Annotated in this window: 84 protein-coding genes and 1 tRNA gene; 51 read left to right on the forward strand and 34 right to left on the reverse strand. The window is 68.4% G+C overall.

Annotation, left to right across the window (positions count from 1 at the left end):
- Positions 1–309 (reverse strand): cation:dicarboxylate symporter family transporter (locus tag AC1DTW_RS21580; protein WP_477983444.1); only part of this gene is annotated, 309 nt, incomplete at its 3' end.
- Between the two features lie 163 nt (positions 310–472).
- Here AC1DTW_RS21580 and AC1DTW_RS21585 point away from each other — a divergent pair.
- The 9 genes from AC1DTW_RS21585 to AC1DTW_RS21625 all read left to right on the forward strand — a co-directional run bounded on the left by AC1DTW_RS21585 (position 473) and on the right by AC1DTW_RS21625 (position 8886).
- The gene (locus tag AC1DTW_RS21585) at positions 473–2740 is read left to right on the forward strand and encodes a heavy metal translocating P-type ATPase (RefSeq protein ID WP_477983445.1); all 2268 of its coding nucleotides are present in this window, start codon (positions 473–475) and stop codon (positions 2738–2740) included.
- 695 nt (positions 2741–3435) lie between these two features.
- A complete protein-coding gene (gene ccoS, locus AC1DTW_RS21590) occupies positions 3436–3618 on the forward strand; it encodes a cbb3-type cytochrome oxidase assembly protein CcoS (protein WP_477983446.1) in 183 nt (60 codons plus the stop codon).
- Between the two features lie 64 nt (positions 3619–3682).
- A complete protein-coding gene (ccoN, locus tag AC1DTW_RS21595; protein WP_477983447.1) occupies positions 3683–5152 on the forward strand; it encodes a cytochrome-c oxidase, cbb3-type subunit I in 1470 nt (489 codons plus the stop codon).
- Between the two features lie 16 nt (positions 5153–5168).
- Positions 5169–5798 (forward strand): cytochrome-c oxidase, cbb3-type subunit II, encoded by a 630-nt coding sequence (ccoO, locus tag AC1DTW_RS21600; protein WP_477983448.1) that lies wholly within the window; start codon positions 5169–5171, stop codon positions 5796–5798.
- Between the two features lie 10 nt (positions 5799–5808).
- Positions 5809–5958, forward strand: coding sequence for a cbb3-type cytochrome oxidase subunit 3 (locus AC1DTW_RS21605; protein WP_477983449.1), 150 nt, complete (start codon positions 5809–5811; stop codon positions 5956–5958).
- Positions 5955–6869: a cytochrome-c oxidase, cbb3-type subunit III gene (gene ccoP, locus AC1DTW_RS21610; protein WP_477983450.1), complete on the forward strand. Its 915-nt coding sequence runs from the start codon at positions 5955–5957 to the stop codon at positions 6867–6869. Before AC1DTW_RS21605 ends, ccoP begins: the two co-directional genes overlap by 4 nt.
- Before the next feature lie 125 nt (positions 6870–6994).
- Positions 6995–8347, forward strand: coding sequence for a cytochrome c oxidase accessory protein CcoG (gene ccoG, locus AC1DTW_RS21615; protein ID WP_477983451.1), 1353 nt, complete (start codon positions 6995–6997; stop codon positions 8345–8347).
- A 40-nt stretch (positions 8348–8387) separates the two neighbouring features.
- Complete coding sequence (locus AC1DTW_RS21620) at positions 8388–8627, forward strand: nitrogen fixation protein FixH (protein ID WP_477983452.1); 240 nt, start codon at positions 8388–8390, stop codon at positions 8625–8627.
- A 16-nt stretch (positions 8628–8643) separates the two neighbouring features.
- The gene (locus AC1DTW_RS21625) at positions 8644–8886 is read left to right on the forward strand and encodes a hypothetical protein (RefSeq protein ID WP_477983453.1); all 243 of its coding nucleotides are present in this window, start codon (positions 8644–8646) and stop codon (positions 8884–8886) included.
- Here AC1DTW_RS21625 and AC1DTW_RS21630 read toward each other — a convergent pair whose 3' ends face one another.
- The 3 genes from AC1DTW_RS21630 to AC1DTW_RS21640 all read right to left on the reverse strand — a co-directional run bounded on the left by AC1DTW_RS21630 (position 8887) and on the right by AC1DTW_RS21640 (position 10589).
- On the reverse strand, positions 8887–9465 hold the full coding sequence (locus AC1DTW_RS21630) for a hemerythrin domain-containing protein (RefSeq protein ID WP_477983454.1): 579 nt from the start codon (positions 9463–9465) through the stop codon (positions 8887–8889).
- Between the two features lie 14 nt (positions 9466–9479).
- Positions 9480–9668 (reverse strand): YgaP family membrane protein, encoded by a 189-nt coding sequence (locus AC1DTW_RS21635; RefSeq protein ID WP_477983455.1) that lies wholly within the window; start codon positions 9666–9668, stop codon positions 9480–9482.
- Between the two features lie 78 nt (positions 9669–9746).
- Positions 9747–10589: a universal stress protein gene (locus AC1DTW_RS21640; RefSeq protein WP_477983456.1), complete on the reverse strand. Its 843-nt coding sequence runs from the start codon at positions 10587–10589 to the stop codon at positions 9747–9749.
- A gap of 178 nt (positions 10590–10767) precedes the next feature.
- Here AC1DTW_RS21640 and AC1DTW_RS21645 point away from each other — a divergent pair, with 178 nt between their 5' ends.
- Complete coding sequence (locus AC1DTW_RS21645) at positions 10768–11190, forward strand: universal stress protein (RefSeq protein ID WP_477983457.1); 423 nt, start codon at positions 10768–10770, stop codon at positions 11188–11190.
- Between the two features lie 18 nt (positions 11191–11208).
- On the opposite strand, the gene fnr is transcribed toward AC1DTW_RS21645, so the two are convergent.
- Positions 11209–12003 (reverse strand): fumarate/nitrate reduction transcriptional regulator Fnr, encoded by a 795-nt coding sequence (fnr, locus tag AC1DTW_RS21650; protein WP_477983458.1) that lies wholly within the window; start codon positions 12001–12003, stop codon positions 11209–11211.
- A gap of 85 nt (positions 12004–12088) precedes the next feature.
- On the opposite strand from fnr, the gene hemN reads away from it, so the two are divergent.
- Both hemN and AC1DTW_RS21660 read left to right on the forward strand, forming a co-directional pair.
- A complete protein-coding gene (gene hemN / locus AC1DTW_RS21655) occupies positions 12089–13501 on the forward strand; it encodes an oxygen-independent coproporphyrinogen III oxidase (RefSeq protein WP_477983459.1) in 1413 nt (470 codons plus the stop codon).
- Between the two features lie 20 nt (positions 13502–13521).
- Positions 13522–14235: a sulfite exporter TauE/SafE family protein gene (locus AC1DTW_RS21660; protein ID WP_477983460.1), complete on the forward strand. Its 714-nt coding sequence runs from the start codon at positions 13522–13524 to the stop codon at positions 14233–14235.
- 16 nt (positions 14236–14251) lie between these two features.
- Here the strand turns inward: AC1DTW_RS21660 and AC1DTW_RS21665 are convergent, their stop codons facing one another.
- Together AC1DTW_RS21665 and AC1DTW_RS21670 are read right to left on the reverse strand one after the other, a co-directional pair.
- Positions 14252–14719, reverse strand: coding sequence for a hypothetical protein (locus tag AC1DTW_RS21665; protein ID WP_477983461.1), 468 nt, complete (start codon positions 14717–14719; stop codon positions 14252–14254).
- Between the two features lie 130 nt (positions 14720–14849).
- The gene (locus AC1DTW_RS21670) at positions 14850–15695 is read right to left on the reverse strand and encodes a DNA-binding transcriptional response regulator (protein WP_477983462.1); all 846 of its coding nucleotides are present in this window, start codon (positions 15693–15695) and stop codon (positions 14850–14852) included.
- A gap of 236 nt (positions 15696–15931) precedes the next feature.
- On the opposite strand from AC1DTW_RS21670, the gene AC1DTW_RS21675 reads away from it, so the two are divergent.
- The 4 genes from AC1DTW_RS21675 (at position 15932) to AC1DTW_RS21690 (ending at position 18629) form a co-directional block, all read left to right on the forward strand.
- A complete protein-coding gene (locus tag AC1DTW_RS21675) occupies positions 15932–16426 on the forward strand; it encodes a hypothetical protein (protein ID WP_477983463.1) in 495 nt (164 codons plus the stop codon).
- A 91-nt stretch (positions 16427–16517) separates the two neighbouring features.
- Complete coding sequence (locus AC1DTW_RS21680) at positions 16518–16925, forward strand: 5-carboxymethyl-2-hydroxymuconate isomerase (RefSeq protein ID WP_477983464.1); 408 nt, start codon at positions 16518–16520, stop codon at positions 16923–16925.
- A 28-nt stretch (positions 16926–16953) separates the two neighbouring features.
- Positions 16954–18105 (forward strand): iron-containing alcohol dehydrogenase, encoded by a 1152-nt coding sequence (locus tag AC1DTW_RS21685; protein ID WP_477983465.1) that lies wholly within the window; start codon positions 16954–16956, stop codon positions 18103–18105.
- Positions 18102–18629, forward strand: coding sequence for a CcdC protein domain-containing protein (locus AC1DTW_RS21690; RefSeq protein ID WP_477983466.1), 528 nt, complete (start codon positions 18102–18104; stop codon positions 18627–18629). The genes AC1DTW_RS21685 and AC1DTW_RS21690 overlap by 4 nt, the downstream gene beginning before the upstream one ends.
- On the opposite strand, the gene AC1DTW_RS21695 is transcribed toward AC1DTW_RS21690, so the two are convergent.
- The 8 genes from AC1DTW_RS21695 to AC1DTW_RS21730 form a co-directional block, all read right to left on the reverse strand.
- Complete coding sequence (locus AC1DTW_RS21695) at positions 18569–21268, reverse strand: fused MFS/spermidine synthase (RefSeq protein WP_477983467.1); 2700 nt, start codon at positions 21266–21268, stop codon at positions 18569–18571. The genes AC1DTW_RS21690 and AC1DTW_RS21695 overlap by 61 nt on opposite strands.
- The gene (locus AC1DTW_RS21700; RefSeq protein ID WP_477983468.1) at positions 21268–21891 is read right to left on the reverse strand and encodes a putative 2OG-Fe(II) oxygenase; all 624 of its coding nucleotides are present in this window, start codon (positions 21889–21891) and stop codon (positions 21268–21270) included. The genes AC1DTW_RS21695 and AC1DTW_RS21700 overlap by 1 nt, the downstream gene beginning before the upstream one ends.
- Positions 21892–21926: 35 nt before the next feature.
- Positions 21927–22886, reverse strand: coding sequence for a HupE/UreJ family protein (locus AC1DTW_RS21705; protein ID WP_477983469.1), 960 nt, complete (start codon positions 22884–22886; stop codon positions 21927–21929).
- On the reverse strand, positions 22883–23746 hold the full coding sequence (locus AC1DTW_RS21710; RefSeq protein WP_477983470.1) for a peptidyl-prolyl cis-trans isomerase: 864 nt from the start codon (positions 23744–23746) through the stop codon (positions 22883–22885). Before AC1DTW_RS21710 ends, AC1DTW_RS21705 begins: the two co-directional genes overlap by 4 nt.
- 107 nt (positions 23747–23853) lie before the next feature.
- Complete coding sequence (locus tag AC1DTW_RS21715) at positions 23854–26103, reverse strand: hypothetical protein (RefSeq protein ID WP_477983471.1); 2250 nt, start codon at positions 26101–26103, stop codon at positions 23854–23856.
- Positions 26104–26210: 107 nt separating this feature from the next.
- Entirely contained in the window at positions 26211–26657 is a 447-nt protein-coding gene (locus AC1DTW_RS21720) for a copper chaperone PCu(A)C (protein WP_477983472.1), read from the reverse strand.
- A gap of 129 nt (positions 26658–26786) precedes the next feature.
- Positions 26787–27923: a sensor histidine kinase gene (locus AC1DTW_RS21725; protein ID WP_477983473.1), complete on the reverse strand. Its 1137-nt coding sequence runs from the start codon at positions 27921–27923 to the stop codon at positions 26787–26789.
- Complete coding sequence (locus AC1DTW_RS21730; protein WP_477983474.1) at positions 27920–31768, reverse strand: PAS domain S-box protein; 3849 nt, start codon at positions 31766–31768, stop codon at positions 27920–27922. The genes AC1DTW_RS21725 and AC1DTW_RS21730 overlap by 4 nt, the downstream gene beginning before the upstream one ends.
- 277 nt (positions 31769–32045) lie before the next feature.
- Between AC1DTW_RS21730 and AC1DTW_RS21735 the strand changes: the two genes are divergently transcribed.
- Entirely contained in the window at positions 32046–34403 is a 2358-nt protein-coding gene (locus AC1DTW_RS21735; RefSeq protein ID WP_477983475.1) for a DUF6351 family protein, read from the forward strand.
- Between the two features lie 105 nt (positions 34404–34508).
- Positions 34509–35000 carry a VOC family protein gene (locus AC1DTW_RS21740; RefSeq protein WP_477983476.1) on the forward strand — a complete coding sequence of 164 codons (492 nt, stop codon included), beginning with the start codon at positions 34509–34511 and terminating at the stop codon, positions 34998–35000.
- Positions 35001–35040: 40 nt separating this feature from the next.
- Here AC1DTW_RS21740 and AC1DTW_RS21745 read toward each other — a convergent pair whose 3' ends face one another.
- Positions 35041–35643: a BPSL1445 family SYLF domain-containing lipoprotein gene (locus AC1DTW_RS21745; protein ID WP_477983477.1), complete on the reverse strand. Its 603-nt coding sequence runs from the start codon at positions 35641–35643 to the stop codon at positions 35041–35043.
- Between the two features lie 178 nt (positions 35644–35821).
- Between AC1DTW_RS21745 and AC1DTW_RS21750 the strand changes: the two genes are divergently transcribed.
- The 3 genes from AC1DTW_RS21750 (at position 35822) to AC1DTW_RS21760 (ending at position 37077) form a co-directional block, all read left to right on the forward strand.
- Positions 35822–36724 (forward strand): aspartyl/asparaginyl beta-hydroxylase domain-containing protein, encoded by a 903-nt coding sequence (locus AC1DTW_RS21750; protein WP_477983478.1) that lies wholly within the window; start codon positions 35822–35824, stop codon positions 36722–36724.
- 73 nt (positions 36725–36797) lie between these two features.
- Positions 36798–36873 (forward strand) — tRNA-Ala (locus AC1DTW_RS21755).
- Positions 36874–36921: 48 nt separating this feature from the next.
- Positions 36922–37077 carry a hypothetical protein gene (locus AC1DTW_RS21760; protein WP_477983479.1) on the forward strand — a complete coding sequence of 52 codons (156 nt, stop codon included), beginning with the start codon at positions 36922–36924 and terminating at the stop codon, positions 37075–37077.
- Between the two features lie 101 nt (positions 37078–37178).
- Here AC1DTW_RS21760 and AC1DTW_RS21765 read toward each other — a convergent pair whose 3' ends face one another.
- Positions 37179–38354, reverse strand: coding sequence for a lysozyme inhibitor LprI family protein (locus AC1DTW_RS21765; protein WP_477983480.1), 1176 nt, complete (start codon positions 38352–38354; stop codon positions 37179–37181).
- A 337-nt stretch (positions 38355–38691) separates the two neighbouring features.
- On the opposite strand from AC1DTW_RS21765, the gene AC1DTW_RS21770 reads away from it, so the two are divergent.
- The 3 genes from AC1DTW_RS21770 (at position 38692) to AC1DTW_RS21780 (ending at position 39778) form a co-directional block, all read left to right on the forward strand.
- Complete coding sequence (locus tag AC1DTW_RS21770) at positions 38692–39021, forward strand: hypothetical protein (protein WP_477983481.1); 330 nt, start codon at positions 38692–38694, stop codon at positions 39019–39021.
- A gap of 257 nt (positions 39022–39278) precedes the next feature.
- Entirely contained in the window at positions 39279–39587 is a 309-nt protein-coding gene (locus AC1DTW_RS21775; protein ID WP_477983482.1) for a hypothetical protein, read from the forward strand.
- A complete protein-coding gene (locus tag AC1DTW_RS21780) occupies positions 39584–39778 on the forward strand; it encodes a hypothetical protein (RefSeq protein WP_477983483.1) in 195 nt (64 codons plus the stop codon). The genes AC1DTW_RS21775 and AC1DTW_RS21780 overlap by 4 nt, the downstream gene beginning before the upstream one ends.
- 9 nt (positions 39779–39787) lie before the next feature.
- Here AC1DTW_RS21780 and AC1DTW_RS21785 read toward each other — a convergent pair whose 3' ends face one another.
- From AC1DTW_RS21785 to AC1DTW_RS21800, 4 genes are all read right to left on the reverse strand, one after another.
- Positions 39788–40009: a hypothetical protein gene (locus tag AC1DTW_RS21785; protein WP_477983484.1), complete on the reverse strand. Its 222-nt coding sequence runs from the start codon at positions 40007–40009 to the stop codon at positions 39788–39790.
- Positions 40010–40116: 107 nt separating this feature from the next.
- Entirely contained in the window at positions 40117–40293 is a 177-nt protein-coding gene (locus tag AC1DTW_RS21790) for a hypothetical protein (protein ID WP_477983485.1), read from the reverse strand.
- Between the two features lie 383 nt (positions 40294–40676).
- Positions 40677–41279: a DUF3667 domain-containing protein gene (locus AC1DTW_RS21795; protein ID WP_477983486.1), complete on the reverse strand. Its 603-nt coding sequence runs from the start codon at positions 41277–41279 to the stop codon at positions 40677–40679.
- Between the two features lie 251 nt (positions 41280–41530).
- Positions 41531–42775: an MFS transporter gene (locus AC1DTW_RS21800; RefSeq protein WP_477983487.1), complete on the reverse strand. Its 1245-nt coding sequence runs from the start codon at positions 42773–42775 to the stop codon at positions 41531–41533.
- A 66-nt stretch (positions 42776–42841) separates the two neighbouring features.
- Here AC1DTW_RS21800 and AC1DTW_RS21805 point away from each other — a divergent pair, with 66 nt between their 5' ends.
- From AC1DTW_RS21805 to AC1DTW_RS21830, 6 genes are read left to right on the forward strand one after another with little or no spacing between them, the layout of a single operon-like run.
- On the forward strand, positions 42842–43828 hold the full coding sequence (locus AC1DTW_RS21805) for a chromate resistance protein ChrB domain-containing protein (protein ID WP_477983488.1): 987 nt from the start codon (positions 42842–42844) through the stop codon (positions 43826–43828).
- The gene (locus AC1DTW_RS21810; RefSeq protein WP_477983489.1) at positions 43825–45012 is read left to right on the forward strand and encodes a chromate transporter; all 1188 of its coding nucleotides are present in this window, start codon (positions 43825–43827) and stop codon (positions 45010–45012) included. Before AC1DTW_RS21805 ends, AC1DTW_RS21810 begins: the two co-directional genes overlap by 4 nt.
- Before the next feature lie 21 nt (positions 45013–45033).
- Positions 45034–45954 carry a Fe-Mn family superoxide dismutase gene (locus AC1DTW_RS21815; RefSeq protein WP_477983490.1) on the forward strand — a complete coding sequence of 307 codons (921 nt, stop codon included), beginning with the start codon at positions 45034–45036 and terminating at the stop codon, positions 45952–45954.
- Positions 45951–46397: a chromate resistance protein ChrB domain-containing protein gene (locus AC1DTW_RS21820; RefSeq protein ID WP_477983491.1), complete on the forward strand. Its 447-nt coding sequence runs from the start codon at positions 45951–45953 to the stop codon at positions 46395–46397. Before AC1DTW_RS21815 ends, AC1DTW_RS21820 begins: the two co-directional genes overlap by 4 nt.
- Before the next feature lie 22 nt (positions 46398–46419).
- Positions 46420–46557: a Fe-Mn family superoxide dismutase gene (locus tag AC1DTW_RS21825; RefSeq protein WP_477983492.1), complete on the forward strand. Its 138-nt coding sequence runs from the start codon at positions 46420–46422 to the stop codon at positions 46555–46557.
- A gap of 36 nt (positions 46558–46593) precedes the next feature.
- A complete protein-coding gene (locus AC1DTW_RS21830; protein WP_477983493.1) occupies positions 46594–47220 on the forward strand; it encodes a LamG domain-containing protein in 627 nt (208 codons plus the stop codon).
- 40 nt (positions 47221–47260) lie between these two features.
- Here the strand turns inward: AC1DTW_RS21830 and AC1DTW_RS21835 are convergent, their stop codons facing one another.
- The 11 genes from AC1DTW_RS21835 to AC1DTW_RS21885 form a co-directional block, all read right to left on the reverse strand.
- On the reverse strand, positions 47261–48466 hold the full coding sequence (locus AC1DTW_RS21835) for an acetyltransferase domain-containing protein (protein ID WP_477983494.1): 1206 nt from the start codon (positions 48464–48466) through the stop codon (positions 47261–47263).
- 58 nt (positions 48467–48524) lie between these two features.
- Positions 48525–50708 (reverse strand): TonB-dependent siderophore receptor, encoded by a 2184-nt coding sequence (locus AC1DTW_RS21840; RefSeq protein ID WP_477983495.1) that lies wholly within the window; start codon positions 50706–50708, stop codon positions 48525–48527.
- A gap of 237 nt (positions 50709–50945) precedes the next feature.
- On the reverse strand, positions 50946–51392 hold the full coding sequence (locus AC1DTW_RS21845; protein ID WP_477983496.1) for a hypothetical protein: 447 nt from the start codon (positions 51390–51392) through the stop codon (positions 50946–50948).
- Between the two features lie 276 nt (positions 51393–51668).
- On the reverse strand, positions 51669–52268 hold the full coding sequence (locus AC1DTW_RS21850) for a hypothetical protein (protein ID WP_477983497.1): 600 nt from the start codon (positions 52266–52268) through the stop codon (positions 51669–51671).
- Entirely contained in the window at positions 52265–53014 is a 750-nt protein-coding gene (locus AC1DTW_RS21855; RefSeq protein ID WP_477983498.1) for a HupE/UreJ family protein, read from the reverse strand. The genes AC1DTW_RS21850 and AC1DTW_RS21855 overlap by 4 nt, the downstream gene beginning before the upstream one ends.
- Before the next feature lie 6 nt (positions 53015–53020).
- A complete protein-coding gene (locus tag AC1DTW_RS21860; protein ID WP_477983499.1) occupies positions 53021–53416 on the reverse strand; it encodes a hypothetical protein in 396 nt (131 codons plus the stop codon).
- 77 nt (positions 53417–53493) lie between these two features.
- Positions 53494–54351 (reverse strand): DUF4198 domain-containing protein, encoded by an 858-nt coding sequence (locus AC1DTW_RS21865; RefSeq protein WP_477983500.1) that lies wholly within the window; start codon positions 54349–54351, stop codon positions 53494–53496.
- A 71-nt stretch (positions 54352–54422) separates the two neighbouring features.
- A complete protein-coding gene (locus tag AC1DTW_RS21870) occupies positions 54423–55448 on the reverse strand; it encodes a DMT family transporter (protein WP_477983501.1) in 1026 nt (341 codons plus the stop codon).
- A gap of 23 nt (positions 55449–55471) precedes the next feature.
- Complete coding sequence (locus AC1DTW_RS21875) at positions 55472–55609, reverse strand: hypothetical protein (protein WP_477983502.1); 138 nt, start codon at positions 55607–55609, stop codon at positions 55472–55474.
- A 52-nt stretch (positions 55610–55661) separates the two neighbouring features.
- Positions 55662–56081, reverse strand: coding sequence for a VOC family protein (locus AC1DTW_RS21880; RefSeq protein WP_477983503.1), 420 nt, complete (start codon positions 56079–56081; stop codon positions 55662–55664).
- A gap of 5 nt (positions 56082–56086) precedes the next feature.
- Positions 56087–56752, reverse strand: coding sequence for a GMC oxidoreductase (locus AC1DTW_RS21885; RefSeq protein ID WP_477983504.1), 666 nt, complete (start codon positions 56750–56752; stop codon positions 56087–56089).
- Between AC1DTW_RS21885 and AC1DTW_RS21890 the strand changes: the two genes are divergently transcribed.
- Positions 56682–57527 carry an amino acid ABC transporter substrate-binding protein gene (locus AC1DTW_RS21890; protein ID WP_477983526.1) on the forward strand — a complete coding sequence of 282 codons (846 nt, stop codon included), beginning with the start codon at positions 56682–56684 and terminating at the stop codon, positions 57525–57527. The two genes, AC1DTW_RS21885 and AC1DTW_RS21890, sit on opposite strands and share 71 nt — an antisense overlap.
- A gap of 12 nt (positions 57528–57539) precedes the next feature.
- On the opposite strand, the gene AC1DTW_RS21895 is transcribed toward AC1DTW_RS21890, so the two are convergent.
- Positions 57540–58931: an aminotransferase-like domain-containing protein gene (locus tag AC1DTW_RS21895; RefSeq protein WP_477983505.1), complete on the reverse strand. Its 1392-nt coding sequence runs from the start codon at positions 58929–58931 to the stop codon at positions 57540–57542.
- 345 nt (positions 58932–59276) lie between these two features.
- Here AC1DTW_RS21895 and AC1DTW_RS21900 point away from each other — a divergent pair, with 345 nt between their 5' ends.
- The 8 genes from AC1DTW_RS21900 (at position 59277) to AC1DTW_RS21935 (ending at position 66223) form a co-directional block, all read left to right on the forward strand.
- Positions 59277–59759, forward strand: coding sequence for an MSMEG_0572/Sll0783 family nitrogen starvation response protein (locus AC1DTW_RS21900; protein ID WP_477983506.1), 483 nt, complete (start codon positions 59277–59279; stop codon positions 59757–59759).
- An 80-nt stretch (positions 59760–59839) separates the two neighbouring features.
- A complete protein-coding gene (locus AC1DTW_RS21905) occupies positions 59840–60817 on the forward strand; it encodes a Nit6803 family nitrilase (protein WP_477983507.1) in 978 nt (325 codons plus the stop codon).
- Positions 60818–60849: 32 nt separating this feature from the next.
- Complete coding sequence (locus tag AC1DTW_RS21910; RefSeq protein ID WP_477983527.1) at positions 60850–61920, forward strand: MSMEG_0568 family radical SAM protein; 1071 nt, start codon at positions 60850–60852, stop codon at positions 61918–61920.
- Between the two features lie 2 nt (positions 61921–61922).
- Positions 61923–62507, forward strand: a complete 585-nt coding sequence (locus AC1DTW_RS21915; protein ID WP_477983508.1) for an MSMEG_0567/Sll0786 family nitrogen starvation N-acetyltransferase — start codon at positions 61923–61925, stop codon at positions 62505–62507.
- Positions 62504–63490 carry a sll0787 family AIR synthase-like protein gene (locus AC1DTW_RS21920; RefSeq protein WP_477983509.1) on the forward strand — a complete coding sequence of 329 codons (987 nt, stop codon included), beginning with the start codon at positions 62504–62506 and terminating at the stop codon, positions 63488–63490. Before AC1DTW_RS21915 ends, AC1DTW_RS21920 begins: the two co-directional genes overlap by 4 nt.
- Positions 63487–64635, forward strand: coding sequence for an MSMEG_0565 family glycosyltransferase (locus AC1DTW_RS21925; RefSeq protein WP_477983510.1), 1149 nt, complete (start codon positions 63487–63489; stop codon positions 64633–64635). Before AC1DTW_RS21920 ends, AC1DTW_RS21925 begins: the two co-directional genes overlap by 4 nt.
- Positions 64635–64922, forward strand: coding sequence for an MSMEG_0570 family nitrogen starvation response protein (locus AC1DTW_RS21930; protein ID WP_477983511.1), 288 nt, complete (start codon positions 64635–64637; stop codon positions 64920–64922). The genes AC1DTW_RS21925 and AC1DTW_RS21930 overlap by 1 nt, the downstream gene beginning before the upstream one ends.
- 8 nt (positions 64923–64930) lie before the next feature.
- Positions 64931–66223 (forward strand): MSMEG_0569 family flavin-dependent oxidoreductase, encoded by a 1293-nt coding sequence (locus AC1DTW_RS21935; RefSeq protein ID WP_477983512.1) that lies wholly within the window; start codon positions 64931–64933, stop codon positions 66221–66223.
- A gap of 30 nt (positions 66224–66253) precedes the next feature.
- On the opposite strand, the gene AC1DTW_RS21940 is transcribed toward AC1DTW_RS21935, so the two are convergent.
- Positions 66254–67000, reverse strand: a complete 747-nt coding sequence (locus AC1DTW_RS21940; RefSeq protein WP_477983513.1) for a helix-turn-helix transcriptional regulator — start codon at positions 66998–67000, stop codon at positions 66254–66256.
- Between the two features lie 191 nt (positions 67001–67191).
- Between AC1DTW_RS21940 and iaaH the strand changes: the two genes are divergently transcribed.
- The 12 genes from iaaH to AC1DTW_RS22000 form a co-directional block, all read left to right on the forward strand.
- The gene (gene iaaH, locus AC1DTW_RS21945) at positions 67192–68598 is read left to right on the forward strand and encodes an indoleacetamide hydrolase (protein WP_477983514.1); all 1407 of its coding nucleotides are present in this window, start codon (positions 67192–67194) and stop codon (positions 68596–68598) included.
- A gap of 42 nt (positions 68599–68640) precedes the next feature.
- Positions 68641–69792, forward strand: a complete 1152-nt coding sequence (locus tag AC1DTW_RS21950) for a substrate-binding domain-containing protein (protein ID WP_477983515.1) — start codon at positions 68641–68643, stop codon at positions 69790–69792.
- A gap of 7 nt (positions 69793–69799) precedes the next feature.
- Positions 69800–70654, forward strand: coding sequence for a branched-chain amino acid ABC transporter permease (locus AC1DTW_RS21955; protein WP_477983516.1), 855 nt, complete (start codon positions 69800–69802; stop codon positions 70652–70654).
- The gene (locus AC1DTW_RS21960) at positions 70632–72431 is read left to right on the forward strand and encodes a branched-chain amino acid ABC transporter ATP-binding protein/permease (RefSeq protein WP_477983517.1); all 1800 of its coding nucleotides are present in this window, start codon (positions 70632–70634) and stop codon (positions 72429–72431) included. The genes AC1DTW_RS21955 and AC1DTW_RS21960 overlap by 23 nt, the downstream gene beginning before the upstream one ends.
- Positions 72428–73120, forward strand: a complete 693-nt coding sequence (locus AC1DTW_RS21965; protein WP_477983518.1) for an ABC transporter ATP-binding protein — start codon at positions 72428–72430, stop codon at positions 73118–73120. Before AC1DTW_RS21960 ends, AC1DTW_RS21965 begins: the two co-directional genes overlap by 4 nt.
- A 330-nt stretch (positions 73121–73450) precedes the next feature.
- Positions 73451–76132, forward strand: a complete 2682-nt coding sequence (aceE, locus tag AC1DTW_RS21970) for a pyruvate dehydrogenase (acetyl-transferring), homodimeric type (RefSeq protein WP_477983519.1) — start codon at positions 73451–73453, stop codon at positions 76130–76132.
- A gap of 14 nt (positions 76133–76146) precedes the next feature.
- Positions 76147–77745, forward strand: a complete 1599-nt coding sequence (gene aceF / locus AC1DTW_RS21975) for a dihydrolipoyllysine-residue acetyltransferase (RefSeq protein ID WP_477983520.1) — start codon at positions 76147–76149, stop codon at positions 77743–77745.
- A gap of 11 nt (positions 77746–77756) precedes the next feature.
- Complete coding sequence (gene lpdA, locus AC1DTW_RS21980; protein ID WP_477983521.1) at positions 77757–79523, forward strand: dihydrolipoyl dehydrogenase; 1767 nt, start codon at positions 77757–77759, stop codon at positions 79521–79523.
- A gap of 58 nt (positions 79524–79581) precedes the next feature.
- Positions 79582–80343 carry an alpha/beta fold hydrolase gene (locus tag AC1DTW_RS21985; RefSeq protein WP_477983522.1) on the forward strand — a complete coding sequence of 254 codons (762 nt, stop codon included), beginning with the start codon at positions 79582–79584 and terminating at the stop codon, positions 80341–80343.
- Between the two features lie 33 nt (positions 80344–80376).
- Positions 80377–82674, forward strand: coding sequence for an NADP-dependent malic enzyme (locus AC1DTW_RS21990; RefSeq protein WP_477983523.1), 2298 nt, complete (start codon positions 80377–80379; stop codon positions 82672–82674).
- Entirely contained in the window at positions 82661–83635 is a 975-nt protein-coding gene (lipA, locus tag AC1DTW_RS21995) for a lipoyl synthase (RefSeq protein WP_477983524.1), read from the forward strand. Before AC1DTW_RS21990 ends, lipA begins: the two co-directional genes overlap by 14 nt.
- Positions 83636–83665: 30 nt before the next feature.
- On the forward strand, positions 83666–83974 hold a 309-nt coding region (locus AC1DTW_RS22000), incomplete at its 3' end, for a cation:dicarboxylate symporter family transporter (RefSeq protein ID WP_477983525.1).

The raw sequence follows: 83974 nt of genomic DNA on the forward strand, positions 1-83974 counted from the left end.
CAGGTTGATGATCAGCAGCCCGACGACCAGCGCGACGCTGCTGACGATCTCGAAGTACAGCAGCGCCAGGCCGCCGGTCTTGCCGACCTTCTTCATGTCTTCCATGCCGGCGATGCCGACGACGACCGTGCAGAAGATGATCGGCGCGATGATCATCTTGATCAGCTTGATGAAGCCGTCGCCGAGCGGCTTCATCGCCTCGCCCGTCTGCGGATAGAAGTGGCCCAGCAGCACGCCGATGACGATCGCGGTGATGACCTGGAAGTACAGCGACTTGTACAGCGGCTTGCGGATCGGGCGGTGGTCCATGCGGGGTCTCGTTCTCGCGGGCTGCACGTCGGTGCGTCGAGTGTTACCGCGCCACGCGGCCCCGCGCAAGAGGGATTCCACAGGCGCGTGTTGAAACGGCTTGTGCGTCGCGCGCCTTGACGCTCATCAAGCCCCGGATGCGTGCACCGCCGTAGATTGCGGCGTGGCTTCCCTGATCGCATCCGCCCCTGCCGCCTCGGCGACGCTCGACGACCCGCTCGGGCAGACCGGCTTCACCGCGTGGACGACCGGGCCCGACGGTGCGGCCGTCGCCTGCTCGCAGCTGCGCCTCGCGGGCCTGTACTGCGCCGCGTGTGCCGGGCTGATCGAGGCGGCGCTGTGCCGTGAGCCGGGTGTCATCGACGCCACGGTCAGCTATGCGGCGCGGCGTGCCAGTGTGCGCTGGCAGCCGGCGGCAACGCAGCCGTCGCGCCTGATCGCGGCGATCGAGCGAGCGGGCTACGGCGCCGCGCCCGACCTGGCCGAACCCGCTCGCGCGCTGCGCCGGCGCGAGGAGCGCGCCGCACTGTGGCGGCTCTTCGTCGCGGCCTTCTGCATGATGCAGGTGATGATGTATGCAGCACCGGCCTACATCGCCGCGCCGGACGCGATCACGCCCGACATGCTGCGGCTGCTGCAGTGGGCGGGGTGGCTGCTGAGCATCCCGGTCCTGCTGTTCTCGGCCGCGCCGATGTTTCGCGATGCCTGGGGCGGCGTGCGCCGGGGCCAGATGCGCATGGACCTGCCGGTCGCGATCGGCCTGGCCGTCACCTTCGTCGTCAGCAGCGGCGCGACCTTCGCGCCCGGCGGCGTGTTCGGCCGCGAGGTCTACTTCGATTCGCTGACGATGTTCGTCGCGTTCCTGCTGGCCGGGCGCTGGCTCGGCCTGCGCGCGCAGCACCGGGTCGCCGCGTCGCTCGAAGACGCCTGCGCGCGGCTGCCGTGCGACGTGCGGCGCGTCGACCCTGACGGCAGCTTCACCGCGGTGCCGTTGAACGCGCTGCGCGTCGGCGACCTCGTGCGCACCTTCGCGGGCGAGGCCTTCGCGGCCGACGGGCCGCTCGTCGACGGGCGCACCCAGGTCGACGAATCCCTGCTCACCGGCGAGTCGCGCCCGGTCGAGCGGCGCCTCGGCGATGGGGTCGTCGCCGGCAGCCTGAACCTCGGCGCGCCGGTGACGATGCGCGTCGAGCGACTCGGTGCCGACACGCGCTTCGAGGGCGTGGTCGCGCTGATGCGCGGCGCGCTGGCGCAGCGGCCTGCGCTGCTGCGCGCGGCCGACCGCCTCGCGGTGCCGTTCCTGTCGGGCGTGCTGCTGCTCGCGGCGCTCGCCGGCGCGGCCTGGTCGGTGATCGATCCGGCGCGCGCTGTCTGGGTCGCGGTCTCGGTGCTGATCGTGACCTGCCCGTGTGCGCTCTCGCTGGCCGCGCCGTCGACGCTGCTGGCCGCGGCCGGCGCGCTGGCGCGCCGCGGTGTGCTGGTGCGGCGGCTCGATGCGCTCGAGGCGCTGGCCGGTGTCGACACGCTGTTCTTCGACAAGACCGGCACGCTGACCCGCGAGCAGATGCAGTTGCGGCGCGTGCACGTGCTGCCGGCGGCGCAGCGCACCGGCCTCGACGCCGCCGCGTTGCTGCGCCTGGCCGGCGCGCTCGCGAGCCACTCGGCGCACCCGTTGTCGAAGGCGCTCGCGCGCGAGGTCGTCGTGCCCGAGGCCGTCTGGCGCGAGATCGAGGAGTTCCCCGGCCAGGGCGTCGAGGGCGCGGCGTGGGACGGCACACACGCACGCCTCGGCACGCGCCGCTGGGTCGACCCGAACACCGAGGACAAGGCGCAGGCCGGGGCAAACGGCGCGCGCGTGTGGTTCGGCGACGCGCGCGGTGCGCTGGCCTGCTTCGAGTTCGACGAGTCGCTGCGACCCGATGCGCGCGCGACGCTCGACGGCCTGCGCGATGACGGCGTGCAGGTCGCGCTGTTGTCCGGCGATGCACAGGCGCGCGTCGACGCGATCGCCGATCAGCTGCGGCTTTCCGATGCGCAGGGCGGTGCGACCCCCGAGCTGAAGCTCGCGCGCGTCGCCGCGGCGCAGCGCGAGGGCCGCCGTGTCGGCATGGTCGGCGACGGGCTGAACGATGCGCCGGTGATCGCGCGCGCCGACGTGTCGTTCGCGTTCGCGCACGGCGCGGCGATCACGCAGTCGAGCGCCGACTTCATCCTGCTGTCCGACCGCGTCGGCGACGTGCGCCTGGCGCGCAGCGTCGCACGCCGCGCGATGCGCGTGCTGCACCAGAACCTGGCGTGGGCGCTGGCCTACAACATCGTCTGCGTGCCGCTCGCGCTCGTCGGCTGGTTCCCGCCCTGGGCCGCGGGCCTCGGCATGGCGACGAGCTCCTTGTTCGTCGTGCTCAATGCGCTGCGCGTTTCAAGGGTCTGATGAAGTGAAGCTCACCGTATTGAACTGTGAGGGTGTGGCTGCTGTCGGCCCGTCCCGGTCGGTCGTTGGAGCGGCAAAGCCGAGAGCGGCCGGGCCGACGAGGGCTGAAGCCGCGCCCCTCGCTGCGCGAGGGGTGCCCTGCGCTGCTCGCTACGCGGGGCAAGTCGACAAACTCGGCCCTGGGTACAGGACCTCAAACATGTCGACTTGGGCCGCAAGCGGCCCGACCCCGCTGCGCTGCGCTGCTCGGCGCTGGCTTCTTGATGCCCTCGCCGGCCCGGCCGCTCTCGCCTTTGCAGGCACGGTGGTGGCGTCAGACCGAAACGCCGCTGAGGGTGGGCTTCGCGGCAGGCGGTGCCCGGTGCGGGCGATTTCTGTGGCGACGAGCAGCGCAGGGCCGGGGTCGGCACGCGCGCAGCGCGTGCTTCGTGGTCTGACTCGCCGCGGCTGTCTGAACGCAGCGAACGAAGTGAGCGCAGTGAGTTCGGCGGCGCGACCCCGGACCGAGCAGCGCAGTGCAGTCGGTGCGCAGCACCGACCGCCACAGCATGAGCCCGCACCGGGTACCGCCTGCCGCGACGCACCGAGCGTCGCAAGCTGTGGGCGAACAGCCGCAATGGGCCGCAAGCGGACATCAAGAACCATATCGATGCTTCATGCGTCGCGGGTGGCGCACAGCGCAATGAGCCACTGAGATGGACATCCTCTTCCTGCTCGTGCCGATCTCGGTGCTGCTGGTGTTCGCGCTGCTGGCCGTGTTCCGCTGGGCGCTCGGCGCCGGGCAGTTCGACGACCTCGAGCGCGAGGGCGAGCGCGTCCTGGAAGGCGACGCGCCGATCGGATCGCCGTCGCTTGACGCCGATCAAGCCCGACGCTGATCTGCGCCGCGACACTTCCTCGAGCCGCGATCGCGGCGTTCGATTCGATGCGAGGAGAAGCGAGATGGCGAGTTCGGTTCCAGCCCCGGCGGGCAGCGCCGGTCATCCGGTCTACGACGACGGCGCGGTGCGCCTGTTCACGCTCGCGGCGGTGCTGTGGGGCGTGGTCGGCATGGCGGTGGGCGTGCTGATCGCGGCGCAGCTGACCTGGCCCGAGCTGAACTTCGGCATCCCGTGGCTGAGCTACGGGCGGCTGCGCCCGCTGCACACGAACGCGGTGATCTTCGCGTTCGGCGGCTGCGCGCTGATGGCGAGCAGCTTGTACGTCGTGCAGCGCACCTCGCAGGTCTCGATCTTCATGCCGAAACTCGCGGCCTTCGTGTTCTGGGGCTGGCAGCTGGTGATCGTCGCCGCGGCGATCTCGCTGCCGCTGGGCTACACGCAGGGCAAGGAATACGCCGAGCTCGAGTGGCCGATCGACATCCTGATCGCCATCGTCTGGGTCGCCTACGCGGTCGTCTTCTTCGGCACGATCGGAACGCGCAAGGTGCGCCACATCTACGTCGCGAACTGGTTCTTCGGCGCCTTCATCATCGCGGTCGCGCTGCTGCACATCGTCAACAGCGCGGCGATCCCGGTGAGCCTGACGAAGAGCTACTCGGCCTACGCCGGCGTGCAGGACGCGATGGTGCAATGGTGGTACGGCCACAACGCGGTCGGCTTCTTCCTGACCGCGGGCTTCCTCGGGATGATGTATTACTTCATCCCGAAGCAGGCCGAGCGCCCCGTGTACTCGTACCGGCTGTCGATCGTGCACTTCTGGGCGCTGATCTTCACGTACATGTGGGCCGGCCCGCACCACCTGCACTACACCGCGCTGCCCGACTGGGCACAGGGCATCGGCATGATCTTCTCGCTGGTGCTGCTCGCGCCGAGCTGGGGCGGCATGATCAACGGCGTGATGACGCTGTCGGGCGCCTGGCACAAGCTGCGCGACGACCCGATCCTGAAGTTCCTGATCGTGGCGCTGTCGTTCTACGGCATGGCCACGTTCGAGGGGCCGATGATGTCGATCAAGACCGTCAACGCGCTGAGCCACTACACCGACTGGACCATCGGCCACGTGCACGCCGGCGCGCTCGGCTGGGTCGGGCTGATCTCGATCGGCACGCTGTACTACCTGGTGCCGCGCATGTTCGGCCAGACGCGCATGTACAGCATCAAGGCGATCGAGCTGCACTTCTGGGTCAGCACGCTGGGCATCGTGCTCTACATCGCCGCGATGTGGATGGCCGGCGTGATGCAGGGCCTGATGTGGCGCGCGGTGAACGCCGACGGCACGCTGGTCTACAGCTTCGTCGAAAGCGTGAAGGCCACCTACCCGTTCTACCTGTGCCGCCTCGTCGGCGGGCTGCTGTACCTCGGCGGCATGGGCGTGATGGTCTGGAACGTGGTCAAGACGGCGCAGGCCGGCCGCTACCTGCCGCTGCGCATCCCGATGGGCCCGGCCGCTGCCGTGCCGGTCGCCGCCTGAACCCCGGAGCAACATGATGGCCACCCCAGAGAGCAAGACCGCCGGCTTCACGCACGAGAAGATCGAGACCAGCAACTTCCTGATGATCGTGCTGATCCTGCTGGTCGTCGCGGTCGGCGGCATCGTCGAGATCGTGCCGCTGTTCTTCCAGCGTTCGACGACCGAGGCGGTGCCGGGGCTGAAGCCCTACACCGCGCTGCAGCTCGCCGGGCGCGATGTCTACACCCGCGAGGGTTGCTACAACTGCCACTCGCAGATGATCCGCCCGCTGCAGGCCGAGGTGCTGCGTTACGGCCACTACTCGACGGCCGGCGAGTTCGTCTACGACCACCCGTTCCAGTGGGGCAGCAAGCGCACCGGCCCCGACCTGCACCGCGTCGGCGGCAAGTACAGCGACGAGTGGCACCGCATCCACCTCGAGAACCCGCGCGACCTGGTGCCCGAGTCGAACATGCCGGCCTATCCGTGGCTGCTGAATGCGAAGCTCGATCCGGCCGACGCCGCGCCGCGCATGAAGGCCTTGCGCCATGTCGGCGTGCCGTACAGCGATGCCGAGATCGCGCAGGGCGGCGCCGAGCTCGCCGGCAAGACCGAGCTCGACGCGCTGGTCGCCTACCTCCAGGTGCTCGGCACCGCGGTGAAATGAGGAGCCTGCGATGGACGTGAACGCAATTCGGGTGATCGTGACGGTGCTGTCGTTCGGCGCCTTTATCGGCATCTTCGGCTGGGCCTGGTCGCGCCGCAACGCCGCGCGCTTCTCCGAGGCTGCGCAACTGCCGTTCAATGACGAGGAGCCGCGGCAATGAGTGACTTTTTCAGCAGTGGCTGGTCGATCTTCATCGGCGCTGCCACCGTGATCGGCCTGCTCGGCTGCCTGTGGCTGCTGTTCGTGGCCTCGAATCGCACGCCGATGGCGGGCGACAACACCACGGGCCACGTCTACGACGAGGACCTGGTCGAGATGAACAACCCGCTGCCGCGCTGGTGGATGTGGCTGTTCATCCTGACGGTCGTGTTCGCGTTCGGCTATGTCGTCGTGTACCCCGGCCTGGGCAGCCTGCCGGGCCAGTTCGGCTGGACCAGCAAGAACCAGTTCGAGGACGAACAGAAGGCGGCGGGCGCGACGATCGCGAAGGTCTATGCCGGCTTCAGCGGGCTGACCCCCGCGCAGCTGAGCCACGACCCGAAGGCGATGGCGATCGGCGAGCGCCTGTTCATCAACAACTGCGCCGCCTGCCACGGCTCGGACGCACGCGGCAGCAAGGGTTTCCCGAACCTGACCGACACCGACTGGCTGCACGGCGGCACGCCCGAGAAGATCGAGGAGACGATCACGAAGGGCCGCGTCGGCGCGATGCCGCCGATGGCGGCCGCGGTCGGCACGCCGCAGGACGTGCGCAACGTCGCGAACTATGTGCTGAGCCTGTCCGGCAGCCCGCACAACCCGATCGCCGCGGCGGCCGGTCAGCCGAAGTTCGCGGTCTGCGCGGCCTGTCACGGCGCCGACGGCAAGGGCAACCAGGCCATCGGCGCGCCGAACCTGACCGACAAGATCTGGCTGCACGGCTGGGGCGAGGACGCGATCGTCGCGATGGTCACGAACGGCAAGACCAACACGATGCCGGCACAGGCCGGGCGCCTGACGCCGGAGCAGATTCACGTGCTCGGAACCTATGTATGGAGCCTGTCGCAGAGCACCTTGCCCGGGGTCCAGTGAGCCCGCCGAGCCCGATCGCGCCGGTGCCCGCTCGGCCTGTCGGCGAGGCGGTCCCGCGGCCGCGGCGGATCATTCCGATCGCGGCCGAGCCCGTCTCGCTCTATCAGAGCGAGGCGAAGATCCAGATGCGTTCGGTCACCGGCTGGTTCGCCGGCTGGCGCTGGGCGCTGGTGTGGGCGACGCAGCTGCTGTTCTACGGCCTGCCGTGGCTCGAATGGGGCGGCCGCCAGGCGGTGCTGTTCGATCTGGGCGCACGGCGCTTCTACATCCTCGGGCTGGTGCTGTATCCGCAGGACTTCGTCTACCTCGCCGGCCTCCTGATCCTGTCGGCGTTCTCGCTGTTCCTGTTCACCGCGGTGGCGGGCCGGCTGTGGTGCGGCTTCGCGTGCCCGCAGACGGTCTACACCGAGATCTTCATGTGGGTCGAACGCCGCTTCGAGGGCGATCGCCAGGCCCGCATCAGGCTCGACGGCGCGCCGTGGCGCGCGGACAAGCTGTGGCGCCGCGGCGGCAAGCAGGCGGTGTGGCTCGCGATCGGGCTGTGGACCGGCTTCACCTTCGTCGCCTATTTCACGCCGGCGCGCACGCTCGTCGCCGAGGCGATGACGCTGACGCTCGGGCCCTGGGAATGGTTCTGGAGCCTGTTCTACGGCTTCGCGACCTACGGCAACGCCGGCTACATGCGCGAGCAGGTCTGCAAGTACATGTGCCCGTACGCGCGCTTTCAGAGCGCGATGTTCGACCGCGACACGCTGGTCATCAGCTACGACACGGCGTGCGGCGAGCCGCGCGGGTCGCGCGCGCGCGGCGTCGCGCCGGCGTCGGTCGGCAAGGGCGACTGCATCAACTGCACGCTGTGCGTGCAGGTCTGCCCGACCGGCATCGACATCCGCGACGGTCTGCAGTACGAGTGCATCGGCTGCACCGCGTGCATCGACGTCTGCAACGGCGTGATGGACAAGATGGGCTACCCGCGCGGCCTGATCCGCTATGCGACGCAGAACGGCATGCAGGGCGGCTGGAGCGCCGCGCGCATGTGGCGGCGCGTGTTTCGGCCGCGCGTGCTCGTCTACACCGGCGCGCTGCTGCTGATCGCGGCCGGCTTCGCGACCAGCCTGGCACTGCGCGCGCCGTTCCGCGCCGACGTGGTGCGCGACCGGGGCACGCTCGCGCGCCTCGTCGAGGACGGTCGGATCGAGAATGTCTACCGCATCCAGCTGATGAACGCGACCGAGGCGACGCAGCATTTCCGCATCGAGGTCGACGGCCTGCCCGACGCGTCGATCGCGGCACGCACCGAGATCGAGGTCGGCCCGACGCAGGCGCGCTGGGTGCCGGTCGCGGTGCAGATCCCGCCGCAGGCGGCGCGCGCTCTGGGCGGCGGCGCGCACCCGATGCGCTTTCGCATCGCGCTGGTCGAGGCCGGTCGCGTGGGCGCCGAGCTGAGCGAGCGATCCACCTTCGTGGTGCCGCGTTGAGCATGCGACGCCGAATCGACCCTTTCGCAGGAGCGAACCGATGACCACCCTCCGTGTTTCGAATGTCCCGCTCGTGCCGCTGCCCTGGTGGCGCGTCGGTGCGATGTGGCTCGTGGTCGGCGGCCTCGGCGTCGTCGTCGCGGGCAGTTTCGCGCTGCTGTACACCGCGGTGCAACACGCCGACACGGTGTTGCCGCAGGCGGTCGCGCGCGCTGCGCCGAACACGCCGGGCGCGCCCGCGCTGCAGGCGCGCAACCACGCGGCCACGCCGGCGCCGTAGCGCGACGAGAACCGTGATGAAGCAACGCGTGATGCAGATCCTGTGGCCGGCCTTCCTGACCGCGGGCGTGCTCGAGATGCTGGTGTTCGCGGTGATCGATCCCGCCGACCTGCGCTGGTTCGGCGGCGCCGCGATCGGCTGGTCGGCGCCGGCGATCTACACGGTCACCTTCCTGATGTTCTGGACCGCGATCGCGACCGCCGGCGCGCTGACCGCGCTGCTCGAGGCCGAGTCGGACGACCTGAACGAGCGCCGTTGATCAGGCCCCCAGCCCGATCGGCGCCGGCACGGCATTCACGATGCGGGTGAACAGCGCCCGGTAGTCGGCCGTCGGGGCGTGACCGGTCAACGGGTCGCGGTTGTCGGCGAAGGCTTCGTCGAGGTCGAGCCAGTCCTGTTCCGTCAGCGTGCGTTCGGCCAGCGGCAGGATCTCCTGCTCCTCGAGCGCCATGTGGGCGAGGTAGAAGGCGACGTAGCGCTCGGCGTCGTGCTCGAACGCGCCGCGTCGCGCCTCGCCCATCATCTCGAACGCGACGAGCGAGTGCTCGAGATCGCGGATGCGATGGGCGCCGTGAGCGTGGTCCTCGTCGAGCTTGTCGAGCAGCGCGCGCGACAACGGCGTGCGTGCGCGCAGTTTCGGAAACAACAGTTCGGACTCGAGCCGATGGTGCCGTTGCTCGGGAAACTCGTCGACGTAGAAGAGCATCGCGCGCAGCGCCGCGAAGTCGGGCATTGAAGCGTGGCGACGGTGCTGCGCGAGCAGCAACAGGATCGAGCGGAGCATCGCCGACAGTGCGGCATGCTCCTCGCGGATGATGCGCAGCGTCGAGTGGGTCATGGTGGCCTCGCCGATCAGCGCGCGGTCGTGCGAATGCCGAGCAGGCGATACAGCGGGCACCACGCGAGCGCGCCGGTCGTCAGCGCTGCGAAGCCGAGGTAGGCCCAGGCGCCGAGCCGGCCAGAGGCCGCGAGCGCGATGAGCGTGATCCCGGCCACGATGCGCAGCGCGCGATCGAGGTTGCCGATATTCAGGGCGATCATCTGAGTGTCTCCATGGTGTCTGGATTCACGATAGGCGAGGGCGGGCGATGCTGCCTTGACCCAGCGCAAGAACGGTGTTCAGTGCGACATCAACACCGGCACCGTCATCGACCGCAGCAGCCCGCGCGTGGCGCCGCCGAGCATGCGTTCGGTCCAGCGCGCATGGCCGTAGGCGCCCATCACGATCAGATCGGAACCCCAGTCGGCGGCACGCGCGAGCAGGGCCTCGGCGATCGTGGCGGTCTCGCCTTCGAGCTGCACGCGCGCGTCGATGCGGTGGCGCGCGAGCCAGCGCTGCACTCGGTCGAGCTGCGCCTGCAGCGCATACGGATCGCTGCCGTCCGCTTCGCCCCAGCTCGCGAGCCGGACTTCCTCGGCGCCGCGCAACAGCGGCAGTGCGTCGGACACGGCGCGCGCGGCTTCGCGGCTGTCGTCCCAGGCCACCAGCACGCGTGTGCCGATCGGCTCGACGTGCCGGGCATGCGGCAGGATCAGCGTCGGACGTGCGCTGTGCAGCACGACGGCTTCGACCCGCTCGCGCGCCGCGCGGTGGCCGGGCGCGATCGGATCGGCCTGCGTCAGCAGGGTCAGATCGCTGCAGTGCGCGTGGCGCACCATCGAGCGTGTCGTGTCGGCCGCGTCGACGACGGCGTCGAACGCGCTCAGCCCCGCGTCGCGGCAATCGCGCCGGAAGCGCTCGGCGACGCGCTCGGCTCGGTCGCGCAGCAGCTCCAGCGCGGTGGCGGCGAAATCGGCCAGCGCCGCGGCCGAGCCCGATACCGCGGGCAGCTCGAGCAGGCCGGTCGGCGCGAGCCCGAGCAGGTGGCAATCGAGCCGGCGCGCGAGTGCCAGCGCGGTCCGCGTGCGCACGGCGCAATCGGGCAGGTCGTCGAGAAACACGAGAAGGCTCTCGCAGGGCATGGCGTTCTCCGGGGGCACCGAGCCGAGTTTCTCGCCGTGCGCCGGCCGCGAATTGACGACGCGCAAGAAAGTCTCGCGGCCGCTGCGCGAGGATGTGCGCATCGGATGCGGTGCGCGCCGACTTTCGAACACGCGAACGTTGGTGCATCATCACATCACAGGCAAGCGGAGACGATCGATGAAGATTCTTTTGCCAGTCGACGGCAGCGAACACACGAAGCGCACGCTGAGCTACATCGCCACGCACGACGAACTCCTGGGCCCGAGCCACGAGTACGTCGCGTTCACGGCGCTCGCGCCGGTCCCGACGCATGCTTCGCGCTTCTTCGACACGGTGGCGTTGAACGACTGGTACGCCGAACAGGCCGAGCAGGTGCTCAAGCCGATCCGTGCGTTCGCCGAACAGCAGCACTGGCGCTTTCGCGCGCTCTACCGCTGCGGTCATGCGGCGCAGGCGATTGCCGATTTCGCCGAGTCGGAAAAGCCCGACCTGATCGTGATGGGAACGCACGGCCACTCGGCCCTCGGCAGCATGGTGCTCGGCTCGGTCGCGACCGGCGTGCTCGCGCGCTGCAAGTTCCCGGTGCTGCTGATCCGGTAGCGGGGCGCCCGGCGGCGATCAGCAGGGCGAGCCGTTGACGAGCTGCCGCAGCGCGGCCTCGTCGAGCACGCGCAGCTGGCGCTGCCGGACCTCGAGCACACCGTCGTCCTGGAACTTCGAGAACGCGCGGCTCACGGTCTCGAGCTTCAGGCCGAGATAGCTGCCGATCTCTTCACGCGTCATGCGCAGTACCAGCGCGGTCGGCGAGAAGCCGCGTGCCTGCAGGCGCCGGGTCAGGTTGAGCAGGAAGGTGGCGAGCCGCTCCTCGGCGCGCATGCTGCCGAGCAGCAGCATCACGCCGTGGTCGCGCACGATCTCGCGGCTCATGACCTTGTGCAGCTGGCGCTGCAGGTCGCCGAACTGGCGCGACAGCGCTTCGAGCTGCGCGAACGGGATCACGCAGACCTGCGAATCCTCGAGCGCGATCGCATCGCAGGTGTGGCGCTCGGTGCCGATGCCGTCGAAGCCGAGCAACTCGCCGGCCATCTGGAAGCCGGTGACCTGGTCTCGGCCGTCCTCGGCGGCGACGCGCGTCTTGAAGAAGCCGGTGCGCACCGCGTACAGCGTGCTGAACCCTTCGCCGGCGCTGTAGAGCGCCTCGCCGCGGCGCAGCGTTCGGCGCCGCTCGACCAGCGAATCGAGCCGCTGCATGTCGGCCGCATCGAGGCCGACCGGCAGGCAGAGCTCGCGCAGGTTGCAGCTCGAGCAGGCGACCTTCAGCGCCTGGACACGGAGCGGCACGACGTTGTGCGCCGCGGCGGTTGCGGCGGCGTCGGGTTCGGCATCGGTCTCGGCGAGGCGGGGACTTTGCATCCCGGCGAGTTTGCGCGCGGCGCAACGCAGGCCGTTTGATGCAGCGCAAGGGCGCGCGGCGGCGCTGGCTGCACAGTCGATCGCCATGAACTGCGCTTCCCTGGCCGACGGCCCCGTGATTTCGCCCGAACTGCTGCGCCGGCTCGACCAGCCGGGGCCGCGCTACACCTCGTACCCGACCGCCGACCGCTTCGTCGAGGCCTTCGGCCCGGCCGACTACGAGCGCGCGCTGCGCTCGCGCGTGCAGGGGGCGGTGCGCAATGCCGGTGTCGCTGCGCTGTCGCTGTACGTGCACATCCCGTTTTGCGAATCGGTCTGCTACTACTGCGCCTGCAACAAGATCATCACGCGCCACCACGAGCGCGCGGGGCCCTACCTGAGCGCGCTGGAGGCCGAGATCGATCTGCACGCGGTCGAGCTCGGCCTGCGCCAGCCGGTGACGCAGCTGCATCTCGGCGGCGGTTCGCCGACCTTCCTGAACGACGACGAGCTGGCGCGGCTGATGACGCGCTTGCGCAGCGCGTTCGCGATCACCGCGAGCGCCGAAATATCGATCGAGGTCGACCCGCGCACCGCCGATCCGCAGCGCCTGCGCCACCTCGCCGAACTCGGCTTCAACCGCCTGAGCTTCGGCGTGCAGGACTTCGATGCCGACGTGCAGGCCGCAGTGCACCGCGTGCAGAGCCTGGAAAGCGTGCGCGCGCTGCTCGAAGCGGCACGCGAGCTACAGTTCCGCTCGACCAACGTCGACCTGATCTACGGCCTGCCGCTGCAGACGCCCGAGTCCTTCGGGCGCACCATCGAACAGGTCTGCGAGCTGCGGCCGGACCGCATTGCGCTGTACGCGTATGCGCACCTGCCGCAGCGCTTCAAGCCGCAGCGCCGCATCGATGCGGCCCAGCTGCCGCCGGCCCCGCAGAAGATCGCGATGCTCGCGCGGGCGATCGAGGGCTTCGGCGCGGCCGGCTACCGCTACATCGGCATGGATCACTTCGCGCTGCCCGACGACCCGCTGGCCGTCGCCAAGCGCCAGGGCCGGCTGCATCGCAACTTCCAGGGCTACAGCACGCAGCCGGATTGCGACCTGATCGGCCTCGGCGTCTCGTCGATCGGCCGGATCGGCGCGACCTACAGCCAGAACGCGAAGACGCTGCCGGAATACCAGGACGCGCTCGCGCAGGGCCAGTTCCCGGTCGTGCGCGGCCTGGCGCTGACCCGCGACGACCTGCTGCGGCGCACCGTGATCATGGGGCTGATGTGCCAGGGCCGCGTCGAGTTCGAATCGATCGCGCTCGCGCACCTGGTCGACTTCCGCAAGGTCTTTGCCGCCGAGCTCGCGGCGCTGGCGCCGCTGCAGGCGCAGGGCCTGGTCGTCGTCGAACCGGACGCAATCGAGGTCACGCCGCTGGGCTGGTACTTCGTGCGCGGCATCGCGATGGTGTTCGACCGGCACCTGCAGGCCGACCGCGCGCGCAACCACTATTCCAACGTGATCTGATCGATCGGAGGCCGAGAGTCGTGGACCTGGCACTCGCCGTTTCGGCGCTGATGATGGGCCTGGCCGGCGGCCCGCACTGCGCGGCGATGTGCGGTGCGGCGTTCGGCGGCGTCGCGGGCCGGCACGGCAGCGCCGCCGCGGCGCGCACGATGTGGGCGCTGCAGCTCGGCCGGCTCGCCGGCTACGCGGCGGCCGGCGCGCTGGTCGCCGGCAGCGTCTCCGGGCTGGCCAGCCTCGGCGTCGCGGCACCGGTGCTGCGTCCTCTGTGGGCGCTGTTGCATGTCGCCGCGATCGCGCTCGGCGCCTGCCTGCTGTGGCAGGGCCGCGCGCCGGCCTGGCTCGCCGGCACGGGGCCGCGTGTCCCCAGCCCCGCGACGGCTCGGCCGCTGCGCTTCGTCGCGCGCCTGCCGGCGCCGGCCCGAACTGCGGCGATCGGCGTCTGCTGGGCAGCGCTGCCGTGCGGCCTGCTGCAGTCGGCGCTGATCGTCGCGGCGCTGGCCTCCGGCCCGCTGCAGGGTGGCGCGGTGATGGCTGCTTTCGCGCTGAGTTCTGCCCTCGGGCTGTGGCTCGCGCCGATGTTGTGGCGGCGCCTGCGCGGCGCGCGCGGGTCGGTGCGCGCGCCGGCCCTCGCGGTGCGCCTGGCCGGCGCGCTGCTGATCGCCAGCTCGGGCTTCGCGCTGGTGCACGGGCTGGGCGCGGCGATCGATCAGGCGATCTGCGCGACGCCGGCGTAGTCCGGCCCGCGCCCGCTCAGTTCAGCGGCCGGCCGCGCGCCTCGCGCGCCAGCTTGGCGCGGCAGTCGGCGCGCAGCTGCGCGTCGATCTGCGACTCGCAGCGCGCCGCCGTTTCGTCGATGCCGCCGCTGGCCGGCGCGTTGCCACGGCGCACGATGCGCGTCTCGCGCGACGTCGGCGCCGGCGCCGTCTTGCCGAACGGGATGCTGATCTGCGGCGCCACCGCGCGTTCGGGGCGCAGGTCACCCGGCGCGGCCGCACGGTTGCCGGTTTCGGCCGGCGAGCGCATGCGCGGCCCCGACGCCGCGGCGGCCGGCGGCGCGGAGGAAACCGATGCCGGCGCCCCCGGCAGGTCGGGCAACGCGATCGGCTTGCTCGCCGCTGGCTGTGCAGCGGCGCTGGCCAGTGTCAGCGCGAGCGTGGCGGCAAGGGCCGCGTGCACCGCGGCAGCCCGTGGCATCGCGATCATCGAGCGGCTGGGCATCGTGCATCCTTTGCAGCGCGGCGCGTGCCGCGCAAGCCGACATCGTGCGCGCCGGCCGCGCCGGGCGCTGTAGGACGAGTCGCTGCCGCGCTATCGGCGCAGCGGAGTCGCCCGAGGCACGCTCAGCCTCTCATTGGCGCCGCGCATCCGCCGGCAGCGCGACGCCGGCGCCTTCGAGCGCACGGGCCACGTCGCCGCGCCCGAGCGGCTTGATCAGCGGCTCCGCCAGCCCGGCGAGCACCGCGCGGACCCGGTCGGTCGGGTCGAGGTGTTCGGCGACCATCAGCACCGCTGGCCCGGCATGCGGCCACGGTGCCGGCAGTGCGCGGATGCGGTGCAGCAGCGCGACGCCGGCGCCATTCAGCGGGATGTCGAGAAAGATCGCCGCGAACGGCCGCAGCGCGAGCTGCGCCTCGGCCTGCGCGATCGACGCGACGGCGTAGGGGAGGAAGCCGAAGCGCCCGAGCAGGGTGCACAGCCAGCGGTTGGTCGGCGCATCGCCGTCGAGCACCAGTGCCTCGCGCAGCGGTTCGACGAGGCGCCGTTCGTCGCTGGCCAGGCGCGCGCGCCGCGCCTTCGCGCGCGCCGCCGCCTTCGCCGCGCCGGGGCCCGCCGACGCCGGCGGGATCACCGCAGCGGCCTCGATCGGCGCCTGTGGCAACGGGATGACGTCGTTCAGCGTCGGCAGCTCGCGCAGCGCGCCGGGCTGGGTCGGCATGCCCTGGCGCGCGGTCAACTCGTCGAGCGTGCGCAGGATGCGCGTCGGGTCGATCGGCCGGTGCAGGTGCGAGGCCGCACCGACCGGCGCCTCGGTGCCGACGAAGACCGACTGCGCAACGCGCCCCGACTGCAGCACGCCCTTGACGGCCGGCTTGGAGTCGGCGTCGACGATCGCGAAGTCGGCCTCCGACAGCGCACCGACGACGTCGTACTCCGATTCGTGAAAGCCGGTCGGATGCTGAAACGAGAAGTGCATCGCCTCGTATTCGAACTCGCTGAACCCGCAAAGAGCTATCCGGTAGCGCATATGTGGGGGGTCTCCGGGTCTCGGGCGTCAAGGCAAGGCGTGGCCGGCGCGACGCGCGCCTGCCAAAAGCGGCCGAGGATACGCAATTCGCTTGCCGAATGTCATCCCCAAGTCACAATCCCGCGCTGGCACGCGGCGTGCTCGAGGCGGCGCGGTCGCGCCGATCCGCGTCACGAGGAGAACCCATGCTCTACGGTTTGACGACACTGGGCGCGGCCCATACCGCGATCAGCCTGGTGGCGCTGGCCGCCGGGCTGATCGCGCTGATCCGCGATCGGCAGATCACGCTCGACAACGGCCTGGGCAGGTTCTATGCGGTGACGACCGCGCTGACCGCGCTGACCGCACTGACCGGCTTCGGCGTCTTCCAGCATGGCGGCTTCGGCAAGCCGCACGCGCTGGGGGTCCTGACGCTGCTGGTGCTCGCGGTGGCGTTCGCCGCGGCGCGCAGCTCGATCTTCGGGCGCGCGTCGAAGATCGTCGAGGTCGTCGGCTTTTCGGCGACCTTCCTGTTCCACTGGATTCCTGCCATCACCGAGACCTCGACCCGGCTGCCGCTGGGCGCCCCGCTGCTCGCGAACGCCGAAGCGCCCGAACTGCAGCAGGCGACCGCGGTGCTGGCCTTGCTGTTCGCGATCGGCGTGACCTTGCAGGTGCGGCGGCTGCGCAAGACCCCCTGAGCGCGGGCGGCGGACGAAACTGCGCCATCATCCCGGTTGGTGCGGTGAGCTCACGGTCGGCGTGACGGCCACCGCCCGATCGGAGCCCCGCATGCCGCATCTCGTGATCCTGTACAGCGAGAACCTCGACGCCCAGGCCAACATGAGCGCGTTGTGCCGCAACCTCGCCGACACGCTGCTGGCGCAGACCGACGAGGCCGGCGCGCCGCTGTTCCCGCCCGGCGGCACGCGCGTGCTCGCCTACCCGGCGCCGCGCTTCGCGATCGCCGACGGCCAGCACGACTGCGCGTTCGCGTACCTGAACCTGCGCATCGGTCGCGGCCGCAGCGAGGCGGCGCAGCGGCGCATCGGCGAGGCGCTCGCCGCGACCGCGCGGGCCTTCTTCGAGCCGATCCAGGGGCGGCGCCTGGTCGGCGTGACCTTGCAGATCGATGTCGGCGCCGAGGTGTTCGATGCCAAGCTCGGCAACATCCACGCGCTCTACAACAAGCCGAACTGAGCGCGACCCCAACGAGGAGACGACCCCGATGGCCTTGATCTACTACCTGACCCAGATCCAGCTCGAGTTCGGTGCGCGCTCGCTGCTCGCCGCCGAGTGCGAACGCATCGGCATGACGAAGCCGCTGATCGTCACCGACATCGGCGTGCGCGCCGCCGGCGTGTTGCAAAAGGTGCTCGACGCGCTGCCGGCTGCGCTGCAGGGGCCGCTGGGTTTCGTCGTCTATGACGGCACGCCGTCGAACCCGACCGAGGCGGCGGTGCGCGAAGCCGCGGCGATGTACCGCGAGCACGGCTGCGATGGGCTGATCGCGGTCGGCGGCGGCTCGTCGCTCGATTGCGCGAAGGGTGTCGCGATCGCGGCGACGCATCCCGGCCCGCTCGTGAACTACGCGACCATCGAAGGCGGCAGCGCCAAGATCACCGCGGCCGCGGCGCCGCTGATCGCGGTGCCGACGACCTCGGGCACCGGCAGCGAGGTCGCGCGCGGCGCGATCGTCATCACCGACGATCACCGCAAGCTCGGCTTCCACTCGTGGCACCTGCTGCCGCGCGCCGCGATCTGCGACCCCGAGCTGACGCTCGGGCTGCCGCCGGGCCTGACCGCCGCGACCGGCATGGACGCGATCGCGCACTGCATGGAAACCTTCATGTCCGCCGCATTCAACCCGCCGGCCGACGGCATCGCGCTCGACGGCCTGGAGCGCGGCTGGGCACACATCGAGCGCGCGACCTGCGACGGCCAGGATCGCGACGCGCGGCTGAACATGATGAGCGCGTCGATCCAGGGCGCGCTGGCGTTCCAGAAGGGCCTGGGCGCGGTGCATTCGCTGTCGCACAGCCTGGGGGGCGCGAACCCGCGGCTGCACCACGGCACGCTGAACGCGATGTTCCTGCCGGCGGTCGTGCGCTTCAACGCCAGCGCCGACAGCGTGATCAAGGACAAGCGCCTGGACCGGATGGCACGCGCGATGGGCCTCGCCGGCGGCGGCGATATTCCCGACGCGATCCGTGCGATGAACGCGCGGCTCGGTCTGCCGCCGGGCCTGGCGGCGATGGGCGTCGAGCGTTCGATGTTCGACCGCATCGTCAGCGGCGCGCTGGCCGATCATTGCCACAAGACGAACCCGCGCATCGCGACGGCCGACGAATACCGCGAGTTGATCGAAGCCTCGCTGTGAGCGCCGGCTTGCAGCCCCAGTCGCTCGTTGTCATCGCGCTCGTGCCGCTGATCGCGTGGCGGCTGTACCGCCGCGTTCGGCGCATGGTCGGGCGGCAGAAGTCCGTGGCCTGGCGGCACTGGACCGCGGCGATCCTGTTCCCCGCACTGCTGGCGCTGCTGGGCACCGCGGCGCTGCACCGGCCGCTGACGCTGCTGGCGCTCGGCGGCGGCGTGCTCGCGGGGGTTGCGCTGGCGCAGTACGGCCTGCGCCTGACGCGTTTCGAGCAGGTCGACGACGGCTTCTTCTACACGCCGAGCGCGCACATCGGCATCGCACTGTCGGCGCTGCTCGCGGGCCGGATCCTGTACCGGCTGTTCCAGACCTACGAAGGCGCGCTGAGCGACCCGGCGGCGGCGCAGCGCTTCGGCAGCAGCCCGTTGACCCAGCTGGTGTTCGGCATGCTCGCGGGCTACTACGCTGCCTATGCGATCGGCTTGCTGCGTTGGCGGCGCAGGGCACAGGCCGAGCGCGCATCGGCATGAGCGCGAAGGCGCCGCACGGCGCGCGCCGGCAAGCGCAGCACTGACGGATTCGGGCCCACGGGCCCCTGCGGCATCGCCGCGAGATGGTCGGCCAGCCGCGCGGCTTCTTGCCGGGCAGGTTGCGCGGCTCGGAGTTCGTTCAGCAGCGCCAGCGCGCCGTGCGGGTCGGTCGGCGCGAGGGCGGCGGCCATGCGCAGCAACGGGTCGTAGGCCGGGCGAAAGTCGGGACTGATGCGCAGCACCGCCAGCAGCGGCTGCTGAACCTGGGCCAGCATCTCGCTCGCGCTGGCCGCGGGACGGACCGCGCGGCCGGCTTCGATGAAGCGATCGCGTGCCGACCAGTAGGCGGTCAGCCGGCGCGCCGATGCCGGATCGGTCGCGTCATCGAGCACCTCGGCGGGCGTGATCGAGAGTTCGCCGAGCAGCGCGGCGAGCCGATCCCGCGGCAGCGAATCGGGGGCGTAGGTCACGCGGGGCGCGCGATACGCGACGACCGGGCGGTCGTCGGTATTCGGTGTCGCGTTGCCCGCGAAGCGCGCGAGCGCGGTCGGGCCTGCCACCAGGCTGCCGAGCAGCGCGAATTCGTCGTCGATGCCGAACGCGGTCGGGGGCGTGTGCAACGCCGTCGTTGCCAGCCGGTCGCGCACGTCCTGCACGTCGAATCGGATCGCAGCGCTGCGTCCGATCAGGCCCAGCACCGGCGTCTCGAGGCTGTTGCTCGCAAGGATGGCCGAACCCTCGGGGTACACCGCGATGAAGGACTTGACGATGCTTCGCAAGGTCGCCAGATCGAGCTGGTGCAAGGGCAGCCACTGACAGAACAGCCCGCCGGCCGCGAGCCGCGAACGCACGGCCTGGAAGTGCTCGGTCGTGTAGAGGGCGCCCGAGCCGCTGCGCGCGGGGTGGAAGTTGTCGGAGACGATCAGGTCGTAGCGCTGCGGCGTCGCCCGCACGTAGCGGCGCGCGTCGGCCGCCATCACCCGCATGCTCGGGTTCGGCGCTTCGGCCGTGAACGCGCGCGTGAAATGTCGCGACGCCTCGATGACCTCGGGCAGCAGCTCGACGGCGTCGACCTGCAGCGTGGGATCCTCGGCGGCGGAATACGCAGTCACGCCGGTGCCCAGGCCGAGGAACAGCGCATGCCGGGGCGCGGGGTGCAGCAGCGCCGGCAGCAGCGCCTGGCGCGCATCGACGAACCGTGATGAACTGCTGCCTTCCTGCTGCCGGTTGTCGATGCGCAGCCGTGCGACGCCGGCCGCGTCTTCGACGACGCTCACCGCGGCCATCACGCCCTCTCGATAGCTGACGATGTGCCCGCCCTCCGGCACGTCGACGAAGGCCAGCGGCGCGGCGCCGACCCACAGCGCCGCGGCGATCGCCGCAGGCGCCCAGGCGAGCGGCGCGATCTGCCAGCGCCGTGCGGTGAGCGCGAGGTAGCCGAGCGCGATCGTCAGCAGCGCGCCCTTGGGCGCCAGCCACGACGTCAGCAGCACGCCGAACACCCACGGTGCGAGCGCCGCGCCGAGCGTGTTGGCGCCCAGCGCCGCGCCGAAGCTCGCGCCCCGCGTGCGGGCGACCGCGCTGAGGTGGCTGAACAAGGCGCCCATCGCAATCGTCGGCAGCCCGAAGGCGGCGACCGCCAGCAGCGTCTCGGCGCCGATCGCCGCGGCCATGCTCGCGCCTGCTTGCGCGAGCAGCCAGGCCTTCAACGACTCCGCCGCCCACAGGCTGGTCGTGCCGAGCAGGCAGGCCGCGGCCAGCGCGCAGAGCAGCCGATCGCCGAGCCGCTCGGGATCGGCGCTGCGCACGCGCCAGCGTTCGTAGCCGGCGGCGCCGAGTGCGCTGCCGACCAGGTAGACCGCGAGCAGCATCGCAAAGGTGTAGACCGTGTCCTCGGCGACCTGGCTTAGCACGCGCACGACGAGCACTTCGTAGCCGATGCCGAGCAGGCCGGTGAGCGCGAGGCGCGCGAGCGCCGCGTGTCGCGACGACGAGGCCGGCAGCGCGGCGATCGGCGCTCCGACCTCGCGTGGCAGCGTCGCCATCGCGACCGCCGCACAGCCCAGGTTCAGCGCGATGCACAGGCCCGCGGTGCGGGTCAGTCCGAACTCGGGCACGAGCCAGAAGGCGGTCGCAAGCACGCCGATCACCGCGCCGAAGGTATTGCTCGCGTAGAGCGCGGCGATCGATCGCCCTTCGGCGCGCAGCTGCGCCGTCACCCGTTCCATTGCTGGCAGCGTCGCGCCCATCGCCGCGGTCGCCGGCAGCAGCAGCGCGAAGGTACCGCCGAACGCCACCGACCACTGCCACACGGCGCTCGGCTGGACGCCGATGAGCCCGAGTAGCGCGTCGCTGGCCGGTGCCATCAGCCAGATCAGCGCGAGGCCCCACAGCGCGATGACCGCCTCGCAGGCGGCATACAGGTGCAGCGGATTCGCACTGCGCTCGATCCGTGGGCCGGTGGCCCAGGCGCCGACCGACAGTCCGCCGAAGAACGCCGTCACCACCGCGAGCACGGCGGCCGACTCATGGCCCAGCCAGAGCGCGCTTTGCTGGGTCCAGACGATCTGGTAGCCGAGCCCGGCGAAGCCCGAGCAGGCCATCAGGCCCAGCGCAGCCCACCGACGCGATGCGCCCATCAGCCGCTGAACGACACGGCGTAGCCCCACGAGTCGAGCCGCGTCGGGATCGCGTTGAACGACAGCGTGATGCGCCGTTCGCCGGCGTTCGGCGGCACCGCGTGCATCAGGTAGCTGGGGAACAGCACCAGGTCGCCCGGCGCAGGGGCCGGGCTGACCCACTTGTCCGCATTGAACGGGCCGGGCGTCATCGCGGCGTGATCGTTCTTGAAGACGAAGTCGCTGCCGCCCGGCGACTTCATGAAGACCGTCTGCGAGCCGGGGTGGGTCGGCGTCAGGTACACCACGCCCGACGCGAAGCTGTTCGCGTGGTTGTGCATCGCCTGGCGGCCGCCGGTCTCCAGCACGTTGACCCACATCTCCTTGATCGACCAGGCCAGGCGCTCGCCGAACAGCAGCGTGCCGAACTCGGACAGGGTCGGCGTGATCAGCGCAGCCGCTTCGACCAGCAGCGGGCTGTCGCCGGGCCGCAGCATCTCGGTGTGCGACAGGTTGCCCGACGAGCTGTTGTCGCGCAGCGCCAGGCCGCTGAAGTGCTCGACCAGACCGTCGACCAGCGGCCGCGGCAGCGTCGCCGGCGCGCGCATGAAAGGGATCGGAAAGAGGCCGATGACTTCGTTCATGGGATCGAAGAGTTGGTGAGGGGCTCGCGCTCGCGTCAGCCGAAGATCGCGACGATGCGCAGCCAGGACCAGTACGCGGCCATCGAGCCGATGCCGTACAGAACCGGCGTGCGCGCCTGCTGCAGCCGGGGCCAGCGCGCGCACAGCCGCCACAGCAGCCACGCCGCGCCGACCGTCAGCAGCTGACCGATCTCGACGCCGACGTTGAAGGTCAGCAGCGCGATCGGCAGGTGGCTGTCGGGCAGGCCGATCTCCTTCAGCGCGCCCGCGAAGCCCAGGCCATGCACCAGCCCGAACAGGAACGCGACCAGCGCCGGCCAGCGCCGCGCGAGCGTCTCGCGCCGGTGCAGCGCCTCGCCGGCGACGAGCATGATCGACAGCGCGATCGTCGCCTCGACCGGCGGCGGCCGCAGCACCAGCCAGCCGAGCGCGCTGCTCGCGAGCGTCAGGCTGTGCGCCGCGGTGAACGCGGTGATCGTCCACAGCAGCCGGCGCCGGAAGCCGACCAGGAACAGCAGCCCGATGACGAACAGCAGGTGGTCGAAGCCGGTCAGGATGTGCTCGATGCCGAGCACCGTGTACGCCGACGCGATCTCGGCGGCACCGCGCCGGTCATCGGCCGATCCGTACAGGTGCACGGTCGGCTGGCCCGCGGTCAGCGTGTAGACGCGCGACTGGCCATCGAGCCAGAAGACCTTCACGAGTGCCGCCGAATAGCGCTTGCCGACGCCCTCGATCGACAGCACGCCCTGCAGCCCGTTCGCGCCGCAACGCAGCACGTTCGACTCGGCGCGGCAGCCCTCGGGCCAGACGGGGCTCAGGTCTTCGCTGGCCGGGCGCTTCTCGCTGGCGGTCCATTGCCACAGGAATTCGCCGTGCGAGGTCTCGCGCAGCTGCATCTCCGCCATGCTCATCTCGTGCGCGCCGGCCGCGGCGCTCAGCAACGCGAGCATGACCAGCAGCAGGGCACGCCACAGCGCGTTCGTGGCGTTCATTTCGGCGCGGCCTCGGTCTTCAGCGTGTACTTCTGCGCGAGCGCCCGCACTGCCGCGCTGCGCTGCGCCGACAGCGTCGCATCGGTCCAGTCCTGCAGCACGACGCCGCGCAGCGCTTCGAACGCGGCCGGCCGCGGCGGGGTCATCGCGTCGAGGCGGATCGCACGCCAGCCGTCGCGCGTCGGCTGGGCGCGCCATTCGCCGGCCGGCGATTCGGCCAGCGCCTTCGCGAACTCGGGGCCGTAGCTCTGCACGAGGTTCGCCTGCGGGCGGCTCTTGAAGACGCGCAGGCCCGCCTTCGCGTCGCCCGGCGTGCCGGCGTTCAAGGTGTTGACGAAGGCGCGCACGGTCGATTCCGAAGCGTCGCCGGAAAGCACCGCCTCCTGGAAGTCGAAGCGTGCGGGCTCGTCGTATTGGGCTCGGTGGCTCTCGAACCAGCCGCGCAGCAGCTTGTCGTCGAACGGCGGCAGCTTGACGTTCGCGTCGATCACGCTCAGCGCCTTGAAGATCACGCGTTCGCGGATTGCGGTGTCGCCGCGGTCGACCTGCAGCGCCAGGCCTTCGCGGTAGAGCACCTCGTTGTCGAGCCAGACGCGCCGCAACGCGCTCAGCTCGTCGGCATCGGGCTCGCGGCCGCGCGAGGCCTTGAACAGCTGCCGCGCCTCGTTGTCGACCTCGGCGCCGATCACGATCGTGCGCGGGTCGTCGCTGCGGCCGAGCACGACATGGTCGAGCGCGAACAGCACGGCGCCCAGCACGACGAAGTGCAGCAGCGGCTCGCGCAGCCACTGCGGCCAGCGTGCGCCGCGATGCGAAGGATCGGAGGAGGGGAGTGCGGAAGCCGGGAGCGTGCTGGACATGTGGATTTCAGATCATCCGAATCACCAACGAAAAATGCGCCGCGCGAGATCGCGCGGCGCCTTCGGGTGCGGTTGCCCGCGCCCGTCTTGCCTGACGTGCCTGACCTCTACTTGACGCCGGCGACGGCCGTCGAGCCCTCGACCTCGATGTAGATCGGGTTGCTGTAGAACCAGAGGTCGGCCCACGCGGCGACGTCGAACGCCGTGTACTTCACGCCATTCACGACCGGCAGGTGAGCCGGGCAGCCATCGATCGCGGCGCCGCTGTAGTTGACGCCGTTGGCCGGAACGTTGCTGCCGACCACGGTGCACGGGATCTTCAGCTTGCTCGTGTCGGAAGCGTTCGTGTACAGGTCGGCCAGCGGGTTGCCGCTGGCGTCGGTCTCGAACGGCACCGATGCCGGCAGGTTGCTGCCGCGCAGGCGGATGTACTGCGAGGCCGTGACCGCCGGGATGCGGTAGCTCATCTTCAGGAAGGCGCTGTTGTCTTCACCCGACTGCACGGTCGCCCACGGCGTCTTGCTGCTGCCGTTGAAAGTCTTGATCACCGCCGCGGTCGTGTTCCTGGCCGCGGCCGGAACCGTCGCCAGGCCGGCGGTCGTACCGTCTTCCTTCAGCCAGGCGGTGTTGCGCGGCCACTCGCCGGCGTAGTCGGCGGCGCCCGGCGTCTTGTAGCCCGAGACCATGCCGCGGATCAGGTCGACGTGGTCGAGCACCGGCATGTTCAGCGGCTGGCTCACGCCGATCTGCGCCAGCGACGGGTTCGCGAACGTGTACGGCGAGTGGTTGGCGCCGGCCGGATCGCGCAGCACGATGGCCACGACGATCTCGGCGCCCGGCTGCACGACGAGCTTCTCGCCCATCGTCGCGCAGCGCGGCGTCTCGACGTCGGTGTTCTTCGTCGCGGCGTTCACCGCGAGCGCCTCGGCCGAGGCATCCGGCCGGAAGCCGCCGCCGCCCTTGTACGAGGCGCACGCGACGAAGGCCAGGCGATCGATCAGCTGGCCGCTGGCCGCGAAGCTGTTGCCGGTGCGCAGCCCGTCGACGATGGTCTGCGGGCGCAGCTTGTCGGCGCCGTTGCGCACCATCACGTGGTCGCGCTGGTACTCGCCGGGGAAGAAGTCCTGCGTCGAGCGGCGATCGTCCGGGCCGAAGCTGCCGCGGTTGTGCCAGTCCGAGCTCGCGAAGAACCAGAAGTTGCGGCCTTCGCCGAGCAGCGCGTCCCACACGCCGCCGACCTGCGCGCCGTAGACGCCGGTGCCGCCGTAGGTCGTGCCGCCGACCGAGTCGGTCAGCACGCCGCCGATGTTGTTGCGCTTGGGCGAGTACTCGCCGCGGCTCGACGACGCACCGTGGCCCGGTTGCGTCTCGAAGCCGAACGCGACCTTCGGCGCCACATTGTTGAAGTCGCGCAGGTGCTCGACGTTGTAGCCGTTGTTGCCATCGGGATTGAACGGGCCGGCGCGCTCCAGGTGGGCCGGGACGTAGTAGCTGCCGGTCGGGTGGTACGCGGTCATCCACTTCACCGCCTCGACCGTCTTCAGGTGGCCTTTCGTGCCGTTGCCCGCACCGCTGGCGGGCAGGAGCTTCTGCGCGGTCGCGTTCCAGCTGACATCCGCCGCGCTGTTGCTGCCGGGCACGGCGCAATTCCAGTTGTTGCCGATCGCCGAGCCGGTGACGTTGCCGCGGCTCTTGTCGGTGTCGCCGCGGTCGAAGCAGTACGACCATTGCGCCAGCGCGTTCGCGTTGCCGAGCGCGGTGTAGCCGGCGCTCGTCGGCAGCGTGGCCGAATCGAGCGAGGCCGGCATCTGACCGGTGATCACCGACATCGACGTGTGCTCGTGGCCGGCGACGACCGACTCCATGCCGATGAACAGCGGCTGGCTTTTCTGCGCCGAGAGGTACTCGATCAGCGGGTACTGGAACTCCTGGATCGATTGCCAGCGCCACATGTTGCCGTTGCCGCCGACACCGCCGCCATCGCCCTTGATGTTCTCGGCGCCGATGCTGTTCGCCCAGGTGGTCGTCGGGCCCTTGCCGGTGACTACGGGATAGGCCGGCGTGCTCAGGCTCGCGTCTTCGACCAGCGTGCAGTTGCGGTTGCCGTTGCCGCCGTGCCCGGCCTGCACGAACCAGTCCAGGCCGAAGGTGCCGTCGTCCTTGCCGGTGGCCTTCTTGACCAGCTTCTGCATCGAGATCGAGCCGTCCGAGCAGGTCGTGTGGTTGTGGAAGTCGCCGGTCACGTACTGACCGGGCGTCTTGCCGGCCGCGGTCGCGATCGTCGGCGATGTGCCGAGGGCACCGATGGCAGCGATCGCCGCGAGGGCGATCTGGTTCTTGCTGAGGGCGAGCTTCATCGAAGGTTGTCCTTGGTGTTGTGGTGTCGAGGCGGTAGGCCTTGGGGGCCGGGCTCGGACGATGCTAGGCAGCGTCGATGACGGGGTCGTGACGCGAAGAAGAGGCGTCAGGCGTTGCGCTCGTAGTCGACATCGATGTCCGCCGCGACGGTGCCGCCTCTTTCGAAGACGAGCGTCAGCGGGTAGCTGCAGCCGAGCTGCAGCGGGTAGCGCAGGCCGGTGAGCCGGATGAAGCGGCCGGCTTCGCTGAGCACGGTCTCGCGCCCGGGTGGGATCGCGAGATCGATCGCGCCGCGCGCGCCCGTGCCGCCCATCTCGGCATCGCGCGCCACCGGTGTCTCGACCCCGATCAGGCGATCGGCCAGCGTCACGTCGTCGAAGGTCATGCACAGCAGCGCGACCGTGTCGCCGTCGGCCGTGGCACGGGTCCACGGTTTATAGACGCGCAGGTTCGTCGTGAAGAACTCGCAGGCGCGCGCCGCGGGGATCAAGAGCGGCAGGCTCGCGGCGAAGCCGGCGCGCAGCAGCGCGCGCCGGTGAATCGAACGGTTCATTCTCGGACCCTGAATGGCGAGACCGCAGTCCCGGGGTGCGCAGGCAGGACCGGCGCATGACCAGGCACGCTAGCGGCGCCGCATGAAAGCCCGATGACAAGGCACGGCGCGCCGCCGCGCCGCGCGCGCCTACGCCGCCGTCGACGGGGTCGGCGACGGCGGCCCGGCCGCGGCGAGGCTGAAGAAGAAGCTCGCGCCGCGGCCCGGCGCCGCCTCGGCCCAGATGCGTCCGCCGTGACGCTGCACGATGCGTTGCACGATCGACAGGCCGACGCCGCTGCCTTCGAACTCATCGGCCCGGTGAAAGCGCTGGAACGCATCGAACAGGCGCTGTGCATGGGCCATGTCGAAGCCCGGCCCGTTGTCCCGAACGAAGAAGACCTGTTCGCCGCCATCGGCCTGGCAGCCCACTTCGATCACCGCGTGTTCCGTAGCGCGCGTGAACTTGAAGGCGTTCGACAGCAGGTTGACGAACAGCTGCCGCAGCAGCGAGGCGTCGGCCGTAGTGCGGGGCAGTGCGCCCAGTTGCAGCGACGCGTGCCGCTGCGGTTGCTCCTGGCGCAGGTCGTCGGCGATGCTTTGCACCAGTGCCGCGACGTCCACGCTTTGCAGTTGCAGGACCTGCCGCCCGACCTGCGACAGCCGCATCAGCGCGTCGATGAGGTCGGACATGCGCTGCGCAGAGCGCTCGATGTGAGTCAGCCAGTCGCGCTGTTCGGCCGGAACCCGCGGGCCGAGCTCGTTCGCCAGCAGCGCCGAGAATCCGAGCACGACGTTCAGCGGTGCGCGCAGGTCGTGCGACGCCGAGCGCGTGAAGGCGTCGAGCTCGCGGTTGGTCGTCTCGAGTTCGGCCGCGTGCTCGCGCACGCGCCGTTCCAGCGCCGCGTTCTCGACCCGCAAGCGGCGCATCGTCAGGCCGCGGCTGAGCACCGGCAAGATGGCGCTGAGCTTGAACGGCTTGAGGATGTAGTCGAGCGCGCCGGACTGCATGGCCTCGACGGCGGAGCCGATCGTGCCTTCGCCGGTCATGATGATGCCGACCAGGATCGGGTCGATCGCCAGCGCCGCGCGCAGCAGATCGATCCCGTTCATCCCCGGCATCATCAGGTCGGCGAGCAGCAGGTCGTACGGCGCGCGCCGCAGCTCGAGCAAGGCGGCTTCGCCATCGGCGCAGCCGTGGACCTCGTAGCCCTGATCCTCGAGCGTGTCGCACAAGGCGCGCATCTGCGCCGCCTCGTCGTCGACGATCAGCAGCCGCGCGGTCACGCGATCTCCCGGGTCGTCGAACCGGCCTCGCCATCGCCGGCGCTGCGCAGCGTCAGCTCGGCCAGCACAGCCCGCACCTCGCGCAACTTCGGCGGCTTGCTGAGCACGCGGTCCACGTGCATCGGGGTCTCGCCGTCGGTCAGTAGCCGCTGCCCCCAGCCGGTGAGCAGGATGACCGGTGTCGCCGCCGAGCTTGTCTTCACGGCACTGGCCACCTTGCGCCCGTCGATGTGCGGCATGCCCAGGTCGGTGATGACGGCGTCGAAGGCTTCATCCGCTCGGCGCGGTGCGCGGAAGGCGTCGATGCCGGCCTGGCCGCCGTTCGCGGCGACAACGACATGGCCGTCGAGCTCGAGCGTGTCGCACAGCGACTTGAGCATCACCGGGTCGTCGTCGACGATCAGCACGCGCAGCCGGGACGTGGGTGCCTTGGGTGCCGACGCGCTCCGCTCGCTCGGCTCGGTCGCCGGAACCGGGAAGCTCAGGCGCACGGTCGTGCCGCTGCCGACGTGGCTGTCGATCTCGATCTCCGCGCCGTGCCGCTGTGCGATGCCGTAGACCATCGCCAGCCCGAGGCCGGTGCCGCGCTCGCCCTTGGTCGTGAAGAACGGCTCCAGGCAGCGGCGCCGCGTGTCCTCGTCCATGCCGACACCGGTGTCGGTCACTTCCAGGACCGCGTACCGCGCCGCCGCCGGGTCGCCCGGCTCGCCGGCGCAGTGCGTGCGCAGCCGCAGGACGCCGCCGTCGGGCATTGCGTCCACCGCGTTGAAGACCAGGTTGATCAACGCTTCGCGGACCTCGCTCTCGACGCCCAGCACGGCCGGGAGGTCCGGCGCCAGCTCGGTCTCGAGGCGGACGACGGCGCCGCGCTGCTGGGGCATGTCGCTCCAGCGCGCCTCGGTCAGATCGATCACCTGCTGCACCAGCGGGTTCAGCCGCAGCGAGATGGCCTGCAGCTGGGGCTCGCGCTGGCGGTAGAACTCGCGCATGCGGGCGACCGTCGCGGCCACGTCGTCGATGGCGCGGGCGATCGTCACCAGGTAGCCGCGTCCGCGTTCGCTCAGGCCGGGTTCGCGCTCCAGCAGGCTCTCGCTGTACAGCGCGATCGGCGAGATCGCGTTGTTGATGTCGTGCGCGATGCCGCTGGCCATCTGGCCCAGCGCGCGCAGGCGTTCCTGCTGCATCACGGTCTGCTGGCTCTGGCGCAGATCGTCGTACGCCTGGCGCAGCGCGCCGTGCAGTTCGGCCTGCTGGGCCGCCAGCGCCACGTGCGCGCTCAGCTGGCGCAGGAACTCGCAGTCGCCGCTGTCGAAGGCCTGCGGCAGGCGGCGCGCGACCACCAGGATGCCGAACACGCGGCTTTCGGATTGCAGCGGCGCGACGACCAGCGAGCGCAGCCCGCCGCGCGCGAGCCGCTGCGGAAACGGGAATGCGATCTCGCGCACGTCCGGCTCGTAGACCAGCTCGCCGCGCACGCAGTGCGAGAGCCCGTTGCGGTCGATCTCGATGCGCGAGTGCTCGTCCATCGCGAGCTCCAGCGCCAGCGTCCGGCTGTGGGCACCGACGCGAATGACCGTCAGCGAATTGGCCACCGCGTCATGCTGGAGGACGCAGCCGAAGTCCACCGGCAGCCGTTCTTCCAGGCTGCGGATCGCGACCTGGTAGATGCTTTGCAGGTCCTGCCGCTCGCCGATGGCGCGGGTGATCTGGTCCAGCAGCGTCATGCGCTCCAGCTGCGCCTGCAGGCGCGCCTGCGCGAGCTTGCGATCCGTGATGTCGCGCACGAAGGCGCTGAAGCTCGGGTTCGCGCCGTCCCCGATCGGCGTGATGGACAGATCGATCGGAAACTCCCGACCGTCGCGATGCAGCGCGGTGAGTTCGATGCGCTTGTTCAACACCGTCGCTTCGCCGGTCGCGAGGTAGCGCTCCAGGCCACGCCGATGGTCCTCGCGGTGCTGCGCCGGGATGATCGTCTGCGCCAGGAAGCGCCCGATGGCCTCTTCGCGCGTCCAGCCGAAGGTGGTCTCGGCCTGCGGGCTCCAGCCGGTGATGGCGCCTGCGCCATCCATCGTGACCACGGCGTCGAGCGCGGTGTCGACGATCAGGCGCGTGCGTTCCTCGCTAGCCCGCAGCTCCTGCTCGGACTGCTTCTGGTCGGTGACGTCCTGCAGCGTGCTGAACCATCGCATCCGGCCGTTGGCATCGACGGCACCCGGAATGGGTTCGATCACCTGGCGCACATGGATCCATTCGCCATCGACGCGCCGCAGCCGGTACTCGACGTCCTTGCGGGTGCCATCGACGCCGGCCGCGATGCTCGTGCTGCGAAACGTCGAACGGTCGTCCGGGTGCAGCAGGCTCATCCACTCGCGCGTGCTTTGCGGCATCTGCGCCGGCTCGGCCCCGACCAGCGGCGGCAAGGTGTCGGACCAGGTCTCGAACGACCCGTCGGGCCGCGTGATGACGTGCCCGAGCTTCGTCATCACATGGGCGCGGTGCAACGCGGCGTCGCGCTCGCGCAGCTCGCGGTCCATGCGCACGCGCTCGGCCATCTCGGCCCGCAGGTCTTGCGTGGTCTGCGTCAGCTCGGCGGTGCGCAGCTGCACTTGCCGATCGAGCTGGTCGCGCGACTGCCGCAGTGCCGCGTCCTGCTGCTGGATGCGCTCGGCCATGGCATTGAAGCTGGCACCGAAGCGCCCGAGTTCGTCGCCGCGCAGATTCGGCACACGGGCCGCGAGATCGCCGGCCCCGATCGAGCTGACAGCCCGGCCGAGCGCGCGCACCGGCTGAAGAATGTTGGCGGCGAATGCGAGACCGACGATGGCTGCGAGGGCGATGATGCCGACGGCCAGCCACACCCGCTCGCGCATCGCCGCGGCGATCTGGGCCACGAGCGCGGCCTCGGGAACCATGTAGAACACGGTCCACGGCACCGTCTCGAAGCGGCGCGCGACACCGTAGCTCCAGGACTGATTGACGGGCGCAAAGCCGCGGAACACGCCCAGGTCGGGCGCCGTCGCGCGGGCGCGATCGAACTGCTCGGGGAATGCCCGCACGTCTTCCAGCAATGCGCGCGTGCGCGCCCCGAACCGGCCTTCGGCGACGAGCCGGCCGAGCGTCGCCGGATCGAGCTTTCCTCCCGGGTGAAACACGATGTCGTCGCTGTAGGTGTGGGCGATGCGAATGCCTTCGCGGTCGAACAGCACGGCGAAGCTGTCGGGGCCGGCCAGCGCGTTGGAGGCCTTGACGGTGTTCCACAGCGCCGTGGCACGCACCCACAGCACGGCGACGCAGGCCACCTGGCGGTCGGGCCCGAGCATCGGCGTCATGTAGGCGATCGTCGGGACCGATCCGCTGCGCGGCGACGAGACGAAGATGTCGGACACGATCGCGCGCCCCTGCAAAGCCGCGCGCGCCACCGGGCGATCGGAAACGTCGACCCCGATCAGCGGCGCCTCCGTGGCGATGACGATGCGGCCGGTGCCGTCGAGCAGCGCCGCGCCGCGTATGCCGGCGTCGCTTGCCGGGTAGGCGGAAAGAAGGCCGAGCATCGCGGCCTGATGCGTCGCACGGCGCTCCGGCGTTTCGGCGCAGTAGGCCGCGGATTCGGGGAACCGTGCGATCCGGTCGACCGAGCGCTGGTAGCCGCGATGGAAGCCGTCGAGCTCGTGCACGATCTGGTCGCCGCGCGCTTCGAGGAGCCCCTTCACGTTGTCCAGCAGCCGGGCCTGGTCGTGGCGCAGATCGATGGTGGCCCAGATCGCGAGCGGCAGCAGCGAGGCCGCGATCAGCAGCGCTGCCATCTTGGCCCGCAGTGGCCAGTTCGCGAATCGGAACGCCGTCATCCGTGCATCCTCATCCTCCACCTGCAAGCGAAACCACGACCGGAGCCACGCGCAGGGCGCTCACAGGATAGCGGGTTACCGCGAGTCGCATGAGGTGACCGCGGGCCGGCGCGTGCCGCGGATTCGCTCGGGGCAATCCCGCTGGTGCCTGCCGCAGGGCCGGCGTAGCCTGGGTCGCGAGCCGGATGCCGCGCACGCCCCACCAGGGCGCTGCGCGCACCGGCTTCGCCGTACGGCAAACAACAAAGGGCCATCAGCGCCCGCAGGAGACAACGTGATGAAACGATGGACTTCCATGGCCGCGCTCGCGGCCGTTACGGTGCTGCTCGCCGCCTGTGGCGGCGGCGGTGGTGCGGAGCAGAGTGGCCCCACCGTGACGGCGCTGCGCGTCACCCCGGCCGACCCGGCGATGACGGTGCAGCTGCGCGTGCTGTCGAGCCCGGCGCAGTACGTGTCGGGCGGCGATGCGCGCATCGAGGTGCGCGCGGCCGAAGGGCTGCACGACAAGCTCGAGCTCTGGCTCAACGGGCAGCGTCTCGACGTGGCGCTGCAATCCAGGCCCGGCCGCCTCGAAGGCGTGGTCAGCGGGCTGGTCGTCGGCGCCAACATGCTCGAGGTACGGCACCGCAGCGGCGGCGTGCGCGACAGCATCGCGCTGACCAACCACCCCATCACCGGGCCGATGTTCAGCGGCGAGCAGCAGACGCCGTTCGTCTGCACGACGATCCAGGGCGCGGTCGGCAGGCAGCCGCTGGTCGACACGCCGACGGCGCCGGGCTACAAGGTCACGAATGCGCAAGGTGCGTTGATCGGCTACAGCCGCAACTGCTCGATCGACACCTTCGTCGGCTACCAGTACCGCAACAGCGCCGGGGCGCTGCGGCCGTTGCCCGCCGACGGCAGCCGCCCCGCGGACATGAGCACGACGACATTGGCCGACGGCCGCACGGTCGACTTCATCGTGCGCCGCGAGATCGGCTCGATCAACCGTTTCCTGTACAGCATCGCGATGCTGGCGCCGCTCGGCGAGAGCACGACGCAGCCCGACCTCAGCCTGTGGAACGGCAAGCTGCTGTACTGGTTCCAGGGCGGTGTCGCGATCGGTCACAGCCAGGGCACGGTGCACGGCGGTTCGATGAACCTCGACATCCTCGGCCAGGGCTACGCGATCGTCCATTCGAGCGGCAACAACACCGGCACGCACTACAACATGACGCTCGCCGGCGAAACCGCGATGATGACCAAGGAGCGCTTCATCGAGCGCTATGGCGTGCCGAGCTACACCGTCGGGCTCGGCGGCTCGGGCGGTGCGATCCAGCAGTACCTGATCGCGCAGAACCAGCCCGGCGTGCTCGACGCGCTGCTGCCGGTGCAGTCGTATCCCGACATGGTCACGCAGACCATCCACGTCGGCGACTGCGAGCTGCTCGAGCACTACATGGACGCGACCGACCGCACCAATGCGAAGTGGCGCGTCACGAAGAACCGCAGCTGGCTGGTCGGCATGAACGCCGAAGAGGGGCCGCTCGGCAACGTCAACGACCCGCTCGCCGCGGCCAAGACGGCGCTCGGCTACAGCACCGCGATCGGCTCGACCGAGTGCGTGAAGTCGTGGCGCGGCCTCTCGCCGCTGGCGATGAACCCGTGGTACGGCCAGGCACCGAATCAGCAGCTCTACGAACCGCAGAGCGCGATCGCGGCGATCCGCTGGACGCACTACGACGACCTGCGCAACGTCTATGGCGTCGACGCGACCGGGGCCGCGCGCCCGACCTGGGACAACGTCGGCGTGCAATACGGCCTGAAGTCGCTGCAGGCCGGCAAGATCACGCCGGCCGAGTTCGTGCACCTGAACTGGCATGTCGGCGGCTGGAAGCACCCGAGCGAGATGGTCCAGGAAGGCTTTCCGTTCCTCGGCGCGTTCAGCCCCGCGACCTTCGACCCCTGGAGCCGTCGCAACATGCGCCTGAGCCCGGCCGCCGACCAGCCGGCACCGCGCACCGCCGGCGACCCGCTGGCGATGCACGCGGCCTACACCAGCGGCCATGTGTTCGACGGCAAGCTCGATGTGCCGGCGATCGACCATCGCCAGTACCTGGAACGCGAGCTCGACATGCACAACGTGCACCAGTCGTTCGCGTCGCGCCAGCGCATCCTGAACCGCGGCGGCCACGTGGCGAACCAGGTCATCTGGTTCACCGATACAACGCCCGGCGTGCCGAAGGCGAGCCAGACGCTGCAGGCGCTGGCGGTGATGGACGAGTGGATGACCAACATCCAGGCCAACCCGGCCAGGAGCATCGCCGACAACAAGCCGGCGGCGGCGGTCGACAGCTGCTTCGACCTGCAGGGCCAGCTGATCCAGGCCGGCGCCGGCGTCTGGGACGGCATCCTCGACACCAAGCCCGCGGGCGCCTGCACCCAGGCCTTCAAGCTGTACGGCACCGCACGCACCGTCGCGGGCGCGCCGATCGAGGGCGGCATCTACAGCTGCGCACTGAAATCGCTCGACACGGCGGTCTCCGACGGCACCTATGGCGCCTGGGTGCCGAGCGCGGCCGACCTTGCCAAGCTCAAGCAGATCTTCCCGCAGGGCGTCTGCAACTACAGCCTTCCCGACCGGGCACGGAACTGATCGCAGCGCAGCCGCGTCGATCTCGACGCGGCTCGTTCGTCGTCTCGATGACGGCGCACGCGCCGCCATTTCTCTTTTCTGTCACACAGTCACAGGAGACGCGCGATGACGATGCAGAAGATCACCCCCTTTCTCTGGTATTCCCGTGAAGCGGAGGAGGCTGCGGCCTTCTACGCGGCCACGTTCCCCGACTCGCGCGTGACGCGGGTCACGTCACTGCCGACCGAGTCGCCGAGCGGCCCGGCGGGCTCGGTGAAGGTCGTCGAGTTCCTGTTGTTCGGGCAGGCCTTTGTCGCGATGAGTGCCGGCCCGCTCGATCCGTTCAACCACGCGGTGTCGTTCGTCGTGAACTGCGACGACCAGGCCGAGATCGACCGCTACTGGAACGCGCTGCTCGCGAACGGCGGCACGGCCGAGCAATGCGGCTGGCTGCGCGATCGCTACGGCCTCGCGTGGCAGATCGTGCCGAAGGTGATGGCCGAGATGATGGCCGCCCCGGATCGCGCGAAGGCCAAGCGCGCGGCCGACGCGATGATGAAGATGGTCAAGTTCGACATCGCGGCGCTCGAGGCCGCGTATTCGGGCCCCGCGAAGTAGGCCGCGCCGGGCGCGGCCCCCGCGGCCGCGAGCGAGCGACCTATTCGACGCGCGTGACCTTGGTGCCCTCGAGCGTCAGGTTCGCCATCAAGCCGGCGTTGGTCATCACGAACGCAACCGCCGGCGCGCCCGCGGCGTTGACGTCGACCGCGCCGTTCGCCCCGAGCTTGAGCATCGCGACCGAGGCGTCGACGCCGCCGGCCCAGCCCGGGCCGGTGCGGAACTTGTCGAGCGCGTCCTGCGTCATGAACAGGAAGATCAGCGCCTTCGACTGCGCGCCGATTTGCCAGCCGAACGAGGCCGTCGTCGTGCGGTAGTAGCCGTCGACCGCGCCGCCGACGCGCAGCTCGCCCTCGCCGTATTCGCCGCCGACGACGAAGCCCGCGGCGAACACGCGCGGGAAGACCAGCACGCCGCGCGCCTTCGCGACGAGCTCGCGGCTGCCGGGCGTGGTCTCGTAGAGCCGATTCAATGTCGCGCGATAGCCGTCGTCGATCTCGCGGCGCGTGTCGGCACTGAATTTCCCCGTTCCGAGCGCCGGATCGCCCGAGCGCGCCTTGCTCGTGCTGGCCGTTGACGAGCACCCGCCCACGACGAGCGACGCGGCGATTGCGGCACCGAGTACAAGATGGGTGTAGCCCATGATTTCCTCCATTGGACTTGCCAGCGGTGACCGGCAATCGGCATGCCCGGAACGGGCGGAGCCTGGGAGTGCGGCGCCGCGCCGACGCGCTGAGCCAGCCCGGGAGGCCGGCCCCTGGCGAGCGAAGCCCGTTTGTTTGTTTTACAGTGGCCGGCCCCGGCCTCGATGTGTGCCTTGAATGCTGAAATGGTCCGTGCTCGTGATGTTCGCGATGGCGATCACCTTCGTGCATCTGCGCGGTGCGGTGCGCCATGCGTGGTTCAAGCAGGTGTTCGATCACTCGGCACTGCTGGCGCCGCTCAACGTGCTGATGTACCTCTTCTCGCGCGTGCCGACCAGCCCGTACGTGCCGGTCGACAGCATCGCCGGCCTGCGCGAGCTGGAGGCGCACTGGGAAGAAATCCGTGACGAAGCGCAGGCGCTGGCCAGCCTGCGCCGCATCCGGGCGGCCGAGCGCAACGACGACGCCGGCTTCAATTCGTTCTTCAAGGAAGGCTGGAAGCGCTTCTACCTGAAGTGGTACGAAGAGCGCCCGCCCTCGGCCGAGCGCTACTGCCCGCGCACCGTCGAGCTGCTGCAGCGCGTGCCGGCGATCAAGGCCGCGCTGTTTGCCGAGCTGCCGCGTGGCTCGAAGCTGAACCGACACCGCGACCCGTACGCCGGATCGCTGCGCTACCACCTCGGCCTGGCAACGCCGAACGACGATCGCTGCTGCATCTGGGTCGACAACCAGCCCTACAGCTGGCGTGACGGCCAGGGCGTGATCTTCGACGAGACCTACATCCACTGGGTCCGCAACGACACCGACGAAGACCGGCTCATCCTGCTGTGCGACGTCGAGCGGCCGCTGCGCTTTCGGTGGATGCAATGGCTCAACCGGGGCTTCTCGCGCTACGTGATGAGCGAGGCCGCATCGGCCAACGAGCCCGGCGATCGCAGCGGCCTGATCGGCCGCCTGTTCTGGCTCTCGCACCTGGCGGGTCAGTACCGGCGGCGCTTCAAGCGCTGGAGCCCGGTGAGCTACCAGCTCGTGCGTGCGATGCTGGTCATCGGCGTGGTGGCCGGGCTGATCGCGCTCTGACCTGCGGTTGCCGAATGGATTCCGCCGCGGTCGGCCCGAGGGGCGCCAAGTTTGCTAAACTGGCGCTCGATGTGGGGGGGTAGCTCAGCTGGGAGAGCGTCGCGTTCGCAATGCGAAGGTCGGGAGTTCGATCCTCCTCCTCTCCACCACTCGTACCAAGGGCCCGCCGGTGAGCGGGCCCTTTCTTTTTGGGCCGCATGACCTTCGCACTACGGTCGCTCTATGCCCGTTGGGCCGCAAAGCCAGCCACCGGGACGATGCAGTACGTGTTCTGCAACCGCATCGGCGAACCGGTGGACACGACGAATTTCACCAAGCGGGTCTGGTACCCCTGCTGCGCCATCTCGGCCTGACCCCGCGACGTCCCTACTCGAGTTTCGACATGCATTTCAATGCTGTGGCGGGGGCTCGTGTGGTCAGTGCGTCTGAGGTTGCCTGGCACCTGGCAAGCGCTTTAGGGAAAGGTTCGCGGTAGGCAGCCGATGGCCTTGGCGGTCTCGACCTGCTGGTACGCGCCCTTCCGCACGCCATCAACGCCGAAATGCTGCACTTGTTCCTTGGCGAGGGATGCCCGCGTGATGAAATCCTCTCTCAGGTAGCCGCATCTTGGGTCCGAAGGGGCGATCGAGAAGCCTGCGCGAGCCAAGACACCGACCGGATCCGCGTACTTCGCCATCTCCACCTGATAGGCTTTCCTGCTTGCGTCCTGACCCTCGCGCAAGATCTTGTTGAGCGCTGCAACCTCCTCCTTGGTCGGCAAGACGGCCACCAGGGGTTCACAGCTGACACGCTCGTCCTGCATCCACGGCGACGGTTGGGCGGTCGCGGTGGTTACACGGCGCCCCTTCTCCAACACGAAGACGCGTGAGGTCTCGGAGTCGGGAAGCATGAACAACTCGGACAGTGGTGCGCCCTCGCGGCCAATGACAAGGTCGTAGTTGCGCGTGACGCCGGGCCTCGTGGCGCTCGCACACCGAACCTTCAGCATCGCGGCCGCCAGATCGGTCCGGTTGGACACGGTGAACAAGGGCATCGCGGGGTTGAGGGTGCCCATCTCCACCGTGATGCCGCTCGCAGTGTGTGCCGGCAGCGGGTACTCGTTTCGAGAATCCCCATAAATGGGAGGCACCGGCGTCTGCGAGGCCTGCTGCGAATCAGTTGAAGCTGGGGTGGGCGATGCTGGCGAACTCGGCGCCTTCGCGGCGGAAGGTTTGTCCGCAGCGACCGGGGGCTGACCGGCGACCAGTTTCTCCAGGTCGTGGCCGTTGGCGGCAACTTGCGGAATGTCCGCGGCATTGAATCCGCTGCGCTCCAGTGTCGTGCGCAGAGTCATGCTCTGCTGCCAGCTCGACAGCGCGATGCACTGTTCGTCCTTGCACCAGTTGCGATCCTCGCGCAGCCACTTCCGCTGCGCGCTGATCGCGGAATCCCGCTCAATGCCTGCGAACTGCAGTCGGCGCGCGTACAGCTTGGCAACTTCGTCGTCGAGCGCACTGAGCACGGGAGACTGGCAGATGGCCTTCTCGACTGGCGTCGTCGCCTTTGCACAATCGAAACTCGCCGCTTGCGCCGCCGGGACCAAGAGGATCCCTACGATTTGGCCGAGCCAAGCACTGGACCGCTGCTTCAAGTTCCTACCCTCCGAATGATGGACGCCTATACGGGCACCTCCGGTATGTTGTCGGCAGCTGACGCGACGGCTTTAGGTTGCCGTGCTCGACAGGCCGAACCAGGATATGTTCAGACGACCAACTTTTGTGGACCGCCCGGCTCGCTGATGGGCGCAGGCGATACGTCGCTTCCGGTCGCTCACACACAGAGGTGCGTTAGTGCGAATGTCCGATGGGTGACCTTGAACGCCAGCCCGAGGTTGGGGTGCCACGGACAGCTCTCGCTGCAGACTGGCTACACGTCGGCGTGCCCCGACCGTCGCCTCAGGGTCGGTATCGAGCATCGAGCAGCCGTCAGTGCGCGAGCTGTGGCTGCAAAGGAGCACTGAGCTGACCTTCGTCTTCGAATGCCTGCTGCAAGCAGCCCTTTGTGCTCTGGAGGGCTCAGGCGCCACGCTCGCGAAGCTGGCCGAGACGTTCCTCACCGCGTCGATCTATTCACGCAATGCGTCGTCGCCCATCCTCGGCCAACTCACCCGATTATTCAGAGAGCACACTCTCACCGCCGAATTCATCGACCTCCTTGGAGAATTCGCCTTCGTCCTCGACACCGTGGGCCGCAAACGGGCGCGCTGGCTTTCCACGGCCGTCGGAGTGCAAGCGGCAGCATGGACGCGGCGGGCTTAGAAGAACCAGTTGAACGCAAAGAAGCCCGCGAGCAGCAGGACGCCGAAGAAGAGGCCGGTTGCCCCATGGCGCAGTGTGGTCGCAGCCAAGCTCATGACATGAGCTGCCTCGAAAGCGGCGCAAGTCGGCAAGCGCCGCGCCTTCTCCTACAGGCACGGCGCACCTTCGCCACCGGGCAGCAGGCGCTTGGCCCACATGAGATGGCGCGCCAGGGGCGCAGTGTCGGGGCCTAGAAGCGATGACCTATCGGATCCCACATGAACAAAGCCTACTTCTCCAGTTACCGAGGTTGCGCCATCACCGCGCGATGCAGTGAAGTGCACACCTCAAGCGACCTGGCCGAGCTCGAAGCGCTTCCGTCGGTATGGGCGACGCGCTTCATGGCCAGCTTCTCGGTCAAGCCTGCCGACGCCAGTGAAGGCTGGCAGCAATTTCCGATGGATCAGTTCTGCACCCGTGATCACGCCGCGAAGAATGCGATGGCCATCGCGCGGCACGCGATCGACGACAGACTCGCCAGGCGTGAACCTCTTCGGGACAACTCGCGCCGGGGCGGTACCAGATGAGCACGCCCCTTCAGATGGGAAGTTTCTACCGCGAACGACTGACGGCTCTTGATACGGAGCGGCGCCTGCTGATCGCCTCCATCGAGGATGAGAAGCGCATGGGAAGGCCCACGGAGCGCCTCGAGGCGGAACTCGCTGGCAAGCAACGCGAGACCGACGCCTTCCGCACGTACCTTTCGGCGCTTCCATAGCCGACGCACTCAAAGCCGCGTGAACGTCACCATGTCCACATACCGCCTGCCGGTCTGACTCTCAACGTGCCGGAATCCGACCGTTAGAACTCCCTGTCGCGCCATGTGCTCGATCACGCGGACCTCCACTGCGAAGTCCTCCCATGCCTCCAGTTCGTCAGTCTTTCCGTTGAATCTGATCGTGCCCGTGTGGCCGGGTGCAGTGGCGTCGTAGGTATCCTGGGCGAGCATCGGATCTCCAAATGGCGGGCCATCGTATTCGCTAACCGGGGAACTTGGTCCAAAGCGGCGGGCGATCCGGCGTGATTGCGTCCCAACTCCAGGCGGTGACGGGCCGGTCACTCCTCCTCCGGGGGCCTCTCATCGAACTCCGCCTGTGCCATCTCGATGGGGTCGCTGTTGCTGTTGCTGGCAAATAGCTCGCGAGCAAACTGACGGAGATGCTCGGGGTCAGCCTGCGAACCCAGACGGCCCATCGTCATCACGAATGCATCAACCCATTCGGCTTCGGTCATCGTTGCCTCGCGTCTGTGGCCGGCACCTACCGCGCCACAGGGACTACTGAAGGGGCGACATATGCGCGCAGCACAAATGAACAGCCCGCCAGCGGGGTTAACCGGAGACGGGCTGCAGTCACCTTCAAGCCTTTCGAATCGCATTACCGGGTCCCCTTTGCAGAGTCCCTTTCACGCCTTCCGTTTTGCCTTCAGATGGCACGATTAGTTTATGCCTCTGCGCAGAAAGCAAGGGCCGCATTGATACGCGGTTAGGGGCTTTCACGCGATGGACCACGCGTCGCCAAGTCGAACTCCCGACCCTAAACAGGCATCGGGGTTCTGCGGGTGCGGCGAGTTGCGTGTCTTGGGATATTCCGCCCGGTACCGCGGTCGGATGCTGATCACTTCGCTGCCTGTGTCGCCACGATGAGGATGCCGATGATCAGCGCGTGCCCGATGGCGGCCACGAACATCCCCTTCAGCCACGAGCGCCAGCGCGCACCCACGTAGAACTGCGACGCGGCCCAGCCGAAGTAGACATACCAGACGCCCCAGAATCCGGCGTTCTGCCAGAACGTCGGAGCCGAGGTCGAGTTCAGCAGCGCGATCGGCACGACGATGATCAGCGCGACAGCCCGCACGCTCAGTGCGTAGGCCACCAGCACCATATGCTCCGGCAGCGTCAGGCCCGCGTCGCGGAACATCAATGCGCAGGCGCCACCCAACAGCGGCAACTGCGCCAGCAGCACCAGGTTGAAGTGCTGCTGCAGCACGGTGGCCGGGGTCGACACGTCCTGCGACAACACCTGGAAGTTCGACAACTTAAGTACCAGCGCCACGAACCCCACCAGCACGGCCAGTGTGGCGAACGGTCCGTAGTACCGGCGCCGCCGGCCCTCGACATATTCGCGCGCGATGCCGCCGGGTCGCGTCAGCAGGGCCCATGCGAACATCAGCGGCCCGCGTTCGACATTCACGAACGCCTGCATCAGGTCGCGCGTCATGTCGGCGAACGAGAGGCGGGTAGTGTCCGTGCGCTGGCTGCAGCGAGGGCAGAAGCGCGCCGTCGCGGGAATCGTGGACTCGCAGTTCAGGCAGCGACGCTCGGCCATCGCGCGACGATGCCACACAACCAGCGAACGGTCATCCGTGCGTGGATGAATGGTTCGACTCGCCGCTGGCCCCATCGCCGTACACCGAGTGCATCGGCGTGGGCATCCTCCTCAAAGCCAAAGAGCCGCGACGGACAGCACTCTCACTGCTCCTGAATCCGATTCAGCCGCATGGCGCGCCACAGTGCGAGGTCATAGGCGATCTTCAGCACCCCGCAACCGATCAACGGAAGCGAGAACCAGCCGGCTGCGAACAGCGCGCCGCTCAATGTCGGGCTCAGCGCGGCCGCGAGACTGCGCGGCACGGCCGTGAAACTGGCCGCCGCCGCGCGTTCCGCCGGCGTGACCACCGCCATCACGTAGGCCGTGCGCGTGGGCACGTCCATCTGCGACAAGGCGCTGCGCACGAACAAGAGACCGAGCACCAACGGCAGGTTGGGCGCGAGCGCGGCCAGCACCAGACAGACGTTGGCCGGGATGTGCGTGAACACCATCGTGTTCAGCAGCCCGATGCGCTGAGCGACCAGCGGCGCCGCAAGCTGGGACGCAGCGCTGAGCAGGCCGGCCCAGAAGAAGAACACACCGGCTTGCGCCAGCGAGAGCCCGAAGCGCTCGAGCAGCCACAGCGACAGCAGCGCGTTGACCACCAGCCCACCGGCAAACGCGTCGACGCTGAACAGCGCGGCCAATCGCACGACGATGCCGCGTGACGGGCCGAGCGCGGCGGTCGGCGGCGGCTCATCCGTGCCTCTCTCGCCCGCCGGCAGGCGACGGTAGAGCCAGAACACCATCAGACCGAGTGCGCCGTAGACGAGGAACATGCCGCGCAGCGCGTCGAGGCGTGCGAAGCCAGCGATTCGGGCCAGCCAGTCCGGCACCGCGGCGACGAGCGCGCCGAGCGATGCGCACAAGGCCCCGATCACGCTGTAGCGCGCAAACAGCGCGGTCCGCGCGGCGCCTTGGGCCGCCGCGGCGAGACGTGCATGCTCGAGCGGCAGGAACACGCTCACGTCACCCGAACTGGGATTGAGCGTGCCGACGAAGGCGACGATCAGCAAGGGCCAGAACGAGGCCAGGCCGGCAAATCCGACGCCCGTTGCCAGCATCAGCAGCGCGGCACCACGCAGCAGGCGGCGCCCGACGAAGCGGTGTCCCCAGGCGCCGACCGCGAGCGTGGCCAGTGCCGATCCCAGCATCGTCGCCGTGCTGACGATGCCGACCTCCAGCGTGCCCAAGCCGATCGAGAGCAGATACGCCGGCAGCAGCAATGCCATGTAGCCATCGGCGAACGCGCGCAATCCGCGCGCCACGAGCAGGGGCAGGGCGCCCGCGTCGGCGCCGTGGGGCAAGAGCAGCCGGGCGATCGCCCCGCGCGTCGACGAGTTCATCGAGTCCCCACCGGGCATGTGGTCGAGATTATATTGCTTACTCTACATCAATGTATGATTCTCTACATGGACCTTTCGACTCCCCCGTGGCTTCTGCTGATCGTCTCGCTCCCGACCGCGAGCGCGACCGGGCGCATGCGCATCTGGCGAGCACTCAAGGCCTTGGGCTGCATGGCACTGCGCGATGGCGCGTACCTGCTGCCCACGCAGGCGGACCACGAGCAGGCCCTGCAGGAACTCGCCGACGAGTGCATTCGTGAAGGAGGCAGCGCGTGGCTGATGACCGTGCAGCCCCGCTCGGCCGATGAAGCTGCCACCTACCGGCAACTGTTCGACCGCAGCGAGGACTACGCCGAACTGCGCAAGACCTGGAAAGAGGCGAACCGCGGCCTCGCGTCGTTGGCCGCGCCCGAGCTTGCCCGGCTGCAGCGAAAGCTGCAGCGCGAGTTCGACGCCGTACGGGCAATCGACTTCTTCCCCGGCGAAGCGGGCGTGGAGGCCGAGGCGGCCTGGACGGACTTCGGCAAGCGCATCGACAGCCTGTTGTCGCCGGACGAACCGCACGAGACCCGGGGCCAGATTCCGCGACTCGATGACGGGAAGTACCAGGGCCGCACCTGGGCCACACGTCGTCGCTTGTGGGTCGACCGGGTGGCCAGCGCCTGGCTCATCCGCCGCTTCATCGACCGCGACGCGCGATTCCGCTGGCTGGACAGGCCCTCGGATTGCCCGAAGAGCGCGCTCGGCTTCGACTTCGACGGCGCGACGTTCACGCACGTCGGCGATCGCGTCACGTTCGAGACGCTGATGGCCAGCTTCGGCCTGGAAGAAGACTTGGCGCTGCTGCGCCTTGCGACGATCGTGCATGCGCTGGATGTCGGCGGCGAACCCGTCCCGGAGGCCAAGGGCTTCGAGGCCGTGATGGCCGGTGCCCGCGAACGCTTGACTGATGACAACGCGCTGCTCGACGAGATGAGCACGGTTCTCGATTCGCTGTACGCACATTTTCTGCGTGAAGCCCAACGTGGCAACGACAAAGGGAACACACGATGACCGACGCGAGCTCCGCTGTGGAAGCTTCCCCGCAACCCAGCTACTCCCTTTGGCAGCTCGTGCGCTACATGCTTGCGCTGGGCACCTGGGGCTTCGGCGGTCCGGTGGCGCTGGTCGGCTACATGTACCGCGACCTGGTCGAGAAGCGGCACTGGATCTCGGAGAGCGACTACAAGGAGGGCATGGCGCTCGCGCAGCTGATGCCGGGCCCGCTGGCGGCGCAGCTCGCGATCTACCTCGGTTACGTGCACTACCGCGTGCGCGGCGCGACGCTGGTCGGCCTGGCGTTCGTGCTGCCGTCGTTCGCGATGGTCGTGGCCATCGGCGCGGTCTATAGCGCCTATGGCGGCATCGGCTGGATGCAGGCCGTGTTCTACGGCGTCGGTGCGGCGGTGATCGGCATCATCGCGATGAGCGCCTACAAGCTCACCACGAAGAACATCGGCAAGGACAAGCTCCTGTGGGCGATCTTCCTCGTCAGCGCGGCGGTGACGGTCATCACCAAGTCCGAGATTGTCTGGATCTTTTTCGGCGCCGGCGTGCTGGTCTGGCTGGTGCGCGCGCCGCCAAAGTCGTGGTTCGGCGGGACGGCGAACAGCGTCGCGGCACCGCTCGTGGCCTTCTTCGCCATCGATGCCATCGACTGGCACAAGCTCGGCCAGATCGGTGCGTACTTCGCGTATGCCGGCAGCTTCGTGTTCGGCAGCGGGCTGGCGATCGTGCCGTTTCTGTATGGCGGGGTGGTTCAGGAATACCACTGGCTCAATGACCGGCAGTTCGTGGATGCCGTGGCGGTGGCGATGATCACGCCCGGCCCGGTCGTCATCACCACCGGCTTCATCGGCTACCTGGTCGCGGGCTTCTGGGGCTCAGTGGTCGCGGCGGCCGGCACCTTCGTGCCTTGCTACCTCTTCACCATCCTGCCGGCGCCGTACTTCAAGAAGCATGGCAAGCGCCCGGGCATCGTCGCCTTCGTCGACGGAGTCACGGCCGCCGCGATCGGCGCGATCACCGGAGCGGTGATCGTCATCGGCCAGCGCTCCATCACCGACTGGGTCACCGCCGCAATCGCGCTCGTCACGGTCGGCGTGCTGTGGCGCTTCAAGAAGCTCCCCGAACCGATCGTCGTCGTCGTCGCTGCAGTGCTGGGCCTGGTGCTGCAGCCCCTGATGGCCCACACCTGAACACCCCCGAAGGAGAACACCATGGATCTGCAAATGAAGCCGCTGACACTCGACCTCGGCAAGCTCGATGGCCTGTCGCAGAAACTGATTGCGAGCCACCACGAGAACAACTACGCCGGTGCGGTGAAGCGGCTGGCCGCCATCCGCCAACAACTGCGCGAGCTCGACTGGGGCAGCGCACCCGTCTTCGTCATCAACGGCCTGAAGCGCGAAGAGCTGGTCGCCGCCAACTCCGCGTTCCTGCACGAGCTGTACTTCGATGCGCTGGGCGGTGATGGCGTGCTGCCGTCGTGCGGGCTCTCGATCGCATTGACGCGCGACTTCGGCTCGGTAGACCGTTGGCGAGCCGAGTTCACGGCGCTGGCCAAGGCGATGGGTGGCGGCTCGGGCTGGGCGATCCTCGCGTGGTCGTCGCGCGAAGGGCGGCTGATCAACCACTGGGCCGCCGATCACACGAACCTGCTGGCCGGTGCGACACCGGTGCTCGCGCTCGACATGTACGAGCACTCCTACCACATGGACTTCGGCGCCAAGGCGGCCGCCTATGTCGATGCCTTCATGAAGAACATCCGCTGGGATGCGGTGTATCGCCGCTATGGCGCGGCGGTGGCGGGGGACGCGGTGCCGCTCGGCGTCGGCATTGCTGCACTCGAGAAGGAAACGCAGCGCGTGATCGATGTCCGGCGTGCCGAAGACTTTGCGGCGGCGAGCGACATGGTAGCGGGCGCAGCGTGGTGCGACCCGGCGCAGGTCGATCAGTGGAGCGCCGAGATCGACGCCGCCAAACCGGTGTTCGTGTACTGCCTCAAGGGAATGGACATCGGCCGCTCGACGGCGCTGGCGCTGCGAGCGCGCGGTTTCGATGTGCGCTATCTCACCGGCGGCATCGAAGCGTGGAAGGCGGCCGGCAAGCCGCTGCAACCCAAAGGAGCTTCATCATGAAGTGGGTCACCCGCGAACGCCCGAAGATCGACCGCATCGCCTGCCCTTGGCTGATCGCACGCTTCATCGACAAGGAGCCGGAGTTCCTGTACGTGCCGGCGAACCAGGTGCTGAAGGTCGCGGCTGAGACAGGTGCGGTTCCTTACGACATTCCCGGCGTCGAAATGACGCACGACGGCGAACTGTGCAGCTTCGACGCTTTCATCAAGAAACACGAACTGAAGGATCCCGCGCTGGATCAACTGGCCATGATCGTGCGCGGAGCCGACACCTCGCGCCTCGACCTGACGCCGCAATCGGCCGGGCTCTACGCCATCTCGCTCGGCTTGTCACACCGATTCAAGGACGACCACGAGATGCTGAAGCACGGTCTGGTGATGTACGACGCGTTGTACGCCTGGTGCCAATCGTGCCAGGCCGAGAGTCACAGGAGATCCGCATGATCAATGAACGCTGCCGATCCTCGTGATGGACATGTACGAGCACGCCTGCCAGATGGACTACGGCGCCGCGGCGGCGAAGTACATCGATGCGTTCTTCCAGAACGTGAACTGGGAGAAGGTGAACGCGCGGCTCGGCGCCGCCGGCGCCACGAAAGCCTGACCCGCCCGCAGACACGCGAGTTCAGGGAGACACGCGATGAAGACGACGATCACGATGGCCACGACACTGCTGGCCGCCGGCGTCTCGGCGGCGCAGATGGTGAGCTTCGACAAGGACCCGACCGGTGCTCCACCGGTCGGCTGGACCTGTGGCGTGACGGGCAGAGGCAATCCGCGCTGGACGGTCGAGTCGCAGCCCGATGCGCCCAGCGCGCCCAACGTTCTGATGCAGTCAGGCGCGGGCGACTTCCCGTGGTGCGTCCGAACGGACAGCGCGATCCAGGACGGCTTTGTCGAGGTCAGGTTCAAGCCGCTGCGGGGTCGTGAAGACCAGGCCGGCGGCGTCGTCTGGCGCTGGAAGGACGGCAACAACTACTACGTGGCCCGCGCGAACGCGCTGGAGAACAACGTCTCGCTGTACTACACGGAGGGCGGCACGCGCAGAACGCTGAAGTACGTCGACGCGCCGGTGGCCACGAACACGTGGCACGTGCTGCGGGCAGAGTTCAAGGGCACGCACATCCGCGTGCTGCTGAACGGCAAGGCGGTGATCGAGCTGGCCGACGCACACATTGCCGGTGCGGGCGCCGTCGGCGTCTGGACCAAGGCCGACAGCGTCACGGCCTTCGACGACTTCGGCTTCGGCGCGAACGCCAAGCCCTGACATCAGTCCGCCCCTGGACTCCAATATTCGATTCGGCCGCTCAGAAATATTTGACCCAAGCCTGCTTGGAACCGCGCTTGTAGCGGGCGAACGCGCGGCACGGGAAAAATAGGAGCGGGACGAGCGCGAGCCAGACCACCCACACCACCCAGAACGCTTCGCGGTCGACCCCGAAGCGCGCGCCCTGATTCGGTCCGAAGATCGCCAGAAGCACCTTGTAGGAGATCATCAGCAAGTACAGGTGCACGATGTAATAGAACATCGGTGCGCCGCCGAAGGTCGAGAACACGCGGGTCAGGCCGTTTTCTGCGAACTCGAGCAGGCCCAGCATGATCAGGCCTGCGCCCAGCGTCAGCAGCAGGTAGTCGAGTGACGGCGGGTACTTCGTGAAGTTCAGCCAGGACATGACGGTCAAAACTTGGGTATCGCCGTGCACCCAGGGCAGGTTCTCGCCGTAGATGTTGAAGCCGCGCAGAGACAGCAGCAGCGCGAGACAGGAAAGGCCCACGGCGACCAGCACGCGCCGACGCATGTGTCCATCGAGTCGTGCGGAGAAGACCGGCCCGAAACAATAGCCCAACAGGATCACGCCCACCCACGGCAGCGCCGGGTACGTGAGCCTGACGCGCACGGCACCTTCGGCGACGACCCAGCCGCGGTGCAGCATCAGGGTCCACGGCAGGTACCACGCGCTCTCCGGTGGCACCACGAGGCCCGCGAACGCGTTGTGGCCGCAGACGATGATGAATCCCAACGCGGCGAGCAGCCAGCGCGGAAGGTCGGACAGCAAGGCCAGCATGACCATGCTGAAGCCGATGGCCCACATCACCTGCAGGTAGATGATGTTGAACGTGCCGCTCCAAGCGAACGTGATGACCGTGAGTTCGAACGCGATCAGCAGCAGCCCGCGCTTGAGCAGGAAGCTGCGCACCGGCCGCAACGCACCCGACGGTGGGTTGGCATAGAGCCAGGCCGACAACCCGGTCAGGAACACGAACGCGGGCGCACAGAAATGCGCCGCCAGGCGCGAGAAGAACACCTCCGGCGCGGTGCCGGGCAGCGTCATCGGATCGGTGACCTGCAGGTGCAGATAGAGCGTCTCGCGCACATGGTCGAGCAGCATGATGATCATCACCAGGCCGCGCAATGCGTCGATGGAGGTGATGCGTGACCGATGCGCGGCCGCTGCGTCCCGGACCTCACCAGGAGCGGCCCGGACTGTCGAAAACGTTGCTGTGGATGACATGCGTGGGTCCTCGAAATGGTGGGTACGGCCCGCTTGCGGACCGTACCCACACCTGGTCTCAGAACTTGTACTGAGCGGTTCCTGTGAACTTGCGCTCCGTGCCCGGATAGACCCACAACGAACTGTACGAATTGGTGTAATACACCCTGTTGAACAGGTTGTCGATGTCCAGCGACAGACGCAGGTGCTTGTTGACGGTGTACGAGGTGACGAGCTTGAACACCGTGTACGCCGGCAGCTTGAAGCCGTCGTTCAAATCGACCGAGCCCAGGCGCTCCCCGACATAATTCACGCCGCCACCGATCGTGGCGCTGCTGCTGGCAGAAAGCGGCACCTTGTACGTCGCGAACAGATTGGCCGTGTTTCTTGGAACGTTCGGAAAGCGACGACCTTCCGCGAGCCCCGTGGCGGCGACTGCAGGGATGCTTTGCAGCACATGAGAGTCGGTGTAGGCATAGGCGGCCGACAGGCGAAGGTTCGACACGATCTCGCCCGAGACATCCAGCTCGACCCCCTTGCTCCCAACTTCGCCCACCAGGATCGCTTTGGTGGTATCTCTGGGGTCGGGGGTCACCACGTTCTCCTTCCGGATCCGGTACACCGCCAAGGTGGCGGTGAGTTTGCCGTCGGCCGGATCCCACTTGGTGCCGACTTCGTACGAGCGGCTGGACTCCGGCTGAAACGAGTCCCCGTCGATGCTGATGCCGCTGTTCGGCCGGAACCCCTTGGACGCCGTGGCGTACAGCGACAGCGTCTTCGTCGGTTGGTAGACGAGGCCTACGCGCGGGCTCGTGGCGTGGGGCGATTGCTCGGTCGTCCGCGCCGGAGTCGTCAGCAAGTTGGTCACCGTCTGCTTGTACTTGTCGTAGCGCACGCCGACCAGCGCCTTCCACTGTTCCGAGAACTCCAGCTGATCCTGCGCGTACACCGCGCGCGCACGCTGCCGCTCCTGGGTGTTGGTGTTCGCCACCAGGGGGGCGGGCGCCACCGAAACGCCGTAGATGGGATCGTAGATGTCGATGGCATAGGGCACGGCGGCCGAGGGTCTGCCGCGCGTCTGGTAGCGGTCATCGTCGAAGCTGTAGGCATCGACACCGAAGAGCAGGCTGTGTTTGACCGGGCCCGTGGCGACCTTGCCCAGCACCTCGAAGCGCCCGGCGACGTCGGTGGCGCTGTAGTGGCGGAAGCGCAGCTGGCGCCACAGCGTTCGCCCGTCCGATTGCAGCGAGAAAGCTTCCGTCGAGAAACCCGTCAGCGAACTTTTTCGGTAGCTCAAGCCCGTCTGCAGCGACCAGTCGGCGTTGAAATCGTGTTGCAGAAAGACCTGGTGCCCGAGGGACTTGATGGTCGTGTCCCCGTCGCTCGGTTCGGCCAGGAAGCGCGACACCGGCACCACGCCGAGTTGGTTGTTGACCGCCACGACGCCGCGGTCGAAGGGTGCCTTTTGCTGCACCGCCTCGACTTCGTAGGACAGCGTCGTGTTGTCCGACAGCATCCACACGAACGAGGGCGAGACCAGATAGTGCCTGGCGTGCACCGTGTCGCGGAAGCTGTCACCGTCCTCAACGGCCGCATTCAGACGATAGGCGATGGTCTCGCTCATCGGCCCGGTCAGATCGACGGCGGTGCGCCAGGTGTTGAAGCTTCCGGCCGAGAGTTCGACTGTTTGTGCGGGTTGGAACAGCGGCTTCTTGGTCGTGATGTTGACCGTGCCCCCCGGCTCGCCGCGCCCATAGAGCGCGGACGATGGCCCCTTCAGCACTTCGACGGTGTTGGTGTTGGCGCCGTCGCGCAGGCCGTTGTAGCCACGGCTCGAATTGAAGCCGTTGACCATGTAGTCGGAGCCGAAGTTGGGATCGCCGGTGAAGCCGCGCATCGCATAGCTGTTCCAAAGGCCACCAAAGTTGTTCGTGCGCGAAATGCCGCTGCTGAGGTCGAGCGCGCCTGAAAGATCGGTGACGCCGGCGTCTGACAAGAGGTCTGCAGTGATCACACGCACGCTCATTGGCAGGTCCTTGATCAGCGCGTCGTTCTTCGTGGCGCCCGTGGCGGAAATGTTGCGATACGGCTGCTTGACCGCCTTGACCTCGACCGTGCTGAGCGTCGTCGTCGCAGCGCTCGCGCCGGGGCTCGAGGCCGCATCGGCAGGCAAGGGCGCGGCGTCAGCGGCCCACAGCGACGGACTGCAGGCAAGACAGGCCGCTGCCGGGACGGCGGCGCGAAGGAAATATCGGGTGGACATGGTGGTCAGGCTCCTGGGTACAAACGGCTCAAAAACTCAAATGGCGGGCATGGCGTGGCCGCTGCGGCGTGCGAATGCATGCCGCCTGCTCGATGTGACAAGACAGGCTGCGTTCTCCAGGCGCCGGGTCGCGAGCAGAGGGTTGTTCGCTCCCCGGCGGCGGAGGCTCCGCCATGGCTGAATGACCTCGCCGCAGGCGGACGCGCCATCGACGCGTCGTGCGGGAGGAAGCGCGGCTCAGGCCGCCCGAGGGGGTCTTCGCCAGCCTTCGAGGAACGGCGTCGCGGGCACCTTCTCGGCGGCGGAGCGAAGCGCGATCGGGCGTGACAGGCGCGTCGGCAGGGATCCGACCCACGACGAGATCATCGCTGCGCCGCTCACATACCCGTCCATCAGCACATGCCGGATCGATTCGGGCGACTGATCTTGATCGCAGCCGCCCGACGCGGTGTCTGCGACGGCGGACACGCGCAGGCCGCCGGTTGCCTCGATGCCCGCAGCATCCTCTTCCTGACTTGGCGGCGCCGGACGATCTTGACGATGGTGATGCCCCAAGCCCGCCCAGTGCAGCACTGCGTGCAGCGCCTCTCGACCCTTGCTTGGCCCAGCCGGCAGATTGCCGAGCGTGGTGGCCTGCATCAGCATTGACAGCAGCAGCGCAATGAAGATGAGGCGACGAGGCATGTCGGCATTATGAAAGTGGCTATATGCACACTCTGCCGTTCGCGCCAACGTCGACAGAATGTCCTGCGGATTTCATCGGCGGCACAAGCGGTCGCTGCTGAAATCCGCGTGCTGGTGCGCGTTGCTTGAGCGTGGTGCGAGCGTGTGCCCCACAACGGACAGCGTCGTGTCGCATCGGGATGTCGTGAGGCGACGTGCATGCGTCGCGGCTCGATGCGCGCAGCCCGGCGCAGCGCGGTCCGCGTGGCCGCAGCGCCTCGAGACGAAGGCGGAACGTCAGTGCGGCTGAAACAGCGACTCGTAGAAGCCCGCCGTGCGCACCTTGATCGTCACGGCCTGGTCGGTGCGATTGCGCCAGTGCCATCCGTGCCGGCCGTCGAAGGGCGCCGTGAAGGCCCCTTGCGCGCTTGTCTGTCCGGCTTCCTTCCAATAGCGCGTGAAGTCCTCGCCGGCATCGGGACGCTCGCCGTGCATGTCCATGGTCACGGGGCCGCTCGCCTCCCAGCGAAAGATCAGGTGGTCACCGGCACGCATCTGCGCCTTGATCTCCGCTCCCTCGTGCGGTTTCAGGACGATCGTCATGTCGTCGGATCGCAGGGCCGCGGCCTTCGAGATGGACTGTTTGCTTTGAGGCTCGCCTGTAGCGGCGGTGTTCGCCGCGGTCGGCGTGGTTGCCGCCGAACCGTCACCGCGCATTTGCGTCAGGCCCAGCGCCGATCCGATGCCCGTCAAGTCGATGCCGCGCTCGGCCGGCAGCACGAACAGAACCAGGATCAGCAGCGCCGCCAGCATGGCTGCGCCTACGGCGATCGCCAGCGTGCGAGGAGGGGCTTCAAAGGGCGTCGAAGCGGTCGCGTGGTCGAGGTTGGTGGTCATGCTGGGCCGAGGAAAAAGCCGGAGAGCTGATAGCCGATCAGCACGAAGCCCGCGCCCATCAATGCCGCATTGGCAACGACGACGTGGCTCGGAAAGGCGGGCCTGCGGCGCCACCAGGTCATCGCGATCAGGATCAGACTGAGCGCGATGAACTGACCGATCTCCACGCCCACGTTGAAGCTGACGAGGTTCGTCAGCAAGCCATCGCGGGAGATCGACATCTCCTGGATCTTCGTGGCGAGACCGAATCCGTGAAAGAAGCCGAAGACGAGCACCGCGCCCTTCTGGTTCGGCACAAAGCCGACGATCTTTCGCAACGCGCCCAGGTTGTCGAGGGCCTTGTAGACGACAGAGAAGCCGATCATGGCGTCGACCAGATACGCGCTCGCATGAATGTTCGCGAGCACACCCAGCAGCAAGGTCGTGCTGTGTCCCACGGCGAAGAGCGTCACATACTTCCCGACGTCCTTCAGACGATAGAGAAAGAAGATGACGCCGAAGAGAAAGAGCAGGTGGTCATAGCCCGTCACCATGTGTTTGGCGCCGAGGTAGACGTACGGGCCGATGTTGACGCCCGGACTCCCCTGGATGAACGCCCGGTCGTCCTCCGACACGCCGTGCGCGAACGCCTCGGGATCGGCCAGCATGGCGAGCACGATCAGGAAGAGGGGGAGCGGCCGCCACTTCTGGGCTACCGCCCTGGCCTTGAACCCGAGATCATTCACCATGTCGAGCGCAGCGCGCATCCGTGATCAGTCGACGCTGAAGGTCGCGCCGGCCTTCGCCTGGGTGCTCTTGTTGACGACCAGCACGCTCACCTTCGAACCGCTGACGAGCTTCAAACCCTTGGCCTCGAACTTGTTGCCGGCGGCGGCCTGCATCGGAACTTCGGTCTTCGCGCCCTTGTTGACAATCGTCAGCTTGGCGGTCATCTCGGTGCTCGTGACTTCGTCATCGTCGTCCTTGACGTACAGCGCAACGCCGTCGGGACGCACCACCAGTTCGAGCAAGGTCTCGCCCGAAATCTGGACGACACCACCGTGCTCCGGCTTCGAGCTGCCGTGGGCGTGGGCAGGCGCGTTGAACGCCAGCGCCAGGGCGCCCAGCACGAGCACGGGCGGCAACTTCTTCCATGATGAGAGACTCATCGCTCAGTTCCTTGAAGACGATTGCGCACTTTGAACGGGCGGCGCTGGTGAACCCTGCCGTTTCGCCGACCCCGCGTTCACTCCGGCGCGTGCGGCAGTACGAATGACAGGGTGGCCCGGTATTCGATCTTGTCGATCTTGGTGGGCTCGTCCGGCGGCCCGTCGAACGTGACCGCCACGACATTCAGGCCTTGATTGCGAATGTTGATCGTGACGCCGCCGTCTGTGCCGCTCTTCACCGGCTGACCATCGGGATCGTTGACGTAGTCGCTCTGCACCAGCGCGCCGCCGACCGGCTTGCCCTTGAACAGCACGCGCATCTTCAGCGGCTTGCCCATCTCTGCGGGCAGCGTCGCATCGACCGGGACGATCTGCAGCGTCTGATCGGGGAGTGCCGGAACGGCCGACTTGAGCTCACCGCGGATCACCACCGCGTACTTGATGGTCTTTTCGCTGGTGACAGCGGTTGGAACCTCGTCCTTGCCCTTCTTGTGCCACTCTCCATCAGGCGTCTTGCTCCAGATGCCGTTCTCGAGAACCGCAGCGACCACGGTGGGCTGGCCGTCGCTGTCGACGAGCAGCAAGGGGCCTGCGACGCGTAACTTCGTCGGCACTGCCTTCCACTCGGTGTCGTAGCCGGCGACGCTCTTCACGAGCGGCAGGCGCTTGACGGCATCCAGGTCATCGGCGCCCACGCCGTAAATCAGCGCGAGCTGGGTCGAGCGTTGCGCGAACCAGATGCCATGCGCCTGCACGGCCGACGTGGCCAACGCGCCTGCGACTGCGACGGCAAAGACTTTGAAGAGGTTCATCTGTGACTCCAGTGCGGTATCGGTTGAAGCTAACGGATGGCAGCAAAGGATACGGAAGACGCTCGGAGCAACGTGCCGTTTGAGTCGGTTGCACGCGCACGACGTGCCGAAAATCTCGGACAAACCGCAGCGCGTTCTCGGGCGTGCATTCGTCCAAAGTGGTGCGTTCGAGGCGGCTCCACGTGGCGAGCGCGTCAGTGTCGATGCGCGTGCTGCTCGTCCGGGACATGCGCGTGTGAATGCCGCGTGGCCTCGTGCCGGTGCAGATGGCTGTGTCGGCCCACCGGCAACGGGTCGTGCGAATGTGTGTGGTGGCCGTCGTCGTGGCCGTGGGCGTGCTCGTGCTCCGCCTCGTCGTGCTCGTGTTCGTGCGCGTGGCTCTCCGCGAGATGGAGCACGATGCCCGCGGCCATCAGCACCGCACCGGCAAGCATCCAGGCACTGCCGCTGCGGTCGCCGAGCATGAACGCGAACAGCGCGCCGACGAACGGCGCGAACGCGAACACCGAGCCGGTGCGTGCCGCGCCGAAGGCACGCTGCGCCAGCAGATAGAAGCGAAGACTCAGGCCGTAGCCGGTCGCGCCTACCGCCAGCAGCGCCAGCGCAGGCCAGAGCCCTGGCAGCGGCTCGCGGAGGGCAAGCGCCAGCAGCGTCGTGGCGATGGCGCCGAACGCGCCCTTGAACATCACGACCTGCCCGGGGTCGCGGTCGGCCACGGCGCGCGACAAGGTGTTGTCCACGCCCCAGGCCGCGGTGGCGACCATCACGGCCAGCAGCCCGAGCATCTGGCTTGCGCCACCCTCGGCACGATCCAGCACCAGTGCCATGCCACCCAGCGTCAAGAGCGCCATCGCGAGAGTGACCCGACGGTCCAGCGTCTCGTGGTACCAGAGTCGTGCGAGCCCCGCGGTAAACACGGCCTCGAGCGTGAGCATCAGCGAAGCGCTGGCGCCGCTGGTGCGCTGCAGCCCCCACGCCAATGCAACCGGGCCGATGACCGCGCCGAACAGCGCCATCAGGCCGAGGCGGGGCGCATCGCCGCGTTGAACGCGGGCCTCACGCTCGATCGGCCGGCGCAGCAGCGCGCCGATCAGCGCCGCACCGGCGTACAGCAGCGCGGCTGTCGTGAAGCTGCCGACGCCGACGCCGAAGCGCTGCACGAGCGGCGTGCTGACGCCGAACAGCAGGGCTGCGACCAGGGCAATGAGGCCGCCGCGCAAAGCGGGCCATCTGTGGGTTCGATTCAATCTTCCTCCAGCGCCCAGATGAGATGGGCGTCGACGAGCAGCCGATGGTGCCAGCGCAACGCCTCCACACGCGCCTGCTCGGCGGACGTGGAGGTGTCGAGCGCCTGGCGGCAGGCCAGCAGCAAGGTCTGCAAGTCTGCCTCACCCAAGGTGTACGCGCGCTGGGTTAGCGCTGCGGGCAGGCCCTCAGCTCTGTTGATCAGCGGGCGGAATCGCCGCCGGATCCATCCAGAGTGCCCCCCACAGGTGCTCGTCGGGGTCGGCGAGGTCGCGGGCGTACATGAAGCCCAGCTCCTGGACCGGGTTGACATCGGCTTGCCCACCGTGGGCCGCGGCGGCAACGTTCATGGCATCGACGGCATCGCGGCTGTCCAGTGCCAGCGAGAGCATCACCCCACTCGTCCCGGCCGGCGGGAGCGGCCGCTCGGTGAACGTGCGCCACTTGCCGTGCGTGAGCAGCATCGCGTGGATCGCCTCACTCCACACCATGCAGGCGGCGGTATCGTCGCTGAATTGCAGGTTTTGGTCGAATCCCAGGGCCTTGTAGAAGGCGATCGAGGCCTTGAGGTCGGTGACCGGCAGGCTGACGAAGATCATCTTTTTCATGGGGTTTACAGGTTGGTTGTCCGAGGGCCTGAAGTCTCTGTGCATGGGGAGGCTTCACCCGTACGACGACCAGCCACTGCCTGAATCGACAACCGAAGCCCGTCCTGTCGGCTGGACGCTGGCAACCTGCCGCGGATGTCATCGGAGATCTTCTCGGCGAGCATGTAGACGGTCGCGCTGATGTTGGCTGTGACCGTTCTCGGCATGATCGAAGCGTCGACGACGCGCAGAGCGGTGGCGCCGTGAACTCGCCCGGCGGCATCGACGACCGAGCCCGCGCCTGTGCCCATTCGGCAAGTTCCCGAGGGGTGGTAGCTGGTGCCGACGTTCTGGGCGACCCACGCCTGCAGTGCACCCGTCGAATTCACTGCCGCGCCTGGAGCGAGTTCCGCCCGGCACCTTCTGCCCAACGGAGCCTGCGCGACGATCTCGCGGGTCAACCGGACCCCGTCGACCAGGTCTCGAAGGTCTGCTGGATCAGCCAGGTGATTGAAGACGATGGATGGCGCGTCGTGCGGGTTCGCACTTCGAAGCTGCACGCGCCCGCGACTGGCGGGTCTCGACAGGTCGATCCAGATCGTCTGCACGTGCCTTGCGCTGATCTCCGCAAGCGCTCGAGCCCAGGAGGGCGGGACGCTGGAGAAGATCAAGGCCAAGGGCGAGATCACCATCGGCCATCGTGACGCCTCGATCCCGTTCTCGTACGTGACAGGAAGCGGCCAGCCGGTCGGCTTCGCGATCGACATCTGCATGGACATCGTCAGCGCCATCAAGACGCGGCTCCATCTGCCGTCGCTGAAGGTCAACTACCAGACCGTGACGTCGCAGAACCGCATTCCGCTCGTGCAGAACGGCAGCGTGGACCTGGAGTGCGGCTCGACGACGAACTCGATGGCACGCCAGCAGCAGGTGGCGTTCAGCCCCAACTACATCATGGTGAACGTCGGCGTCGCGGTGAAGAAGGCGTCCGGCATCCAGTCCCTCGCCGACTTGAGTGGAAAGACCATCGTCACGACGACCGGCACCACGTCGATCCCGCTGCTGCGCGCGCACAAGCGCGCGGAGAACCTGCAGGTCAACGAGATCTACGGCAAGGACCACGCGGACTCGTTCCTCAGCCTGGAGTCGGACCGGGCAGTGGCCTTCGTGATGGACGACGTCCTGCTCGCGGGTCAGATCGCCAGTTCCAAGACCCCCAACGACTACAGGATCCTGCCGGACGTGCTGCGCCAGGAGCCCTACGGGATCATGCTGCGCAAGGACGACCCGCAGTTCAAGGGCCTGGTCGATGTGACGGTGCGCGACCTGATGAAGAGCGGCAAGATCAACGCGCTGTACGCGAAGTGGTTCAACGCGCCGATTCCACCGCGCGGCATCAACCTCAACTTCCCGATGACGGAGGCGACTGCGGAGCTGTACCGCAGCCCAACCGACAAGGGCATTTGAGGAGCGCGATATTCACATCGTCGTCGCATGCGGATGCAGCGGATGCTCGATTGTCTCGGCGATGAGCTGCAGCGCGCGCTCGCAATCGTCCAGGCCAATCGGCCCGCCGAGGCACACGCGCACCGCGTCGGGCGGGTCGCCGTCGGTGCTGAAGGCCGCGCTCGCGACCACGCCGACACCCTGCAGGCGCAGGTACGACGCGAATTCGACCGGGCTCCACGCCGAGGTCAGTGGCAGCCACAGGTGAAAGCCTTCGGGCTGCGCGGCGATACCGTAGTGGCCCAGGTGCTTCTGCGCGAGTTCGTGGCGCGCGATCGACTCGTCGCGCACGGCCGCCAGCACGGCCTCGGCGGTGCCGTCCTGCACCCAGCGCGTGACCAGTGCGTTGGTCACCGGTGAGGCCATCACGGTCGTCGCGCGCAACGCGCCGGCGAGGCGCTGCGACATGCGCTCGTTCGGCGCGCAGACATATGCGCTGCGCAACCCCGCACCCAGGCACTTCGAGAAGCCGGTGATGTAGTAGGTCAGCTCGGGCGCGAAGGTCGCCACCGGCGGCAGCTTGCGGCGCGGCAGCATCGCGTACGCGTCGTCCTCGATGATCGGCACGCTGAAGCGCAGCGCGACGTCGGCCAGCGCCTCGCGGCGTGCCACCGACATGGTTGCGGTCGTCGGGTTCAGCAAGGTCGGGTTGCAGTAGACGGCCTTCGGCTTCAGCGTCTTGCAGGCGTGTTCGAAGGCGCCGACGTCCGGGCCGTTCTCGTCGAGGCCGATCGCATGCAGCTGTACGCCGAGCTGCGCCGCGATCGCCTTCAGCCCCGGGTACGCGAGCGAGTCGGTGCAGATCAGCTCGCCGGGCCGCGCGAGCTGCGAGATCAGCGCCGTCAGCACGCTGTGGATGCCCGGGCAGACCAGCACGCGCGCCGCGCCGATGCCTGACAAGCGCCGGCGCAGCCAGTGCACGGCCGCCTCGCGGTCTTCGGCCGTGCCGCCGAAGTCCTGGTAGCGCAGCAGGCCGTACAGGTCGGCGCCGGCGATGACCTCCGCCGCGCTGTCGCGCAGCTTCGCCACCAGCGCCGCGTCGCTGGGCTCGGGCGGCAGGTTCATCGTCATCTCGGCGCCGGTGCCGTTGCGCAACGGCAGCGTGCGGCCCTGGCCGCGCACGAAGCTGCCGGTGCCGGCCCGCGAATCGATCAGCCCGCGGCGGCGCGCCTCGGCATACGCACGCGCCACCGTCGTGTAGTTGAGCGCGAGTGCCTGCGCGAGCTCGCGCAAGGTCGGGAGGCGGTCGCGTGCCGCGAGGTGGCCATCGCGCAGGTCTTCGGCGATCAGGTCGGGGATCAGCAGGTAGGCCGGGCGGTCGATCGATTCGATGCGGCGGCGCCAGCGTGCGGCGAGTTGGGGCATGACGGGCTCACGGTGGTTGATCGCATCAGGCGACACGCATTGATCGCATCGATCGTGCCAGCCCTTCATCGCGGGACGCGCCTGCCCGCGTTCGTTGATGGTGCGCGACGGGCCATTGATCGGGTGCTTTGATCGCATGCCGTGCGCCCAGGGGTGGTGCCACGAATCGCATGCCGCGCCGGCGCAGCGGCGCCGCTCGGCCGCGGCCGCGTCGACCTCGGCAGCGCCGCGCCTGATTGATCGGCCCTTGATCGCATCGGCAACGCTCGCCGAGGCACGTCGCATGCGAATGAACGGGTGCAACACCTCGCAACACCGCGTTCCCTCAACCCACGGAGCCACACCATGCCCAAGGTCACCCATCCCCCGCACAAGAAGGGCGATGCCCTCGTCGACTATGAAGAGAAGGTCTTCGAAGACGTGAAGGCCGAGCCCGGCGAGAAGGCGCTCGTCACGTTCCACACCGTCGCCTTCGAAGGCTCGATCGGCTTCGTCAACCTGCTGCAGGCGACGCGTCTGAAGCGCAAGGGCTTCGACACCTCGATCCTGCTGTACGGGCCGGGCGTCACGCTCGGCGTGCAGCGCGGCTTTCCGACGCTCGGCGACGAAGCCTTTCCCGGGCACCAGAACTTCAACAACCAGATCGGCAAGTTCATCGCCGAAGGCGGCAAGGTCTACGCGTGCCGCTTCGCGCTGCAGGCGCTGTACGGCCATGGCGAAGGTTCGCTGATCGAAGGCATCCGGCCGATCAACCCGCTCGACGTGCTCGACCTGATCCTGCTGCATCGCAAGGAGAACGCGTTCATCCTCGACACCTGGACGCTGTGAGATGAAACCCCCACGCTCACTTTGTTCGCTGCCCCCCGAGGGGGCGCCTCAGCACCTTCGGGCGGCCGGGCGGTGCTGAGATGACGCCGTCTGCCATCGTCCGTGCCGCCGCGGTGCAGATCGCGCCCGACTTCGAGCGGGCAGACGGCACGCTGGACCGCGTCTGCACGGCGATCGACGAGGCCGCCGATCGCGGTGCGCAGCTGGTGGTCTTCCCCGAGACCTTCGTGCCCTACTACCCGTACTTCTCGTTCGTGCTGCCGCCGTGCAAGCAGGGGCCCGAGCACCTGCGGCTGTACGAGCAGGCGGTGGTCGTGCCGGGGCCGGTCACGCAGGCGGTGGCCGAGCGGGCGCGCACGCGCGGCATCGTGGTGCTGCTCGGGGTCAACGAGCGCGACCACGGCAGCCTCTACAACACGCAGCTGCTGTTCGATGCCGATGGGCGGCTCGCGCTGAAGCGTCGCAAGATCACCCCCACGTACCACGAGCGCATGGTCTGGGGGCAGGGCGATGCGGCCGGGCTCAAGGTGGCCGACACGGCCGTCGGCCGCATCGGCGCGCTGGCCTGCTGGGAGCACTACAACCCGCTGGCACGCTATGCGCTGATGGCGCAGCACGAGGAGATCCACTGCGCGCAGTTCCCCGGCTCGCTGGTCGGCCCGATCTTCGCCGACCAGATGGGCGTGACGATCCGCCATCACGCGCTGGAGTCCGGCTGCTTCGTCGTCAACGCGACCGGCTGGCTGAGCGACGCGCAGGTGCAGGCCGTGACCCCCGACGCGGGCCTGCAGCAGGCGCTGCGCGGCGGCTGCCACACCGCGATCGTCTCCCCCGAGGGCAAGTACCTGGCCGAGCCGCTGACCGAAGGCGAAGGCATGGTCGTCGCCGATCTCGACATGGCACTGATCACCAAGCGCAAGCGAATGATGGATTCGGTCGGCCACTACGCGCGGCCCGAGCTGCTCAGCCTGGCGATCAACGAACGGCCGGCGCAGACCTTCTTCGAGATGCCCGCTGCAACCACTGCGATGTCACCCAACCCGGAGCCTTCCGCATGACCGCCACACTCTCGCCGAGCAGCCGCGAGCTGATGACCGAGCTCCAGACCTTCGGGCTGCGCCTGGTCGACCCGAGCGCCGGCGCCGCCAGCCGGCGCGGCGGTGCCGGGCCCTCCGACCACAAGGCGGTCACGATCGACGGCCACACGATCATGGTGCCGGTGCACACCTCGAGCGCCTGGGCTTCGCCCTTCGTCGCCGAGGCGCCCGGCGCCGACGGCCGCAGCGCGCTGAAGCGCGGCGCGATCCCGATCGCGCGCATCGAGTTCCCGAAGCAGCCGCGCTTCTATGCGCTGCAGACACTGGACGGCGTGCCGTACTCGCACATCGCGACCTTGCACGGCGCCGATGTGCTCGCCACCACGGTGCTGCAGACCTGCATCCGCTACGAGAGCCGCAAGAAGGCCTGCAAGTTCTGCGCGATCGGCCAGTCGCTGGCGGCCGGGCGCACCGTCGCACACAAGACACCGCAGCAGCTCGCCGAGGTCGCGCGCATGGCGGTGCTGCTCGACGGCGTGAAGCACATGGTGATGACGACCGGCACCCCGCCCGGCGACGATCGCGGCGCCGCGGTGCTGGCCGACAGTGCCTTCGCGATCAAGGCCGCGGTGGACCTGCCGCTGCAGGGCCAGTGCGAGCCGCCCGGCGACGACCGCTGGTTCGAGCGCATGCACGCCGCCGGCATCGACACGCTCGGGATGCACCTAGAGGTCGTCAACCCGGCGCTGCGTGAACGCATCATGCCGGGCAAGGCCACGGTGCCGATCGCGCGCTATCTGTCGGCCTTCGAGGCTGCAGTGAGGGTGTTCGGGCGCGGCCAGGTCAGCACCTACCTGCTCGCTGGCCTTGGCGATACCCGCGAAGAGATCCTCGCGATGTGCGAGCGGCTCGTCGCGCTCGGCGTGTATCCGTTCGTCGTGCCGTTCGTGCCGATCGCCGGCACGCCGCTCGAGGACCATCCGGCGCCCGAGGCCGGGTGGATGAAGTCCGTGCTCGAACCGCTCGGCGCGATGGTCGCGCTGGCCGGGCTTCGCTCCGTCGACATCAAGGCCGGCTGCGGCAAGTGCGGCGCGTGCTCGTCGCTGTCGCAGTACGAGAGCTGACCATGAACTGCCTGCTCGACACCCTGGGCGCTGCGCAACATGAGGAGCTCGACGAGCCGTCCCGCTTCGTGCCTTGCGAGTTCCGCGTGAAGTGGGCCGCGACGAACTGGGAGCGCGAGCAGGCGCTGGCGCTGCGCCGCGCGGTGTTCTGCGCCGAGCAAGGCATCTTCCTCGACGACGACCGCGATGCGATCGACGAACACGCGCAGCTCCTCGTCGCGCTGTCGTGCGTGGGCGGCGCGCCCGATGCGGTGGTCGGCACGGTGCGCGTCCATGAGGAGTCGACCGGCCGCTGGTGGGGCTCGCGGCTCGCGGTGCATGCAGCGTTCCGCCACCATGGCCGCATCGGTGCGACCTTGATCCGCCTGGCCGTGAGCAGCGCGCATGCGCGCGGCTGCCGCGAGTTCCTCGCGCATGTGCAGAGCCAGAACGCGGCGATGTTCGCGCGCCTGCATTGGCAGTCGCTGCAGCGCGAGACCTTGCACGGCCGGCCGCACGACCTGATGCGCGCCGATCTGGCGCGCTACGCGCCGTGCGACGCGCCGTACGCCGGGTTCGTCACGCGCTCCACAGGGGTGGCGGCGTGAACGCACAGGCCCTGTGCAATGCGCTGCGCGCCAGTCGCGGCTTCGCGCACAAGCGCGACATCGCTTCGGTGATGCGGCAACTCGGGCCGACGCTGCCGGCCGACATCGCGGTCGGCGACGACTGCGCCGCGATTCCCGACCGCGATGGCCACCACCTGCTGTTCGCGATCGAAGGCTTCGTCGACGAGTTCGTCGAGCGCATGCCGTGGTTCGCCGGCTACTGCGGCGTGATGGTCAATGTCAGCGACATCTATGCGATGGGCGGGCGGCCGCTGGCAGTCGTCGATGCGCTGTGGAGTGCCGGCGCGCAAGCCGCCGCGCCGCTGCTCGAAGGCCTGGCAGAAGCGTCGCGGCGCTATGGCGTGCCGATCGTCGGCGGCCACAGCAACTACCAAAGCGTGCGCGGCCAGCTCGCGGTGGCGATCGTCGGGCGCGCGCGCAAGCTCCTCACCAGCTTCGACGCGCGGCCGGGCGATGCGCTGCTGATGGCAATCGACCTGCGGGGCGCGTGGCAGGAGCCGTATCCGTACTGGAACTGCTCGACCGAAGCGCCGCCGGAACGTTTGCGGAACGACCTCGAAGTGCTGCCCTCGCTCGCCGAGGACGGCCTGTGCGACGCGGCCAAAGACATCAGCATGGCCGGCGCGCTCGGCACCGCGCTGATGCTGCTCGAGTGCTCGAAGGCCGGTGCGCGCGTCGACGTCGATGCGATCCCCCGGCCCGATGCGCTCGATCCCGGCGACGAGGTCGCGCTGCTGCGCTGGCTGACTTCGTTCCCGAGCTACGGCTTCGTGCTCAGCGTGCGGCCGCAGCATGTCGATGCGGTGCTGGCGCGCTTTCGTGCGCGCGAGATCGGCTGCGCGGTGATCGGCGAGGTGCTCGCGCAGCCGCAGGTGACCTTGCAGCACCGCGGTGGCGAGGCGCTGCTGTGGGACATCGCGGCCGAGCCCTTCATCACCGCCGGCGAGGGCGGCGGCCGATGAACATCGCGCTGTTGACCCATTCGACCAACCCGCGCGGCGGTGTCGTGCACGTGCTCGAGCTCGGCCGCACGCTGATGGCGCTCGGGCACACGGTGACGCTGATCGCGCCGGCCGCGCCGGGGCAGGGGTTCTTCCGCGAGACGCCGTGCCGGGTCGAACTGGCGCCCGCACCGCCCGCGGGAGCCGACCTGGCCGAGACCGTGCGGCGGCGCATCGACGCGCTGCGCGTGCATCTCGCGGCGCTGCTGCAGCGCGAGCGCTTCGACATCCTGCATGCGCACGACGGCATCGGCGCCAATGCACTCGCCGACCTCGTGCAGCAAGGTGCGATCGACGGCTACCTGCGCACCGTGCACCACGTCGACCGCTATGGCGATGCGCGTGTGCAGGCCTGGGAAGAGCGCTCGATCCGCGCGGCCGCGCGCGTGCTGTGCGTCAGTGCGCTGTGGTGCCGGCGTCTGCACGACGAGTACGCCGTCGAGGCGGTGCAAGTGCCGAACGGCGTCGACCTGAGCCGCTACATGCCCCGCCCCGACCCACGCGATCTGCAGCTCGCACGACGCCACGGCATCGGCCGCGGTCGACCCGTGGTGCTGACGGTCGGCGGCATCGAGGCGCGCAAGAACACGCGTCGGCTGCTGCAGGCGTTGCTGCATCTGCGACACCGGTTGCCGCGCGCACAGCTCGTGGTGGCCGGCGGCGCGAGCCTGCTCGACCACAGCGGCGAGGCGACGGCCTTTCGCGCCGAGGCGGCCGCGGCAGGCTTGGTCATCGGCCGCGGCGAGGCGATCGTGCTGACCGGCCCGCTGCCCGATGCCGACGTGCCGGCGCTCTACCGCATCGCCGACGTGCTGGCGATGCCGTCGCTGCTCGAGGGTTTCGGCCTCGCCGCGCTCGAAGCGCTGGCCTGCGGCACGCCGGCGGTCGTGTCGCGCATCGCGCCGTTCACCGAGCACTTCGCAGAAGGCGATGTGCAGTGGGCCGATCCGCTGGCCAGCACATCGATCGCCGATGCACTGCAGCGCGCGGTGGCGCAGGGCCGCTTGCGCGAGCCGCCGGCTGTCTGCCGCCGCTTTGCCTGGGCGCACAGCGCCGAGCGCCACGAGGCGCTCTACCGACTTTCGCAACTTGTCGAGGAACACTGATGCCCGCCATGCACTACCAACTGCGCTGGCCCGACGCCAGCGAGTCGACCTGCTATTCGCCGTCGCTGGTGATCCAGGACTACTTCGAGGTCGGCGCGAGCTACGCGTTGCCGGAATTCCTGCAGCGCGTGCGCGAGGCGACCCAGATCGCGTCGGACCGCGTCGCGGCGAAGTTCGGCTACGCCTGCTCGCGCGCGTCGGATCAGCTCGCGACGATCGAGACGCAGGCCGAGCGCTTTGCCGGCGACGCGGACGCGCGCGTCGAGATGCTGGCCTTCCAGGAGTGAACGACATCGTGCCCACCACACCTCACCACAGCGTCGCGATCGTCGGCGGCGGCCAGGCCGGCCTGTCCCTCTCGCACTACCTGACCGAGCGCAGCATCGATCACGTGGTGTTCGAGAAGCACCGCGCGATGCATGTCTGGCGCCATCAGCGCTGGGACAACTTCTGCCTCGTCACGCCGAACTGGCAGTGCCGCCTGCCGGGTCACGAGTACCGCGGCGGCGAGCCGCACGGCTTCATGAAGAAGGACGAGATCCTCGACTACCTCGACGACTTCAAGGCCGCGGCGAACGCGCCGCTGCGCGAGGGCGTGGCGGTGCGGCGCGTGGCGCCGCGCGGGCAGGGCGGTTTCGCGATCGAGACCTCCGACGGCGGGTTCACTGCCGACCAGGTCGTGGTCGCGTCCGGCGGCTACCACCTGCCGATCATCCCGCGCATGGCCGAGCGGTTGCCGCGCCATCTGCTGCAGCTGCATTCCGAGCAGTACCGCAATGCGGCCTCGCTGCCGAAGGGTGCGGTGCTGGTGGTCGGTGCCGGCCAATCGGGCGCGCAGATCGCCGAGGACCTGCACCTGGAGGGCCGTCAGGTGGTGCTGGCGATCGGCGCTGCGCCGCGCTGCGCGCGCTTCTACCGAGGCAAGGACGTGGTCGACTGGCTCGCCGACATGGGCTACTACGACATGTCGGTGCACGAGCACCCGTTGCGCGAGGGCGTGCGTGACAACACCAACCATTACGTCACCGGCCGCGATGGCGGACGCGACATCGACCTGCGCAAGTTCGCGCTCGAAGGCATGCAGCTCTACGGCGCACTCACCGACGTCGAGAGTGCCGGTACGCTGAAGTTCGAGCCGAACCTGACGGCCGTGCTCGACAGTGCCGACCGCACCTACAACGGCATCAACGCGAGCATCGACAAGTACATCGCCGAGCGCGGCCTCGATGCTCCGCCGGGGCAGCCTTATGTGCCGGTGTGGGCGCCGGCCGCCGAGCGCGGCGAGCTCGATCTGAGCGCCTCCGGCATCTCGTCGGTGATCTGGTGCATCGGCTTCTCGCCCGATTTCGCCTGGCTCGATGCCCCGGTGTTCAATGGCCGCGGCCACCCGCAGCATGTGCGCGGCGTGACGCGTCAGGAAGGCCTGTACTTCCTCGGCCTGCCTTGGCTCCACACCTGGGGATCGGGGCGCTTCTCCGGTGTGGCGCGCGATGCGCTGTACCTGGCCGAGCGCATCGAGGCGCATCGCGAAGCGACGGCCGCCGCCACGCCCGACCCGGCGCATGCGCAACCGGCGCTTCTGTCATAGCGAGCCGCATCGCTCAGCGCAACGCCGTGATCAGGACTCACGACCGGTTTGCGCGTCCATCAGCGACTGGACGCGCGCCGCAAGCGCCGCGCGGTTGTCGGTCTGGAGCTTGCGAAACACGTTGGTGAGGTGGAACCGGACGGTGGGATGCCCGACGTTCAGCTGACGTGCGATCTGCTTGTCCGGACACCCGCAGCTCACCAGCCAGGCGACTTCCGCCTCACGCTGGCTGAGCCGGGCCAGACGCTGCAACTGCGCCTCGGCGCGCTCGGACACGACGGGCGCCGGCATGCAGTGCTGCTGCCAATGCAGGCGTGCGAGCGCCGCGGTGATCGCCGGCTCGACGAGACGCAGCGCCTCGAGTTCGTTGCTCTCGAAATTGCCGCGCTCGCGTCGCCGCCAGATGCGGAAGTCGCCGACGCAGGCATCCTTGTCGTAGAAGTAGACGTTCACGCCCCAATGCATGCGATCGCGCTGCAGGAAGTCGTTGAAGAACTCGGTTCGGGCCAGGTCGTGCTGGCAAAGAATCTGCGTCGCGACCGTCGGGCGCCGGCGTTCCATCATCGGAAACGTCAGCGGATCGATGAAGCGGAAGTGCTGGTCCCAGGATTGCAGATTCGCCGTCGACATGTTCAGCGCCTTCATGCGCTCGAAACGATGCGACTCGCCGTTCCAGACCATCGACACATAGGTGTCGGCCCCCAACAGGTCGAGCATCGGCAGCGCCAGCTGATCGCGGAGCAGGTCCGAGTCGGTGGCGTCCGCCAGCAAGCGCATGACTTCGCCGAGCGCTCGCGTCTGGGATGTGGACAGGTACATGGGGTGGAAGGGAAGCAAGGAGCGTGCACGAAGCGCTTCGATGCTATCGACGGGCGTCATCGCGCGAATCGGTGACACCCCTATCCATCCTGATAGGTGTCAGGCGTGCCGCGGCTTCTTACCCTGACGTCAATCTCCGGGGCACGCCAATGGAACCAACCGATCTGAGTGTTGTTGAACTTCGAGAACTGCTGCAGAGCCGCGCGCTGACGAGCCTCGCGTTGGTGGAGCAGTTCATCGCTCGGACGGAGGTGTCAAGCGCCCTCAACGTCTACGCCTCGTTCGATGCGCCGGGCCTGAGGGCGCAAGCGCGGCAGGCAGACGCCCGCATTGCGGCCGGCGAGCGGCTTCCGCTGCTGGGGATTCCGATCGCGCTGAAGGACAACATCGACGCGGTCGGGTTCCCCTGCGGCGTCGGTACCGGGGCGCTGCGCGATGGCTGTCCCGCACAGGATTCCGAAGTGGTGCGTCGGCTGCGGGATGCCGGTGCGTTGATCGCGGGCAAGCTGAACATGCACGAACTGGCGTTCGGAATCACCACCAACAACCGCGTCACCGGCCCCGTGCGCAACCCCTGGGACGCCATGCGAATCCCGGGCGGCAGCAGCGGAGGCTCCGGCGCCGCCGTGGCGGCGCGCCTGGTGCCGGCAGCGATCGGCACGGACACGGGCGGCTCGGTGCGCGTGCCCGCCGCGTTGTGCGGTGTTGCCGGGCTGCGGCCCACGGTCGGTCGGGTGCCGGGCGACGGCATCGCGCCAATCTCCGCGACACGTGACACCGCCGGGCCACTGGCGCGGACGATCCGGGACTGTGCACTGATCGACCAGGTGCTGAGCTCGGCGCATTGGGCGCTGCAGACCGTGAGCCTGAGCGGACTGCGCCTCGGTGTCCCGCGCGAGCTCTTCTGGGACGATCTCGAGCCGGGCGTCCGCCGCGTCGCCGAATCGGCGCTCGAAGCGCTGCGCGCGGCCGGTGTCGAACTGGTGAACGTCGACCTGGCCGGCGCCAAGGAGGCCAGCGACGCGGCCGGGTTTCCGATTGCGCTGTACGAGTTCGTCCGCGACATGCGGCACTACCTGCACGAGACGGGTCGCACCGTCTCGTTCGAACAAGTGGTCGCCGGCATCGGAAACCCCGATGTCGCGGCGATCGCGGCGCCGCTGATCAGCGGCGGCGCGGTCAGCGACGCGGCCTATCAAGACGCCTTGGCGACGCGCCGTCGCCTTCAGGGCATCTACGCGTCCGCGTTCGGGCGGTCAGGCGTCGAGGCGCTGGTGTTTCCGACCACGCCGCTTACCGCCAGTCGCATCGGGGAGGACGAGACCGTGCGGCTCAACGGGCGCGACTGCCCGACCTTTCCGACCTTCATCCGCAACACCGATCCCGGCAGCAATGCGGGCATCCCCGGTGTGAGTCTTCCGGCGGGCGTGTCGGCAGGCTTGCCCGTCGGGCTCGCACTGGATGCGCCGGCCGAGAGCGACCAGCGCCTGCTCTCGATCGCGGTTGCGATCGAAGCGGTGCTGCCGCGCGCGCCCCGCGCGCCGATGCCGTTCTGACCCTCACTGCCGCCACACCCCACAAAACCGAGGAGAGCTCTCATGGACCGTCGCACCTTCATTCGCTCCACCGCCGCCACCGCTGCATTGGCGGCCGTGCCGCGCAGCTTCGCCGCCGCGCCACTCAAGATTGCGGTCATGATTCCGCAGAGCGGCCCGGCCGGACTCTTCGGCCCGTCGGCCAAGGCCTGTGCGGAGCTCGCGGTCGATGTGATCAACGCGCGCGGTGGCATCCTCGGCCGCAAGCTGGAGCCGATGTTCGGCGACGCCGGCCTGGCGCCTGCCGAAGCGTCGCAGGCGGCCCTCAAGCTCTGGAAGGGCTCGGGCGCACAGGCCGTCATCGGGATGCACGACAGTGCCGTTCGGGGTGCGCTCGTGGGCCTGTTCAAGGCGCAAGTGCCGTACTTCTACACGCCGGTGTACGAAGGCAACGAGTGCGCCAAGGGCACCTACGTCAATGGCGAGACGCCGCAGCAGCAACTCGCGCCGGTGATCCCGTGGATCGCCGCGGAACGCAAGCCGAAGAAGTGGTTCATGATCGGCAACGACTACATCTGGGGTCGCAACACCAACGCCGCTGCCAAGGCGTACATCGAGAAGACCGGCGCCCAGGTGGTCGGTGACGAATACCTGCCGTTCACGGCCGACAACTTCGACTCGAGCCTGGCACGGATCCGCGACACCGGGGCCGACGCCGTGCTGGTGTCGCTGGTCGGCGGCGCGTCGGTCACCTTCAACAAGGCCTTTGCGAGCTTCGGCCTCGCGGACAAGGTGCTTCGTCTCGGGACGCTGCTCGAGGAGAACACGCTCGCAGGGATCGGCGCGGCCAATGCCCGCAATCTGTATTCGAGCGCCGGCTACTTCGCGAACATCCCGACCCCGGCGGCGAAGGCTTTCGCCGACGCCTACTTCAAACGCTTCGGGCCGCAGGCGCCGGCGCTGAACGGTCTGGCGGAGTCGACCTACGAAGGTTTCCTGATGCTGGAAGCCGTGGCGAAGCGCGCCGGTTCGCTCGACGTAGCGAAGACGGACGCTGCCTCCGAAGGGGCGAGCTACGACGGCCCGCGTGGCGTCGTGACGATGCACGCGCGCCACGTCGAGCAGGACATCTACGTCGCCGACGTCGGCAGCGATGGCTTCCATGTGATCAAGACGTTTGCGCGGGTCGGCTCCGGACAGACCTGCAAGTTGTGAGTCGGCGATGGACGCGAGCGCTTTCCTTCACGGCCTGAACATCGCCTACGCACTGGCGACGCTGGCCCTGACGACCTTGGGGCTGGCGGTGGTGTTCGGGCTGCTCGGCGTGATGAACATGGCGCACGGGGAGTTCGTGATGCTCGGCGCCTATTCGGTCGTCACCGTTCAGCAGTTCGGCTGGCCTCTCATCGCCGCGTTCCCGCTGGCCATGCTGGTCTGTGGCGCGCTCGGCTACGTTGTCGAAAGGTGGCTGATCCGGCCGCTCTACCAGCGGCCCTTCGACACCTTGCTGGCGACGTGGGCGCTCGCGATGCTGATGCGCAAACTCGTCGAGGCCGTCTACGGCAAGGGCTACCGCAACGTGGAGAGCCAGCTCGGCACGCCGGTGCCGCTGCTCGGCATTCAGTACCCCGCCTACCGACTCGCGTTGATCGCGCTGGCGGTGCTCGTGATGATCGCGCTGTTCTTCTGGTATCGACGCAGCGCCGCGGGCTTGCGCGTGCGGGCGATGACGAGCAACCCGGTCCTGGCCCAGAGTCTGGGCATCGACACCCGGCGCCTGGCGTCGCAGGCCTTCGTGGTCGGCGTGATGCTCGCCGGTGCGGCCGGCGTGCTGCTGGCGCCGCTGGTACGCATCGAGCCCGGCATCGGGGTCGACTACCTTCTCGATGCCTTTTTTGTCCTCGTCGTCGGCGGCCTCGGCACCTTGGGCGGCTTCGCGGGAGGCGTTGGCGTGATCGGCGGATCACAGGCCCTGGTCAGCAGCATCGCCGGCCAGACCAGTGGCTATGCCGTCGTGCTCGTTCTGTCGATTCTCTTCTTGTGGCTCAAACCCGATGGACTCTTTGCTCGCCGCTGAGGCACCTCCGGCGAGGCTGGCGCAGCGCATGCGGCACCGCGGCGCTTCGCCCGCGGCTGCGCCGTTGCTGCTGGCGGCGGCACTGGTGGCGATGCCCTTCCTGTGCGACGACTTCGTCGCCTATCAGATCGCGCTCTTTCTGGTCTATGGCATCGCAACGCAAGGCGTCGCACTGTGCTGGGGGCGGCTCGGGTTTCTTCCGCTGGGTCACGCACTGTTCTTCGGACTGGGGGCCTATCTCGTTGGCGGGATCCTGAAGGCTGCCCGGGTCGACAGCCTGTGGTTTGCCGCACTGCCGCTGGCGCTGTTTCTGCCCGCCACGCTCGCGTACGTCGTCGCGCGACTCGTGTTCGCGCGCAGCCATCGCGCCGGGCCGTACTTCTCGCTGATCACGCTGGCGATGACCATGCTCGGCTTTCTCGCCGCGCAGCAATGGAGCTCGCTGACCGGCGGGTTCAACGGAATGGCCGACATTCCCGATCTTCCCGGGCTGGAGCGATACAGCACGCTGTACTGGCTGATCGCCGCCTGCGCGACCGCCAGCACGGCATTCATCGGGCTGGTGCTCGCCAAGCCGCTGGGTGTGGTGTGGAGCGCCCTGGCGCAGAACGAGGATCGGCTCCAGCTGTTCGGCTACGCCACCGATCGGATCAAGGCCACCGCCTTCGCCTTCTCCGCGCTGCTCGCTGCCGGCGCGGGCGGGCTGTTCGCGCTTCACCAGGGCATCGTGACGCCGCTCGCGATGGGCTTCGTCCTGTCGACGGAGTTCGTCATCTGGGCCGCCGTGGGTGGCAAGGCGAGCCCGCTCGGTGCCTTGCTGGGTGCGGTACTGGTGGGCTATGCCTCGTCGGAGCTGCGCGATCAGTTCGCGTCCTGGGAGGTGGCCGTCGGGATTCTCTTCATCCTCGTCGTGAGGTTCATGCCCGGCGGTCTCGCCGGAATCGCCGCCAGCCTCTGGCGGCACGGTGAATCCGCTGCCCACACCGCGGTGCCTGCCATCCTCGACGAGGTGGTTGCAGACGGCACGACGCCCAGCCTCGCGCTCGAAGCCGTGGCGACGGGGCAAGGCGGCGTCAGGATTCTCGATGGTCTGAGCTTGCGACTCGACGGGCCCGGCATTCGCAGCGTGATCGGCCCGAACGGCGCGGGAAAGACATCGGCGTTCAACGTCATGACCGGCCGGCTGCCCGTGCTGGCGGGGCGCATCCTGTTCGATGGCCACGACATTTCCGGCCACAACGCATGGCGCGTGGCGCGACGCGGCATCGGCCGCAAGCTGCAGATACCCTCCGTGTTCCCGGGGCTGTCGGTACAACAGAACCTGAGCGTCGCGCTGTGGGCCCGCCGCGTCACGGGGGCGAGCTGGCTGGGGAGTCGGCCGCACGGTTGGCGCAGCGCACTTCAGCAGGAGCTGCTCGACCGCTTTCCGGCGCTGCGGGAGCAGTTGCACACGCAGGCGGGCAGCTTGTCGCAGGGGCATCGACAGGCCCTTGAACTCGTGATGACCTTGTCGCCCGAGCCCAGCCTGCTGTTGCTCGACGAACCCTGCGCCGGGCTCTCGCCCGCAGAGACGAAGCACATGATCGACGTCATCCGCTTTGCGGTCCATCGCACCGCTGCGGCCGCACTGCTGATCGAACACGACATCAGCGCGGTGGCCGCGCTGGGTGGCGAGGTCTTCGTGCTGCACCAGGGCCGATTGCTGTCGCAGGGAAGTCTCGCTGCGGTGCAAGCCGACCCGGCGGTGCGGGCAGTCTATGCAGGGGGGCACAAGTGAGCGCCGAGTTCGTCTTCGACGACGTGGTCTGCGGCTACGCCGACACGATGGTCGTGCGCGGCGTCAGCGGGCGGGTCGGCCCGAAGCGGGTACTGGGCATTCTCGGCCGCAACGGCGTCGGCAAGACCACGCTCCTGCGAGCACTCTCCGGATTCCTGCCCGTTCAACAGGGGCGAATCTCCTGGCAGGGGCGCGATCTGAGCGACTGCCCGCCGCACCGTCGGGTGGCGAGGGGCCTGGCTTACGCGCCCCAGGAGAACGTGGTGTTTGGCGAGTTGAGTGTTGCGGAGAATCTGTGGCTGCACCTGCCGCACCGAGACCTCGCCCGCTACGCGGCGTGCTTCGCGCAGTTTCCGCGCTTGAAGGAGCGACTCGATCAGCGCGCCGGCTCGCTGAGCGGCGGGGAACGCAAGCTTCTGTCGTTCAGCCGAACGATCGGACTCGATGCGACGTTGAGCCTGCTCGACGAGCCCACCGAGGGCGTCCAGCCGGAAAACATCGACCGGATGGCGGTGCTGATTCGAGAGCGGCAAGCCACCGGATCAAGCTTCATCGTCGTGGAACAGAACCTCGCCTTCCTCGAGGCCATCGCCGACGACGTGCTCGTGCTGGATCAGGGCCGATGTGTGCGGCAAGGCGAATTCAAGGCACTCGGCCGCGAGACACTCGAAGGCCACCTGCTCGTCTAGGGTGCACCCCAAGGCATACACCCGTACCGACCTGTCGAGGCTGCAGGATCGCGTCAGTCATTCGTGCGCACTTGCACATCACGCAGTCACTGCAAGTCTCGATTCGGCTCAGGGTTTGCGCGAATGAGGCGCGCCGGTGGATCGGACACCGCATCGGACCAGATGCTGGGTGACCGGCGATCCCGTCACGACGGGCACACCCCGACCCCATAGAAATCAAGCAGTTAGGCAATGTCGAGCGCGCCGTTGTCGATGGCATGTCGGTTGCTCTATCCATGGGCCGGTCGCATCGCCTGATGCGATACAGGACCACGACAAGAGGAGACATCGATGAGCACGACAGGCGATCTCGATCCCATCGAGACGAGCGAATGGATTGATGCGTTGAGCTCGGTGCAGCAGCACCGAGGTGGCGACAGGACCAACTTCCTCCTCAACCGCCTGGTCGATCAGGGCCGCCGTGATGGCGTCTATGTTCCGCGCTCGCTGACGACCGCCTACTGCAACACCATTGCGCCCGAGCGTGAAGAGAAGTCGACCGGCGACCGCGCGATCGAGCACCGCCTGCGCTCGATCATCCGCTGGAACGCAATGGCAATCATCCTGCGCGCCAACAAGGAAAGCTCCGAACTCGGCGGGCACATCGCGAGCTTCCAGTCGGCCGCGACGCTGTACGACATCGGCTTCGGTCACTTCTGGCACGCGGCCAACGACAGGCATGGCGGCGACCTGCTCTTCATCCAGGGCCACAGTTCGCCGGGCATCTATGCGCGCGCCTTCCTCGAAGGACGGCTGACCGAGGAGCAACTGCTCGGTTACCGGCAGGAGACCGGCGGCAAGGGCATCTCCTCGTACCCGCACCCGTGGCTGATGCCCGAGTTCTGGCAGTTCCCGACCGTCTCGATGGGCCTGGGCCCGCTGATGGCGATTTACCAGGCGCGCTTCCTGAAGTATCTGCAGGGCCGTGGCCTGGCCGAGACCACGCAGCGCAAGGTCTGGGCCTTCATGGGCGACGGCGAGATGGACGAGCCCGAGTCGCTCGGTGCGATCTCGCTCGCCGGCCGCGAGGGCCTGGACAACCTGATCTTCGTCATCAACTGCAACCTGCAGCGCCTCGACGGCCCGGTGCGCGGCAACGGCAAGATCGTTCAGGAGCTCGAGTCCGTGTTCCGCGGCGCGGGCTGGAACGTCATCAAGGTGCTGTGGGGCAGCGGCTGGGACGCGCTGCTCGCCAAGGACAAGAGCGGCAAGCTGTTGCAGCGCATGGAGGAGTGCGTCGACGGCGAGTACCAGGACTTCAAGAGCAAGAGCGGCGCCTACGTGCGCGAGCACTTCTTCGGCAAGTACGACGAGACGCGCGCGCTCGTCGCCGACATGAGCGACGACGAGATCTGGGGGCTCACGCGTGGCGGCCACGACCCCGAGAAAGTGTTCGCGGCGTACGCGGCGGCCGTCAAGCACACCGGCCAGCCGACCCTGATCCTGCCCAAGACCGTCAAGGGCTACGGCATGGGCGAATCGGGCGAAGGCCAGATGATCGCGCACCAGGCGAAGAAGATGACGCTGGACGCGCTGCGGGGCTTTCGCGACCGCTTCCAGATTCCCGTGAGCGACGCCGAACTGGAAACCATCCCGTTCGTCAAGCTGCCCGAAGACGGCCCGGAGATGAAGTACCTTCGCGCTCGGCGCGAGGCTCTCGGCGGCTACCTGCCGCTGCGCCGGCGCAAGTCGGCGTCGCTCGCGATCCCGCCGCTCGCGACCTTCCAGCGCTTGCTCGACAGCTCGGGCGAGCGCGAGATCTCGACCACGATGGCGTTCGTGCAGATGCTGGGCACGCTGGTGCGCGACAAGCAGATCGGCAAGCACATCGTGCCGATCGTGCCCGATGAATCGCGCACCTTCGGGATGGAAGGCATGTTCCGCCAGCTCGGCATCTACTCGTCGGTCGGCCAGCTCTACAAGCCGCAGGACGCCGACCAGCTGATGTACTACCGCGAGTCCAAGGACGGCCAGGTGCTGCAGGAGGGCATCAACGAAGGCGGCGCGATGTCGAGCTGGATCGTCGCGGCGACGTCGTACAGCACGAACAACGTGCCGATGATCCCGTTCTACATCTACTACTCGATGTTCGGGCTGCAGCGGGTGGGTGACCTGGCCTGGTTGGCCGGCGACATCCGCGCGCGCGGCTTCCTGCTCGGCGGCACGGCCGGGCGCACCACGCTGAACGGCGAAGGCCTGCAGCACGAGGACGGCCACAGCCACATCCTGGCCGGCACCGTGCCGAACTGCGTCTCTTACGACCCGACCTTTGCGTATGAGGTGGTCACCATCATCCGCGAAGGCATGCGGCGGATGTACGAGGAGCAGGAAGACGTCTACTACTACGTCACCCTGATGAACGAGAACTACCCGCACCCCGGCATGGCGGAGGCAGGCGAGGGCGCGGAGAAGGGGATCCTCAAGGGTCTGTACATGCTGAAGGACGCCGGCAAGGCCGCCAAGAAGGGCCTGCGCGTCCAGCTGATGGGCAGCGGCACCATCCTGCGCGAAGTGATGGCCGGAGCTGAGCTGCTGAAGTCCGACTTCGGCGTCACCGCCGACATCTGGAGCGCCACCAGCTACAACGAACTTCGCCGCGACGGCATGGCGACCGAACGCTGGAACCTGCTGCACCCGACCGAGGCGCGTCGCAAGAGCTGGGTCGAGTCCTGCCTCGAAGGCCACGAGGGACCGGTGGTCGCGTCGACCGACTACATGCGCAACTACGCCGACCAGGTGCGCGAGTACGTGCAGGCGGCCGGCCGGCGCTACGTGGTGCTCGGCACCGACGGCTTCGGCCGCAGCGACTACCGCGCGAAGCTGCGGCGCTTCTTCGAGGTCGACCGCTACTACGTCGCGGTTGCCGCGCTCAAGGCGCTCGCCGACGACGGCCTCGTGAAGCCGGCGGTCGTCGCCGAGGCGATCACCAAGTACGGCCTGGAAACCGAGCGCGCCGCGCCGTGGACCGTCTGACCAGGAACCAGAACATGAGCCAAGTTATCGACATCAAGGTTCCCAACATCGGCGACTTCAGCGACGTGCCGGTGATCGAGGTGTTCGTGAAGGTGGGCGACACGGTCAAGGCCGAAGACCCGCTGCTCTCGCTCGAATCCGACAAGGCGACGATGGACGTGCCGGCACCGTCCGGCGGCGTCGTCAAGCGCATTGCCGTGAAGGTCGGCGACAAGGTCAGCGAAGGCAGCGTGATCATGCAGTTCGAAGGCGCCGGGGCCGCTGCCGCGCCCGCCGAGGCCGTCAAGCCGAGCGTCAGCGCGCCGCCGTCACCGGTCAGTGCGCCGGCCGGGCTGGCCGAGGTGCGTGTGCCCGACATCGGCGATTTCAGCGACGTGCCGGTGATCGAGGTCTTCGTGAAGGTCGGCGACACGGTGAAGGCCGAGGACCCGTTGATCTCGCTCGAATCCGACAAGGCGACGATGGACGTGCCGGCGCCGCTCGGCGGCGTGGTCCAGGAGATCCGCGTCAAGCTCGGCGACAAGGTCGGCGAGGGCAGTGTGATCATGGTGGTGGCCACCGGCAGCGCGACCGCGGCACCGGCCGCGACACCGACATCGACTGCTGCAGCGATGCCGACCACCGCCGCGGCACCGGTGGCTTCGGCAGGCGCCGCGGGCCAGGTCGACGAGGCGGCGTTCGTGCTGGCCTATGCGGGGCCGGCGGTGCGCAAGCTGGCGCGCGAGCTGGGTGTCGATCTCGGCAAAGTGAAGGGCAGTGGCGAGCACGGCCGCATCGTTCGCGCGGATGTCGAGTCCTTCGCGAAAGGCGGCGGCGCGGCGCCGGCGCCGGCCGCGAAGAGCGCCGCGGCAACCGCCGGCGGCTCCGGCGTGGGCGGCATCGATCTGCTGCCGTGGCCGAAGGTCGACTTCGCCAAGTTCGGGCCCGTCGAGCGCAAGGACCTGTCGCGCATCAAGAAGATTTCGGCCGCGAATCTGCATCGCAACTGGGTCGTGATCCCGCACGTCACCACGCACGACGAGGCCGACATCACCGACCTCGAGCAGTTCCGCGTGCAGATGAACAAGGAGCTGGAGAAGTCGGGCGTCAAGATCAGCATGCTGCCCTTCATGATGAAGGCGGCCGTCGCGACGCTGAAGAGGTTCCCCGAGTTCAACGCCAGCCTCGAAGGCGACAGCCTGGTGCTGAAGAACTACTGGCATATCGGTTTCGCGGCGGACACGCCAAACGGCCTGATGGTTCCGGTGATCCGCGACTGCGACAAGAAGACCATTCCCGAGATCACCAAGGAGATGGGCGAGCTCGCGAAACTCGCGCGCGACGGCAAGCTCAAGCCGGATCAGATGTCCGGCGGGACCTTCACGATCAGCTCGCTCGGTGGCATCGGCGGCATCTACTTCACGCCCATCATCAACGCGCCCGAGGTCGCGATCATGGGTGTGTGCAAGAGCTACTGGAAGCAGCACTCGGCCGATGGCAAGAACTGGTCGTCGCGCCTGACCCTGCCGCTGTCGCTCTCCTGGGACCACCGCGTGATCGACGGCGCCGCCGCGGCGCGCTTCAACGTCACGTTCGCCAACCTGCTCGCCGACATGCGGCGCGTGCTGTTCTGAGGATCCGGGTCATGGCCAATCTTGTGGAAGTGAAAGTGCCCGACATCGGCGACTTCAAGGATGTCGCTGTCATCGAGCTGATGGTCAAGCCGGGCGAGACGATCGCAGTCGACACCGGGCTGATGATGGTCGAGTCCGACAAAGCCTCGATGGAGATTCCGTCCTCGCATGCCGGCGTCGTGAAGGAGATCAGGGTCAAGGTCAACGACAAGGTCAGCGAAGGATCGGTGATCCTGGTGCTGGAGGCGGSGGGCGCGGCTGCGCCGGCGCCCGCTGCAACACCACCCGCGAAGGCCGCATCTGCCGCGCCCGCCGCCGCGCCAGCGGCAGCGATCCCGAACGCCGCGAAGTACACCGGCAAGGCCGACCTCGAGTGCGAGATGCTCGTCCTCGGTGCCGGACCGGGTGGGTATTCCGCCGCGTTCCGCAGCGCCGACATCGGCATGAAGACGGTTCTCGTCGAACGCTATCCGACGCTCGGTGGGGTGTGCCTGAATGTCGGCTGCATCCCGTCGAAGGCGCTGCTGCACACCGCCAGCGTGATGGACGAGGTGAAGCTGCTCGGCCACCACGGCATCAGGTACGCCGCACCCGAAGTCGACATCGACGCATTGCGCGGCTTCAAGGACGGCGTGGTCAAGAAGCTCACCGGCGGCCTGGCCGGCATGGCCAAGGCGCGCAAGGTCGAGGTCGTGACGGGCGTCGGCAGCTTTCTCGATCCGCACCACCTCCAGGTCGTCGGCGCCGATGGCGGCAAGAAGGTCGTGAAGTTCGCCAAGGCCATCATCGCCGCCGGCTCGCAGGCGATGAAGCTGCCCTTCATGCCCGACGACGAACGCGTCGTCGACTCGACCGGCGCGCTGCTGCTGAAGAGCATCCCGAAGCGCATGCTCGTGATCGGCGGCGGGATCATCGGGCTGGAGATGGCGACGGTCTACTCGACGCTGGGCACGCGCATCGACGTGGTCGAGATGCTCGACGGGCTGATGCAGGGCGCCGACCGCGACCTCGTGAAGGTCTGGGAGAAATTCAACGCCACGCGCTTCGACAAGGTGATGCTTAAGACCAAGACCGTCGGCGCGAAGGCGACGAAGGCGGGCATCGAGGTCAGCTTCGAAGGCGAGAAGGCCCCCGACAAGCCGCAGCTCTACGACCTGGTGCTGGTCGCGGTGGGGCGCAGCCCGAACGGCAGGAACATCGCGGCCGACAAAGCCGGCGTCGCCGTCACCGACCGCGGCTTCATCAACGTCGACAAGCAGATGCGCACCAACGTGCCGCACATCTTCGCGATCGGCGACATCGTCGGCCAGCCGATGCTGGCCCACAAGGCGGTGCACGAAGCGCATGTCGCGGCCGAGGCGGCGCATGGCGAGGCGGCGTTCTTCGATGCGCGCCAGATCCCGTCGGTGGCCTTCACCGACCCCGAAGTGGCGTGGGCCGGCAAGACCGAAGAGCAGTGCAAGGCCGAGGGCATCAAGATCGGCAAGGCCGTCTTCCCGTGGGCTGCTTCGGGGCGAGCCATTGCCAACGGCCGCGACGAGGGTTTCACGAAGCTGATCTTCGACGAGGCGACACACCGCGTGATCGGCGGCGGCATCGTCGGCACGCACGCGGGCGACCTCATCAGCGAAATCTGCCTCGCTGTCGAGATGGGCTGCGAGCCCGCCGACATCGGCAAGACGATCCACCCGCATCCGACGCTCGGCGAATCGATCGGCATGGCCGCGGAGGTCTTCGAAGGTCACTGCACCGACCTGCCCCCGCAGAAAAAGAAATAGCGAGGCGCTCGACATGGCATTGAACCTTGCATTCGAAACCGTCGGGAGCGGCCCCCCGATGCTGGTGCTGCACGGGCTGTTCGGATCGAGCAGCAACTGGCGCGGTATTGCACGGCACCTGGCCTCGACCCATACGGTTCATAGCGTGGACCTGCGCAACCACGGTGCATCGCCGTGGGCGGACTCGATGGACTATGCCGCGATGGCCGATGACGTGCTGCAGCTGATGGATCGCCTGGGCCTGGAGCGGCCCGCGGTGCTCGGCCACAGCATGGGAGGCAAGACTGCGATGGCGCTGGCATTGCGCCACCCGCAGCGCGTGGACCGGCTGATCGTCGTCGACATCGCGCCCGTGTCGTACGCGGACACGCTGACGCCGTTTGCCGAGGCAATGCGCGGCGCCAACGTGGTGGCCGCCGCCACGCGCGCAGAGGTGCAGGCCCGCCTGGGCCCGGCCGTGCCGGACCCGGCCGTGGTGCCGTTCCTGATGCAGAACCTGGTGGTGCGGAACGATCACTTCGACTGGCGTCTGAACCTGATGGGCATCAGTGCCTCGATGGCGCAGTTGTGCGGCTTCCCGAGCGAGCTGCTGGGCGCACGTTTCGCAGGGCGGGTCGCGGTGATCGCCGGCGAGCACTCTGACTACGTGACCGAATCCGATGGCGTCGAGTTCCGCCCGATGTTCCCGCGGATCGCTGTCGAGGTCATCGAGGACGCCGGCCACTGGGTCCACGCCGACCGGACCGAGGCCTTCCTCGCCTGCGTCCGGCGCGCGTTGCACGAGGGTTCGAAGCCGGTGCTCGCCGACCGGGTGCACTGAGACCGATCAAGACACAACTCCAGGAGACCGAGCATGACCGACAAGCTGCTGCGCGAAGCCGCGCTCGACTACCACCGCTACCCGACGCCGGGAAAGATCTCCGTCACCCCGACGAAGCCCATGGCCACGGCGCGCGACCTTTCGCTGGCCTATTCGCCCGGTGTCGCAGACGCCTGCATGGCGATCTTCGAAGACCCTGGCGAGGCCGGCAACCTGACGGCGCGCAGCAACCTGGTGGCGGTCATCACCAACGGCACGGCGGTGCTGGGTCTGGGCGACATCGGCCCGCTGGCGGCCAAGCCCGTGATGGAGGGCAAGGGTTGCCTGTTCAAGAAGTTTGCGGGCATCGACGTGTTCGACATCGAACTCGCCGAGAACGACCCCGATGCCCTGATCGAGACGATCGCGCGCATGGAGCCCACGTTCGGTGGCATCAACCTCGAGGATATCAAGGCGCCGGAGTGCTTCTACATCGAGACCCGCTTGCGCGAGCGCATGAAGATCCCGGTCTTCCACGACGATCAGCACGGTACCGCGATCGTCGCCGCCGCGGCGATCCTCAACGCGCTCAAGCACGTCGGAAAGAACCTGGGCGAGGTCAAGCTGGTGGCTTCGGGCGCGGGCGCCGCGGCGCTCGCCTGTCTCGACCTCGCGGTGAGCCTGGGTCTGAAGCGGGAGAACATCTACGTCACTGACGCGAAGGGTGTCGTGTATCTCGGTCGCACCGAAGGCATGGACCCCAACAAGTCACGCTATGCACGCGACACCAGCGCGCGAACGCTGGGCGACATCATCCCGGGGGCCGACGTCTTCCTGGGGTTGTCGGCAGGCGGCGTGCTGAAGCCTGACATGGTCAAGACCATGGCACGCGATCCCATCATCCTGGCGATGGCCAACCCGACGCCCGAAATATCGCCCGAAGAGGCGCTGGCGGTGCGGCCCGACGCAGTCATCGGCACCGGTCGCTCCGACTACCCGAACCAGGTCAACAACGTCCTGTGCTTCCCGTTCATCTTTCGCGGTGCCCTGGACACCGGCGCGACGACCATCAACGAGGCGATGAAGCTCGCCGCGGTGCGCGCCATCGCCGAGCTGGCGCATGCCGAGATTCCCGAAATGGTGGCGCAGGCCTATGGCGCGGTCGGCCTGCGCTTTGGGCGCGACTACCTGATTCCCAAGCCCTTCGATCCGCGCCTGATCGAAGTGGTGGCGCCGGCGGTGGCGCAGGCCGCCATGGACAGCGGCGTGGCGACCCGTCCGATCGCGGACATGCCGGCGTATCGCCAGCGCCTTTCGCAGTTCGTCTATCAGTCGAGCGGCAGCATGCAACCGCTGTTCGAGGCCGCCAAGCGCGCGCCCAGGCGCGTCGTCTATGCCGAAGGCGAGGACGAGCGGGTGCTGCGCGCGGCCCAGGTGGTGGTGGACGAAGGCCTGGCGCGGCCGCTGCTGCTCGGCCGGCCCGAGGTCATTGCGCAGCGCATTGCCGAGTACGGCCTGCGGCTTGCGCCGGGCAAGGACTGCGAGTTTATCAACCTGCTCGATCCGGCGGTCTATGGCGACGCCGCGGACGACTACTTCCAGCTCAAGCGCCGCGAAGGCGTCTCGCGGGCCGTGGCGCGCGTCGAGATGCGCAGCCGCTGCACGCTGCTCGCGGCGATGCTGGTGCGGCAGGGGCGCGCGGACGCGATGCTGTGCGGCACCTTCGGCAGCTACGGCGACCACCTGCGCCACGTGCGCGACGTGATCGGCCTGCGCGAGGGAACGCAGACGCTGGCCGCCATGCAGATGTTGATGCTGCCCGGGCGCCAGCTGTTCATCTGCGACACGCATGTCAATCGCGACCCGAGCGCCGAACAGGTCGCGGAAATCGCGCTGCTGGCGGCCGAGGAAGTGCGCCGCTTCGGCGTGACGCCGAGCGTGGCGCTGCTCTCGCATTCGAGCTTCGGTGGATCGGACGCGGCCTCTGCCGTGAAGATGCGCCAGGCGCTGGCCCTGATCAAGGCGCGCGACCCGATGCTCGCGGTGGACGGCGAGATGCGCGGCGACGCGGCCTTGTCGAAGACGATTCTGGACCGCGAGTTCCCCGACTCGAACCTCACGACCGAAGCCAACGTGCTCGTGATGCCGAACGTCGATGCCGCCAACATCTCGTACAACCTGCTGCGGATCGCCGCCGGCAACGGAATCACGGTGGGCGGCATCCTGCTGGGCGCGGCTCGCCCGGTGCACATCCTCACGCCGTCGGCCACCGTGCGCCGCATCGTCAACATGACGGCGCTGGCGGCGGTCGACGCCACATCGCATCGCGCGGCAGCGCATGTCGTCGATTGACTCGATCATGAACGAGTCCGTCGTCACCACGGCGCAGCGCGGCAGCGCCAAGACCGCGCGCATCCCGATCAAGGTCGAGGCGATCCCGGCGTTGCCCAAACCGGCGTGGATTCGCATCAAGCTGTCGACCGGCGAGAAAAGCAGCGAGAACTTTCGCGGGGTGAAGCGCGTGCTGCGTGAAGCCCAATTGCACACGGTCTGTGAAGAAGCCTCGTGTCCGAACATCGGCGAGTGCTTCGGCAAGGGGACGGCCACGTTCATGGTCCTGGGCGACCTTTGCACCCGCCGCTGCCCGTTCTGCGATGTCGCGCACGGCCGGCCGTCGGCGCCCGATCCGCTCGAGCCGGAGCACCTCGCCGACACGGTCGCTCGCCTCGGCCTGAAGTACGTGGTGATCACGAGCGTCGACCGTGACGATCTTCGCGACGGTGGTGCAGCGCATTTCGCGGCATGCATCCGTGCGATCCGACAGCGGTCGCCGGGCACGCGCATCGAGGTCTTGACGCCGGACTTTCGCGGCCGCGCCGAACTGGCGCTCGACATCTTGGCGGCAGACCCTCCGGACGTGATGAACCACAACCTCGAGACCGTGCCGCGGCTGTACCGCCAGGCACGGCCCGGTGCGGACTACGGCCATTCACTGAAGCTGCTGCAGTCGTTCCGGCAGCGTTGCCCCGATGTGCCGACCAAATCGGGGCTGATGCTGGGGCTGGGCGAAACCGACGCGGAAGTGATCGAGGTGATGCACGACCTGCGCCGACATGGCGTGGACATGCTGACCGTCGGCCAATATCTGCAACCCCGGCCCGGCAACCTCACGGTCCAGCGCTACGTGGAGCCGCAGCAGTTCGACGCGCTCGCGGTGCGCGCGAAAGCCATGGGGTTTGCCCACGCAGCCTGCGGACCGCTGGTGCGGTCGAGCTATCACGCCGACCAGCAGGCGCGCGCCGCTGGCGTCTGAGCCCGAACAACGAACGTCAAGGAGACCTCCGTGGACCACGATCCCATCAAGAAACCGTTCTACCGCTCGCTGTACTTCCAGGTCATCACGGCGATCGTCATCGGCGTGCTGCTGGGCCACTTCTATCCGCAGACGGGCGAGGCGATGAAGCCGCTCGGCGACGGCTTCATCAAGCTGATCAAGATGATCATCGCGCCGATCATCTTCTGCACGGTCGTCGTCGGCATCGCCGGCATGGAAGACATGAAGAAGGTCGGCAAGACCGGCGGCCTGGCGCTGCTGTACTTCGAGATCGTCAGCAGCGTCGCGCTGGTCGTCGGGCTGCTGATCATCAACCTG

It is taken from the genome of Rhizobacter sp. P5_A1 (assembly GCF_056400745.1).

Coding starts and splice junctions, on each gene's coding strand:
- ccoS (WP_477983446.1), top strand. CDS start 3,436: ATGGACATCCTCTTCCTGCTCGTGCCGATCTCGGTGCTGCTGGTGTTC.
- ccoN (WP_477983447.1), top strand. CDS start 3,683: ATGGCGAGTTCGGTTCCAGCCCCGGCGGGCAGCGCCGGTCATCCGGTC.
- ccoO (WP_477983448.1), top strand. CDS start 5,169: ATGGCCACCCCAGAGAGCAAGACCGCCGGCTTCACGCACGAGAAGATC.
- AC1DTW_RS21605 (WP_477983449.1), top strand. CDS start 5,809: ATGGACGTGAACGCAATTCGGGTGATCGTGACGGTGCTGTCGTTCGGC.
- ccoP (WP_477983450.1), top strand. CDS start 5,955: ATGAGTGACTTTTTCAGCAGTGGCTGGTCGATCTTCATCGGCGCTGCC.
- ccoG (WP_477983451.1), top strand. CDS start 6,995: ATGCGTTCGGTCACCGGCTGGTTCGCCGGCTGGCGCTGGGCGCTGGTG.
- AC1DTW_RS21620 (WP_477983452.1), top strand. CDS start 8,388: ATGACCACCCTCCGTGTTTCGAATGTCCCGCTCGTGCCGCTGCCCTGG.
- AC1DTW_RS21625 (WP_477983453.1), top strand. CDS start 8,644: ATGAAGCAACGCGTGATGCAGATCCTGTGGCCGGCCTTCCTGACCGCG.
- AC1DTW_RS21630 (WP_477983454.1), bottom strand. CDS start 9,465: ATGACCCACTCGACGCTGCGCATCATCCGCGAGGAGCATGCCGCACTG.
- AC1DTW_RS21635 (WP_477983455.1), bottom strand. CDS start 9,668: ATGATCGCCCTGAATATCGGCAACCTCGATCGCGCGCTGCGCATCGTG.
- AC1DTW_RS21640 (WP_477983456.1), bottom strand. CDS start 10,589: ATGCCCTGCGAGAGCCTTCTCGTGTTTCTCGACGACCTGCCCGATTGC.
- AC1DTW_RS21645 (WP_477983457.1), top strand. CDS start 10,768: ATGAAGATTCTTTTGCCAGTCGACGGCAGCGAACACACGAAGCGCACG.
- fnr (WP_477983458.1), bottom strand. CDS start 12,003: ATGCAAAGTCCCCGCCTCGCCGAGACCGATGCCGAACCCGACGCCGCC.
- hemN (WP_477983459.1), top strand. CDS start 12,089: ATGAACTGCGCTTCCCTGGCCGACGGCCCCGTGATTTCGCCCGAACTG.
- AC1DTW_RS21665 (WP_477983461.1), bottom strand. CDS start 14,719: ATGCCCAGCCGCTCGATGATCGCGATGCCACGGGCTGCCGCGGTGCAC.
- AC1DTW_RS21670 (WP_477983462.1), bottom strand. CDS start 15,695: ATGCACTTCTCGTTTCAGCATCCGACCGGCTTTCACGAATCGGAGTAC.
- AC1DTW_RS21675 (WP_477983463.1), top strand. CDS start 15,932: ATGCTCTACGGTTTGACGACACTGGGCGCGGCCCATACCGCGATCAGC.
- AC1DTW_RS21680 (WP_477983464.1), top strand. CDS start 16,518: ATGCCGCATCTCGTGATCCTGTACAGCGAGAACCTCGACGCCCAGGCC.
- AC1DTW_RS21685 (WP_477983465.1), top strand. CDS start 16,954: ATGGCCTTGATCTACTACCTGACCCAGATCCAGCTCGAGTTCGGTGCG.
- AC1DTW_RS21695 (WP_477983467.1), bottom strand. CDS start 21,268: ATGGGCGCATCGCGTCGGTGGGCTGCGCTGGGCCTGATGGCCTGCTCG.
- AC1DTW_RS21700 (WP_477983468.1), bottom strand. CDS start 21,891: ATGAACGAAGTCATCGGCCTCTTTCCGATCCCTTTCATGCGCGCGCCG.
- AC1DTW_RS21705 (WP_477983469.1), bottom strand. CDS start 22,886: ATGAACGCCACGAACGCGCTGTGGCGTGCCCTGCTGCTGGTCATGCTC.
- AC1DTW_RS21710 (WP_477983470.1), bottom strand. CDS start 23,746: ATGTCCAGCACGCTCCCGGCTTCCGCACTCCCCTCCTCCGATCCTTCG.
- AC1DTW_RS21715 (WP_477983471.1), bottom strand. CDS start 26,103: ATGAAGCTCGCCCTCAGCAAGAACCAGATCGCCCTCGCGGCGATCGCT.
- AC1DTW_RS21720 (WP_477983472.1), bottom strand. CDS start 26,657: ATGAACCGTTCGATTCACCGGCGCGCGCTGCTGCGCGCCGGCTTCGCC.
- AC1DTW_RS21730 (WP_477983474.1), bottom strand. CDS start 31,768: ATGACGGCGTTCCGATTCGCGAACTGGCCACTGCGGGCCAAGATGGCA.
- AC1DTW_RS21735 (WP_477983475.1), top strand. CDS start 32,046: ATGAAACGATGGACTTCCATGGCCGCGCTCGCGGCCGTTACGGTGCTG.
- AC1DTW_RS21740 (WP_477983476.1), top strand. CDS start 34,509: ATGACGATGCAGAAGATCACCCCCTTTCTCTGGTATTCCCGTGAAGCG.
- AC1DTW_RS21745 (WP_477983477.1), bottom strand. CDS start 35,643: ATGGGCTACACCCATCTTGTACTCGGTGCCGCAATCGCCGCGTCGCTC.
- AC1DTW_RS21750 (WP_477983478.1), top strand. CDS start 35,822: ATGCTGAAATGGTCCGTGCTCGTGATGTTCGCGATGGCGATCACCTTC.
- AC1DTW_RS21760 (WP_477983479.1), top strand. CDS start 36,922: ATGACCTTCGCACTACGGTCGCTCTATGCCCGTTGGGCCGCAAAGCCA.
- AC1DTW_RS21775 (WP_477983482.1), top strand. CDS start 39,279: ATGAACAAAGCCTACTTCTCCAGTTACCGAGGTTGCGCCATCACCGCG.
- AC1DTW_RS21780 (WP_477983483.1), top strand. CDS start 39,584: ATGAGCACGCCCCTTCAGATGGGAAGTTTCTACCGCGAACGACTGACG.
- AC1DTW_RS21785 (WP_477983484.1), bottom strand. CDS start 40,009: ATGCTCGCCCAGGATACCTACGACGCCACTGCACCCGGCCACACGGGC.
- AC1DTW_RS21790 (WP_477983485.1), bottom strand. CDS start 40,293: ATGACCGAAGCCGAATGGGTTGATGCATTCGTGATGACGATGGGCCGT.
- AC1DTW_RS21795 (WP_477983486.1), bottom strand. CDS start 41,279: ATGACGCGCGACCTGATGCAGGCGTTCGTGAATGTCGAACGCGGGCCG.
- AC1DTW_RS21800 (WP_477983487.1), bottom strand. CDS start 42,775: ATGAACTCGTCGACGCGCGGGGCGATCGCCCGGCTGCTCTTGCCCCAC.
- AC1DTW_RS21805 (WP_477983488.1), top strand. CDS start 42,842: ATGGACCTTTCGACTCCCCCGTGGCTTCTGCTGATCGTCTCGCTCCCG.
- AC1DTW_RS21810 (WP_477983489.1), top strand. CDS start 43,825: ATGACCGACGCGAGCTCCGCTGTGGAAGCTTCCCCGCAACCCAGCTAC.
- AC1DTW_RS21815 (WP_477983490.1), top strand. CDS start 45,034: ATGGATCTGCAAATGAAGCCGCTGACACTCGACCTCGGCAAGCTCGAT.
- AC1DTW_RS21820 (WP_477983491.1), top strand. CDS start 45,951: ATGAAGTGGGTCACCCGCGAACGCCCGAAGATCGACCGCATCGCCTGC.
- AC1DTW_RS21830 (WP_477983493.1), top strand. CDS start 46,594: ATGAAGACGACGATCACGATGGCCACGACACTGCTGGCCGCCGGCGTC.
- AC1DTW_RS21835 (WP_477983494.1), bottom strand. CDS start 48,466: ATGTCATCCACAGCAACGTTTTCGACAGTCCGGGCCGCTCCTGGTGAG.
- AC1DTW_RS21840 (WP_477983495.1), bottom strand. CDS start 50,708: ATGTCCACCCGATATTTCCTTCGCGCCGCCGTCCCGGCAGCGGCCTGT.
- AC1DTW_RS21845 (WP_477983496.1), bottom strand. CDS start 51,392: ATGCCTCGTCGCCTCATCTTCATTGCGCTGCTGCTGTCAATGCTGATG.
- AC1DTW_RS21850 (WP_477983497.1), bottom strand. CDS start 52,268: ATGACCACCAACCTCGACCACGCGACCGCTTCGACGCCCTTTGAAGCC.
- AC1DTW_RS21855 (WP_477983498.1), bottom strand. CDS start 53,014: ATGCGCGCTGCGCTCGACATGGTGAATGATCTCGGGTTCAAGGCCAGG.
- AC1DTW_RS21860 (WP_477983499.1), bottom strand. CDS start 53,416: ATGAGTCTCTCATCATGGAAGAAGTTGCCGCCCGTGCTCGTGCTGGGC.
- AC1DTW_RS21880 (WP_477983503.1), bottom strand. CDS start 56,081: ATGAAAAAGATGATCTTCGTCAGCCTGCCGGTCACCGACCTCAAGGCC.
- AC1DTW_RS21885 (WP_477983504.1), bottom strand. CDS start 56,752: ATGGTGATCTCGCCCTTGGCCTTGATCTTCTCCAGCGTCCCGCCCTCC.
- AC1DTW_RS21895 (WP_477983505.1), bottom strand. CDS start 58,931: ATGCCCCAACTCGCCGCACGCTGGCGCCGCCGCATCGAATCGATCGAC.
- AC1DTW_RS21900 (WP_477983506.1), top strand. CDS start 59,277: ATGCCCAAGGTCACCCATCCCCCGCACAAGAAGGGCGATGCCCTCGTC.
- AC1DTW_RS21905 (WP_477983507.1), top strand. CDS start 59,840: ATGACGCCGTCTGCCATCGTCCGTGCCGCCGCGGTGCAGATCGCGCCC.
- AC1DTW_RS21910 (WP_477983527.1), top strand. CDS start 60,850: ATGACCGAGCTCCAGACCTTCGGGCTGCGCCTGGTCGACCCGAGCGCC.
- AC1DTW_RS21915 (WP_477983508.1), top strand. CDS start 61,923: ATGAACTGCCTGCTCGACACCCTGGGCGCTGCGCAACATGAGGAGCTC.
- AC1DTW_RS21925 (WP_477983510.1), top strand. CDS start 63,487: ATGAACATCGCGCTGTTGACCCATTCGACCAACCCGCGCGGCGGTGTC.
- AC1DTW_RS21930 (WP_477983511.1), top strand. CDS start 64,635: ATGCCCGCCATGCACTACCAACTGCGCTGGCCCGACGCCAGCGAGTCG.
- AC1DTW_RS21940 (WP_477983513.1), bottom strand. CDS start 67,000: ATGCGCTTGCTGGCGGACGCCACCGACTCGGACCTGCTCCGCGATCAG.
- iaaH (WP_477983514.1), top strand. CDS start 67,192: ATGGAACCAACCGATCTGAGTGTTGTTGAACTTCGAGAACTGCTGCAG.
- AC1DTW_RS21950 (WP_477983515.1), top strand. CDS start 68,641: ATGGACCGTCGCACCTTCATTCGCTCCACCGCCGCCACCGCTGCATTG.
- AC1DTW_RS21955 (WP_477983516.1), top strand. CDS start 69,800: ATGGACGCGAGCGCTTTCCTTCACGGCCTGAACATCGCCTACGCACTG.
- AC1DTW_RS21960 (WP_477983517.1), top strand. CDS start 70,632: ATGGACTCTTTGCTCGCCGCTGAGGCACCTCCGGCGAGGCTGGCGCAG.
- aceE (WP_477983519.1), top strand. CDS start 73,451: ATGAGCACGACAGGCGATCTCGATCCCATCGAGACGAGCGAATGGATT.
- aceF (WP_477983520.1), top strand. CDS start 76,147: ATGAGCCAAGTTATCGACATCAAGGTTCCCAACATCGGCGACTTCAGC.
- AC1DTW_RS21985 (WP_477983522.1), top strand. CDS start 79,582: ATGCTGGTGCTGCACGGGCTGTTCGGATCGAGCAGCAACTGGCGCGGT.
- AC1DTW_RS21990 (WP_477983523.1), top strand. CDS start 80,377: ATGACCGACAAGCTGCTGCGCGAAGCCGCGCTCGACTACCACCGCTAC.
- lipA (WP_477983524.1), top strand. CDS start 82,661: ATGTCGTCGATTGACTCGATCATGAACGAGTCCGTCGTCACCACGGCG.